Raw genomic sequence first — 111,149 nt, forward strand, 5'->3', positions numbered from 1 at the left:
ATTTTCTAGGCTTTGATTGGACGCGATGTCTTTAGCTGGTCGGACATTTCTTATCAGGACGATAAGGCAATTCTAAAAGTGCCAAGGCGTAGTGTCGCAACGTATTGGCATCGTCTTGACCGGGGCCGGGACCCATCGCACCGTTGTCGTCAACGGGCCCTCGCGAAGCGGCCCGACCAAGCGGGAGGCTTGTCGGCCATGGCGCAGGGGCAGCGCGCGCAGGGGAGGCTGGCGGTGTGCGGGCTCCTCGCCCTCGTGGTTTGGGCCGGGGGCGGCACCGCACTTGGAGACGATGCGCCGCACCCGCCGCCCGATGCCGCGGCGCCGGCCCGAGAGCGCGCACGCGCCATCACCGAAACGGCGGCGCTCTATCCCCAGGACGGGCGCCGCGACCTGACGAGCAGCGACCGCGTCCTCTATCCGGGGGCGGGCGTCCTCTGGTGCCGCCGTTCGGACGGCGTGCCGCAAAAGGCGGCCGCCGCGTGGCTGATCGGCACGCCGTCGCTCGTGATGCTGAACGCGCACAACTTCCGCAACCGGCAGCTCGAAACGACGCGGGCCGTCGGCGACTGCTACTTCCAGATCGGCGGCCGCAACTACGATTTCGTCGCCGAGAGCCTGCATCTCGGCGTCGCCGCGGACGCGACGCGCCTCCACATCACCGACGATTGGGCGCTGCTGCGCCTCGCGCGACCGGCCGAGGCGCTGCGCCAGCCGGTGCCCGATGCGCCCCCCGACCTCTCCACCGGCGACCTGTCGCTCGCCGTGACCCTGGTCGCCCCCGGCGGTCACCAGAACTACCGGGGCGACAGCAGCCTGGAGACCTGCACCGTGCGCCGGATCGACCCGCCGACGGAAGGCGGCATCCGGCGGGCCCGCCACGATTGCAACGACGGCTACGGCGGCTCCGGTTCGGGACTGTTCGACGAGGCGGGGCGGCTCGTCGCGATGCAGAGCGCCTCGCTCTCCATGAACTCCCGGCACGCCTTCGACATCGAGTTCCATTACGGCTCCGCCCTGCTCATCGAGGGCGCGTTGCTCGACGCTCTGCGCCGGGCGCAGCGGGAGGACACGACGCCGCAGGCGCCGTGAGCCGCGACCCGCACGAGCGCTCGAGAACGAAGGATTCCGGTGGACGAGCCCGGTTTCGCTTGCGCGGGTGAGACAGGATGCGCCTGGAACACCCTTCGAGAACCCCGGTTGCCCGGACTCAAACCAAGACACCGGGAGACGACGTTCGCATGTCGAAGCATCTGAAGACGGATACGCCGAGCGATGCCGACCTGAAGGGCAATCCGGGCATCGGGCAGTCGAAGGGGCTGACCGGAACCGACCCGGAGGCGATCGAGGGAGATTCCACCTTCGAGGGTGATGTCGAGAACGAGACCACACCGGAGGGCGGGGTCGATCCCAATCACCGCGGGCGCACGAACGCCTGAGCGATCGGCAGAAAAGCGCTCGATTAGCCTTAGTCGAGCAACCAGCGGAGGGAGCGGCGCAGTTCGGCTGTGCCGTTCCGGTCGAACCAGGCGCCGTGGCTGAACACCACCCGCTCCGGCGACAGGGCGACGAGCTGCGCTGCGGCACGGGCTGCGTCGCGCTTGCGCAGGCGCACCACCAGCCTGAGATAGATCGGCGCCCGTCCATCGGGCGCGGTCGCACCGGCGATCCGCAGGAGCGGGCGCATCAGGGGCGGGAGCTTCTCCGGTTCCAGGTTCAGCACGAGGTCGGTTAGGATCAGCGTCGCCGAGGCAGCGTGGAAGAAGGCGACTTCGCGAAAGCCGAAGCCGCCGGGCACCACCACCTGCGACAGGTCGTCGGCCCATTCGGGCGGAGCCGCGTCGCCGAGATCCCGGTCGAGCCGCACGCCCGCCTGACGGACCTGCCGGCGCTCGCGCAGGTTCGGGGCCGCCCAGGTCAGGGCCTGCGGGCAATGCCGCTGCCATTCCTTCAGATAGGTCCAGTGCCCGACATTGGGTGCGACGAGGTGGCGGATCGGCCCGAGCGCCTCGATCTCGCGGTGCAGGCGCGCGTCGTAGCGGGTCGGCGAGTGCAGCCATACGCCGCCGTCGGCAAGCCGCACGACGGTCATGCGCACGGGCAGCGGCAGGCCGGCGGCGTGGATCGGGCCGCTGTCCACGATCCAGAGACCGAAGGCCACGGGCTTGAGCCTGTCGAGGGGCGGGTAGGTGGGATCACTCACGGCAGCGGGTCCGGAATCGAGGGTTTTGCGGAAGGCCGATCATGAAGCCGCCGCTCGGCAGCCGCGTGACAGAGGCATCGAGACGGCGGCACGGGACAGCAACGGCACGGTGACGGGCCCTGAGATCGCAAATGCCGGGTCGCCCTGGCGACCGATAGACTTCCAACCGGAGCGCGCGCGCTCGGTTTCCGAATGAATGCTCCGCGGTCGTCGTTTCTGTCCTGTCGCGGGGCGGGAACAAAGCTTTCGCGCCAGCCTTCCCGTGACGACTCTTCCCGTGACGCCCCTTCCCGCACAGCCGGAACGCTCGCCGGCTCCCGTCCCACCCCGCACAGGAGAAGGCCATGGCGCAGCAGATCCCGATCAGCCGCGAGGCCCGCGCCGACGATCCGCGGGCCGATGCCGAGCGCGACGACGGCACCCACGAGATCGCGCCCGATCTCGCCTATCGCCGCCTCGTTCTGGCCAACGTCGTGTTCGTCGGCTCCCCCGGCGCGGGTGACCGCAACTGGGTCCTCGTCGATGCCGGCATTCCGGGTTCGAAGGCCGCGATCCGCAGCGCCGCCGCCGCCCGCTTCGGCGAGGGTGCGCGCCCGGCGGCCATCGTGCTGACCCACGGCCATTTCGACCATGTCGGCGTGCTGGAGGATCTGGCGGAAGAGTGGGACACCCCAGTCTACGCCCATGGGCTCGAACGCCCTTATCTCGACGGCAGCGCCGCCTACCCGACGCCGGATCCGAGCGTCGGTGGCGGCCTGATGGCGCGTATCGCGCCGCTCTACCCCACCAAGCCCGTGAACGTGTCGTCGCGCCTGCAAATGCTGCCCGCCGACGGCAGCGTGCCGCCGATGCCGGGCTGGCGCTGGCTCCATACGCCGGGCCATGCGCCGGGCCACGTTTCGTTCTGGCGCGAGGCCGATGGCAGCCTGATCGTGGGTGACGCCTTCGTCACCACCGCCCAGGAATCAGCCTATGCCGTGGCCACCCAGGAGCCGGAGGTGCACGGCCCGCCGATGTATCTGACCATCGACTGGCCGGCCGCGGGCGGCTCGGTGCGCAGCCTTGCGGCGCTCAAGCCCGAACGGGCGGTGACGGGCCACGGACGCGCCCTCCACGGGCCGGAACTGCGCCGCGGCCTCGATGCGCTGGCGCAAGATTTCGAGCGCGTCGCCGTGCCGGATCAGGGCCGCTACGTCGAGACGCCAGCGCGGGCCGAGGACGGCTCCGCCTACCGTTCACCGTGAGGCCGGCGGCAATGCGCGATCAAGCGAGCGCTCCCGCGCCGGCGGAGGGGGCCGACTTCCCGGTCGCGGCGGGCGTGCTGTTCGGGCTCGGCCTCGGCGGCTTCTTCGACGGCATCGTGCTGCATCAAGTGCTGCAATGGCACCACATGCTGAGTTCCTGGTACCCAATCACCTCGATCGAAAACCTCGAACTCAACACGCTGTGGGACGGGATTTTCCACAGCGCCACCTACGTCTTCGTCGTGGTCGGGCTGTTCATCCTGTGGCGCCGGGCGCGGGGGCGGCATCTCAGCTGGTCGAACCGGGCGCTTGCCGGCAGCCTTCTCGTCGGCTGGGGGCTGTTCAACCTCGTCGAAGGGCTGATCGACCACCAGTGGCTCGGCGTGCACCACGTCAACGAGCAGGTGGACCGGGCACACTGGCTGGCCTGGGATCTCGGCTTCCTCGCCTGGGGCCTCGCCATGCTGCTGGGCGGCCTCTGGCTGCTGCGGACGCGGCGCCGACAGGCTGGGGCGGCTCCCGCCGCGCTGCGGCGATGAGGCGGGCGGGAGAGGGCGGCCTGCGGCGGGACACGAAGACCCTACGGCGGGCTTGGCCCTGGCTCGTCCTCGCCGCCGGCCTCGGCCTCGCGACGATGCCGGCTTGGCGCGTTCTGGCGTTCGGCATCCGGGTGAGCGCGGAGGATCTGCTTCAGATCCGCTGCCTGCCGTGGTGAGGCCTTCTCAGGTCGCGGCCTCTGCCTCGCGCCGCTTGCCCCGCTGTACCGGCGCCGTTCCGCACACTCTTCGCGCCCGCCGTCCGATCAGCTAAACGGGCCCTCGATTCAGTGTCTTTCACTCCGCTTCTGCTTGCTTCGTCGCGGCTGGCAGGGGAGGGCGATCGGGTAACCCCGCGTTTCGTGAAGCACTCCTAGACGATAGGAAGCGGATTTCGATGACGGCAGGCGCGAACCACGGGGCGGAGAGCGGCTTCACCGCGATCGTGCTGGCGGCCGGAAAGGGCACGCGAATGCGTTCCGATCGGCCCAAGGTGCTTCACGCGCTGGCCAACCGCTCGATGCTCGGCCATGTGCTCGCCGCGGTGCAGGAGGCGGGCGCCGCCCGCCTTGCCGTAGTGGTCGAGCCGGGCCGCGAGGACGTTGTCCGCGAGATCGAACGGCTGGCGCCTGGCGCCGGCATCCATCCGCAGGCCGAGCGCCTCGGCACCGCCCACGCGGTGCTCGCCGCCCGCGCATCCCTGGAGGGCGGGCAGGACGTGATCGTGGCCTTCGGCGATACGCCCCTCGTCACGGCCGAAACCTATGCCCGCCTGCGCGCGCCCTTGCGCGAGGGCGCGGCGGTGGCGGTGCTGGCCTTCGAGGCCGCCGACCCCACCGGCTACGGGCGCGTGCTGACGGAAGGGGGCCGTGTCCTGGCAATCCGCGAGGAGAAGGACGCCTCGCAGGAGGAGCGGGCGGTGCGCCTGTCCAATGCCGGGCTGATGGCGCTGTCGGGCGCGCACGCCCTGTCGCTGCTGGAGCGGATCGGCAACGACAACGCCAACCGCGAATACTACCTCACCGACGCGGTGGCGCTCGCCGCCGGCGACGGCCTCTCCGTCGCCGTGGTGCCCGTGGACGAGGCGGAGGCGCAGGGCGTCAACGACCGTGTGCAGCTCAGCCAGGCCGAGGCCACGATCCAGGCACGCCTGCGCCGGGCGGCCCAGCTCGGCGGGGCGACGCTGATCGCGCCCGAGACGGTGTTCTTCAGCGTCGATACGATCCTTGGACGCGACGTCGTCGTCGAGCCGCACTGCGTGTTCGGTCCCGGCGTCGTCATCGGCGACGGCTGCACCATCCGCGCCTTCTCGCACCTGCACGATGCCCGACTGATGGAGGGCGCCGATATCGGCCCGCATGTGCGCCTGCGCGGCGGTGCGGTGCTGGAGGCGGGCGTCCATCTCGGCAACTTCGTCGAGATCAAGAACGCGACCCTGCATGCGGGCGCCAAGGCCTCGCACCTGACCTATCTCGGTGACGCCGAGATCGGAGCGGGCGCCAATATCGGCGCGGGTACCATCACCTGCAATTACGACGGCGTGTCGAAGCACCGCACGCTCATCGGCGAGGGCGCCTTCATCGGCTCGAATTCGGCGCTGGTGGCGCCGGTCAGCGTCGGCGCGGGGGCGCTGGTCGGGGCCGGCTCGGTTATCACCCGCGACGTGCCGGCGGACGCGCTGGCCGTCGCGCGGGGGCGGCAAATCACCCGCGAGGGAGCGGCCAAGACCCTGCGTCAGACCCTGAAGGCTGCCAAGGCGGCGCGTGAGGCGAAGAAGAGCTGAGCGGCCGAGCCGAACGGCTTCCGGCGGCGGGTGCTGGCCTTCCCGCGCTGTGATCCGTACAAGCCTTTCCATCCGCGCCAAGCTCAAGGTCGGGCTCCTCTTGCACCGCAGGAAGCCTCGCCTCGGGCGGACATCCCATCACGGGATGTGACGGCGCCTCTGATCAACGGCTTCAGGATCGGCCATGTGCGGAATCGTCGGCATCGTCGGGCGTGAGTCGGTCGCGGACGCGTTGGTCGAGGCGCTGCGGCGGCTCGAGTATCGCGGCTACGATTCGGCCGGCATCGCCACCTTGGATCACGGCCGGCTCGACCGCCGCCGGGCCGAGGGCAAGCTCTCGAACCTGCAGCTCAAGCTGGCCCAGGCGCCGCTTCCGGGCGCGATCGGCATCGGCCATACACGCTGGGCTACGCATGGACGCCCCAACGAGACCAATGCCCACCCGCACGCCACCGAGCGGCTGGCGGTGGTCCATAACGGCATCATCGAGAATTTCCGCGAGTTGAAGAGCGAACTCGAAGCAGCGGGCGCGCGCTTCGAGAGCGAGACCGATACCGAGGTCGTGGCGCAGCTCGTCAGCCACCTGATGGAGCAGGGGCTCGGGCCTGTGGCTGCCGTCGAGGCGGCGCTGCCGCGCCTGCACGGCGCCTTCGCCCTGGCCTTCCTGTTCGCGGGCGAGGACGATTTCCTGATCGGCGCCCGCCACGGCGCGCCGCTGGCCATCGGCTTCGGGCAGGGCGAGACTTATCTCGGCTCGGATGCGCTCGCGCTCGCGCCGTTCACCGATCAGATCACCTATCTCGAAGAGGGTGATTGGGCGATCCTGACCCGCGACGGCGCCGAGATCCGCGACATCACCGGTGCCGTGGTGCGCCGGCCGCGCCAAAGAATCGCGACACAGGCTTTCCTCGTCGACAAGGGCAATCACCGCCACTTCATGGCGAAGGAAATCCACGAGCAGCCCGAGGTCGTCGGGCGCACGCTGGCCAACTACGTCGACATGGCGCGCGGTCAGGTCGTCCTACGGGAGGAGCTGCCCTTCGATTTCGCCCGGCTCTCGCGCCTCTCGATCACCGCCTGCGGCACCGCCTACTATGCCGGCCTCGTCGCCAAGTACTGGTTCGAGACCCTGGCGCGTCTGCCGGTCGAGATCGACGTCGCCTCCGAGACCCGCTACCGCGAGCCGCCGCTGGAGCGGGACGGGCTGACGCTCGTGATCTCGCAATCGGGCGAGACCGCCGACACGCTCGCCTCACTGCGCTACGCCAAGGCACAGGGCCAGCACACGCTGGCGGTCGTCAACGTGCCGACCTCGACCATCGCCCGGGAATCTTCGGCGGTGATGCCGACCTTCGCCGGGCCCGAAATCGGGGTCGCCTCGACCAAGGCCTTCTCCTGCCAGCTTACCGTGCTGCTCTGCCTCGCGCTGGCTGCCGGGCGCGCCCGCGGCACCCTGAGCGCGGAGCGCGAGCGCGCCGTCGTCGATGCGCTCATCACTGCCCCCGGCTTGATGGCCGAGGCGGTGAAGATGGAAGCCGAGGTCGAGGGGCTCGCCCGCGAGATCGCGAAGGCCCGCGACGTGCTCTATCTCGGCCGCGGCACGAGCTACCCGATGGCGCTCGAAGGCGCGCTGAAGCTGAAGGAAATCAGCTACATCCACGCGGAAGGCTACGCGGCGGGCGAACTCAAGCATGGGCCGATCGCCCTGATCGACGAGAGCGTGCCGGTGATCGTGATCGCGCCGCACGACGCCATCTTCGAGAAGACCGTGTCGAACATGCAGGAGGTCGCCGCCCGCGGCGGCAAGATCATCCTCGTCGGCGACGCGAAGGGCGCGGCGGCCGCCGGGCTCGACACGCTGGCGACGCTGACCATGCCGGATGTGGACCCGGTGATCGCGCCGATCGTCTACGCGGTGCCGATCCAGCTCATCGCCTACCACACCGCCGTCTTCATGGGGAAAGACGTCGATCAGCCGCGCAATCTGGCCAAGTCCGTCACGGTGGAGTGAGCGGCGGGAGTACCGCTCGGCGCACCGATCCGGCCTTCGGATCGATGCGCCTGCCAACGAATCAGGTGCGCCAGGGGTGGTCGGGCAGCTCGGTGTCGCCGATTGCGCTGGCGCCTGCGAGCGCCACCGCGTCATCGTTCTCCACCGACGAGCCGCTGACGCCGATGGCGCCCGACATTTCGCCATCCGCATCGACGATCGGGATGCCGCCGGGGAAGGTGATGAGGCCCTGGTTCGAGTGCTCGATGCCGTAGAGCGAGCCGCCGGGCTGCGACAGGGCGCCGATCTGGCCGGTCTTCATGCCGAAGAAGACGGCGGTCTTGGCCTTCTTCTGCGCGATGTCGATCGAGCCGACCCAGGCGCCGTCCATGCGGTGGAAGGCCTTGAGGTTGCCGCCCGAATCGACAATCGCGATGCACATCTGGGTGCCGAGTTCGACCGCCTTGGCGCGGGCCGCTTGAATCGCCTTTTCCGCCTGTTCGATGGTGACGTGCATCGGGTCTTCTCCCTGAAACTTATCGCTGAACCTTGGCCACAGCGGGCTGTTCCGAGGTAAGATTTCTCGGGCCCCGATCAAGTTGCCTCGCGCACCACTCAATCCGCCCTTCGGCACCGGTTGCTCTTGAGCCGCCCGTGCGCAGCCGCTACGTCTCTGCCCCGGAGAGCCGGAGGCCGGGATGGATCCGTCCGTCCGCTCGTCCGTCTCTCGAGGTGCATACGTGGCGCCGACCCTCTCGCCGATTCCGGATGCTCCGGAACCCGCCTCGTCCAAGACGCGCGTCAGCGCCCGGGGCCGGCTGCGGACCTACTTCCTTACCGGCGTGATCGTCGCGGGCCCGCTCGCGATCACGATCTACATCACGTGGTGGTTCATCGCCCTCATCGACGGATGGGTGAAGCCGCTGGTGCCGGTCAGCTATCTGCCGGACCACTACCTGCCCTTCTCGATCCCCGGAATCGGCCTCGTCATCGCCTTCGTCGCGGTGACGCTGCTGGGCTTTCTCACCGCCAACCTGGTTGGGCGCTCGGTGGTCGAGTTCGGCGAGGTGCTGCTGGCCCGCACGCCCGTCATCTCCGGGCTCTACCGCGGCCTGCGCCAGATCTTCGAGACTTTGTTCTCGGCCAACGGCACCTCGTTCCGCACCGTCGGACTCGTGGAGTTTCCGGTGAAGGGGACGTGGTCGGTGGTGTTCCTCTCCGCACCCGCGGCCAACGAAGTGCAGGGCGCGCTCCATGCGAAGGAGGGGGGCGAGTCGAAAGATTACGTCGGCGTGTTCCTGCCCTGCGCGCCGAACCCGACCACGGGGTTCTTCTTCTACCTGCCGCGCTCGGACATCGTCGAGGTCGGCATCAGCGTGGACGACGCGGCCAAGCTCGTGATGTCGGCGGGCGTGATCCAGCCGGAGGATCCGCGGGCGGGCCTGCAGGCCATGGCCGCGTCCTTGCGGCAGGCGCAGATGCAGGAAGGCGAGGCCGCAGAAACGGAAAAGGCGCGCCGTGAACCGGCGCGCCAGGATCTGTAGAGCGTTCCGAGGCCTGACGGCCTTAGTGCTGGAGCGACGCCTTCTCGACCGGCAGCGTCGGCGGGGTCGCGTCGGCGACCTGATGGGTGGCCGCAGGGCGGGCGACCGGCGAGGACCAATCGCTGGCGATCTGAACCGTCACCAGCAGGGCGAGGCCCGCACACAGCGCGTTGGCCGCGATCCAGAGCCGGCGCGAGGATTGCCGCACGGCGTTCACCAGAGCGTCCGTCGACGTCTCGTCGCGCGTCTCGCGGTCCGAGATCGGCATGAGCCAGGGTTCGATGGAAAGCGTATCGGCTCCCCAATTCTCGGAGGAACCCGGCAGGCGTTGGAACGGTGCGATCGACATAGCGATCCTCCTTTTTTCCAGTGGCACCCCGGTCTACGAGGCCGTTTGTTCATCTCCAGTTAAGCGGCAATTGGGGCAGATACAAGGTAATTCCGCTTTTTCTGCCTTGTCCGACGCTCGTTCCGAGTGCGAGCGATGCTGCGCAAAGGCTTGATTGGAAACGGAAAACGCTCTTTTCCCGCGCAGCGTTGCCGCAGCCGGGAATGTCCGGAGCGGCGGCCTCGGCTTCCTGAACGACCCGTTCAGGATCGTCGGTTTCTGAACGGGCGATCATATTCGGCGTCCGAGGGGCTGCCTCCGGTGGCAGAACCGGGCTTTGCCCGGCCGCCGCGCGAACGCTCCGTCAGCCCGCCCCGATCAGCCGGATCGCCGCTTCGCGCTCGAACAGGTAGAGCAGCACCCTGAGCGCCCGGCCGCGCTCGCTCTGGAGGCGCGGGTCGCGCTCCACGATCAGCCGCGCGTCGTCGCGGGCGGCCTCCAGCAGGTCGCCGTCGGTCTCGAGCCGGGCGAGGCGGAAGGCGGCGGCGCCGGATTGGCGGGTGCCGAGTACCTCGCCCTCGCCGCGCAGGCGCAGGTCTTCCTCGGCGATGCGAAAGCCGTCCTCGCTCGAGCGCATCATCTCCAGGCGCGCCTTGGCGACCTGGCCGAGGGGCCCGCGATAGAGCAGCAGGCAGGAGGAGGCCTTCGAGCCGCGCCCGACCCGGCCGCGGAGCTGGTGGAGCTGGGCCAGTCCGAAGCGCTCGGCATGCTCGATCACCATGATGGTGGCCTCCGGCACATCGACGCCGACCTCCACGACGGTGGTCGAGACCAGCACGCGGGTTCGGCCGGCGGCGAAGGCCTCCATCGCCGCGTCCTTCTCCGGCCCCGGCATTTTGCCGTGGATCAGGCCGACCGCGTCGCCGAAATGCTTCTGCAGATCCTCGAACCGCTCGGCGGCGGCGGCGAGATCGACATATTCCGATTCGGCGACCAGCGGGCAGATCCAGTAGACCCGGTCGCCCGCGGCCAGGGCCCGATGCAGGCCGCCCACCACCTCGTCGATGCGCTCCACCGGCACGGTGATGGTCTTGATCGGCTGGCGCCCGGCCGGCTTCTCGTCGAGCACCGAGACGTCCATGTCGCCGAAGAAGGTCAGCGCCAGCGTGCGCGGGATCGGGGTGGCGGTCATCACGAGGATGTCCACCGCCTCGCCCTTGGCGCCGAGCGCGAGGCGCTGGTGCACGCCGAAGCGGTGCTGCTCGTCCACCACCGCGAGGCCGAGATCGCGGAACGCGACCGACTCCTGGAACAGGGCGTGGGTGCCGACCACGATGTCGATCTCGCCCGCCGCGAGATCCGCCAGCGTCGCCCGCCGCTCGGCGGCCCGGTCGCGGCCGGTCAGCAGCCGCAGGCGCATGGCACCCGCGAGCGGCACCAAGCGCTCGTAATGCTGGCGCGCCAGAATCTCGGTCGGCGCCATCAGCGCCGCCTGCCGCCCGGCTTCCACCGCCGAGGCCATGGCGAGCAACGCCACCGCCGTCTTGCCGGAGCCGACATCGCCCTGGAGCAGGCGCAGCATCCGCCGCTCGGCGGCCATGTCAGCGCGGATTTCTTCGACCGCCCGCGCCTGCGCGCCGGTCAGCGCGAAGGGCAGGGCGGCCTCGACGCGCTCTTTCAGATGCCCGTCGCCGGCATTGACCCGGCCGGGCTTCCGCCGCTGCCGGGCGCGCACCAGGGCGAGCGCGAGCTGCGAGGCGAGCAACTCGTCGTAGGCGAGGCGCTTGCGGGCGGGGCTCGCAGGCAGCGCCTGTCCCTCGACCGGGGGCGGGGGCGCCTCCTCCGGCCGGTGCTCGATGCGCAGAGCCTCCGCGAAGGGGGGAAAACGGTTGCGGGCGAGATAGGACGCGTCCTGCCACTCGGGCAGGACGGGAAGCCGGTCGAGCGCGCCGTGGACGATCCGGCTGATGACCCGCGAGGTCAGCCCCTCGGTCGCGCCGTAGATCGGCTCGACGGCGGGCAGGCTGGCCAATCCTTCCTGGTCAAGGATGCGCGAGGGATGCACCATCTGCCGCGTGCCGTCCCACAGGTCGATCCGGCCCGAAACGTAGCGATGGCTGCCGAGCGGCAGCATCTTCTCGATGCGGCCCCGCGGCATGCCGAAGAAGACGAGGCTGATGTCGCCGGTCCCGTCCTCGACCAGCACCCGGAAGGCCCGCTTGCCGAGCATCGGTGGCCGGTGGGCCACCACAGTGACGCCGAGCGTGACGGGCTCACCCGTCGGCGCATCGCGGATCGAGCCGCAGAGCGGCCTGGCGACCCCGCTCTGGGGCAGGTGGAACAGCAGGTCGGCGACGCGGGCCGGCCGCTCCTCGGAGCCGAGCAGCTTTTCGATGAGCGGCGCGATCTTCGGTCCGACGCCGGGCAGACCGCGGGCGGGGGCAAAGAGCGGGTCGAGGAGGCTGGGGCGAAGGCCGGGGGCGACATCCCCGCCGGAGCGGGGAGGGGCCGCATCTGCAGGGTGCCCGAGGGTCTGGCTGGTATCCGAGGTCATGTGACCGGAGGCTTGGGCCTTTGAAACGTGGGCGATGCTCGGGCTCCGTATACCCTGCTTCCTGCCTCCGTCGCATCTGGGCATATGACATCATGCGCGTGCGTCCCGTCGGATCCTTACGCCGGACGCGCCGTTTGCCCGGAGCTGCACGCCCCTCTACATGCGGGGTCAGGATTACCAGGGGACAGCCCATGTCCGGCACCACCCGAACCAGCGCCGACCTCGACCCGCGCCGCCGCCGCACGCTGTTTCGCGCGTGGCACCGCGGCATCCGCGAGATGGACCTGATCATGGGCCGCTTCGCCGATGCCGAGATCGGCGCGCTGTCCGAGGAGGAGCTGACGCAGTTCGAGGCGCTGATCGAGGTGCCCGACCGCGATCTGTTCCGCTGGCTCACGGGAGAGGACGCGACCCCGGAGAACTACGACACCGCCGTCTACCGCCGGCTCAAGGCGTTTCATCGGCACGACGCGCCGATCCATAGCTGAAACGGGGATCGGCGCTCCCTATCTTCCACTTGCCCCCTCATCCTGAGGTGCCCGCGTCAGCGGGCCTCGAACGAGGGCTCCAGAGACCGTGCGATCCCTGGAGCCCTCCTTCGAGGCTTATCTTCGCTCTGCACTTCAGGATGAGGGGAATGGTTTGGATCGCGGGTGATCCACGCCCCATCCCGATCCGTTTCCCCTGATACAGCACGCTCGATGGCCAAGCCCCAACCCAAGCCACCCGCTCCGAAGCCGCAGACCGCGCGCTTCGCCCTGCCGAAATCGGCGCCGCTCACCAAGGCGCTCGATGCGATCAAGCGTGGCGACAGCCCGACGCTGGCGAGCGTCCCCGACGGCTTCGATGCGCTGGTGGCCGCCGACCTCGCCCGCGCGCTGTCCGGTTCGTTCGAGGGGCCGGCGGTGCTGGTCCACGTCGCCCGCGATTCCGGCCGCTCCAACGCCTTCCAGAACGCGCTGAAATTCGTCGCCCCCGAGATCGAGGCGATGAGCGTTCCGGCCTGGGACTGCCAGCCCTACGACCGGGTCTCGCCGAACGGGGCCATCGCCGCCCAGCGCATGACCGCGCTGTCGCGGCTGACCCGTTCGCGCTCGTCGGAAGAGAAGCCGCGTATTCTCTGCACCACCGTCAACGCTCTGGTGCAGCGGGTGCCGCCGCGGTCGCGCGTGGCCGTCGAGACCTTCTCGGCGGCGATCGGCAACGTCGTGCCGATGGACAAGGTCGTGGCCTGGGTGGAAGCGAACGGCTTCCTGCGCACGGGAACGGTGCGGGATACGGGCGAATACGCCGTGCGCGGCGGTATCCTCGACCTGTCGCCCCCCGGCCTGCCGAACCCGATCCGCCTCGACTTCTTCGGCGACACGCTCGAATCGATCCGCGCCTTCGATCCGGAGACGCAGCGCACGGTGGGGTCCTTGCGCTCCCTCGACCTCGTGCCGATGAGCGAGGTGCAGCTCACCACCGAGACGATCCGGCGCTTCCGGCAGGGCTATCTGTCGAGCTTCGGCGCGGCGACCCGTGACGACCGGCTCTACGAGACGGTGAGCGAGGGCCGGCGCTATGCCGGCCTCGAGCACTGGATGCCGCTGTTCTACGACGGCCTCGACACCCTGTTCGACTATCTCGGCGACGTGCCGATGCTGTTCGACCCGCAGGTGGAGGAGGCGGCCACCGAGCGGCTGGCCCTGATCCAGGACTATTTCCAGGCCCGCGAAGCGGCGCTCAAGAACCCGCAGAGCGGCGTCGCGCCCTACAAGCCGCTGCCGCCGCGCGCGCTCTACCTCACGCCCAACGAGTGGAAGAGCAAGGTCGAGTCCGGCACGGTGGTCCGGCTCACCCCCTTCGCGACGCCGGATTCCGACGAGCGCGCGGTCATCGATTGCGGCGCCAGGGCCGGGCGAAGCTTCGCGCCCGAGCGGGCCGACGACGCGGCCAGCGTGTTCGACGCGGCCGTCGCGCATATCCGGGATCTCCAAGCATCCGGGCATCACGTGATCCTTGGATCCTGGTCCGAGGGCTCGCGCGACCGGCTCTGCGGCGTGCTGACCGACCACGGGCTCAAGAAGCCGACGGTGATCAACACCTTCGCCGCGGTCAACGCGCTCAAGCGCGGCACCGATGTGGCGGTCGCGGTCTGGGGGCTGGAATCCGGCTTCACCCTCGACCGGCTCGCGGTGGTGGCCGAGGGCGACATCCTGGGCGACCGGCTGGTGCGCCAGAAGCGCAAGTCCAAGCGCCCGCAGGACATCATCCTGGAGGTGCAGGCGCTCCAGCCCGGCGATCTCGTGGTCCATGCCGACCACGGCATCGGCCGCTTCGTCACCCTCAAGACCGTCACCGCGGCGGGCGCGCCGCATGACTGCCTCGAACTGCAATATGCCGGCGGCCTGCTGCTGCTGCCGGTCGAGAACATCGAGCTCCTGACCCGCTACGGCTCCGAGGATTCGGAGGTCGCGCTCGACCGCCTCGGCGGCGGGGCGTGGCAGGCCCGCAAGGCCAAGATGAAGCGCCGCATCCTCGAGATGGCCGGCGACCTCATCAAAATCGCCGCCGCGCGGTTCGTGAAGTCCGCCCCCAGCCTCAAGGCGCCGGAGGGGCTCTACGAGGAATTCGCCGCCCGCTTCGCCTTCCAGGAGACCGAGGATCAGGCCAACGCCATCGACGCGGTGCTCGACGACCTCAATGCGGGGCGTCCGATGGACCGGCTCGTCTGCGGCGATGTCGGCTTCGGCAAGACCGAGGTGGCCCTGCGCGCCGCGTTCGCGGCGGCGATCTCCGGCAAGCAGGTGGCGGTGGTGGTGCCCACCACGCTACTCGCCCGCCAGCATTTTCGCACGTTTGCCGAACGGTTTAAGGGACTGCCGATCAACGTCGCGCAGCTCTCCCGCTTTGTCTCGGCGGGCGAGCAGCGCCAGAACCGGGCCGGGCTCGCCGACGGCACGGTCGATATCGTCGTCGGCACCCATGCCCTGCTCGCCAAGAACGTCGCGTTCAAGGATCTCGGCCTCATCATCGTCGACGAGGAGCAGCATTTCGGCGTCGCCCACAAGGAGCGGCTTAAGGCGCTTCAGGCCGACGTGCACGTGCTGACGCTCTCGGCCACCCCGATTCCGCGCACCCTGCAGCTCGCCATGACGGGTGTGCGCGAACTCTCGATCATCGCCACGCCCCCGATGGACCGGCTGGCGGTGCGGACCTTCGTGACACCGTTCGATCCGCTGCTGGTTCGCGAGGCGCTGCTGCGCGAACGCTATCGCGGCGGCCAGTCGTTCTACGTCGCCCCGCGCATCGAGGATCTGGCCGAGGTCAAACGCTTCCTCGACACCGAGATGCCCGAGACCACCGTCGCGGTCGCCCACGGCCAGATGGCGGCGGGCCAGCTCGAGGACGTGATGACGGCGTTCTACGAGGGCAAGTACGACGTGCTGCTCTCGACCACGATCGTCGAATCTGGCCTCGACATCCCGACCGCCAACACGCTGATCGTGCACCGGGCCGACATGTTCGGTCTGGCCGCGCTCTACCAGTTGCGCGGGCGTGTCGGCCGCTCGAAGGCGCGGGCCTACGCCCTGTTCACGACGCCGGCCAACCGCCAGCTCACGACCCAGGCCGAACAGCGCCTGAAGGTGCTCCAGAGCCTCGACACGCTGGGCGCCGGCTTCCAGCTCGCGAGCCACGATCTCGACATCCGCGGCGCCGGCAACCTCCTGGGCGATGCCCAGTCCGGCCACATCAAGGAAGTCGGCTACGAGCTCTACCAGCAGATGCTGGAGGATGCGGTCACCGCCCTCAAGGCCGGCATCGAGGAGCCGGTGGAGGAGGCGTGGTCGCCGACCATCGCGCTCGGCGCTCCGGTCACGATCCCCGAGGATTACGTCGAGGATCTGACCGTCCGGCTCGGCCTATACCGGCGCCTCTCGACCCTCGAGAACGATGCCGAGATGGAGAGCTTCGGTGCCGAGCTGATCGACCGTTTCGGCCCGCTGCCGCCGGAGGTGGAACAGCTCCTGAAGATCGTGACCATCAAGATCCTGTGCCGCGACGCCAATGTCGAGAAGGTCGAGGCCGGGCCGAAGGGCGTGGTTGTCCACTTCCGCAACCGTTCCTTCGCCAACCCGCAAGGGCTCGCCGCCATGGTCGTGGAGCAGGGCTCCTTCGCCAAGGTGCGGCCCGACATGAGCGTCGTGTTCATCCGCGAGCTCGACGGCATCCCGCGGCGGCTGAAGGAGACGACGCAGATCCTGCGCGGGCTCGTCACGATCGCCAAGCGGGCCAAGAAGGCCGCCTGACCGGGCCTGCGCGAGACCGCCGGCCCCTTGCCGTTGGAGCGGGAGGGCGGAGCGGGCGTGTCACGCGCGACATAAGCGAGAGATCGCGGTGTGGGAGATCCTTCTCAACTCACGCTGCGCGTTGATGAATCGCTTGAAACGGCAGGTCATTTCGAATGACCTGCCAACAATTCTTGCATCTCGAAAAATAAAACGAGCCTTGATAAAGCTTCATTCGAGTCGCATATAGATCTTATCGATGCGAGGCCGGATTTTCTGGGCCGTGACGCCTCCGCAGGGCGGTTCTCATTTTCCTTCGTTATCGGTCGAACGACATAGCCTGGCGCTGCATGGCGCAAGGCTCTCTACCTGAATCCTGCGGAGACAAGGACATTCTATGAGCATCGGCACCGTCAAGTGGTTCAACGAGCAGAAGGGCTTCGGCTTCATCCAGCCTGAGGACGGCTCGAAGGACGTTTTCGTCCACATCTCCGCCGTCGAGCGCGCCGGCCTGCGTGGCCTCACCGAAGGCCAGAAGGTTTCCTACGAGATGGAAACCGACCGTCGCTCCGGCAAGCAGTCGGCGGGTCAGCTCCAAGTCGCGTAATTCGCGCCTGAACCCGATATGTCGAAGCCGCTCCGGACTGGAGCGGCTTTGCGCTTTTAAGGCCGTGGTTCATCCCGGACCCGGTACGATCAAGGACACTCTGTGAGCTTCACCAAACAAAACTCCTTCGACGACCGTCGCCAGGATTCGGCTTCCTCCCGGGAGGCCATGCTCGCCCGCTTCCGCGCCCGCCCCTCCAATGATGATCCGGCTGTGCAGGCCCGCCAGGCCGAGCGCCGTGCGATCGCCGTTGCGCGCGACGAGCGGGTCAAGGAGCGCGAGACGCAGCGCCGCCTCGATGCCGAGCGGCTGGCTGCCATCGCCGCCGCCGAGCGCGAGGCCGAAGTGGCGCGCAAGGCCGCCGAGATCGAGGCCGCCGCCGAGCGTGCCCGCGAGGCCCAGGCCAAGCAGAAGGAAGAGCGGGACGCCCGCTACGCCGCCCGCAAAGCCAAGATCAAGCTGCGCCGCTGAGCGCGCTATCGCTTTCCCGTGAGTCGGATCCCCGGCTCGTGGGCTTGCCCCGGCACGGAGCTGGGGCCGCTTTCGGTCGGACGTGCGATCGAGACCAGCTCTGACCCGTTGTCTTGAAGGGGCTCTCCTCCGCCGAAGCGGCTTCCCGCTTCGACGGAATGCGTTCGAGGAGACATCGATGTTTCATAAGTTCAAGATCGGTCAGCGGGTTCGCCGCGCTCAATCGTCCCCCACCGACGAGCGGCTGGGCTTCGGCACGATCAGCGAAGTCGTCCGCCTGATGCCCGACGATCCGACCGGGGAGCCCTCTTACCGGATCCGCTCCGGCTCGGCCGAACGCGCCGTCCGCGAGAGCGAGATCATCGCAGCGGCGTAATCGCCCGCTCGCGCATGAAAAAGGCGGGCCCGCGGCCCGCCGTCATTGTCCCGTTACGGGAAAGACCTAAAGCTCGGGCTCAGCGAGCACGTAGGGACCGATCCGGCTCTTGAGATCAACGGGTGCGCCGGGGCGGGGTCCCGCGTCGTCCATCTCGATGACCGGAATGCCGCCGGCCCGCATCCGGGCGCGCAGCCGATCGGCGAGCGCGGCGAGATGCGGATTCGTGCTGGACGAGAGCTGAAGGAGGATCGCCGCAGGACGGGCGATCACGGCGAGGACATCGTCCGCCGCTTCGATGGAAGCGGTGACGCTTGCATAACCGAGCCCGGCGAGGTCGGCGGCAAGAGAGCGATCGACGGCGCGGCGGCCATCATCGACGACAAGCACTTGTTGCAGCGCACCCATAGGCTTAAGCGTTACCCCATGTCGCGCCCTGTGTGAAGGGGCACCCCGGATAACCCGCATGGCCACGATTGGTTCGCCGGCCATGGAGCTGGGTGAACATGGAATCGCCGTGCTGAAGGCGGGATGAACTGCGCCGCACAAGTCGGGGACGTGAATCCCTGGCTGCCCCGGTTCTCGCCTAAGTCATTTCCTCCAATCGATTTTTTATCTGTCTGCTTGAGAGGACGGCACCGCGGAACGCACCGTTGGCAGGCCCGATTACGCAGGCGCAAAAATTTTTGGGGAGCCGGCGGAAGCGGACGGCTCCACGACCTCGATCGCGGTGGCGAAGCCCGCGAACAGCACCGGCGCGTAAGGCGTCTCCTGCCACATCCCGCTCGGGATCGCCTGCCGATTTCCGCGCTGCAACGGCGTCACGGTGCAGGCTTGGCCGCGGAAGGCGAGGCGATCGTCCGCGCCGCGCCTCATGGACATCAGGGCGGCGGGAAGGGCGAGCCGCTCCGGCTTGCCGAGCACCAGCGAGAGGTCGCCCGTCGTCCCGCGCCGGCCGGAGAGGATCGCCGTCTCGTCGAAGGCGACGGTGTCGATCACCGTTTCGAGGCGCAGGCCCTGCGACCGGTCCACGGCGCGGCTGCGGCTGGGGAAGCGGACCGGCGCCCGGTGCACCAGGGCGACGGAGCGCAGATCCGTCGGCAGGTCGCGGCCGGCGAGGTTCTTTTCGAGGAAGGCGGGGGCGACGAGATGCGTCGGGCCCGGCCGGCGCAGGGCCGTCGCGAAGGCGGCCCCGTCGAACAGCGGCAGCGTCTCCAGCGTGGCCCCTGCAACGAGAGCGGCCGCGAGCCCGGTGGCAAGGCCGCGCAGGTCGTGCGGGCCGATCAGGCTGAGGATGCGCTCGGCGGGCGCGACCCGCATCGCCACGAGATGGGCGGCAGCCGCCGCCACCACCGATTCGCCGCTGCGGTAGACCGGTTGCTCGGGGTCGCCGCCGATGAAGCTGACGATGCCGGCCGCGGCGGGGGCCGGTCCGGCCGGCTCTCCGGCAGGGCCGTCGAGGACGAACCGGTCGAGATTAATCACCCCATCCGGCACGTCGGGGCCGAAGGCGGCGAGGTAGCGCAGGCCGAAATAGCGTGCGGCGACGGCGCAGAGGCGCTCGGCGGGTGCGGCGGAGCCGAGGCGGGCCTGGGTCAGCACCGCGCTCAGCGCGACGTTCTGCGCCGCGGCAAGCAGGCGATCCTCGTCCCAGGAGACTGGGAGCAGGCAGGCGACGTGGCCGGCGGCCTCAACGGCGAGGATCGCCAGCGCGCTCTCGGCCGAGCCCGGCAGGCACAGGCCGATGCGGCTTCCCGGCGGCAGGCGCCAGCTCCGCAGGCCGCGGGCGAGGCGCTCCACGATCTCGGCGGCCGCGGCGTAGGTCCAGGTGATGGCGGGCCTGTCGCTCCAATCCGGCTTGTCGGCGGGGTCGACCACGGCGATCCGGTCGGGATGGCGCCGCGCCGTGGCGGACAGCAGGCTGCCGAGGCTGATGCGCCGCAGGGGCGCGTCGGCCGGCGTCTCATGCGAGGCCGCATCGGGGGTTCCCTGCGAGGCGCCTTTCAAGGCTCCCTGCAAGGCCCTTTGCGAAGCCTCAACCTGCGTGATTGCCCGTTGCGCCGACACTCGCGCCCGCCCTCGAAAGCCACCCTCGGTGATGAGCGAATAGGGTTAAGTAAGACTTAATGTTTGGTGGGCGCCGGTGTCTCGCGTAGAGATTTGGGGTGAGGGCAGGCCGCATTCGCCGGCGCGCCCGATCGTTCATGTCTCGGGCCTCGTCCTGGAAATCGAACCCGGAACGATGCCGCGGATTTTTGTTCGAGCATCGTCGCGAAAGCCTGGCGCCATCTTTCGGGACGATGCTGTCGCATGGGCCTGCGCAGCCTTCGGGATCGTGCGCGGCGGAGCGGGGGACCGGGGTTGATGCTCGAACTTCTGCGGCGGCTGTGGGAGGTCGAAAACCTTTCGCCCCACGGCATCTGTCTGCTGTGGCGTCCGGAGCTGATCTGGACGCATGTCGTCTCCGACAGCCTGATCGCCTTCGCCTATTTCTCGATCCCCGTCGGACTGGCCTATTTCGTGTCCCGCCGCCGCGACGTGGTGTTCGGCTGGATGTTCTGGTCGTTCGCCGTGTTCATCACCGCCTGCGGCGCGACGCATCTCATGGCGATCTGGACGCTCTGGGTGCCGGATTACGGGCTGGAGGCCGCGGTCAAGCTCATCACCGGCATGGCCTCCATTGGCACGGCGGTGGCACTCTGGGTCCTGATCCCGAAGGCGCTGACCTTGCCATCTCCGACCCAGCTCCGGCAGGCCAACGAGGCGCTGCAGGCCCGTATCGCTGAGCGCGACGCGGCGCTCGCCGCTCTGGAGGCCGCCAATGCCGAGCGCGCGCGGGCCGAGGAGGCCCTGCGCCAGAGCCAGAAGATGGAGGCGATCGGGCAACTCACCGGCGGCGTGGCCCACGACTTCAACAACCTGCTCAACGTGGTGCTGCTCAACCTCGACCGGGTCGAGCGCGGCCTGCCCGAGGCGAGCCCCCTGCGCACGCGCCTGCGCGATGCGGTGAAGGGCGCTGAGCGGGCGGCGACGATGACGCACAAGCTGCTGGCCTTCGCCCGCCGCCAACCGCTCTCCCCGGTCAGCACCGACGTGAACGCGCAGATCGCCTCCTTTGCCGAGTTCCTGCGCGGCACGATCGGCCCGCGCATCCGGCTGGAGACCGATCTCGCCCCGGACCTGCCGCGGGTGAGGATCGATCCGAACCAGTTCGAGAGCGCGATCCTCAACCTCGCGGTCAATGCCCGCGATGCGATGCCGGAGGGCGGCACGCTCACCCTCGCCACCCGGCCGCTGCCCGAAGGCGATGGGTTCGCCGTCGAAGTGTCCGACACCGGAGCCGGCATGGCGCCGGAGGTCGAGGCGCGGGCCTTCGAGCCGTTCTTCACCACGAAGCCGTTGGGGCAGGGGACCGGCCTGGGCTTGAGCCAAGTGTTCGGCTTCGCGCAGCAATCGGGCGGCAGCGCCGCTTTCGTGCGCGACGGCAGGCCCGGAACGACGGTGCGCCTGTCCTTCCCGGCGCAGGCGCCGGCCGTGAGCCGTCCGGCAGTGCGTCAGGCCCCGGTTGCCGAACCGGGCTTTGCGCCGCTCCTGCCGCCGGTGGCGGTCGCGGGCTAAAGCATCATCCCGGAAGGCGGTCGCCGGCTTTCGGGAAAAAGATGATGCAAGAACGAAAGCGAAGAGCATCATCCTGAAAGGTGGCCAGCGGCTTTCGGAAAAAGATGATGCGGGTGGGCCCGCACTCGAAAGGCATGCGGCTCTTGCGCCTTCCGGATGCGGGCCTGTCGAATAACAAGAAGACGTGGGAGGGGGGACGTATGGCCGACAAGCGGACGGTGCTCGTCGTCGAGGACGAAGAGATGCTGCTCAGCGCCGTGACCATGGAGTTCGAGGATGCCGGCTTCGCCGTGCTCAGCGCCGGCACCGCGGAAGAGGCCTACGGCCTGCTCCAGGGGGCCGGGCGGGTCGATCTCCTGTTCACCGATATCCGCCTGCCGGGCCAGCTCGACGGCTGGGACCTCGCCGAGCGCGCGCGCGTGCTGCACCCGGCCCTGCCGGTGATCTACGTGACCGGCTACAGCGCCGAGCAGCCCCGGCAGGTGAGCGAGAGCGTCCTGGTGATGAAGCCCTACCGCATGACCGCGATCATGAGTGCCGCGCAGCAATTGGGCGTAGAGTGAGGATGGCCACGGATCACGACAGGGGACGGCGTGCGGTATGTCGGAAGCGGCGCACGACGATGTCTCGGTCCGTGGCGCGATAGTCGATCAGGTAGGGAAACGAGCTGAGCGGAAATCGCCGGATGCCCCGTTTACTTGTCAAACGCCCTGCCTGGGGATGCGCTTGCAAGAGGGCCACGACCGATAGGATGCGCTCTTGAAGCCTGAAGGCAGCTTGGGGCGACTCGCTTGCGAGAAAATCAAGCGCCGCTTCGATTTGCCGAGCGGCGGTCAGAGTGTAGCGGACTCTCACCGACCATACTTCGCCCATATGGCGCGCATCTGCTCCTCCGTTGCGAAGTCACCGCGCGCCTCTTCGACATCCGACTCCGCAAGATCAGCCTCTTCCTCGGGCGTAAGCGGAATGACCGATTGCTCCTCACCCGCATAGGCGAGCACGAGACGCGCGATCTCGTCCTGCATTTCCGGAGAGAGTCCCCGCGCGGTGGCGACCGCTCGTTCGAGAAGATCCGTCATGAGGTCCATCCTATCGAGGCGGACAAAGCGCCGAAAGCGGCCTTCACGCGTCTCCCTCCCGCGCCTTCTCCCGCAACACGAACTTCTGCACCTTGCCCGTCGAGGTTTTCGGCAGTTCGCCGAACACCACGTGGCGCGGCAGCTTGTAGGGGGCGAGCCGCTCGCGGCACCATGCGACCAGTTCCTCCGAGGTCGCCTCCCGCCCCTCCTTCAGCTCGATGAAGGCGCAGGGCGTCTCGCCCCATTTCGCGTCGGGCTTGGCGACGACGGCGGCGGCCGCGACCGCCGGGTGCTTGAACAGCGCGTCCTCCACCTCGATCGAGGAGATGTTCTCGCCACCCGAAATGATGATGTCCTTCGAGCGGTCTTTCAGCTGGATGTAGCCGTCGGGATGCTTCACCCCGAGATCGCCGGAGCGGAACCAGCCGCCCTTGAAGGCGGCCTCGGTCGAGGCCGGGTTCTTCAGGTAGCCGCGCATCACCACGTTGCCGCGGAACATCACCTCGCCGAGGCTGGTGCCGTCGGCGGGCAGGGATTCCATCGTCTCAGGGTCGCGCACGTCGAGCCCTTCCAGAACGGGGTAGCGCACGCCCTGGCGGGCCTTCTTCCTGGCCTGCTCGTCGCGGGACAGCGCGTCCCAATCCTCGTGCCACGCATTCACGACCGCCGGGCCGTAGGTCTCGGTCAGGCCGTAGAGATGGGTGACGTCGAAGCCGGCCTCGCCCATGGCGGCGAGCACCGCCTCGGGCGGCGGCGCGGCGGCGGTGAGGAAGTGGACCCGGCGGGGGAGGGGGCGCTTCTGCGCCTCGGGGGCGTTCAGCAGCGTCGACATCACGATCGGCGCGCCCGACAGGTGGGTGACGCCGTGCTCGGCCAGAGCCGCGTACATCGCGGGCGCCCGCACCTGCCGCAGGCAGACATGGGTGCCGGCGACGATCGAGAGCGTCCAGGGGAAGCACCAGCCGTTGCAGTGAAACATCGGCAGGGTCCAGAGATAGACCGCGTGCTGCGGCAGCCCGGCGGTGATGACGTTGCCGAGCGAGAGCAGGGCCGCGCCGCGGTGGTGATAGACCACGCCTTTCGGATCGCCGGTGGTGCCGGAGGTGTAGTTCAGCGAGATCGCGTCCCACTCGTCGCCCGGCATCGCCCAGCCGAAATCGGGATCGCCGGCGGCGAGGAAATCTTCGTAGTCGGTCTCGCCGACAGGGGCGCTGTCTCCGGTGAATTCAGGGTCGTCGTAATCGATGACGAGGGGCGAGACCCCGGCCTTGTCTAGCGCCTCGCGGCCGATCCGCGCGAACTCGCGATCGACGATGAAGACCTTGGCCTCGCCGTGGTCGAGGCAGAAGGCCAGAGCCCCCGCGTCGAGGCGGGTGTTGAGGGTGTTGAGCACCGCCCCCGTCATCGGCACGCCGTAGTGGCACTCGATCATCGCCGGCGTGTTGGCGAGCAGCACCGCCACCGTGTCGCCGCGGCCGATGCCGCGGGCGGCCAAAGCCGCGGCGAGGCGGCGGCAGCGGGCGTAGAGGTCGGCGTAGGAGCGGCGCAGGGGCCCGTGGATCACCGCAACCCGGTCCGGGAAGGTGCGGGCGGCGCGATCGAGATAGGTCAGCGGCGTGAGCGGCTGGAAGTTCGCGGGATTCGGGTCGAGATCGCGGTCGTAGATCGTCGTGCGCGCCATGGTCTCGCCTCCCGTTTCAGGGGGAGATTATCCGAGCCCCGCGGGCGATCAACGGCATAGAAAAGGCCCCGCGGGCGCGAGCCCGGGAGCCTTGTCAGGTCTGAGGGATTTGAGGCGTAAGTCGGCCGAAAAGGCCGATCAACGCTCCCGGCCGCTGAGGAGCTTCTCCAGGGCGGCGAGCCCGCTGCGCTCTGCGGCCTCTTCCGTGGTCTGCACGCGATCCGCGCGCTGGAAGAGTTTGCCGTTCCGGCGGATGGCCCACGTGAAGTGCCCGGCAGGGCGCTCGCAGGCTTCGATTTCGAGGGTGTAGGGATTTGCGCTGTTGTTTGCCATGAGAGGAATATAGGGTCGCCCTTCCGGTCCGGCTACCCACCCAGTGCATAGTCGCGTTGCTTTTTGCTGGTGGCCCCGCACCCGGTGGCGCTGCGGATCTCCGCATTTGACAATCCGAACCGGATCATCGACACGGCGCCCGGCCGGGGCGCGGGCCGTCCGCCGGCCTTTTTCATCCGCGCCCGAGCCGCCGATGCCCGTTCCTCCCCGCCAGAGCCGGACCGCACCCATCGGGGGCGGGCCCCGCCGATGACGCGCCTTGGCGTCGCGCCGGCCGCGCTGTCACAGGCGGAGGGTGGCTGGCCGCTCGACGGCGCGCTGCGCCTTAGCGATCGGGTGCTGTCCTTCGGGGCCGCGAGCCATCTGCGCGCCTGCCTCCTGCTCCTGCTGATCGGTCTCGCCAGCTTCCTGCCGGGCCTTGCCTCGCTCCAGCCGATGGACCGGGACGAGCCGCGCTTTGCCCAAGCCTCCAAGCAGATGCTGGAGACGGGCGACCTCGTCGATATCCGCTTCCAGGCCGAGGCCCGCCACAAGAAGCCGGTCGGGATCTACTGGGCCCAGGCCGCCGCCGTCGCGGCCGGCGAGGCGCTCGGTGTGCCGCAGGCGCGCACGCAGATCGGGCTCTACCGGATCCCCTCGCTTCTCGGCGCGCTGGCGGCGATCCTGCTGACCTACTGGGCGGGCCTCGCCCTGCTCGACCGTCGCCGGGCGCTGCTGGCCGCCGCCCTGTTTTCCGCCTGCATCATGCTCTCGGCGGAAGCGCGCCTTGCCAAGACCGACGCGCTGCTCACCGCCTGCTCGGTCGCCGCGTTCGGCGCGCTCGCCCGCGCCTGGCTCGGGCGCGCCCGGTTGGAGCGGCGCCGCGGCCCGGCCTCGCTCGGAACGGCCTTGGTCTTCTGGCTCGGGATCGCCCTCGGCATCCTCGTGAAGGGGCCGATGGTGCCGCTCTTCGCCGGGCTCGCCGCCTTCGTGCTGTGCCTGCGCGAGGGCTCGGCCCGCTGGCTGCTCGACCTGCGCCCGCGCTTAGGCCTCCTCATCACGCTCGCCGTCGTGGCGCCCTGGTTCCTGGCGATCGCCTGGAAGAGCGGCGGCGCCTTCTTCGGCGAGGCGGTGGGGCGCGATATGCTCGGCAAGGTCGGCACCGGCGCCGAGAAGCATTGGGGCCCGCCCGGCGCCTACGCGCTCGCCTTCTTCGCCACCTTCTGGCCGGGCGCCGCCTTCGCCGCCCTCAGCCTTCCCTTCGCCTGGGCGCGGCGGGGTGAGGAGGCGGTGGCGCTGCTGCTCGCCTGGATCGTGCCGATGTGGCTGATCTTCGAGGCGGTGCCGACCAAGCTGCCGCATTACGTCCTCCCCCTGATGCCGGCGGTGGCGATCCTTACCGTGCTGGCGCTGTCGCGTGGCGCTCTCGATCCGCGACGTCCGGGCGCGCGCTGGGTGGCGGGGCTCGTGGTGCTGATTCCGGTCGGGCTGACGCTGGGCGTCAGCCTCGCCGCGTGGCGTCTCGACCATGTGCTGCCCCTGGCCGCCTTGCCGCTGCTGTTCGCCGCCTGCGTTCTCGCCGGCCTCGCCTGGGCCGCCTTTGCGCGCGGGGCAAGAGAAGGGGCGGGACGAGGGACAGGGCCAGAGGCAGGGGAGGGCGCTCTGGTGCTCGCCGTCGCCGCTTCGGTGGTGCTGTCGGGCGCCGTGTTCGGCCTGACCCAGCCGGTGCTGCAAAGCCTCAAGGTCTCGCCGCGGCTCGCCGCGATCCGCGATGCCCTGCCCTGCGAGGCGCCGCGTGTGGCAAGTCTCGGCCTTCGCGAGCCGAGCCTCGTCTTCACCGTCGGCACGGATCTGGCCATGCTGAATTCCGGTGCCGAGGCCATCGCCTTCCTACGGGAGGGCGGCTGCCGCGTCGTGCTGGTCGAGGACCGGTTCGCCGCCGAATTCGCGACCGCCCAAGGCGGGCAACCGCTTAGCCCCGTCGGCCGGGTCACCGGCTTCAACATCAACGGCGGCAAGCCGGTCGGGGTCTCCGCCTACGCCGCGCTGCCGGGTTCCACGCCATGAGCATGACGACCCAGTCCGAGCCGCCGCGCCTCAGCGTGGTGGTGCCGGTGAAGAACGAGGCCGGCAACATCGAGGCCCTGGTGGCCGAGATCGGCCATGCCTGCCAGACCCTCGCGCCGTTCGAGGTCATCTACGTCGATGACGGCTCGACCGACGCGACGCTGGCCACTCTCCGCGGCCTGCAGGCCAAGCATCCGTGGCTCAGGGTGGTGCGCCATGACCGCGGCGGCGGCCAGAGCGGGGCGGTGCGCAGCGGCGTGCTGCGTGCCCGCGCGCCCGTCATCGCCACGCTCGACGGCGACGGCCAGAACGATCCGTCCTTCATCCCCGTGCTCTATGCCGCCCTCGAGCAGGCCGGCCCGACGGTCGGGCTCGCGCAGGGGCAGCGGATCGGCCGGAAAGGGGCCTGGAAGCAGTTCCAGTCGCGGATCGCCAACGGCGTGCGCGGAAAGATCCTGAAGGACGCCACCCGCGATACCGGCTGCGGGCTCAAGGTGTTTCGCCGCGAGGTCTACCTTACGCTGCCCTATTTCGACGCGCTTCACCGCTTCATGCCTGCGCTCGTCACCCGCGAGGGGTTCGGCGTGGTGCACCGCGACGTGGTGGACCGGCCGCGCTTCACCGGGCACTCGAATTACGGGATGTTCGACCGGCTCTGGGTCGGCATCCTCGATCTGGCCGGGGTGTGGTGGCTGATCCGGCGCCGCCGCCCGGCCCCCCGGGCCGAGGAAATCCCACACAGCGAGAGCCGGTGAACCCATGCTGATCCAGCTCGCCGAGGACCTGCCGGCCTATTTCTACGACGTGTTCGTCACCCGCTTCGATTTCTGGCTGGTGTTCGGCATCGGGGCGCAGCTCGTATTCGGCTCCCGCTTCATCCTGCAATGGATCGCCAGCGAGCGGGCGGGAAAGAGCGTGATGCCGCTCTCGTTCTGGTTCCTGTCGATCATCGGCGGGCTGATGACCCTGGTCTACGGCTTCGTGCGCCGGGAGCCGGTGATCATCATCGGGCAGGGGCTGTCCACCTTCATCTACCTGCGCAACCTCGCCCTCATCTTCCGCGAGCGGCGCCGCGCCCGCCGGGCCTGAGACGAACCCGACGGCATGTTCCAGACCGCGACGGGCGATCCCGAGAGCATCGCCCACATCATCCAGGTAGCGCTCGCCCCCGCCTTCCTGCTCTCGGCGCTGGCGACCCTGCTCAACGTGTTCTCGACCCGCCTCGGCCGCGTCGCCGACAAGGTCGATGCGCTCTCGGCCAGCCTGCCCGGTGCGGACGAGGCGGCGCGGGCGACGCTGGCCCGCCGCCTCGCCTACCTGCGCCGGCGCTCGCTTCTGCTCGATCTCGCCGTGGTGCTGGCGAGCCTCGGCGGCGTGATGACGGGCGCGGCCGTGCTGACCCTGTTCGTCGGCGCCCTCAGGGACGCCTCCGCGGCCTCCGTGCTGTTCGCCTGCTTCGGCCTTGCGCTCGGCTGCACCATCCTGGCGATCCTGGCCTTCCTCGCCGAAATCCTCCTGGCCGGCCGGGGCATACGCCTGGAGGTCGAGCGCAAGCAGGACCGGCCGTGATCATCAGGGTTTCGAAAGGACAAGTCCTTTCGTGGGTCCAGGGCAAAGCCCTGGAGGATCGGTGAGCCTGTAATCCTCCACCCGCATCCGCTCGGTGCCGCGCACGTAATCGCCGACCGTCCCGGGCCAGAGGGTGCGATTGCGCCCCGCGCGGTCGAGATACCAGCTGCCGCAGCCGCCCTGCGTCCAGATGCTGTCCTGCATCCGCGCATCGACCTCGGCGCGGAAGCGCGCCTGAGCCTCGGGGCGCACCTCCAGCACGCCGCCGGGCTGGTCGCGCAGCCGCTTCAGCGCGCCGAGCACGTGGGCGACCTGCGCCTCGACCATCAGCAGCACCGAGTTGTGGCCGAGCCCGGTATTGGGACCGAGCAGCAGGAAGAAGTTCGGGAAGCCCGCCACCGAGACGCCGCGGAAGGCGTCCGCTCCCTGCTTCCATGCTTGCAGCAAACTTAACCCGTCGCGCCCGATCACCTCCGTGCGCACAACGCTGCCGCCGGGCGCGAAGCCGGTGGCGAAGATCAGCATGTCGAGCGGGTGCTCGGCGCCGTCCGCCGTGACGATGCCGTGGGGCAGAACCTCGCGGATCGGCGCGGTGACGAGGCTCGCGTTGGGCCGGGCCAGCGCCGGGTAATAGTCGTCGGAGAGCAGCACCCGCTTGCAGCCGAGGCGGTAGTCGGGCGTGAGCTGTCGTCTCAGAGCCGGATCGGCGATCGAGGCCGCGAGGTGCCGGCGGGACCACGCTTCGGCCAAAGCGGTTACGCGCGAGACGCGGGTGAAGCCCGCGAGCGCCGCGACCTCGCGGCGCCAGAACAGCGAGGCGCGGTGGAGACGGCGCAGGGGGGCGATCCGCATCAGCCACTGGAATCCGCGCCCGGTCGGGCGGTCGCCGCGGGGCAGGATCCAGGGGGCCGAGCGCTGGAACTGGGTGAGGTGGGCGACACGGCCGACGATCTCCGGCACGAACTGCACCGCGCTCGCCCCCGTGCCGATCACGCCGACGCGCTTGGCCCTCAGGTCGCAGGAATGATCCCAGGTCGCCGAGTGGAAGGCTTTTCCCGAGAACCGCTCCAGGCCGGGGAGGCGGGGCAGGGCAGGGTGGTGCAGGGCGCCCATGGCACCGACGAGCACGCGGGCGGAGACGACGCCCCTGTCGGTCTCGACTCGCCACAGGCCTGCCTCCGCATCGAAGACGGCGCGCGTCACGCAGGTCTCCAGGCGCAGGAACGGCGCGAGGCCGTGCGCGGCCACAAGCCCTTCGAGATAGGCCTCGATCTCGGGTTGCGGCGCGAAAAGGCGCGACCAATCGGATTTCGGCGCGAAGGAGAGGGAGTAGAGTTGCGAGGGCACGTCGCAGGCGGCCCCCGGATAGGTGTTCTCCCGCCACGTGCCGCCGACGCCCGCGGCCTTCTCCAGCACGAGGAGGCGGTCGAACCCGGCCTGCCGCGCGCGGATCGCCATGGCGAGGCCGGAAAAGCCGGCGCCGACGATGACGAGATCGAGGGGCGCTTCGCTCACGCGGCGACCTCCGCCTCAGGATGGGGGGGCGCTTTCAGGGCGCGGTGCAGGAAGGTCGCGGCCTCGTCGAGGGAGCGGCGTGCCTCGGGCAGAAAGCTCTCGGCGAGCTGCCAAGCATGCGCCACCACGGGAAACACCGTGAGTTCGACCGGCACGCCCGCGGCCTTTGCCTTCTCGGCGAGGCGCAGGGAATCGTCGCGCAGGATCTCGCGGACGCCGACATGGATCAGGAGCGGCGGAAACCCGGACAAATCCGCCTCGATCGGCGAGGCGCGCGGGTCGGCAGGGTCGGCCCCGGCGAGGTAGGCCGGAACCAGCCGCATCAGCGCCTCGGGGCGGAACATCGCGTCGCGCCGCCCATTCGTGCGGAACGAGGCGCTGCGGCCGATCAGGTCGGTGGCCGGCGAGAACAGGGCCGCCGCCACGGGCGGGGTCAGGCCGAGGCGGCGCGCCTCGATGATCGTGGTGAGCGCCAGGCTGCCGCCCGCGGAATCCCCGGCGACGACCGCCGGGCCCGCCTCCGCGAGCGCGGTCCAGACACCCGTGCAATCCTCGACCGCCGCGGGAAAGGGGTGCTCCGGCGCCAACCGGTAATCCGGCGTGAACACCCGGAAGCCGGCTCGAGCGAAGCGGCCGGTGACTGGGCGGTACAATTGCGCCGAGCAGGCAATGAAGCCGCCGCCGTGGCAATAGAGCAGGGTTGGGCGCTCGCCGTCCGCGCGGGTCCCTTCCGTCTTCGTCCCTTCCGTCTTCGCCCCTGCGGCCTCCGCCCACTCGCCGGGCACGCCGCCGACCTCGCCGGGGGTGAAGGCGACGCCGGCCGGCGTCGGGAACCGGGCGCCCTCGAAGGCGCGGCGGATCGCATAGACATCGTGGGTGCCGCCGAGTCGCCCCTTCACCGCGAGGCGGATGGTGAGATCGTAGAGGTGGGCGCGCAGGCTGGCCATGGTCACGTGTCTCGAACGGCGCGGCGGATCAGCGACCAGTAGCGCACCGGCATCAGGCGCTGGATCAGCAGGGCGCGGCGGGCATCGGCGCCGATCACCACGCGGGGCGCCCGCGTCTCGATCCCGCGCAGGATCGCTGCGGCGGCTTTCGCCGGGCTCATCGTCAGGAGGCGCTCGAAAGCGAGATGGGCTTCGGCGGCTTCGTGCGGATCCATGGTGCGAGGTCGGCGGGCGTTGCGGGCAATCGCGGTGGCGACCCCGCCCGGATGCACCAGCGTGACGCCGAGCCCGGTGCCCTCAACTTCATGGCGCAGGGCCTCGGTGAAGCCGCGCACCGCGAACTTGCTCGCCGCGTAGGCTGTCTGCCCCGCGGGCGCGATGATGCCGAACACGCTCGACAGGTTGACGATCTGCGCCTGTGCTTGAGCCCGCAACAGCGGCAGGCAGGCATGGGTCAGCCGCATCACCGCGTGCAGGTTCACGTCCATGAGCCAGTCGATATCGGCCGGGTCCGTGTCCTCGAACCGGCCGCCAAGCGCCACGCCGGCATTGTTGACGAGGAGGTGCAGCCCGCCGTGACGGTTACGGACCGCCTCCGGCAGTGCGAGGAGCGCCTCTCGGTCGGCGAGGTCGAGCACATGCTCGCTGACCGTGACACCGGCAGCGCGGGCGGCGCGCGCCGTCTCGGCGAGGCCCTGCGCGTCGCGGTCGGCCAGCGCCAGGGCGCAGCCGCGCCCCGCCAGCGCGAGGCTCAGCGCCGCGCCAATGCCGCTCGCGGCCCCCGTAACGAGGGCGGTCCGCCCCTGCAGAACGAAACGCTGAGCCATCTCCGCCTCAGGCGTCCGGGGGGAGGGCTTGCGTGCCGTAGGCCTCGGCCATCGCTTCGATCTCGGCGAGCTTGGCCTGGAGCCCCGACCAGTCATCGGCCTCGGCGATCGGCGCCCAAAGCGCCTCGACCTCGTCGATCAGCATCGTGCAGGGTTTTTCGCGGGCAAAGTAAGGGTGGTCGAGGTTGGCCTTGACGGCGGGACGCATCGCCTGGAGCGCAGTGTGGACCGGGCGGAAGGCGTCGCTGGCGTAGTGCTCGCCCGCCGGGCTCCGGGCCGCGCGGGGCTCACTCGCCAGCCCCCCGCGCCAGTCGAAGAAGACCTGCTCGAACGGCGCGCGGCTGGTTTCGAGGAAGGCCCAGAATGCGCCGACCAGCCGGTGGACCGCGCCCTCGCCCTCCCCTGCGCGGGGGTGACCCCGAGCCGGAACAGGATCGCCTCGGCGAACGCGTCCTGCAGCGCCGGGCCGAAGCCTTTCAGCCCCGCCTCCAGCCGCTCCTTCGGCACGAGGCCGAGCAGGCAATCGGCCAGCCGGCTCAGGTTCCAGAACAGGGCCTCGGGCTGGCGGCCGAAGCTGTAGAGGCCCCACTCGTCGAAATAGGCGGCGGTGAAGGCCGGATCATGGGTGGGAGCGAAGCGCCAGGGGCCGTAATCGAAGCTCTCGCCGGCGACGTTGATGTTGTCGGTGTTGAGCACGCCGTGGACGAAGCCCGCGGCCATCCACTGCGCGCCCATCCGCGCCACCCGCGCCAGCATCGCCTCGAAGAACAGGGCCGCGCGCTCCGCCGGCTCGGCTTCTTGGATGCCGGGATAGTAGGTTTCGACCACGTAATCGACGAGGCGGGCGATCGCCTCGGGCTGTTCGAGGAACTGGAAGCGCTGGAAGGTGCCGATGCGCAGGTGCGAATGCGACAGCCGCACCAGCACCGCCGAGCGGGTGGGGGAGGGCTCGTCGCCCCGCTCCAGCGCCTCGCCGGTCTCGATCAGGCTGAACGACTTCGAGGTCTCGACGCCGAGCGCCTCCAGCATGGCGGTGGCCAGCACCTCGCGCACGCCGCCCTTCAGGGTGAGCCGCCCGTCCGCCCCGCGCGACCAGGGCGTCGTGCCGCTGCCCTTGGTGCCAAGATCGAGCAGGCGCCCGTCGCGCCGGTCGTGGCCTTGCGCGAACAGGAAGCCGCGGCCGTCGCCGAGATCCGCGTTGTAGGAACGGAACTGATGGCCGTGATAACGCAGCGCCATCGGCCGCTCGAACGAGCCGGGCAGGGGTGTGAAGCGCGCGAAATGCGCGATCCACGCCTCGTCCGACAGATCGTCGAGCCCGACGCGCCGCGCCCACGCTTGGTTGCGGTAGCGCAGGATCGCCGAGGGGAAGTCGGCCGGGGCCACGACGTCGTAGAAGTCGGGCCCGAGATCGGCGTGGCGGCGCGAGGGTTTGAAAGCGGGCAGGGGTTCGGCTCCGTCCGGTGTGGCGGGAGGAGTCGGGCAGGCGCGGGGGAACGTCAAGCCGACGAAAGGCTGAACCCGGCGGCGGGGAGGGGCGATCCCTTCACCGAATGGCTGATCAGCCCTCCCCTGGCTATTCCGGGGCCGGCGCGGCATGGCATCGGACCGGAACGAGCCTCGCACACGGATCTTCCAGCGTGACCCAAGGCACCACCGGCGCCCGCGCCTCCGCGGCGGCTTACCCGATCCTGACGCTGACCACCCTCCTCTGGGCAGGCAACACGGTGGCCGGCAAGTGGGCGGTCGGGGAGGTCTCGCCGCAGGTGCTGACGACCCTGCGCTGGGCCTTCGCCTTCGCGGTGCTGCTCGTGGTGGCCCGCCGTCAGGTTCTGGCGGACCGGGACCGGCTGGTGCAGCGCTGGCCCTACCTGTTCCTGATGGGGGCGTGCGGCTTCACCATCTTCGCCAGCCTGTTCTACGCCGCCGGCACCTATACCAGCGCGGTCAACGTCGCCCTGATCCAGGGGGCGGTTCCCGTCTTCGTCATGGCGCTGAACCGCGCCGTGCGTCGCGTGCCTGTGAGGGCAGGGCAGGTGATCGGCGCCGCCGTGACCCTGGTGGGTGTCGCGGTGGCGACCACCCACGGCGATCTCGCGGTGCTGGCGCATCTCGGTCTCAACCGCGGCGACGGTCTGATGCTCGCTGCGAGCCTCGTCTATGCCGGCTACACCGTGGCGCTCGCCGGGCGCCCCGCCGTGTCGGGGCTCGCCTTCTTCACCGCGCTGGCGCTGGCCGCCTTCCTCACCTCGCTGCCGCCGCTCGCCGCCGAATGGGCGCTCGGCCACGCGATCTGGCCCGCCACCGCGACGGCCTGGGCCATCGTCGCCTTCGTCGCGCTCGGTCCTTCGTTGCTGGCGCAGCTGTCCTTCATCCGCGGCGTCGAACTGATCGGCCCGAACCGCGCTGGGCTGTTCGTGAACCTCGTGCCGGTCTTCGGTGCGGGGCTCGCCGTGCTGCTGGCGGGCGAACCCTTCGGCGGGGCCGAGACGCTGGCGCTGCTCCTCGTGCTCGGCGGCATCCTCATTGCCGAGATCGCCGGGCGGCGGGCGGCACGATCCCCGGGCCGTTGAACCGGGGCAGGGAAGGGCAGCGGCAAGTACAGCGGGAGGCGAGGGGGAGGGCGCTGCTCCGGTCGCAGCCCATCCCGAAATAGATCGCCCTGCGCCGAAATGGATGCCCGCCGGGCGTGCAAAAGCGCGGAAGTCGAAGAACTTAGAACCGTGTGCGATTGCAGCGTGATCGAGCCTGGCTTTGAGGGTTGTGCCTCATCTCATCCGCCCCGGCCCGAACGACGGGCGGAAAATCCTGCACCGCTGTGGGCGGGACACAGATCGGGCCTGAAAACCGGATAATGTTCTTTCGAATCACATTGCGGACCCTCCCCCCCAGATGCCGTCCTTCCTCGCCCTTGCCGCCGGACGGCTGCCCGCGCCGCCGTGGTTCGGCGACGTCGCTGCCCTGGGCGCGACGGGGATCGCCATCGCCCTGCGCCACGCGCTCGACGACGTGCTGCCGCCGGGCTTCCCGTTCCTGACCTTCTTTCCGGCGGTGATCCTGACGACGTTCTTCTTCGGCCTGCGGCCGGGGATCGTCTGCGCCGTGCTCTCGGGGCTCGCCGCGTGGTACTTCTTCATCGGCGAGGCGAACGTCTTTCTGTTCGATGCGCAGACCGCGCTGGCACTCGGCTTCTACGCCTTCATCGTCACGGTCGACATCACGCTCATCCACCTGATGCGCGTCGCGGGGGAACGGCTGAATGCGGAGCGGGCGGTGAGCGCCCAACTCTACGAGCAGCAGCGCACGATGTTTCAGGAGCTGCAGCACCGCGTCGCCAACAACATGCAGTTCGTGGCGGCCCTCCTCGCCCTTCAGAAGCGCAAGGTCATCGACAATCCGCAGGAGGCGGCCGACGTCTTCGACGAGGCGCAGGCCCGGCTGCAGACGATCGCGCGCATCCATCGCCGCCTCTACGACCCGGCGCGGGCCGACCAGCCCGTGGGCCAGTACCTGCAGGAACTCTGCTCCGACCTGCTCGACGCGACGGGCGCGCGCAACATCGTCTGCCTCGTCGATGCGCCGCCGGTGCGCCTCGATCTCGCCCGCCTGACCACCCTGTCGCTCCTCGTGGTCGAGGTGGTGACGAACGCCCTGAAACACGCCTTCCACGGGACCGAGCGCGGCACCATCACCATCCGGTTCGAAACCCTCGGAGCCGGGCAGGCGTCGCTCAGCATCGCCGATAACGGGCCAGGCATCCCCGCGACCTTCGATCCGGACACGAGCCGCAGTCTCGGCTTCCGGATCGTTCAAGGGCTCGCGGGCCAGCTCGACGGCACGCTGACCTACGCCAATGAGGGCGGCACGGTGGTGCGCCTCGTCTTCGTCACCGGTCCGACGGACGCATGACGGAGCGTCCGCAAGCCATCGCGGTCGGCCGGGGCAGGGCGCTTTCGCGTGAGGCGCAAGGCTGAAGCAGGCTCATGCGTCCGACAGAGTGCCTGCACGGCGTCTCAGGCCGTGGATCCGGCGCCCGTTCACGTCTGTCGCAGCCCATGAAAGCCGTTCGCATAAGATATATTATGGAACGTGGGGATGAGTGCAGATGCCCTTTCAGGCATCCGTTAACCATAAATCCTCAGCAATTTCCCGGTTTTCGTCCCTTCGAGGCCGATCCGGCCTGCGGCAAGCACGCATTGGAGCGGACCTCTCGCAATCGTCACAATCATCGGGCAACAGTCGGAGACATCGGGAAACAGAATCGGCTGCTAGACGTTTCGCCATGTTCCACCGCCCGCTCTCCGGTCTCATCCTTGCCACCGCCCTCGCCGGCCCGCTCGGCTTGTCCGGTGCCCGCGCGCAGCCCGATGCGCCGCCGGTCGTGGCACCGCAGATGCCGGCGTCCGTCGAGCGCCTGCCGACGAAGCTGGCACGGCTCGCCTCACAGCTCGGGCGCGACGGCGATGTGCGGATCGTGGCCTTCGGCTCCTCCTCGACGGAAGGGGCGGGCGCGTCGTCACCGGCCATGGCCTACCCTGCCCTGCTCGAGCGCGACTTGGAGGAGCGCCTCCAGATCGGCGCATCGAGCCGGCGCTCGATCACCGTGATCAACCGCGGCAAGGGCGGTGACACCGCCGAGGCGATGGCGCGGCGCTTGGAGCGCGATGTGCTGGCCGAGCGCCCGGATCTCGTGGTCTGGCAGACCGGCAGCAACGATCCGCTCGCCGGAGTGCCGCTGGAGCGTTTCGTCGAACTGACCCGCGCGGGCATCCTGGCGATCCGCGCCACCGGAGCCGACGTGGTGCTGATGGACCAGCAATGGTGCAGCAAGCTCTCGGGTATGGAGGGCGCCGAGCGCTACGGCGAGGCTCTGCACGCGCTCGCCACCGAACTGCGCGTGCCGGTGATCCGCCGCCGCGCCCTGATGCAGTCCTGGGTCTCGCACGGATTGATGACCCCGGCCCAGATGATCGGCCCCGACGGCCTGCACATGACCGATGCCGGCTACCGCCAGCTCGCCAAGGCGGCCGCCGCCCAGATCCTCGTTGGCGCCGGCCTGATCCAGCCCTCGATCGCCCGGAACTGACCGGGGCAGGGGCGGCTTTCGCAAGCATGGAGCCCCCTCCCCGCGCTGTTAAAGCCCGCGCTGTCGCATGAAGCAGGCCGAACTCACCGAAGCGGCTCTGGCCGCCTTCCTCGACGCCTTCTACGCCCGGGTGCGCCGCGATCCGTTGATCGGCCCCGTCTTCGCGGCCAAGATTCCGGACGAGGCATGGCCGCGCCATCTCGCCACGATCCGCGATTTCTGGTCCTCGGTGCTGCTCAAGACCGGCCGCTACAAGGGCAACCCGTTCGGCCGCCATCTCGGCATCGAGGGGATCAACCCTGCGCATTTCGCGCGCTGGCTCGGCCTGTTCGAGGAGACCGCCAGGGAGGTTTTCGTGCCCGAGATCGCGTGGATCCTCGTCGAGCGGGCACATCGGATCGGCGACAGCCTGAAATCCGGGCTGTTCTTCCGGCCGGAGATGCCGGCCGTAAGACCCTGATCTTCTTTAGAGCATCGTCCTGGATATCGGATCCAGGACGATGCTCTAACCTTTTGTCTTTGCATCATCTTTTTCCGAAAGCCGGCAATCACCTTTCGGGATGATGCTCTAGAGATCGACGGTCGCCGTCAGCCCGTCATAGGCCGGCACCACGTGTCCCGGCAGCTTCTTGGCCAGCGTGGCGTAGTCGAGATCGGTGTGGAGGTTGGTCAGGATGGCGCGGCGCGGCGCGACCTCCTCGATCAGGGCGAGCGCGTCCGAGACCGAGTAATGCGACGGGTGAGGGGTCTCGCGCAGGGCATCGATGATGAGCAGGTCGAGGCCGTGCAAGCGGGCCTTGGCCGCCTCGGGCATCAGGCTCACGTCCGGCGCGTAGGCGGCGGGGCCGAAGCGGAAGCCGTGGGCGATCTCGTTGCCGTGCTCCATGCGAAAGGCGTCCGCCACGATCGGGCCGCCCGCGCCCACGATGGTCAGCGGTTCGTCCGCGCGCATCTCGTGCAGGTCGAGAATCGGCGGGTAGAGGCTGCCCGGCGGCGTCTCGAAGGCGTAGCCGAAGCGCTTCATGAGGAGCGCGTGGGTGAGGGGGTCGGCATGGACCGGGATGCGCCGGTGCATGTGGATCACGAGCGGGCGCACGTCGTCGATGCCGTGGGTGTGGTCGGCATGTGCGTGGGTGTAGAGCAGGGCGTCGAGGCGGGTGACGCCGGCGTCGATGAGCTGTTCGCGCAGGTCTGGCGAGGTATCGACCAGCACCGTCGTGGTGCCCCCTCCCCCGTTTCCGTCCCCTTGGCGCCGCTCTACCAGCAGCGAGCAGCGGCGGCGGCGGTTGCGCGGCTCGGCCGGGTCGCAGGCGCCCCAGCCGTAACCGACCCGCGGCACGCCGCCGGACGAGCCGCAGCCGAGGATGCGCAGGCTCAAGCTCGGCATGCGCCCTCCCCCATCCTCATGCGGCGATTCCCTCGATCGCGGCGGCCTTGGAGAACAGCCGGTAGAAGTTGGCCGTCGTGCGCGCGGAAAACTCCTCGAAGGGCAGGCCGAGCGCCTTGGCCAGCACGCGGGCGGTGTCGGCGGTGTAGGCCGGTTCGCAGCGTCGCCCCCGGTGCGGCTCGGGCGCGAGGAACGGCGCGTCGGTCTCGACCAGGATGCGGTCGAGGGGCACGCTGCGGGCGATGTCGCGCAAAGCGTCCGAGCGGCGGAAGGTGACGATGCCGGAGAACGAGACCGACAGGCCGAGCTCAACCCCGACTTCAGCGAGCCGCGCGCCGGATGAGAAGCAGTGCAGCACCGCCTTGAACGACCCTTTGGCCATCTCGTCGGTGAGCACCGCTTCCATATGCGCGTCGGCGTCGCGGGAATGGATCACCAGCGGCAGGCCGGAGAGGCGGGCGGCCTCGATATGGGCGCGCAGCACCCGCTCCTGCACCGCCTCCGGCGCGGCGTCCTCGTAATGGTAGTCGAGCCCCGCCTCGCCGATGCCGACGCAGCGCGGGGCATCGGCCAGCGCGGCGATGGTCTCGGCCGGCACGTCCGGCTCCTCGGCGGCACCGTGCGGGTGGGTGCCCACCGTGTACCACACCGCCGCGTTCGCCTCGGCGAGCGCGCGGTAGCTGTCGGCCTTGGCGACCCGCGTCGAGATGGTGAGGAGGCGCGTCACGCCGGCCTCGGCCGCGCGGGCGATCACACCCGGAATGTCCTGCGCGAAGTCCGGGAAATCGAGGTGGCAGTGGCTGTCGACCAGCATGGTCTCTTTGGCGGATTCTTTGGGGAAGGAGCGATGCGGGGAGGCGGCGTCAGGCCGTCGCCTCCGGCTTCTCGAAGCGGGGGAAGATCGGGGCCGGGGCGGGCAGCGCCGTGCCGCCCTGCAGGCGGTACTCGGCGCCGGTAAAAGCGAAGCTGCGTGCGTTCACCGGCACGGCGAGCAGATCGAGCAAGGCGGCACCCGCCGTCGGCACGAAGGGCTGCACCATCAGGCCGACCCGGCGCAGGGTCTCGACCGTGACGTAGAGCACCGTGTTCATGCGCGCCGGATCGGACTTGCGCAGCTTCCACGGCTCTTCGGAGGCGAAGTAGCGGTTGGCCTCGCCGACCACGGCCCAGATCTCGGCCAGGATCGCGTGCAGGGCGAGATTCTGCATCAGCCCCCGTGCCTTCTCCGGCAGGGCCGCGGCGGCGGCGAGCAGGCGCTCGTCGGCCTCGGTGAAGGCACCCGGCTCCGGCACCGTGCCCTCACAGTTCTTCGCGATCATCGAGAGCGAGCGCTGGGCGAGGTTGCCGAGGTCGTTGGCGAGGTCCGCGTTGATGCGGTTGATGATCGCCTCGTGGTCGTAATTGCCGTCGCTGCCGAACGGCGCCTCGCGCAGGAGGAAGTAGCGCACCGGATCGACGCCGTAGGTGCCGACGAGATCGAGCGGATCGACCACGTTGCCGAGCGACTTCGACATCTTCTCGCCGCGGCTGAGAAAGAAGCCGTGGCCGAACACGCGCTTGGGCAGCGGCAGCCCGGCCGACATCAGGAAGGCCGGCCAGTAGACCGCGTGGAAGCGGACGATGTCCTTGCCGATGATATGCAGGCTCGCCGGCCAGAACCGGGCGTTCGGCGCCTGCGCATCGGGAAAGCCCGTCACCGTCAGGTAGTTGGTCAGGGCATCGACCCAGACATACATGACGTGGCCCGGCCGGTCCGGCACCGGCACGCCCCAGTCGAAGGTGGTGCGGCTGATCGAGAGATCCTTGAGGCCGGAGCGCACGAAGCTCGCGACCTCGTTCATCCGCGTCTCAGGGCCGAGGAAGTCCGGCTGCTCCGCGTAGAGCTTGAGCAGGGGTTCCTGGTACTTTGAGAGACGGAAGAGGTAGTTTTCCTCCTCCATCCACTCGACGGGCGTGTCCGTCTTGATCGAGCGGCGGTTGCCGTCGGGGCCGAGCGCGGTCTCGGCCTCGTCGTAATAGGCCTCGTCGCGCACCGAGTACCAGCCGGCATATTTGGCGAGGTAGATGTCGCCGTTGGCCTCCATCCGCCGCCACAGCTCCTGGGCCGCGGCGTAGTGGTCGGCTTCCGTGGTGCGGATGAAGCGGTCGTAGCTGCAGTCGAGCCGGTCGGCCACGGCCTTGAAGCGCCCGGCCATGTCATCGACGAAGGCGCGCGGCGTGACGCCGGCGCGGGACGCCGTCTGCTGGATCTTCAGGCCGTGCTCGTCGGTGCCGGTGGTGAACAGCACGTCGCGCCCGTCGAGGCGGTGGAAGCGGGCGATGGCGTCGGTGGCGATCACCTCGTAGGCGTGGCCGATATGCGGCGCGCCGTTCGGGTAAGAGATCGCCGTGGTGATGAGGAAGGGCTCGTTCGCCTTCTCGCTCGCGCTCACGTCAGAAGATGTCCCGGATGCGAAGGTCGGACTGTCATGCCTTGTGGCGCGCAACGTCCCGCGACGCAACCGGCCTGCCGGGCACCGGAGGCCGGCGCGCGCAGGAGGGCGCCGTCCCGTCCGCATTCGGCCCGAAGCCGCGCTCCTTGTGCAGACGCAAAAGAGCCCTGCCGGGACCCGGCAGGGCTCTTTGGACGTGCAGCGCTCGTGTAGGGTCGAGGGCGCTCAGGCGGCGCGCTGGGCGCCGACGGGCAGGACGTTCTCGTTGCCGATCTTGACGGCGGCGCGCTTCGCGGAAGCGGGCGCAGCCCCGCCGACAGCCGCGAACTCGCCGGCAGCAGCGGTATCGGCCTTCGGACCGAGACGGTTGGCCACCAGGGTGACCAGAGCGATGTTGGCGACGCCGGCAGTGAGGGCGGCGAGCAGAGCCAGGGAGATCATGGTGGGCATCCCGTGCGGTTTGTTGCGTTGCAGCGTATGTGCCACCAACGGAGCCGTTCTGGTATACCAAGCACCAAATGCCAGATATTCGCTGGACGCATGTAACGCGCGCTGCGAGGCCTGAGCCCCGAGCATTTTGCATTATGGTGCTATAATACCCAGTATCCTGTTCTATTTTGCATGGACACGGCGGGGATCATCGGGTTAATCCTCGGCGGCGCTGCGAACGGCCGGCAAGGTTCCAGTGTGCGTCAAAAGCGTTGGCCAACCCTCGCCGACGACTTCGAGGACAGTTTTCATGTCAATCGCCAAGGTTCGCCAGCCTGAAGAGCAGTGGATCGAGCTCCCGGAGCCGAATCTTGACCGTTACATGCTGCACTCCTGCAGCCGCGCTGCGAACGACAACCGCCGGCCGTCCGGCGAGATCTTTCGCGTCGTGCAAATCGGCGCCTGCGTGGTCCTGATCGGTGCAACCACCCTGATCAGCGCTTTGATCTAACGATCCGCGCGCGATTCGGTAGGCGCACTTTTCAGCCATCAAGACGGCTACGGAATCCGCGTCGCGGCCGCCAATTCACGAAAGGCCGCGAGCACCAGCGGCCGGCGGTCGAGATTGTAGATCGCGGCCTCGCGAGCCGAGGACGCGATGCGCTCGGCGGCCTCCACCAGCGCCAGCAGCCGGGCCGGGCCCTCCCCTTGCCGCCGGTCGATCTCGGCGGCGACGTGGCGCTGGATCGCATCGAGAACGGTGGCGAGCAGGGGTTCGGCGTCGCGGCCCGCAAGCGTTTCGGCCAGCTTGAGCACGCGCCGCCCGTCCGGCTCGGGCAGGCCGGCAAGAAGGGCCGAGACTTCCGCCTCGACCGCGGCGGTGGCGGGGTCGAGGAGTGCCACCGCGCGGGCGACCGAGCCCTCGCAGAGCGAGACGGCCCGCGCCAGAGCCGCCGCGTCGGGCCGGGCGAAGGGCGCCGGAAATTCTTCGATGATCGCGCGCACGTCCGCCTCAGGCAGCGCACGCAGCGTCAGGGCCCGGCAGCGCGAGCGGATCGTCGGCAGCAGGCGGCCCGGCGCGTGCGAGACGATCAGGAAGATGGCGCGGGGCGGCGGCTCCTCGATCATCTTCAGGAGGGCGTTGGCGCTGTTGGCGTTCAGATCCTCGGCGCTGTCGACGATGCAGACCCGCCAGCCGCCCTCCCCGCCCGCGGTGGCCCCGAACAGGGCAAGCGCCTCGCGGGCGGCATCGACCGAGATGCGGGTCGGCAGCGTCTTGGCACCCGGCGCCTGGACCCGGCGCAGCGCGACCAGATTCGGGTGCGACAGGGCCATCACCTGCCGCGCGGCCGGGTGATCCTCCGGTACGTCAAGGGAATCGGGGGACGGGAGCGTGCGCGGGTCGGCCACGAGCCGGCGCGCGACCCGGTAGGCCAGCGTCGCCTTGCCGATGCCGGCGGGACCGCCGATCAGCCAGGCATGATGGAGCCGGCCCACGGCCAGCGCCCCCGCGAAGGCCGCTTCCGCGTGACCATGCCCGAAAAGGCGGGTCTGTTCGCGGGGGCGCGGGACGTGAGCGAGGTCGCCCGCCTCGGCCTCGGTGCGGGTGTCGCGAGCGGTCCGGGCGGAATCAGGCCGCATGACCGTGTCCTTCCCGCTCCTTGCCCTCCCGGTTCTTACCCTCCCGCTCCTTGACCTCTTGCCGCTGCCCTTCTCCCAGCGCTGGCAGCAGATCCGGCCACCGGGCGGCGATGGCGTTGGCGATGGCGGTCTCGACCGCATCGGGGCCGAGATCCGCATCGATGACGCGGCAGCGCTCCGGCTCGGCCTCGGCGATGCTGCGGAAGGCCGTCCGCAGCCGCTCGTGGAAACGCATGCCCTCGGCCTCGAAGCGGTCGGCGGGTTCGCCCGCCCCGCGCCGCCGCGCCCGGGCGAGGCCGGCCTCGGGCGGCAGATCGAGGATCAGGGTGAGGTCGGGGCGCAGATCCTCGAGCGTTACCCGCTCCAGGCTGTCGATCAGCGCCGGATCCAGGCCGCCCGCCGCGCCCTGATAGGCGCGGGTCGAGTCGGAGAAACGGTCGCACAGCACGATCGCGCCGCGGTCCAGGGCCGGGCGGATCAAGTTCCCGATGTGGTCGATGCGGGCGGCGGCGAACATCAGCGCCTCGGCGAAGGGCCCGTAGGGCTTGGCCACGCCCCGCAGCAGCGCCGCACGCAGGGCTTCCGCCCGTTCCGTCCCGCCGGGCTCGCGGGTGGTCACGACCTCGCGCCCGCTCACCCTGCGCAAGGTCTCGGCAAGGCGCGCGATCTGGGTGGACTTGCCCGCCCCCTCCCCGCCCTCGAAGGTGATGAAGACGCCCCGCGGCGCATCGCTCGACATGGATTGCGGGCTAGCACAGTAGGCGACGGGGCGCGACCTAATCAGCCGCGCGCCCTAGTCGGCCATGGCGCCCTTGCGTCCCGTGAGCCAGGAGGCGCCCAGCACCACGAGGCCGACGGCGGCGATCAGCAGGGTCGAGGCGGCGTTGATCTCCGGGTTCACCCCGAGGCGGACCTGGCTGTAGATCCGCATCGGCAGGGTGGTGGCGCCGGGCCCCGAGACGAAGCTCGCGATCACGAGATCGTCCAGCGACAGGGTGAAGGCGAGGAGGAACCCGGCCGCGACCGAAGGCGCGATCAGCGGCAGGGTGATGCCGAAGAAGACGCGGGCCGGCCCAGCGCCGAGATCGGCGGCGGCCTCCTCCAGCGAGCGGTCGAGGCCTTTCAGGCGCGCACCCACCACCACCGCGACGAAGCCGGTGGCGAAGGTCGCGTGTGCGATGACGAGGGTCGCGATGCCCCGGTCGAGGCCGATGCCGACGAAGAGCAGCAGCAGCGACAGGCCGGTGATGACTTCCGGCATCACCATCGGCGCATAGAGCAGACCGGTATAGGCGCCGCGCCCCCAAAAACGCCCGTGCCGGTCGAGCGCCAGCGCGGCGCAGGTGCCGAGCACCCCGGCGATTGCCGCCGACAGGACGGCGACCTTCAGCGAGACGAGGGCCGAGGCGATCAGCGGCCCGTCCCGGAACAGCACCCCGTACCAGCGTGTCGAGAACCCGCCCCAGACGGTCACGAGCTTCGAATCGTTGAAGGAATAGGCGGCCAGCACGAGGATCGGCACGTAGAGGAAGGCCAGCGCGAGGGTGAGCGCCGTGCGGGCGAAGAGGCTCATCGCTGAGCCCCCTCATGAGCCCCTTCCACCGCTTCCTCGCGGCGCAACTCGGCCTCGCGGAACAGCACCACGGGCCCGACCACGAGGATCAGCAGCAGCACCGCCACCGCCGAGGCCAGCGGCCAATCGCGGTTGGAGAAGAACTCGCTCCACAGCACGCGCCCGAGCATCAGCGTGTCGGAGCCGCCGAGCAGATCAGGGATGATGAACTCACCGACCATCGGGATGAAGCAGAGCAGCGCCCCGGCGGCGAGGCCGGGCAGGCTGAGCGGCAGGGTGACGGTGAAGAAGGCCCGCGCCCGCGAGGCGCCGAGATCGGCGGCTGCCTCGGTGAGTGCCGGATCGAGCCGGCTCATCACCGCGTAGAGCGGCAGCACCATGAAGGGCAGGTAGGCGTAGGTGAGCCCGATCAGCACGCCATAGGGGCTATCGAGAATCGGCAGCGGCGCGGCGATCAGGCCGAGTTTCAGCAGGGCCGCGTTGAGCAGCCCCTCGGGCTTGAGGATCGCGATCCAGGCATAGACCCGGATCAAAAAACTCGTCCAGAACGGCACGATGACCAGCGCCACGAGGATCGGCTGCCAGCGCGCCGAGGCGCGGGCCATGGCGTAGGCCGTCGGCGTGCCGATCCCGACGAGGATCGCGGTGGCGAGCGCGGCATAGCCCAGCGAGGAGAGGGCGGCGTCGCGGTAGAGCGCGTCGGCCGCGATCATCTGGTAGTTCTGGAAGTCGAGCGCCTCGAAGAACTCGCGCCAGCCCTCCAGGCCGCCATCCCATTCGAGCAGGGGCAGGTAGGGCGGCTGCGCGGTGGCCGGCGAGGAGAAGCTGATCTTCAGCGTCACCGCGAAGGGCACGAGGAAGAACAGCGCCAGCCATAGCAGCGGCAGGCCGCGGACGAGACCACGCCCCAGGCGCTGAGACAGCCGCCCCGCATGTGCGGGAGCAACCGGCGATGAGCCGTCATCGCCGGTCGGTCGAGGCTGTCGCGACAGCCCGCTCATGCCGGCAGAATCCAGGCGGATTCCGCGGGCACCCCGAGGGTGACGGTCTCGCCGACCGCCGGGATCGGCCCGGGCGCCGGCAGGGCGGCGGAGGCGCGTAAGGTCGTGCCGTTCGCCATCTCGACCCGGTAGCGGATGCGGTCGCCGAGGAAGGTCGCCTCGGTCAGAAGGCCGGACAGTCCATGGAGCCCCTCCTCCCCGCGCACAATCAGACGCTCGGGGCGAACCGCGATCACGACCGCGTTGCCCGCCTCGCCCTCGCCGCTCGCGCGCAGGAGGCCGAAAGCCGTCTCGACGCTGCGGATGCCACCCGGCTCCGCCCGCCCGAGGCGGCCGTCGATCAGGTTCACGTCGCCGAGCAGACCCGCGACGTAGCGGCTCGCCGGCCGCTCATAGAGCGCGCGCGCCGGCCCCACCTGCACGAGGCGCCCGCGCTCCATCACCCCGATCCGGTCGGCGAGCGCCATCGCTTCCTCGGCATCGTGGGTGACGACGATAAAGCTCGTGCCGAGCCGCCGCTGGATCGCCCGCAACTCGCCTTGCGTCTCCTCCCGCAAGGCCCGGTCGAGCGCACCGAGCGGTTCGTCGAGGAGGAGAAGCCGGGGTTCGCGGGCCAAGGCGCGCGCCAAGGCCACGCGCTGGCGCTGGCCGCCCGAGAGCTTGTCGGGGCGGCGCGCCTCGAAGCCTTCGAGCCGCACCAGCCGGAGGAGGTCCTTCACCCGCCCGGCGCTCTGCGCCCGGCTCAGGCCCAGGCCTTTCAGGCCATAGGCGAGGTTGGCCGCCACGCTCATATGCGGGAACAGTGCGTAGGACTGGAACATCATGTTGACCGGCCGCCGGTGCGGCGGCAGCGCCGTCAGGTCGGTCTCGCCGAGACGGATCGCGCCGGAATCCGGCGTCTCGAATCCCGCCACCATTCGCAGCAGGGTGCTCTTGCCGCAGCCGGACGGGCCGAGCAGGCAGAAGAACTCCCCTTCCGCGAGGTCGAGGGAGACCGCATCGACGGCCGTATGCGCGGAAAAGCGCTTGGTGACCCGCTCCAGGCGGAGCCTCTGGTCCGGAAGGGGAGTGCTGGCGTGCAAGATGGATCTTCGGACCAGTGCCGCGACGTATCTTGGCGACGTAGCGTGGGAAATGGGCCGTGAGAAGCGCTCGCATCGGGAGCGTTTTCTAGGCGTCCTCCCGCAGCGCCTCCTGCACCCGAGCCTCCAACAGGTCGGGACGGCGGATGACGAGGGCGCCGCGGGTGCGGTCGATCAGGCCTTCGCCCGCCATCACCGTGAACTCGCGGGTCACCTGCTCCCGGCGGCAGCCGATGCGGGCGGCCAGCACGTGGTGGTAGGGCGGCGGCGTCACCACCCGCTCCCCCACGGAATCGCTCCCCTGCCCGGCCCGCGGCACGGAGAGGCGCAGCAATTCGGCGTAGAGACGGTGGCGCAGGTCGAGCAGCGCGTGCTCCATCAGCCGGGTGTTCAACTCGCGCACGCGCTTGGCGAGCAGGCGGAACAGCCGGTCGGCGATGACCTCGGAAGCGAACACGATCTGGCGGAAGACGGGGGCGGGGACGACACAGACCTCACCCCGGGTCAGCGCCGTAACGTTGGCTGAGCGGCCGATGCCGTCCAGCGCCGCCAGCTCGCCGAAGAAGGCGCCCACGCGCATCTCGCCGAGGATGACCTCCTTGCCGGATTGCGACCGGTTGAGGATCCGCACTTCCCCCATGGCGAGGAAGTACACGTCGGTAGAGATGTCGTCGTAATCGACGAGCGTCTCGTTCTCGTCGAAGCGCCGCCAATGGCAGCGCGTCTCGAATGGGGAAAGATCGACACCCGGTTCCTTGAAGAACGGGATGCTCGCCAACCGGGCTGTCGCCACGCCTCTTGTACCTTAGTCTACGCGCGTAGACTGAATGGTGAGGCTCCTGCCGGGGCGGGTCAAGTCGCCGGGCGCGGGGGGCGGACGATTGACGTGGACGGCGCGGGCCTCCGGCCGGCACCGGTTCCGCCGGAGGCAGGCCCGACGCCCCGAGTACGACTCACCGGGGACGCTTCGCGAGGCCGTCAGGGCACCAAAAGATCTGAAAGAGAAGCACTTAGCCGAAGAACGAATAAGGACTCTCTCGTCGGCTTCCATGAACTTGCCCGTCGCGCAACAAGTTTTTTGTACTTCAAGTAATCATTTTTCGCGTGATTTTAGGGGTCATTAACCGTAAAGTTTGGGCACCCATCAGAAGCAATCGCGGAGTTAACCGATGTTGGCTGGTTACCGTGACTTATTTCTGCAGGACGCTTTCAAGGTAGGACTGATTTCATCTTCGGGGATCCGCAATGATATCGGATGCCTCATTTGGGACGAGACACCCGATGGTGTCGATGTCGAAGTTGGCCCAGATGTCGTCGTTCCTGATTCTGTGCGCTTGTTCATCGGCTGCATGAAGATCGATTGTCGTTGCGCCGTCGTCGAACGCGAGGGTTGCCGTCTTCATCTCGCCTTTGTCCGCTGAGGCGGCGCCGCGATGGCGTCCGCTGTGGGCACCTGAACCGCCAAGCATTTGCAAGACCGCGCGATCTGTAGGAGTCGTGACGCCACGATTTCACGAGCGTGTGAGCACCCGCACCCGTAAGGGCCGGAGACGAGGCTAGCTTCGCCGCTCCCGAAGCGGACGCTCGGCCTATGGACGATAGTTTTTTCCTGAGTGCGGCACTGATCGTGCTGGCGCTCGCGCTGTCCGGTCCGGCGGCCCTGCTGCTGGCGCTGCGGCAGCGGCACCATATCCGGGTGCTCGAGCGGCGCCTCGCTCTGGTGGAGGCGCGTCCGGTCGCCGGCTCCGGGCCGATCACGGCTCCGATGACGACCCCGATTCTTGCACCGGAGCCGGCTCGTCCGGAGCCGGTGCCTGCTGCGGTGCCGCCCGTTCCCTCCCCTGCCCTTCCGCCTGTGCCGCCGCCGCGCGGTGCGGTTCCGGCCGTGGCGCGGGAGCGGCCGATCTCGGCCCCCGCCCCGTCCATCGAGGAGCGCTTCGGCACCCGCTGGACCGTGTGGGTCGGCGGCCTCGCCCTCGCCTTTGGCGCGGTGCTGCTCGTGCGCTACTCGGCCGAGCGCGGCCTGTTCGGGCCGGGCGTGCGCATCGCGGGCGCTCTTGCCCTCGCGCTCAGTCTCGTCGGGCTCGGAGAGTTCCTGAGGCGGCGCCTGCGCGGGTCGGAGCCCGTGCCTCCGATCTGGCCCGACGTACCGGCCATGGTCACCGCGGCGGGCACGGTCGGCCTGTTCGGCGCGGTCTACGCCGCGCACGCCCTCTACGGCTTCATCGGGCCGGGCCTGGCCTTCGCCGGCCTCGCGGCGACTGGCCTTGCCGCCATGGTCGCCGCCCTGCTGCACGGGCCGGCTTTGGCCGGCATCGGCCTCGTCGGGGCCCTCGCCACGCCGCTCCTCGTCGGGGGCGGGGGGACGAGCCTGTGGCCGCTCGCTCTCTACCTGCCGGTGGTGGCGGGCAGCGCCTATGCCTTCGCCTGGCTGAAGGGCTGGCGCGCGCTTGCGGTAGCGGGCGCCCTCGGCGCGGCGGCCTGGGCCCTGTTCCTCACCCTTCTGCCCGGTGAGAATGTCGCCGTGCAGGTCCACCTCGTGCTGCAGCAGGCGCTGGCGATCCTCGTCTTCGCCGTGCTGCCGGGGCGCGGCGTACCGGACGCAGAGGCGCGCCTCGATCGCTTCGCCGCGCTCGCCCTCGCGGCGACAGCGGGCGTGGCGCTGGCGGTGCTCGGCCTGACGGCCCATGCCGGCAGCGGCCTGGGCTGGGCCGCCGCCGCCCTGGCGGCGATCGTGCTGCCCGCGCTCGCGGGTTTCGTCGCCGCGCCCGCCGCCTTAGGGGGCGCCGTCGCGGCCCTGACGCTCGCCGGCGCCCTCGTGCTCTGGCCGGAGGCGGCCGAGCCCGCGAGCGCCGCCTTCTTCTTCCTCTGGTACGGCACGGACCATCCCGGTCTGCTGCTGGCGCTTGCGGCGGCCGGATCGCTCGCGGTCGCGGGTCTCGGCACGCTACGGCTCCTGGGCGGCAGCCGCCTGCCCTATGCCACCGCGCTGGCCTTCGCGGCGGGCGCGGCGGTGGCGCCCCTCGCGGCACTTGCCCTGGCCTATCTGCGAATCACGGGCGGCGTGGTGGCGCCGGACTTCGCCGCCGCCGCAGGGGGGCTGGCCGCCGGATTCTGCGGTCTTGCCGTCCTGTGCCGGCGACAGGGCGACGCCACCCCCTCCCCGGCCCTCACGCTCGGGCTCGGCGCCTTCGCCGCGGCGGCGGTGGCGAGCCTGTGCCTCGGCCTCGTCTTCGCCCTCGCGGGCGGCTCGCTGACGCCGGCCCTAGCCGGGGCGGCGCTCGCGACTGGCCTGATCGCCCGGCGCCTCGACATCCCGGCGCTGCGCTGGTGCGTGGCCGGTCTGGCCGTCATCGTCGCGGCGCGGCTCGCCTGGGATCCGGCCCTGATCCAGGGCGGCCTGTCGGACCGGCTCATCCTCAACGGGCTCGTGACCGCCTACGGCCTGCCGGCCCTGTGCTTCGGCCTCGCCGCCTGGGCGATCCGCAGACCGGATCGCCCGGCCGACATCCCGGAGCAGGTGGCCCAAGCCCTGAGCCTTCTGCTTTCGGGCCTGTTCGCCTTCCTGCAGATCCGTCACGCGCTCCACGGCGGCACCCTGGCCGATCCGGGCACGAGCGTGCTGGAACAGGGTCTGACGACGCTGACCTCCCTCGGCTTCTCCCTGGTGCTGGTGCGGTTCTCCGGCCCCTCGGCCTCGCCGGTGATCCGCTTTGCTGGCCTTGCCTTCGCCTGCCTCGCCCTGTTCCAGGGCGCGCTCGGCCTCGGGCTCGCCGCCAACCCGCTCCTGACCGACGAGCCAATCACGGGCGGACTCATCCTGAACGATGCCGTGCTCGCCTACGCCCTGCCGGCGGCGGCGGCCTTCGCCCTGGCGCGGGCGGCAGGCGGCGTGCGGCCCGTCTGGTTCGTGCGCATGGCCGGTGGTCTGGGGCTGGCCCTGAGCTTCCTCGCCCTGTGCCTCGCCGTGCGCCACGGCTTCCAGGGCGAGCGGCTCGGGCTCGACCGCGAGACAGGACAGGCGGAGTGGTACGCCTACTCGGCGGTGTGGCTCGGCCTGGGCCTCGTCGCCCTCGGCTACGGCATCCTGCGCGGGTCGGCGACCGCGCGGCTGGCCTCCGCCGTGCTGGTGGGGCTGGCGACGCTCAAGGTGTTCCTGTTCGATCTCTCAGGCCTGGAGGGGCCGCTGCGGGCGCTCTCCTTCCTCGGGCTCGGCGGCTGCCTGATCGGCATCGGCCTCGTCTACCAGCGCCTCGTCTTCGCGCCCGCCCCCCGGCCGGCCGCGCCGGATGCGTGAGACGGTCCCGTTCCGGCACGTCGCCGGTTTCCGGCATTGACCGTCGGCTAACCGGTCGCGGTCATTCTAAGGGGGAGCCACGTTGCGTATCGGCTCGGTCGTGCGAACGACACCCCCCGCCGTCCCGCGTGGACGGCGGGGACGCCCGCACCGGCTCGACGAGCGGTTGCGACGCCGCCGAACGCCCTCCCCCCACCGACACCACCACGGCGCTGAACGGGGTGAGCCGGGCCAACCCGCCGGTGACGATCCGTCGGCCCGGCGCGCTTTCGGTTCCGTCTCGGGGCTTGGCAGGTCCGGTACCTGATCCTTTAAAAAGGGGGGACCGGTCCCTTGTCCCTTCGTCTCGGCAGGGCCATGGGTTCGGAACCGAGCAGACGGGACAGAGAGCGCATGGCGAAGCCGGCGGACGAAGACGAGCAGGCCATCGACCGCCTGACCCTGTACATGCTCAAGGAGACGTACTGCGCCGCCGCGGGCGCCTTGATGCGGATGAGCCCGCAGGCGGCCGGGGTCCTGTTCGAAGCCTTCGAGCGGCAGATCGCCGACGCGCTCCAGCGCATGCACGCCCACCGCTCGGAGGGGCCGGATTCGACCGCCATCGCTCTGGCGGTCGGCGACCGGATCGCTGACATCCTCGATCAGGCCCATCGCCGCCAGTTCGAGCCGGTGACCGCGCCGGGACTTGAGGACCGCAGCCTCAAGGCGGTGCGGGAGACGGGCATCTCGAACGAGGCAGTCGAGATGCTGGCGGACCTCCAGCGCCGCTTCCCCCTTCCCTGAACCGTCGCCGCGGGGAGCGCGCGGCGACGGGACGGATCTACTCCGCCGGCACCACCCGCGGTGTCAGGGGCGCCGGTTCATCCTCGAACGGGCGCTCGGGGTGCATGGTGAAGGCGAGGCCCGCGCCCAGAAGCAGCAGGCCGACCGACCCGGCAAATGGCAGAATCCAGTTGCCGGTGAGATCCACGATCAGGCCGAAGGTAAGCGGCGAGACGATCGCGGCAAACGCCGAGCCGAAATTCATCAGCCCGCTCGCGGTGCCGGCGTATTGCGGGGCGATGTCCATCGGCACCGACCAGATCGGCCCGATCACCAGTTCGAGGAAGAAGAAGCCGCCGCTGAGCAGCAGCGCCACCAGGGTGAGGTCCTTGGTGAAGAACACGCCGGCAAGGCAGGCGGCGGCGCCCAGCATGCCGAGGCAGATCACGTTGCGGCGCGCCTTCTGCAGGTCGCCGGTCTTCTTCAGGATGCGGTCGGAGACCACGCCGCCGAGCGTGTCGCCGACCACGCCCGCAAAGAACACGCCCGAGGCGAACAGGGCCGAGTTCTTGATGTCGAGGCCGTAGCCGTCCTTGAAGAAGGAGGGCAGCCAGTTGAGGTAGAGCCACAGCGACCAGCCGTAGCAGAAATAGGTCAGCGTCACGGGGGCCATGCGCGGGATCAGCCGGCGCCACGGCACCGGCGGTTTGGCGGCCGGCTTGGCCGTCCGGTCGCGGATCGCCAGCCGTTCCAGATCCTCGTTCGTGATGGCCTTATGCTCACGCGGGTCGTCCCGGTAGTAGAACACCCAGACCAGCACCCAGGCGAAGCTGACGATGCCGAGCACGACGAAGGCGCCGCGCCAGCCGACATAGGCCATCATCAGCACCACGAGCGGCGGCGTGATCGCGTTGCCGAAGCGGGCGAACGAGTGGGTGATGCCCTGCGCGAAGCCGCGCTGGTCCTTGGCGACCCAGGACTGCATCGCCCGCGTGGCGGTGGGGAAGGTGGCGCCCTCGCCGAAGCCGAGAGCGAAGCGGGCCAGGAACAGCGAGACCACGCCGCCGACGAAGCCGGTCGCCACCGTCGCCGCCGCCCAGATCAGGCCGCAGATGAACAGCGTGCGCCGCGCGCCCCACTTGTCGGCCATCGCGCCGCCGATGATCTGGAACACCGCATAGGGGTAGGCGAAGGCCGAGAAGATGAGGCCGAGTTCGGTGTTGCTGAGGCCGAGTTCACCTTTGATCGCCGGGCCGGCGGTGCCGACGTTGACCCGGTCGACATAGGTGATGAAGTACATCAGGCAGAGCAGGAACAGCACCATGCCCGGCGCCGTCACGCGGCGTGGGATCGTGATCATCGGGGCTTCCTCCAGTTTTTATGAGCAATCGCCCCGGGCTCCGCATCTGACGCGCGGCTTGGCCCGAGGCGTGGGCGTTCGGGAAAAGATCAGCCGTCGAGGCCGGAGCGCAGGCTCGCCATGGCGGCAAGCACGCCACCCGGCCGGTGCGGCACGCCGGCGGCCGCCAAGCCCATCTCGACGCCGGACAGGGCGCCCATCAGGGTCAGGTCGTTGGTCTCGCCGAGATGGCCGATGCGGAAGATCTTGTCGGCGAGCTTCGACAGCCCGGCGCCGAGCGACATGTCGAATTTCTCGAGCACCAGCGCGCGGAAGGCGTCCGCCCCCTTGCCGTCCGGCATCATCACCGCGGTGAGCACCGGCGAGTGCTCGTCCGGGTTCAGGCACAGCACTTCGAGGCCCCAGGCTTCGACCGCGGCCCGGGTTGCGGCGGCGAGCCGCTGGTGGCGGGCGAAGACGTTGTCGAGCCCTTCTTCGAGCAGGATCGCCACCGCCTCGCGCAGGCCGTAGAGCAAGTTGGTGGCGGGCGTGTAGGGGAAGTAGCCGTTGGCGTTGGGCTTTAGCATCTCCTCCCAATCCCAGTAGGAGCGGGGGAGGTTGTTGGACTTTCCGGCGGCCCGGGCCTTCTCCGAGATCGCGGTGAAGCCGAGGCCCGGCGGCAGCATCAGGCCCTTCTGCGAGCCGCTGACGGTGACGTCGACGCCCCACTCGTCGTGGCGGACATCGACCGAACCGAGCGAGGAGATCGTGTCGACCAGCAGCAGCGCCGGATGTCCGGCGGCGTCGATCGCTTTGCGGATGGCGGGGATGCGGCTCGTGACGCCGGTGGAGGTCTCGTTGTGGACCACCATCACGGCTTTGAAGGAATGGCTGCGATCCTCGGCGAGCTTCGCTTCGACCAGGGCCGGATCGACGCCGTGGCGCCAGTCGCCGGGCACGAACTCGACCTCGATGCCCCACCGCGCCGCCATCTGCCGCCACAGGGTGGCGAAGTGGCCGGTCTCGAACATCAGCACCCGGTCGCCCGACGAGAGCGTATTGACGATCGCCGCTTCCCAGGCCCCCGTGCCGGAGCCGGGATAGATCACCACCGGTCCCTTGGTGCGGAAGATCGTGCGGCAGCCCTCCAGCACCTCGCGGCCGAGCACGCCGAAGTCCGGCCCGCGATGGTCGATCACCTGTCGATCCATGGCGCGCAGCACCCGCTCCGGCACCGGGCTCGGGCCCGGAATGTGCAGGAAGTGTCGTCCGGTGCGGTGCGTCATGGTCCCTCCCGTTGGGCCGGATGCCGGGCGCTTCACGTCGGGCCCGGTCGTTTCATCCCATAGGTTTGCATTCATTTTTGGCCGAGACAAGAAGTATCATGCCTACATTCGTCCCATCGACGGCGGTTGAGCCCGCTGCTACCAATCGGCCATGACTTCCGCCATGACACTCGCCGAACGCGAATCGGAGGGCGCGGACGGCCCGATCCCCCTCCCCGCCCGGCTCCCGGCTGAACTGCCGGCCAAGCCGCGGGAAAACCTCGTGCATTCCCTCCACGACGAGGTGCTGGCGCGGCTGCGCGAATTCATCGTCGAGGGCAATCTCGCGCCGGGCGCCCGTGTCCCCGAACGGCTCCTGTGCGAACGCTTCGGCATCTCGCGCACGCCCCTGCGGGAGGCGCTGAAGGTGCTGGCCTCGGAGGGGCTGATCGATCTGCTGCCGAACCGCGGCGCGCGGGTGCGCCGGATCGGCGAGCAGGAAATCGTCGAGCTGTTCGACGTGATGGGCGGGTTGGAGGCCCTGGCCGGCCGCCTCGCCTGCGAGCGCATCACGGACGAGGCCTTTGCCGAGATCGAGCGGCTCCACCATGAGATGTATGGCCACTATCTGCGGCGCGATCTGCACGGCTACTTCGCGTGCAATCAGGCGATCCATGACCGGATCGTGGCGGCCGCTGGCAACGGGCCGTTGAGCGCCACCTATGCCGGCTTCGCCGGGCGTCTGCGGCGGGCGCGCTACTCGGCCAATCTCGATGCCAACCGCGACCGCTGGGGTGAGGCGATGCGCGAGCACGAGGAAATCCTCGACGCCCTGCGCCGCCGGGCCGGTGCGGAACTCAGCGACATCCTGTTCCGCCACCTGCGCAACAAGCGAAAAGCCGCCGCCGACCGGGAGGCCGCGCAGCCTTTTTCCAGCGAGCCGACCCCGGCCGCCATCGATTGATGTCGGTACAACCCATCATTTTTGAATTCATTTTGCGCGATCAGACGGCCCGGATATGCCTCGCTTCGCTGCCAATCTGAGCCTGCTGTTCACCGAACGGTCGCTGCTCGACCGGTTCGCCGCGGCCCGCGCCGCCGGATTCGCGGCGGTGGAGATGCAGTTTCCCTATGCCGAGACGAAGGAGGCGCTGGCGCGCCGCCTCGCGGAGACGGGCCTGCTGCTCGTGCTGCACAACCTGCCGCCCGGCGACTGGGCTGCGGGCGAGCGCGGCATCGCCATCCTGCCCGACCGGGTGTCCGAATTTCGCGAGGGCGTCGCGCGCGCGATCGACTATGCCGGAGCGCTCGGATGTCGGCAGATCAACTGTCTTGCCGGGCTCATACCGGCCGGCATCGAGCGGGCGCGCCTTCTCGCGACGCTGACCGAAAACCTCGCCTACGCCGCCGACGCGCTGGGAAGAGAAGGCCTCCGCCTGCTGATCGAGCCGATCAACACCCGCGACATGCCGGGCTTCTTCCTGAACCGCCTCGCCGATGCTGCGGCTGTGATCGAGGCGGTCGGCTCCGAAAACCTCTTCATCCAGGCCGACCTCTACCACATGGCGATGATGGGCGAGGATCTGGCCTCCGAACTCGCAGCCCACCGCGCCCGCATCGCCCACGTCCAGATCGCCGACGCCCCCGGCCGCCACGAGCCCGGCACCGGCCGCATCGATGTCTCCGCCGCGTTCGCGACCCTCGACCGCCTCGGTTACGACGGCTTCATCGGCTGCGAATACCTGCCCGCTTCCGGCACCGAAGCCGGCCTCGGCTGGATGTCCGCCTACAGATAGGCCCGAGATCCCAAAGGGATCATCCCTTTGGCGGGGCGCCGGGGCAGAGCCCCGGCTTGTCTCCAGGGCTCTGCCCTGGACCCGCGAAAGGACCTGTCCTTTCGAAACCTGGACTTCAGAAGATCGGCATGCCGCCCGCGACGGTGATGAGGGCGCCGGAGGTGTAGCTGCTGTCTTCGGCCGCCAGCATCACGTAGGCCGAGGCGAGTTCCGCCGGCTGGCCGGGGCGGTTGAACGGCACTTGGCTGCCGAAGGTCTTCACCGCATCCTCGCTCATCCCGGCGGGGATGAACGGGGTCCAGATCGGGCCGGGCAGCACGCCGTTCACGCGGATGCCCTTTTCGGCGAGCAACTGCGCGAGGCCGAGCACCATGTTGCTGAGCGCGCCCTTGGTGGCGCTGTAGGCGAACAGGGTCGGCACCGGGTGCTTGGAATTGACCGAGGAGGTGAAGATCACCGAGGCGCCGGGCTTGAGATGCGCCAGCGCGGCCTTGGTGGCGTAGAACGGGCCGAAGATGTTGGTCTGGAAGTGTTTTTCGAACAACGCGTCGTCGATGTCCGTGACGCCCTGGTTCGGCTGCTGGAAGGCGGCGTTGTTCACCAGGATATCGAGCCGGCCGAATTCCTTGGCCGTGCGCTCGACGATCTCGCGGGCATAGGCCGCGTCCTTGATGTCGCCGGGGAGCAGCAGGGCGCGACGGCCCGCCTTCTCGATCCAGTTGCCGACGGCCTCCGCATCCTTCTGCTCGTCGGGCAGGTAGGAGATCGCCACGTCGGCGCCCTCGCGGGCATAGGCGATGGCCACCGCCCGGCCGATGCCGCTGTCGCCGCCCGTCACCAAAGCGGCTTTTCCGGTGAGCTTGCCGGAGCCCTTGTAGCTCTCCTCGCCGTGATCCGGCTCGGGCGCCATCTTGGCCGTCTTGCCGGGGAAACTCTGGGGCGGCGTCTCGAAGGGCGGGCGCGGGTATTTGGTCAGCGGATCGGTCATCACGGCTCCTTTTGAGGGATTGCCGCGTCAACGGGGGCAGCCGGCGGGTGTTCCACCCGCCGTTGCAGAGCCGCGCTCAGCGCCCCGGCGTCAGGGCCGCGTCGAGCACGCGGGCGACGTGGATCGCGTCGCGGCCGAGACCGTCGTGGATCTGGTGGCGGCAGCTCGTGCCGTCGGCGACCACGAGGTCGTCGGCGGACGCCTTCCGGAGCGCCGGGAACAGCGACAGCTCGGCCATGGCGAAGGAGACGTCGATCGTATCCTTGCCGTAGCCGAAGGCGCCGGCCATGCCGCAGCAGCTCGATTCGATCACCCTCACATCGAGCCCCGGCACCGCGCGCAGCACCGTCTCGACCGACCCCATCACTCCGAACGACTTCTGGTGGCAATGGCCGTGCAGGTGGGCGACCCGGCCGCCCTGGTCGGCGAGCGGGAGGCTGATGCGGCCAGCGGCAAGATCGGTGGCGAGCAGTTCCTCGAACAGCAGGGCGCTCTGGGCCAACTCGCTTGCCTCCGCCCGCGGCAGCAGGGACAAAAACTCGTCGCGGAAGGTGAGGAGGCAGGAGGGCTCCAGGCCGACCACGCGGGCGCCGGCCCGTACGAAGGGCAGGAGCGTGTCGAGCGTGCGCCGAGCCTCCTCCCGCGCCCGGTCGGTCTGGCCGGAGGCGAGATAGGTGCGGCCGCAGCAGAGCGGGCGGCGGCCCTCATGGGCGACGACGCGGTGCAGGCGGTAGCCGGCCGCCCGCAGCACCCGCTCGGCGGCTTCCAGATTCTCGCGCTCGAAGGCGCGGTTAAAGGTGTCGCCGAACAGGACGAGGTCGCGGTGGTCACCCGCCACGTCCTCGGGATGGGCAACCTCGCCGGTCTCCCGCCAGGGCCGGCGCCATTGCGGCAGCGAGCGACGGGCGGAGAAGCCGGTCCATGCCTCACCGAACCGGGCGAGCGCCGGGTAGCGGTTGCGCAGGTTGAGCAGCGGCGCGAGGGCTGCGGCGACGCTGGCGTAGCGCGGCATCTCGGCGACCAGCCGCTCCTTCAGCGGCAGGCCGTGCCGGGCGTGGTAGTGGTGCAGGAACTCGACCTTCATCTTGGCCATGTCGACGCCGGTCGGGCATTCCCGGCGGCAGGCCTTGCACGAGACGCACAGATCCATCGTGCGCTTCATCTCAGGCGACAGGAACGCGTCCGGCCCGAGCTGGCCCGAGATCGCCAGGCGCAGCGAGTTGGCGCGTCCGCGGGTCAGGTGCTGCTCGTCGCGGGTGGCGCGATAGGAGGGGCACATCGCGCCGCCGGCGAGCTTCCGGCAGGTGCCGTTGTTGTTGCACATCTCGACCGCCGAGCCGAACCCGCCCCAGTCCGACCAGTCCAGCGCCGTTTTCTGCGGGGCGCTCACCGCGTAGTCGGGGCCAAAGCGCATCAGGGTGCGGTCGTCCATCTTGAGCGGGCGGACGATCTTGTTGGGGTTCAGGCGGTTGTCGGGATCGAAGCCGTCCTTCACCGTCTCGAAGGCGCGGGTAAGTTTCGCGCCGAACAAAGGCTCCACGAATTCGGAGCGCGAGATGCCGTCGCCGTGCTCGCCCGAATAGGAGCCCTTGTGGCGGCGCACCAGCTCCGCCGTCTCCTCGGCGATGGCGCGCATCTTCCGGACGTCGCCGCCCTGCTTCATGTCGAGGATCGGGCGCACATGCAGGCAGCCGACGGAGGCGTGGGCGTACCACGTGCCGCGGGTGCCGTGCCGCGTGAACACCTCGGTGACCGCGTCGGTGTAGTCGGCCAGATGCTCCAGGGGGACGGCGCAATCCTCGATGAAGGAGACGGGTTTGGCGTCGCCCTTCATCGACATCATGATGTTGAGGCAGGCCTCGCGCACCTCCCAGACCGCCTTCTGGCGGTTGGGCTCCACCACCTCGACGACCGCGTCGGGAAAGCCGTGATCGGCCATGCATTGGTCGAGACGCTTCAGGTCGCGCTTCAGCGCGGCAAGGTCGTCGCCCGCGAACTCGGCCAGCAGCAGGCAGTTGGGCTGGCCCCGCGTGATGTCGGCCAGGGTCGTGCGGAATAGCGGGATGTCGGCGCCGAGCACGAGCACGTTGTTGTCGACGAGTTCGACCGCGACGGGGTCGAGGGCGACGATTGCCTTCGTCGTTTCCATCGCCGCGCGGAACGAGGGGAAGTGACACACGCCCATGGCCCGGTGGGCCGGCAGACGGGAGAGCTTGAGCGTCACCGCAGTGGTGGCGGCGAGCGTCCCCTCCGAGCCGACGAGGAGATGGGCGAGGTTCGGGCGCGGTTCGATCAGGGAATCGAGATTGTAGCCGCCGACCCGCCGCTGCACCTTGGGGTACATCGTCTCGATTTCGTCGCGGTGGGCATCCGCCAGGGCGAGCATGCGTCGGGCGAGATCTTCCGCCCGCGCGCCGCCGGTCACAGCGCTCGCCACATTGCCGGTGAGCCCGAAGCCGAAGGCGGCGCCGTCGTGGAACAGCGCCTCCAGGGCGAGCACGTTGTCGCTCATCTTGCCGTAGCGGAGCGAGCGGGCGCCGCAGGAATTGTTGCCGGCCATGCCGCCGATGGTGCAGCGGGTCGCGGTCGAGGGCTCGACGGGGAAGAACCAGCCGTCGGCTTTCAGCCGCGTGTTGAGGCGCTCCAGCACGTGGCCGGGCTCGACGGTCACCGTGCCCGCTTCCGCGTCGTAGGCGAGCACGCCGTTGAAGTGGCGCGAGCAATCGACCACGAGGCCGGAGCCGATCGGCTGGCCGTTCTGCGAGGTGCCACCGCCGCGCAGGATCACGGGGACGTCGTAGTCGGCCGCGACCTTCAGCGTCGCGGCGATGTCGGCGGCACTTTTGGGGAAGACCACGCCCGCCGGCATGATCTGGTAGATCGAGGCGTCGGTCGCGTAGCGTCCGCGGGTGAAGGCGTCGAAGCGGGCCTCGCCCTGCAGCACCTCCGCAAGCTTGCGCGGCAATCCGGCCGCGTTGCGGGCCTTCGCCCGCGCGCTGGAGGCCGGTGCCTCGAACGCTGCCTCGGCCGGTTTCGCGCTCGCGCCCAAGTGGAACCTCCCTCCCCGCGCCGCAGCCTGTACGGGCGCACGGCTTTTTGAATGCATAATTCCACCGCCGGGACGGGTCAAACGCGGTGGGGTCGCAGCGTCCCTTCCACGGCAAAGCGGCCGCCGGGGGATCGGCGGCCGCTTCGATGGGCGGATGGCGGAGAACGGTCGGGAGCGGCGGTTACAGGGCGATCCGCTGCGGGATCGCTCCCGGTCGATCGACCAGAGGCTCGGGCCACACGATGGCGCGGGCGGGCGTGGCGCGCGGGGGCTGCATGATGGGGCCGTGGCGCAGGATAATCGGGTTCGGCTCCGGTGCCGGCACGACCGGGGCCGGGCGCGGCGCAACGGGCCGCAGGCTGCGTTCCATGAAGCTGCAGACCAACGGCACGATATCCTGGCGGAAGCGCGAGCCGTTGAAGATGCCGTAATGCCCGGCGCCCGGCTGCATGTGGTAGGTCTTGGCCGCCTCGGGCAGGTTCACCGCGAGATCGAGCGCGGCCTTGGTCTGACCGAGGCCGGTGATGTCGTCCTTCTCGCCCTCGACCGCCATCAGGTGGCAGCGGCGGATCGCGCCGAGATCGACCCGTTCGCCGCGATGGCGCAGGGTGCCGCGGGGCAGGTCGTGGCTGATGAAGACCCGCTCGATCGTCTCGAGGTAGAACTCGGCGGTCAGGTCCATGACCGCGAGGTACTCGTCGTAGAAGGCACGATGGCGGGCGGCCGAGTCGCCGTCGCCGCGCACGAGATGGTCGAACATCGCGTGGTGGGCGTCCCGGTGGCGCTCGAGGTTCATCCCCATGAAGCCGGCGAGCTGAAGGAAGCCCGGATAGACCGCGCGGCCCGCTCCCGGATATCCGCCCGGCACCCTGTGGATGCAGTGCCGCTCGAACCACGCGAAGCCTTTCTCCTCGGCCATCAGGTTGACGGCGGTCGGCGAGCGGCGGGTATCGACGGGACCGCCCATCAGCACGGCCGAGCGCGGCACGAGCGGGTGATCCTCCGCTTCCATGCGGGCGATGGCGGCAAGCACCGGCACCGAGGGCTGACAGACCGCCGCGACGTGGAGGTCCGGCCCAAGCGCCGCGAACAGGGCGATGCAGGTATCGATGTAATCGTCGAGGCCGAAACGGCCGGCGCTCGCCGGCACCTGACGCGCGTCGGACCAATCGGTGATGAAGACCTGATGGCTGGGGAGGAACGCCTCGACCGTGCCGCGCAGCAGCGTGGCGTAGTGGCCCGACATCGGCGCGACGATCAGCAGCTTCGGCTTGGCCTCGAGTTCCGCGGAGGGCTCGCCGAAGGCGACGACGCGGCAGAAGGGGCGTTCCCAGACCACCCTCTCCGGCACGTCGAGCCCGAAGGCCGGCTTGGCGTAGACGCGGGTGGCGCGCTCGAACATCTCGCAGCCCGCAGCCATGGTGCGGCTCTGCGGGGCGTAGGCGAAGGGATTGAACGGGTTTTCGCAGGCAAGCTTGGTGGCTTCCGCCGCCAAGCGCATCGGTGCGAGCATAAGATGGCCGGCCTCGTAAAGAGGATACAGCATGCGAGCGCTTCCCTGGGAGCAGCTCGCTTGAATCAAGCTGTCCTTTTCTTGAGTTCGTGAGGGTTAAAACTCCGAACCCCAAGGAAAGTTTCGTTTGCTCTAGTTAGGTTGTGGATCAGAGCAGTCCCGCTCTCTCGAAAAGGGCGCCGCATCGGCTCGGCGGAGGCCGCCTGTCTCTGAGAACGCCCGCTGCGCTGCCTCGCCGGGAGGAAAGACGGTGGTAACCGGGCGTTCTTCGAGACACGCTTGACCGGTGACGTGGCGGTCGGGGTGGCGAGCGAGGGCGCCACCCCGAGCCGGTCAGGCGTTGGCTTGCGTCACGAATTTCGTCGTCAGATAGGCCTCGATCGCCTCGGAGCCGCCCTCGCTGCCGTAGCCGGAATCCTTCACGCCGCCGAAGGGCGTTTCGGGCAGCGCGATACCGTGGTGGTTGATCGAGATCATGCCGGCCTCGATCCCCGCCCCGAACCGGTTCGCCCGGGTGCCGGAGCGGGTATAGGCGTAGGCCGCGAGCCCGTAGGGCAAACGGTTGGCCTCGGTGAGCGCCTCCGCGTCGTCGGAAAAGCGCCGGATCGCCGCGATCGGCCCGAACGGCTCCTCGTTCATGATCCGGGCCTCCAGCGGCACGTCGGCGAAGACGGTCGGCTCGAAGAAGTGGCCGCGATTGCCGATGCGGCTGCCGCCGGTGAGGAGCCGCGCGCCCTTGGCCTCGGCATCGGCCACGAAGGCCTCCATCGCCTCGACCCGGCGGCCGTGGACGAGCGGGCCCATCTGCGTCTCGGGATCGAGCCCGTCGCCGACCTTGAGCGCCTTCGAGGCGGCCACGAAGCCGTCGATGAAGCGGTCGTACACGCCCTCCTGCACGAGGAAGCGGGTCGGGGCGACGCAGACCTGTCCGGCGTTGCGGTACTTGTTGGCGGACAGCACCCGCACGGCGGTGTCGATGTCGGCATCGTCGAACACGATCGCCGGGGCATGGCCACCGAGTTCCATCGTCGCCCGCTTCATGTGCTGGCCCGCGAGCGCCGCGAGCTGCTTTCCGACGGCAGTCGAGCCGGTGAAGGTGATCTTGCGGATCACCGGGTGCGGGATGAGGTAGCCGGAAATCTCGGCCGGATCGCCGTAGACCAGGGCGAGCGCGTCGCCCGGCACGCCCGCATCGAGGAAGGCGCGCACCAGTTCGGCGCAGGAGGCCGGCGTGTCCTCGGGGCCCTTCAGTATGACGGGACAGCCGGTGCAGAGCGCCGCCGAGAGCTTGCGCACCGCCTGGTTGATCGGGAAATTCCAAGGCGTGAAGGCCGCCACCGGCCCGACCGGCTCGCGGGTGACGATCTGCAACACGCCCTCCGCGCGGGCGGGGATGACCCGGCCGTAGGCGCGCCGGCCCTCTTCGGCGAACCACTCGATGATGTCGGCCGCCACCCCGGTCTCGACCCGTGATTCGGCGAGCGGCTTGCCCTGCTCGACGGTCATGGTGCGGGCGATGTCCTCCACGCGCTCGCGCATCAGCGCGGCGGCCCGGCGCAGCACCTTGGAGCGGTCGAAGGCGGAGACCCGCCGCCACGCGGCAAAGCCCCGCTCGACCGCCTCCAGCGCCTCGTCGAGATCGGCCCGCGTCGCTACCGCGACCCGGCCGATCGCCTCGCCCGTGGCCGGATTGAGAACGGCCAGGGTCTCGCCGCCGCCACCGGGGCGCCAGCGGCCGGCGATGTGAAGCGAAACGTCGAGGTCCATGAGCCATCTCCGTACGAGGGATGGCCTTCATATAGGCACCGCGGCGCCAGGGCATCCGCCCCGGATCGCATCCGGCCTGCTCGGTGGCCACGGGCAGGCCTAACGCCACGCGCCCCTGCCGGGGTTCGGCAGAGGCGCGCGGTCGGTGACGAGAAGGGCCGTGTTACGCGGCGTGCCACACCGCTGCATCGGCCCAGGCGCTGTGCCCATCGAGCTCCGCGGCGAAGACGCCGTCGAGCCGCTGCCGCTCACCGTCCACGAGGGCGCCGTCCACCGCCACAGGGCGGCAGCGGCCGTGCTCGCCGGCCGGCACGAAGTCCGGATCGGTCAGCATGCCGTCCTCGCCGGCGAACCAGACCCGGCTGCCCATGTCGTAGTAGCTCTCGGCGGCCAGACCTTCGGCGAGCAGGATGTCGTGCGCATCCAGCTCGATATGCCAGTAGGTCACCTGCGTCGCCGGCTCGCGGAAGACGGAGGTGCCGTTGATCAGGCACATCACGGGCACCAGCACGCCGCCCTCGCCGTTGGCATCGGCGCCGACGAGCACCGGATGGCCGTGCGAGAGGCGCAGATCGCGCGCCGGGAGGCCGGGGCCGAAGGCACCCGCGCGGATCCGGATGGGCTGCTCGTTGTGGGGCAGCGCCTCGCCCTTGGCATCAAGGGCGCGGTTGCCGATCCAGGTGATCGGACGCAGCGTGCCGGAGGCCGTCACGGCGAGATCGCCGACGATCAGATCCTCGACCGCCACCTCGCCGCGGGCGGTGCGGATGAGCGTGCCCGTGGTGAAGCAGGGCGCGGCCTGGACGTTGTAATCGCCGGCCGTGTTGTTGCCGTCGGCGAGGAAGCGGGTCCGGGTGGAGCCGGCAGGCGGGTTCGAGCCGACCACCTGCGTGTTCGAGAGGAGGTAGCGGTAGTTGCCGGCCTCCGTCTCACCGGGCGGGATGGCCCTGCTCACGAACAGGATCTGGCCCGAATTGTCGAACTGCGTCGAGGTCAACTGAACGGACGTGCCTGCAAAACCGGCGGGAGCATCGGCTCCATAGGTCAGCGTGACGGGATCGCCGACCGCGTTGATGGTGCCTGATACTGTGACAGAATAGGTCGAGGCGGTATCGACCTGAAAGTTTCCAGATGCGCCACCGTCGTCGGTTCCGAGAAAGCCGGGAGCATACGTCGTATTATTGAAAGTGATTGGCAAAGCCATAGTTCATCCCTCCCATCCTGAGCGGGCGCTTTTTCGTCAGTTCTGCGCCGAGCGATCATTTGGCGACGAAATACAGAGAGATGGGCTCCGTTCCAGGAGCGCCTGCGGGCTTCAACGCTGCTTTGCTCTGACTCTGCTTTCGGTCACGGCCCGACCATGCGGGGAACCTGCGACGCCGACAATCCATCGGGATCTGTTATCTGCCGATCGGATTATATTTCTCTCATGATCGTAGGCCGATGTGCCGGATCTGCAACATTTCACTGCCGAAAACGCTTGCCGATCAGTCATTTAGGCAAAATTGCCCGGGATTTTTCGGCAATGAATGTGCGTCTTTATCTGCCGCCGGATGGGATCAATGCGCCGATCCGTCGGCCGTGCGGAAAAGAGCCGCTCGCGGCGGCATGGTGCGGGTGGGCACGTCTCCGGTCGTAGCCGGGCGATTCCGGTGGCGGCCGCTCAAGCGCGACCTCCGTCGGTTCGATATCGCGCCATGACGTCCGTCCTCCCAACACCGAGCGCGGCGGAGCCACCCTCGCATCGAGAATCGGCTGCCGGGGAACACGACCCACGGCCGCACGCCCTCAATGGCACAATACGGTTCGCAGTCCCGGTTCGGGATGGGCGCCGGCGGGTACGGTGGACGGCTTCCTGCCCTTTCGGGGCCCCTCCCCTGGGACCGAGGCCGGATCGTCGCCGGTTGTCCCCGGATGGGGCAATGAAACCGGCGGCTGCATTGCATGACGAGGGCGGTAACCGCTGGATGTCGCGATCGAGTCGCACAGCCGGTGGTACGCTGATGCCGCTTGGGGGGCCGATGCCGGCTTGACGACATGACGACCTACACAGCCACGCGCGGAGCCATTCCGCTCTCTTCCTACGATCGGCCTACCGCGTCCGCCGGGCAGTCCCCTTCCATCGCGCCGGCGCAACTCCTGGCGATGCTCAAGCGCCGCCGTCGGCTCATCGCCCTCTCGATGATCCTCGGCACGCTGGGCGGCGTGGTCGTCGTCGCGCGGACGGAACCGAACTACGTCGCCACCGCCCAGGTCATCATCGATCCGCGCGCCTTGCGCGTGGTCGAACGGGAGGTGACGCCGAGCATCGACAACGCCGACGCGCAGATCGCATCGGTCGAGAACGAGATGCGCGTCCTGCGGTCGAGCACGGTGCTCAACGCCCTGATCACCCGCGACCGGCTCGACGAGGATCCCGAATTCGCCGGCGAGCCGCCCGGCCTTCTGCGCCGGGCGAAGGCCGCGATCCTCGACCGCGTCGGCCTGTCGCCGCCCCGCTCGCCCGATCCGCGCCGCGCGGCGCTCCAGACCCTGGAGCGCAAGATCGCCGTCCGCCGGGCCGAGCGCAGCTTCGTCGTCGAGGTGCATGTCGCGACCCGTGATCCCGACAAGTCGGCCCGGATCGCGAACGAACTCGTGACGCTCTACACCGAGCAGGCGAACCGGACCCGGTCCGAGCTCGCGCGCCGCTCCGGCGCCTCCCTCGACGATCGCCTGGCCGAATTGCGCGCCGCCGTGCGCGCCGCGGAGAACCGGGTCGCGACCTTCAGGAGCGAGCACGACCTCGTCAGCGCCGACGGCTCCCTCACCAGAGACCGGCGCCTGCGCGACCTCAACACGCAGCTCGCCGCCGCCCGGGCCCGGTCCACCGAGGCCCTCGTCCGGATGGAGCAGGTGAACGCTCTGCGCGGCGGGCTCGACGGCCTGTCGGAGGCCGTCCAGTCCCAGGCCATGATCCAGTTGCGCTACCAGATCACCGAGGCCCGCCGCCGCCGGGCCAACCTCGCCAACGTGCTGGGACCGCGCCACCCCGAGCTGAACTCGATCGGCCGCGAGATCGATGCCCTTCAGGATCAGCTCGGCCAGGAGCTGCAGCGGATCGGCGACGCGGCACGGAACGATTATCGCCGGGCCAAGCAGACCGAGGAGGAGCTGCGCAGGACGGTGGAGACGATGTCGACGGCCTCGCTCGCCGACGACCGCGCGCTCGCCGAGCTGCGCGCACGGGAGGCGGAGGCCGAGGCCCAGCGCAAGCTGTTCGGCCAGTATCTCGTGCGCTCCCGCGAACTCATCGAGCAGACGCAGGTCGATGTGAACAACATCCGCGTGATCGGCGCGGCGATCCCGCCCGAACTGCCGACGAACCTGAGCAAGGCCATCGTCCTCGTGCTCGGAACGCTGATCGGCCTAGCGCTCGGCATCCTGGCGGCGATCGCCCTCGGCGTCCTGCGCGGCGAGGCGGCGTCCCTGCCGCGGTACCCGGTTGGGTCGGGCGAAGCGGTGATCGCCTGACACCTCCTGCACCCCTGCGGCCGGAGACCCTCCGCCATCGGCGGACGCAGGGGCCCTAAACGCCTTTCCCGAGCCTCGCGCCATGACCGCAACCAGCCTGACCGAAACGAGCCTTCCGCCACAAGCCGTCCGGGCCGCGCCGCTGTCGATCGGGTCGTCCGGCGCGCGGTGGCGCGCGGCCTTCGTCGTCTTCGCGGTGCTGATGTGCGCGAACGCCTTCTACGTGCTCTTCCTCGGCAGCAACAACGAGGTCGGCAACACCAAGACGCTGATGCCGTCGAACCGGAACAACCTGCTCTATGTCGGGCTCTGGCTCTGCCTCTACGTCCTGTCCCTCGGCGTGGTGCTGCGGGACATGCTGCGCAACGGGATCGACCTCTGCCTGGTCGCCGTCCTTCCGTTCGCCGGCTACATCCTGCTCTCCACCTGCTGGGCGACCGATAGCTGGGCGTCGCTGGTTCCCGCGGGGATGCTCGTCCTGAACATCGCCATCGCCGCGGCGCTGGCCTGCATCGTCCATCCGGCCGTGTTCCTGAGCCTGTACGCCTGGACCAACGTCTTCCTGGTGGCGTCCTCCCTGGTGATGGTGGTGGTGATGCCCGATGCGGTGCGCACCGACATCACCCGGCCGGGCCTGCTGATGTCGGGCGAGCTGTTCGGCGCCTATGGCAGCAAGACCCTGCACGGCATGTCCGCCGCGAGCGCGATGCTGATCCTGCTGTTCCTGCCCAGTGCGAGCCCGCGGGGCCTGCGCGGGCCGGCACTCGGCATCCTCGCGCTCGGGTTGATCCTGGCCAACTCGATGTCTTCCGTGAGCGGCATCGCGGTGGCGGGCCTGACGCTCCTGGCCGCCCGGATGCTGCCCGGCTGCGGCCGGGCCATTTTCGCGACAGTGACCGGGTTCGCAATCTTGCTCTCGCTCTTCCTGCCCTTCATCGGGGTCGGCGACATCGCCGTCGCGCTCGGCCGCAGCCCCGACTTCACCGGGCGCAGCAACTTCTGGCCCTACGCCCTCGAAGTTTTTCGCGATCGACCGGTGTTCGGCTACGGCTATTTGAGTTTTTTCAACACCGACCCATTCTCGAAGGCATGGAATGTGTGGGAGCGAGAGATGTTCTTCTTCACACCCGACTTCCACAACACCTTCCTCGACACTCTGGTCGGCTTGGGCCTCGTCGGCGGCGCGTTCTATCTCGTCCTGCTCTTGGCCTCGTCCTGCATCTTCGCGCATCCGAGCCTTGAGCGGCGCACCGCCTTCCTGCTCTCGGCCCTCCTGATCGCCTTCATCCTCAACAGCGCGACCGGCTACCTTTTCCTCGCACACAACCGGATGTCGACGATCTTCCAGTTCTACTGCCCGTTCGTTCTCTGCCGCCGGTATCGGCCGCGCTTCCCGCAGCCAGCCGTCGTCTGAGCGTCACGCCGTCAGCCCTGTCTCGGGTGAAGCAGCGTTCGCTCGCGCGTAGGAAGGCGTTCCCGAAGCCGGCTGCGTCCGGACCCTGCCGCTCACGGCGATGGTCGGCCGATCGGCCGGGATGATCGCTTCGGACGTGAGGAAGTTTGCCCAGCATCGATGGCGGGCCGATGCCATGCGCCTCGAGCCAGTCGAGCGATCACGAAACATCGCCGCCCAGGACGGACAGACCCGCGCCGGGGGATGCTTCCATCAACGCGCCGCGTCGGGAAGTCGTGTGTGAGACCGCTGTGTGAGCGCGGTCATTTTCGCTTTTTGATTTTCGCCCCAACTCCTTCCGATCACTCAGGAAAGAGTTTGGTGCGGCCAAGAGGACTCGAACCTCCACCCCTCGCGGGACTAGCACCTCAAGCTAGCGCGTCTACCAATTCCGCCATGGCCGCCCTTGCCGCCGTGCCGCTTGTGGCGGCCGGTGTCTTGTGTGGGCGGCGCAGCGGATAACAGATGCCCGGGACGTGCACAAGCGCCGGATTCGTTTCTTCGCGTTTTGCCGCCTCGAAAACCGCTCAGGGCATCGTGCCCACGTCGTCGAGGATCGGCACGGCGCCCTCGCCGATGGTCACGCCGGGAGTGCGCACCACCTCGGCCTTGCGGATCAGCTCGGTCACCTCCACGGAGATGCGGTTGCCGGTCACCACGATCTGCCCGCGGGCGATCGGGTGATCGTTGGCGAGGATCTCGACCATGTCGGTCTCGGTGGCCTCCAGCTCGATCACCGCGCCGCGGCCCATGCGCAGCAGCATGTGCAACGGCATGTGGCTGCGCCCCAGCACGACCTTGAGATCGACCTGCAATTCGTCCAGGACCGCCACGCGCGGATGCTCCGTTTGTTAAAAACCCGGAAAACCTTCCGCACGCGATGGTGAAGTCTTGGTAAACAATTCCTTCACGGCACCCGCTTCCCGGCTTTCAATCGCACCCGCGACATTCCTGCCGCGGGCGGGCGCGCCGCCGGTGGTCTGGCGCGTGACCGACAGCCTCGTCGATTACCAAGAGGCGGAGGCCGAGATGGAGGCCCGCGCCACGGCCATCGCCCGCGGCGAGGCGGATGAACTCGTCTGGCTCTTGGAGCATCCGCCGCTCTATACGGCGGGCACTTCGGCCAAGACCGCCGACCTCGTCGAGCCGGAGCGCTTCCCCGTCCACCGCACGGGCCGGGGCGGACAATACACCTATCACGGGCCGGGCCAGCGCATCGCCTACGTGATGCTGGACCTCAACCGGCGCCGGCCCGACCTGCGAGCCTATGTGGCGAGCCTGGAGGCGTGGCTGATCGCGACGCTCGACGCCTACAACATCCGGGCCGAGCGCCGCGAGGACCGGGTCGGGGTCTGGGTGCGCCGGCCGGACAAGGGGCCGACCGTCGAGGACAAGATCGCGGCGATCGGCATCCGCGTGCGGCGCTGGGTGAGCCTGCACGGGATCAGCCTCAACGTCGAGCCGGACCTCGCCCACTTCTCCGGCATCGTGCCCTGCGGCGTGCGCGAGCACGGGGTCACGAGCCTGGCCGATCTCGGCCGCATCGTCAGCCTGCCCGAGGTGGACATGGCGCTGCGCGCCGCCTTCGAGCCGATCTTCGGCCCGACGCGCGACGAGGCTCCCTGAGCAAGTTCAGGGGTTTCGAAAGGGCAAGCCCTTTCGCGGGTCCAGGGCGGAGCCCTGGTGGTGGGTGAGCCGGGGCGCTGCCCCGGCGCCCCGCCAAAGGGGTGACCCCTTTGGGATCCCGGACTTTACGCGTCGGCGGTGGCCGTTGGGGCGACCGGGCGTGCGGACGGCGTTGCCCGGCGCAGGCGGAGACCCGCGCGCAGCAGCGGCAGCATGAGGCGGGCGAGCCGGATCTGGCCGGGGAGCTGTCGCGGCATCAGCGGGCGGTAGGCGAGGCGCGGGCTGGCGCGATCGACCGCCGCGACGATCTCGCCGACCCGCGGCAGGGCGGCGATGCGGCGGGCTTCCGCCTCGGTGATGCCGAGCCGGCGCGCCCAGGCGAGATCGCGGGTGAGCCGGCCCTCGTCGTAGAGGCGGCGCAGCCGTGCCCGCCAGACGTAGCGGTGGAGCGCGCGGGGGACCGCCTCCATGCGGGCATCGCACAGGGCGTCGGGCTCCTCGCAGCGGGAGCGGATCGTGTCGGCGACGCCGCCGGCCGCGCGGCCGGTGAGCCGGGCCGAGATCAGCACCAGCACCGCCCGGTCATGGCGCACGCGAAAGCCCCGCTGGAGCAGCGCGCCGACAAAGGCGCCGTCCTCGCCGAGCGGAATCTCCGGCATGCCGCCGACGTCGCGGTAGGCGGGAAGCCGCACGGCGAGCGAAGCGCCAATGGTGGTGCGGTGGCAGGGCCAGGGATCGTGCGGATCGGGATCGATGCGCGCCTCCATCTCGGTGATGAGCGCGTCGTAGGTGTCCTCCAGTCGGCCGCGGGCGGGCAGCGAGGGCGGCAGCAGGGCCGCCTCCTCCGGGATCAACTCGACCCGGCCGGCGACCGCGTCGGCGCCCGCCTCCAAGGCGGCGAGGTTGGCCGCGACCCAATCCGGCGGCACGATGCTGTCGGCATCGGTGGTCAGGAGCGTCGCCGTCGCGGAAGCCGTCCCCTCCGCTTCGAGCCACGCGACCGCCGCGTCCATCGCCGCGCGGCGCGCCCAGCCCGCATGCGCCCCGGCATGAACGCGCTCGATCACCCGGACGGGAATCGAGAGCGCCGGCACGAGACGGGCGACGATCTCCGCCGTGTCGTCGGTGCAGTTGTTGAGGAACAGCACCAGCCCGAGCCGCCCCGGCGCGAGGCCGGTCTGCCGGTCGATCGCCGTCAGGCAGCGGGCGATCCGCTCGGCCTCGTTGCGCACGGGGATGGCGATGAGGGTGTCGAGGCGCGACGGCGTGGGGGAAACGGGCGGCACGGACAGGCTCCGGGAAAGCCGATGGGAGGCGCCGGAATGCGGGCTCCGCGCGGCGCGTGTGCCTCCATAGGCTGCGCTTGATGAACCGCGGCTGATGGTCTCGCGCCACGGAACGGCGCGGGCGGGCCCCGGTTTCCCGCGCACCCCCGTCAGCAGGCAGCCTTCAACGGAGGCTTCGAAGAATCGTCCAGGGATCGCGCGGGATCCGGACCCCTCATCGCGGCGCGCCGCAGGAACCCGAAACGATGATCCTCCTCTACGGCATTGCCCTGCTCGCCGGCATCGCCACGGCCGTGCAACCCGGCCAAAGCACGCAGCTCGCCAAATCCTTCGGCGAGCAGCCCTTCGCAGCCGGGCTCGTCTCGATGCTGGTCGGCACCGTCACCATGCTCGGCATCGGCCTCGCGACCGGGCGGCTGCACCTGCCGAGCCTTCAGCAAGCCGGCCAGACGCCGATCTGGGCCTGGTTCGGTGGTGCGCTCGGCGCCGGCGTCATCCTGGCCCAGCTCTTCGTCGCGCAGCGGATCGGCGCGGCGGCCTTCCTCGGCCTTCTCGTGACCGCGGGCGTCGTCACCTCGATCATGCTCGACCATTTCGGGCTCGAAGGCTTCGCCGTCCATCCCGCGAGCATCACACGCCTTCTCGGCGGAGCGCTGATGATCGCGGGCGTCGCCCTGGTGGCTCTGTCCTGACGGGGTTCGCCCGGCTTAGCCCTACTCCGCCGCCTGCCGAAGCCGGGGCGAGGCCGGGGCGGCTGTCCCGGCCCGCGCCCGCGCCAATGCGGCGTCGAGGGCGTCGCTCAGCGAGGTCACGAGCAGGTCGGCGGAGATCGCCCGGCGCAGGCGGCCGAGGGAGGCCGGGTCGCGCTCGCGCCAGAAGCCGACGAGGATCGTCACCCCCGGCGCGGCCTTGCGGGCGCGACGGATGGTCAGGCGGATCTGCGACAGGCTGATCGGGTCGAGATAGGAGAAGCAGATCATCGCCGGGCGCTCGCCCTCGGGCAGACCGTTCCGCAACGCGTCGCCCGGCGCCACCCGCGCTCCGAGCCCGTGGCGGGACAGCGTCTGAGCGAGCATCAGCGTCGCGGCTTCGTCGAAGGCGCCCCCGCTCGGCACGCACAGGACCGGCGCCTCGCCACGCCAGGCCGACGCGAGATCGTCCGGGCCGAGCACGATGCCGGCGGTGTGGCGGTCCGGCCCCACCGCGGCGAAGGCGGCCTCGGCCTCGGCACCGATGGGCTTGCGGGAGCGCCGCGGCATGCCGCGCTTGCGCGCCAGCCCCAGCGCCTCGACCACCGTGCGGAAGCCGGCGCCGACCTCGCCCTGCCGCTCCCGGTCGAGCATGCCGCGCGCCGCATCCTCCTGGGCCATGCGCAGGCCCGGAAGCACGACCTCGTCGTAGTAGGTGACGAGCGCCCGCTCCTTCAGGAACAGCCGCCCCTGATCGACGGCCTCGGCCGGATCGCCCGCCAGCATGCGCTGGTAGAAGATCTCCTGAGGCCCGAGCGCCGGGCGGTCGCCGAGGATCACGTCGAGGAACCACAGCCGCTCGACATGGCGGCCGAGCACCACGAGGCAGACCGTCAGCGGGGTGGCGAGCAGGAGGCCGATCGGCCCCCACAGGAAGGTCCAGATCGTCGCCGCGAGGATCACCGCAATCGGCGAGATACCGGTCGAGTGCCCGTAGAGCAGCGGCTCGACCACGTGGCCGGCGATCGGCTCGATCACGACGAACAGGATCGCGACTTGGATTGCCATCGACCAGCCGGGATCGACGGCCACGGCGATGGCGAGCGGCAGCGCCGCCGAGAGCACCGCGCCGACATAGGGCACGAAGCGCGAAATGCCGGCGATGACGCCGAACAGGATCGGGCTCGGCACGCCGATGAACCACAGGCCCACGCCGATCACGAGGCCGAAGGCGACGTTGAGGATGAGCTGCGCCACGAAGAACCGGCTGAGCCGGCTCGTGGCGTCGTCGATCGCCGCGGTGGTGCGGCGCAGGTCGCTCGACCCCGCGAGCCGGATCGCGCGGTTTCGCAGATCCTCGCGCTGGAGCAGGATGAAGATCGTGAACAGCAGGATCAGGCCGAGCGTCGCCAGCGGGTGCAGCACCCCGCCCGCCACGCTGCCGAGCGTCGTCAGCAGTCCGGTGCGGGGCGCGTGGATCTCGACCTGCATCGGCCGCTCCGCCGTGCCGAGCGGCGCGTTGGTCTCGGACTTGGTCTTGGCGGCGGGCGGCTGCAACTCCTTGCCGATCTCTTCGGCCATGTCGAAGAAGCCGGAGAAGGTGTCCGACAGGCTTCCGCGCTCGGCGGTGGCGGCGCGCAGGGCCGTGATCTTGTCGCGCAGGGTCAGCGAGTAGCGCGGCAGATCGGTCGCGAGCTGTGCCGCCTCGCGGGCGATCAGGCTGCCGATGGCGCCGAGCAGGCCGAACGCGAGCACCACCACCAGCAGCACCGCCGCCACCCGCGGCACCCGGACGCGCCGCAGGGCCCGCACGGCGGGCACGAGGACGAAGCTCAGCAGGATGGCGAGCGCCACCGGCACGAGGATGTCGCGGCCGAAATACAGCGCGCCGGCGAGCGTCACGACCAGCAGCATCGAGGCGAGCGTCGTCACCACCGGCAGCGCCTGCCGCAGGAGCCGCGTGGTGACCGGATCGGTGGTCATGGCGTCCTCATGGGCAACGGGGCCCGTTCGGGTGAGGGAATGTCAGGAGCGGTGGGGGCGGGCCAGGCGCCTCAATCCCCCGCCCCGATCGCCGTGCCGATCTGGGTGAGCAGTTTGGGGAAATCGATCGGTTTGGGGTGATAGTCGTCGCAGCCGGCCTGGATCGCCTTGTCGCGGTCGCCCGACATGGCGTGGGCGGTCAGCGCGATGATCGGGATGGCGCGGGTATCGGTCGCGGCCTTCAGGGCGCGGGCGGTCGACCACCCGTCGAGGATCGGCAGGTTCATGTCCAGCAGGATCACGTCGGGCTGGGCGGCGCGGGCCTGCTGCACGCCCGCCTCGCCGTCATGGGCGAGCACGACCTCGTAGCCGCGGCGCTTGAGCCGGCGGGACAGGAAATCCCAGATCTCCTCGTGGTCTTCCACCAGCAGGATTTTGCCCGACACGCCTGAACCCCTTCTCGCGCCGCACGCGCTGTGGCCACACAACGCACGGAAAGCCGTTGCGGTAGCATAGGATCATTTGCAAAACCGCGTCCCTCCCACGGCCCCTCGCCTTGTGTCGCTCGGGCCGGGCCGGCTATGGGGCTTGGCGGCGGGATCATGCGAGGCGTTTGCGGTGCGACAGGGCGATGCGGAGGGCGATGATCCGCGCGTCGCAGCGCTGCTCGCGCGTCTCTCGGACGACGAGGTGCCGTTCTCGATCGCCGGGCGCGACGACTTGGCCGGGCTCACCCTGTCGCGCGCCGCGCTGAACGGTCACATCGATCCGACGGCGCCGCCGCGCTGGTGGATGGAGGGCGTGGGCGGGCTCGACCTCGCCGGCGCCGACCTCGCCGACGCCCGGCTGGAGATGACCGACTTTTCCGACGCCAACCTGCGTCGCGCCTCGCTCGCCGGAGCCCTCGCGCGCTCGGCCGGCTTCGCGAATGCCTGCCTAGAGGAAGCGGACTTTGCCGGCGCCGACCTCAGCGGCGCGCGCTTTACCGGGATTGCCGGCGGGCAAGCCTCCTTCCGCGAGGCGATGCTGGAGGATGCCGACTTCTCCGGCGCCACCATGCGCTTTGCCCGGCTCGACAAGGCTTTGCTCGATGGCGCCCGCTTCGAGGGAGCCGACCTGTGGGGCACCGACTTCACCGGGGCGGATGCCGACGATTCCGTGTTCCGAAAGGCCCGGCTCGACGAGGCCAACCTCTCCGACTGCAACCTGACCGGCGCGGATTTCGAGGGGGCGAGCCTGAAGAAGGCGCGGCTCGTCGGCTCGCGGCTGCGCGGCGCCAACTTCTCCGGGGCCCACCTCGACGGGGCGGACCTGTCGGGGGCCGACTTCTCCCGCACCAGCCTCGTGCGGCTCGACCTCACGACGTGCAAGCTGCACCGCGCGCGCTTTGCCGGCGCATGGCTGGAAGGCGTGCGGCTCTCCGTCGAGCAGATCGGCGGGATGGTCGGCGAGGAGGCGGCGGGCGAGTACGAGGCGGCCCAGGCGAGCTATCTCGCGCTCGAGCGCAACCTTCAGAGCATCGGCAGCCCCGAGGGCGCGAGCTGGGCCTACAAGCGCGGGCGCCGCATGGGCCGCCGCCATGCCGGCGTGCGGGCCCGCGAGGCCTTTTTCGCCCGCGATGTGCGGGGAACGCTGAGCTCTGGTTACCGCTGGATCGCCGACCGCTTCGTCGAGTGGCTGTGCGACTACGGCGAGAGCCTGTCGCGGATCGCCCGTGCCTTCCTCGTCGGGATCTTCCTGTTCGCCGGGGCCTATGGGGCGACGGGCGGGCTCTTCCACGAGGGCGAGAACGCGCCGACCTACAACCCGCTCGATCTCGTCAGCTACAGCGCGCTCAACATGATGACCGCCAACCCACCCGAGATCGGGGTGAAGCCGCTGGGCCGCGTCACCAACCTGCTGGTCGGGTTGCAGGGGGCAGCGGGGATCGTGCTGATGGGGTTGTTCGGCTTCGTCCTCGGCAACCGCCTGCGCCGCTGACTTTTGATTTCGCATCCGCGCGAAAGCCGGCCACACCGGGCGGACGCAAACCGTGACGACGCGGCTGCGACGCCGACGAAGCCATGATGCCGACGAAGCTGACGGGAGACATCACCGTGACCGTACAGGACGGGAAGGTGCCGGAAACCGGGCCGACCATGGCCGATTTCCGCAATCTCGCCGACGCTTTGCCGCAACTCGCTTGGATCGCCGAGGCCGACGGCACCCTCGTCTGGTACAATCGCCGCTGGTACGACTACACCGGCACGACGCCCGCCGAGATGGCCGACCATGGCTGGCGCAAGCTGCACCACCCGGACCATCTCGAACGCGCCGCGGAGCGCTTCGCCAGCTGCATCGCGGCGGGCGAGTCGTGGCAGGACACCTTCCCCCTGCGCGGCAAGGACGGCCGCTACCGCTGGTTCCTGTCGATGGCCGAGCCGGTCCGCAATGCGGAGGGCACCGTCCTGCGCTGGTACGGCACCAACACCGACGTCACCGAGACGCGTCTCGCGCAGGACGCGCTGGGCCATTCCGAGCAGCGCTTCCGCGCGCTGGTGGATGCCTCCGCCGCCGTCATCTGGAGCACGACCGCGCAAGGCGAGCTGATGCCGCCCCAGCCGAGCTGGGCCGCCTATACCGGCCAGAGCGACGAGGCCTATCAGGGCTGGGGCTGGATCGACGCGATCCATCCCGACGACCGGGCGCGTGTCGCCGAAGTCTGGGCCGAATGCGTCGAACGGGTGACCGTGTTCGAGGTCGAGTACCGCCTGCGCCGCCACGACGAGGTCTGGCGCGACATGGAGGTGCGCGGCGTGCCGGTGCTCGCCGAGGACGGCTCCATCCGTGAATGGGTCGGGCTCAACATCGACATCACCGCCCGGAAGGAGGCCGAGGCCGCGATCGAGCACGCCCGTGCCGCGGCGGAGGCTGCCAACCTCGCCAAGAGCCAGTTCCTGGCCAATATGAGCCACGAGCTGCGCACGCCGCTCTCGGCGGTGATCGGCTATTCCGAGATGCTCGGCGAGGAGCTGGAGGATCTGGGCCAGGCCGAGCTGCTGCCGGACCTGCGCAAGATCGAGTCGTCCGCCCGCCACCTGCTCGGCCTCATCAACGACGTGCTCGACATCTCCAAGATCGAGGCCGGTCGCCTGACCCTGGCCGCGGAGACCTTCGATGTCGTGTCCCTGATCGAGGATGTCACGGCTGCCACGCAGAGCCTGATCACGAAGAAGCGCAACCGCTTCCGCCTCGATTTCGAGGGGGACCTGGGCGCCATGCATCAGGACCAGTTGAAGCTGCGCCAGTCGCTGATCAACCTGATCGGCAACGCGGCGAAGTTCTCGGAGGATGGTGAGATTATCCTCGGTGTGCGGCGCCTGCGGGAGGGTGGGGCCGACTGGCTGAGCTTTTCCGTCTCGGATACCGGCATCGGCCTGACGCAAGAGCAGATCGGCCGGTTGTTCGAGCGCTTCTCCCAGGCGGATGAATCGACCACGCGCCAGTTCGGCGGAACCGGCCTCGGGCTCGCCATCACCCGCGCCTTCGTCGAGCGGATGGGCGGCACGATCGGCGTCGAGAGCACCTTCGGCGCGGGCGCGACCTTCACGATCCGCCTGCCTGCTGAACTCGCCGCCCACGAGGAAGAGGTCGAGGCGGAAAGCGTCGCCGCCCGCGTTCAGGAGATCACCGAGGGTGAGGCGCATCTGCACGACGTGGTTCTGCTCGTCGACGACGACCCGGCCGCCCGCGACCTGCTCCAGCGCTTCCTCGAACGCGAGGGGTTCCGCGTGCGCACCGCCAATGACGGGCGGGCCGGGCTGACCTTGGCCCGGGCGCTGAAGCCGCGGGCAATCCTGCTCGACATCGAGATGCCGCGCATGGACGGCTGGGCGGTGCTGCACGCGATCCGCACCGATCCCGAGATCGCCGAGACGCCGGTCATCATCACCAGCGTGGTCAACGAGTTCAGCCTCGCCCACGTGCTCGGCGCCACCGACTACATGGTCAAACCGATCGATTGGGGTGCGCTCAAGGATGCGATGGAGCGCTACCGCCCCGTCGATCGCGAGGGCAGCGTGCTCGTGGTCGATGACGACGCCGATGCCCGCGAGCGGGTGCGCCGCACGCTCCAGCGCGATGGCTGGCAGGTGCGCGAGGCCGAGAACGGCGCCGCTGCCCTGGAGAGCCTGGATCAAGTCCGCCCGAGCCTGATCCTGCTCGACCTGATGATGCCGGTGATGGACGGCTTCGCCTTCCTGCGGGCGCTGCGCGGCCGCCCGGACGGCGACAGCATCCCCGTGGTGGTGCTCACCGCCAAGGAGATCACGAGCGAAGAGAAGGAGAGCCTCGGCCGGCAGGCCGACCGGCTCATCGTCAAAGGTTCGATGAGCCTCTCCGAGATCGGCCGGCAATTGCGCGACCTCTACAGCCACCAGGACGGCACGCCGCTGCCGGGCAAGATCCAGAGCTTGATCGACAAGCTGTCGCCGTAGGTCATCCCAGCCAGCGCCCTCACCCTGAGGTGCCGGAGCCAAACGCAGGTCTCGAACGGGCTTCCAGGGATCGCGCGGGGTACTGGAAGACCGTCCGAGGCCGCTTTGCGGCAGATCAGGGTGAGGATGCGGGTAGGATCTTCGCTGCCTCCATCGCCCGCGCCAGCCCGTCATAGACCCGCGGATCGGTCATCTGCGCCACGTTAAAGCGCATGAAGCTGCCGGCCGTCTGCGAGACGCTGAAGACGTTGCCGGGGGCCAGCACCAGACCCTCCGCCAAGCCGGCGCGGGCGAGAGCCGCCGCGTCCTGCCCGTCCGGCAGGCGGCACCACAGGGTGAAGCCGCCGCGCGGCACGATCCAGGGCGTGATGCCGAGCGAACCGAGCCGGGCGGTGGCCTCCCGGCGCGCCCGCGACAGGCGGCGGCGCAAGGCTTCCAGATGCTTGCGGTAGCTGCCGTCGGCGAGCGCGCCGGCGATCAGCTCGGCGGCAACCGGGCTCGGGCCGCCGAAGCTCGTCGCCACCTGGAGATCGACCAGGGCCTCGATCCAGTCGGGGCGCGCGGCGATGAAGCCGCAGCGGATCGAGGCCGAGAGCGTCTTCGAGAAGCTGCCGATGCGGATCACGCGGTTCAGGCCGTCGAGGGCGGCGAGCCGGGGTGAGGGTTCGGGCTCCAGGTCGGCGAAGATGTCGTCCTCGACGATGGTGAGGTCGTGCGCCGCCGCGAGCGTCAGGAGCCGGTGGGCATTCTGCGGCGAGAGCGTCGCGCCGGTCGGATTGTGGAGCGCTGAATTGGTGACGTAGAGGCGCGGGCGATGCTCGGCGAGCGCCGCGGCGAAGGCTGCGAGATCGGGCCCCGTCGGCGTGTAGGGCACCCCGATGATCCGGACCGCGTGGACGCGCAGCAAGGCCTGGAAGTTGAAGTAGCAGGGATCGTCCACGATCACCGTGTCGCCGGGCCGCAGGAGGAAGCGGCCGATCAGGTCGATGGCCTGCGTCCCCGAGGCAGTGAGCAGCAGCTGATCCGCGCCGAGTTCGATCCCCTCCCCCGCCATCCGGCGCACGAGGTGACGGCGCAGAGACAGCGCGCCGCGGGTGACGCCGTAATCGGTCAGCACCGCGTCCCCGGCCTGCGCGAGGCCGCGCACGGCCCGGCGGATCGCCGCGTTCGGCATCCAGTCGGCCGGAAGCCAGCCGCAGCCCGGCTTGAGCATCTCCGGACCGGCATCGAGCGATTGGCGCGAGACCCAGAGCGGATCGATCGCCCGCTCACGCTGCGGCTCCGCCTCGGTGAGCGCCAGCGGCGAGACCGCCCCCGAGACGAAGAAGCCCGCGCCCGGCCGCGCCCGGATCAGCCCCTCCGCCGCGAGCCGGTCGTAGGCTTCGACCACGGTTGAGGGCGAGACGCCCATGGTCGTGGCGAAGCGGCGGATCGAGGGCAGCTTCTCGCCCGGGCTCAGTGCCCGGACGGCAAGCTTGGTACGGATCGCCGTCATCACGGCCGCCGTACGGCCCACGATCTCATCCGTCATGTCGCGGTCGCTCAAGCATATGGACGCAAAGGGCCATACAGTTCGGTTTGAACTGTAGGGTACTGTTTCTGGCGCCGCCAGGGTTCGAGTTCTAACCTCGCATTGCCCTTCGAGACGAACGATGCCCGAACATCACACGAACAATCCGACCGGAAAGACCTGGCATGGGTGGGGCCACGGCCTCCTCGGCGTGCTTATCTTCAGCGGCTCGCTGCCGGCGACGCGGGTGGCGGTCGGCGGTTTCACGCCGCTCTTCCTCACCGCCTCACGCGCGGTGATCGCCGCCGGGCTCGGAGGCGCGCTCCTGGCTCTGCTGCGGCAGACGCGGCCGGCGCGGGGCGATCTCGGGCCGCTCGCCGTGGTGGCTCTCGGCGTGGTGGTCGGCTTTCCCCTGCTCACGGCGCTGGCGCTCCGGCACATCACCTCAGCCCGCTCCATCGTCTTCATCGGCCTGCTGCCGCTCGCCACCGCCCTGTTCGGTTTGCTGGGGCCCCATGACAGGCCAAAGCCCGCCTTCTGGCTGTTCTCGGGCGTGGGCAGTGTGCTGGTGGCGGGCTTCGCCCTGGCGCGCAGCGACGGCGCCGACCTGACGGGCGACGGGCTGATGCTGGGGGCGATCCTGCTATGCGGTCTCGGCTACGCCGAGGGCGCGCGCCTGTCGCGCCGGCTCGGCGGCTGGCAGGTCATCTCCTGGGCGCTCGTTCTGGCCGCGCCCGCCATGGCCGTTCTGGCGCTCGCCACCCTGCCGGATTCTTGGGCCGGGATCGGCCTGCCGGCCTGGGCCGGGCTCGGCTACGTCTCGGTCTTCAGCATGCTGGTCGGCTTCGTGTTCTGGTATCGCGGGCTGGCGCTCGGCGGCATCGCCGGGGTCGGCCAACTGCAACTGCTCCAGCCCTTCTTCGGGCTCGCGCTCGCCGGCCTTCTGCTGGGCGAGCCGGTCGAGGGGGCGATGGTCGCGGTCGCCGCCGGGGTGGTGCTGTGCGTCGTCGCGGCGAAACGGTTCGCCTGAAGGCAATCCCGCTCAGAACCCCCCGCCCGCCTGATCGAAATCGACATAGGCCGTCTCGATCACGATCTGGGTGCGGCTGATGACTTCGAGCTTGCGCAGGATCTCGGAGACGTGGGCCTTCACCGTCGAGTCGCCGACCTGCAGCTCGTAGGCGATCTGCTTGTTGAGCTTGCCTTGGCGGATCATGCCGAGCACCCGCATCTGCTGCGGGGTCAGGCGGGCGACCCGCTCGGCGATCGGCGCCTTGTCGCCGCCCCGCACCGGGGCCGGCGCGGCGGCGAGATCGGGCGGCATGAACAGGGCGCCGCCGAGGACCTCGGAGATCGCCCGGGTCAGCGTCGCCTTGTCGACGGCCTTGGGCACGAAGCCGGCCGCACCGTGCCGAACGGCCTCGTGCATGATGCGCGGATCGGTGACGCCGGAGACGATCAGGATCGGCACGCGGGGAAAGCGCGTGCGGATCGCGGTGAGTCCCTCGAACCCGGTCACGCCCTGCATCGAGAGATCGAGCAGCGTCAGGTCGATGGCGGGGTTCCGGCCCAGGATCTCGCAGGCCGTGCCGATGCCGTCCGCCTCGTGCAAAACGGCCTCGGGGAAGGCGAGCGCGATGGCGCTCGCCAGCGCCTCGCGGAAAAGGGGGTGATCGTCGACGATCAGGAGGCGCAGGGCCTGTCCGCCTGCCAGGGGCGCCGCCTCGTCGGAGTGGCCGCCGATATCCGATTGTGCGCTGGCCGTCATCGCGATCATGTCTTCCGGCGCGCCGGCTTTGGCCGGCGAGGGCCCATTCGCGGATCTTAAGCCGATTCGAGATCCGCCGCTTCCCGGTCTTTGGTCCATCCCGCCCGTCCGGCCCGTCGGCACCGCCTGCGGCGTCAGACGCCTTCGAGGACGAGCTGGCGGCGGCCGGGGCGGTGCCCCTCCGAGCCGGTCTCGCGAAAGCCGATCTTGTGCAGCAGGCCCCAGGAGGCGACGTTGCCGGGCCGGCATTCGGCCACGATCGCCCGGCGGGGAAAGCGGCGGCGCAGCAGGCCGACGATGGCGGAGACCGCCTCCGTCCCGAAGCCGCGGCCGCGGGCGGCCCCGCCGATCCAGTAGCCGATCTCGACCGCGCCCTCCCCCCGCAGATGGGTGCCGACGACGCCGACGAGCGGGGCGGCGGGCTCGCGGCTCCAGACGCCGAGGAAGCGGTCGCGCCCATGCCGGCCCGAGGCGATCAGTGCCTCGGCGTCCGCCAGGGTGAAGGGGGTGGCGAGAAAATCGACCGCGCTGGTGATCGCCGGATCGTCGGTGAGCGCGTGCACGGCCCGCGCGTCTCCGGCACTGAGCGGCGCGATCGTCAGCCGACCGGTCTCGAGACCGGGCAGGTCGCTCAGGCTGTCGCGGCGGATCCGGCGGAGGAACATGTTTGCGGCATGCTGTGGCGCGCGTGAGACCATTAACGCTCTGTCGCCGCCATTTAATCCAGGGTCCTTGGAAAAATCTCGGCTCGAAAAAATCCATCCGGTCCCGCGTCGGTGGCTTACATGGGTGGCCTGCGGGGCGCTGGCGAACCATCGCAGCGGGCTTTGGTTGCCTCGCCAGGAGACCGTGATGACCGACACCCGTGACGCGATTCCGACCGAGACCCGGTACGAGCCCCAGGCGCCGCTCTCCGTGGCGGCGCGCAGCGCCTGCCCGCGCTGCGGCCGGGGCCACCTGTTCAAGGGGTTTCTAAGCATCGCCCCACGCTGTGATTCCTGCGGACTCGACTTCTCCTTCGCCGATCCCGCGGACGGACCCGCCTTCTTCGTGATGATGACCACGGCGATCCCCGCGGTCGCCTTCGGCCTGTGGCTGGAACTGACCTACGACCCGCCGGTCTGGCTCCACTTCGCCCTGACCCTGCCCGTGGTGCTGATCGCCTGCACCCTCCCCTTGCGCTTCTTCAAGGGCTGGCTGGTGGCGAGCCAATACGTTCACCGCGCCGAGGAGGGCCGGCTCGCCCGGCCGGCGCCGGTCGAGGCTGCAAAGCCGGACGCGCCCGGCCCACGCTAATTCCGATCCACGAAAAAGCCCGCCCCGATCGCTCGGGGCGGGCTTCGTTTACGTGCCGTTGATCCGGCCGGTCAGTGCGCGGCGGGTGCCGTCGCGGCCGGGTGGATCACCATCTCGGTGAACGGGTAGACGTAGGCCTGGAGCATCACGAGGCCGCCGACGAGGCAGGCCAGCACGATCGAGTGCCAGAACACGAAGCGCAGGATCTTGCTCTCCTGGCCGAAATAGCCCGTCGCCGTCGAGGCCACGACGATCGACTGGGCGTCGATCATCTTGCCCATCACGCCGCCCGACGAGTTCGCCGAGGCCATGAGGATGCCCGACAGTCCGAGCTGCTCGGACGTGATCCGCTGCAGGCCGCCGAACAGCACGTTCGAGGCCGTGTCCGAACCCGTGAGCGCGACACCGAGCCAGCCCAGCAGCGTGCCGAAGAACGGGTAGAGGATGCCCGTGCCGGCGAAGGCGAGGCCGAGCGTGGCGTCGACGCCGGCGTAGCGGGTGAGCACGCCGAGGGCGAGCATCGCGGCGATGGTGATGAGCGAGTAGCGCAGCACCCAGATCGTCTCGAAATACGCCGTGACGAGGCGCACCGGCGAGAACCGCATGATGATGCCGGAGATGATCGCGGCGAACAGCACGCCCGTGCCGGTGTAGGACATGTAGGTGAAGTTGAAGATCGCGGCCTCGGCCTTCGGCGCGGCCTCCACCGGGGGCACCTTCATGATCATGTTGTGCAGGCCCGGCACCTCGTACTTCCACGAGAAGATCGGGTTGACGATGCCCTTGAACCAGCCGGTGCCCCAGATCGCCACGATGATCGAGAGGATGATCCACGGCACCCAGGCCATGAAGATCTCGCTCGACGAGGCGGTGCGGCCGCCGACATGCACCTTGGGCAGATCGCCGGGGACGCCCGCGCCGAGGGAGGCCGGGCGCGGCTCACCGTAGCCGACCGACGGGTCGTGGCCGCGCAGGGCGGGCGAGGTCCACAGCTGGGCCGGACGCCACACCTTCAGGAAGGCGACGAGGGCGGCCATCGAGACCAGCGAGGCGCCGATATCGACGATCCAGGGGTTGATGTAGTTCGAGATCAGGAACTGCGCCGCGGCAAACGAGATGCCGCAGACGGCGATCGGCGGCCAGATCGCGATCATGCCGCGGAAGCCCGCGAACACCCAGATCAGCCAGAACGGCACGATCACCGAGAAGAACGGCAGCTGACGGCCGATCATCGCGCCGAGGATGTAGGGGTCGTAGCCCGTCACCGAGGCCAGACCCTGCACCGGCGCGCCGAGTGCGCCGTAGGCGACGGGGGCGGTGTTGGCGATGAGCGAGAGGCCGGAGGCGGCCAGCGGCGAGAAGCCGAGCCCGATCAGGATGGCGCCGGTCACGGCCACCGGGGTGCCGAAGCCGCCCGCACCCTCGAAGAAGGCGCCGAAGGCGAAGGCGACCAGCAGGAGCTGGATGCGCCGGTCCTCAGTGATGCCGGCCACCGACTGCTGGAGAATCGCGAACCAGCCCTTCTCCACCGTCAGCCGGTAGAGGAAGATGACGTTGAGGATGATCCAGCCGATCGGGAACATGCCCGTGACGACGCCGAGGAGGGTCGCCCGGACGGCGAGGTCGGTTGGCATGCCGAAGGCTACCACCGCCACGAGGAAGGCGACGACGAGGGCGAGGATGGCGGCGATGTGCACCTTGATCTTGCCGCTCGCGATCATGCCGAGCAGGGCGATCACCGGCAGCGACGCCATGAAGGTCGAGAGCCATTGGCTCCCGAATGGATCGTAGACCTGATTCCAGGGTGTCACGGGCCTTGCTCCTCCCAGGCCCCGATCTTCCGCCGGGACCTTCTGGCACAGGGTGCTAGCAGAGCCGCTAGGCCCGCTCAACGCAAGGCATCATGTATTCAATCCCACGATCGACAGATGTTTTCTTGGTGACGCTTTTGCGCACCGCGACGCCGCGGCGCATGGCAGGTCCGGGGGCCGGAGCGGCCCGGCGTTAAACCTGCAACCGGTGCGTGGGGCCGGGAACAGAGCCCTTCGTCGCGCGGTTCCGACCGCACACCCAGTGCCCGACCGAACCTCCGACCATCGGGCCGATCCTGGCTGTGACGATGCTCGGGGCTTTCTGCGGCGCACGTTCCGGTGGTGACCGGCAGCAGCGAGAGGCCTCCTCCCATGTTCATGCGCGTCGACAAGCTACAAGCCGAGCTTCCCGCACCGAAACGGAAGGACCCCAACGCGGCCGCCGCGCTGCAGGAGTTGCTGGGCGGCAAATACGGCGAGATGTCCACGCTCGGGAACTACATGTTCCAGAGCTTCAATTTCCGCAGCAAGGACAAGCTCAAGCCGTTCTACAGCCTCGTCTCCAGCATCACGGCGGAGGAACTCGGCCACGTCGAGCTCGTGAGCAACGGCGTGGCCATGCTCAACAACGGGCCCGACAACGACGGCGACGAGACGGACGGGGGCGACATTTCGGGCGCGCCGTTCGAGGACATGAAGGACATCCGGCTTGCCGCGGCCTTCCTGTCGAACGGGGGTGGTTCGGCGCCGATCAACAGCAACGGCGCCTCGTGGAACAACGACTTCATCACCTCGACGGGCAATGTCGTCGTCGATCTCCTGCACAACTTCCACCTCGAATGCGGCGCACGGCTGCACAAGCTGCGGGTCTACGAGACCCTGTCCGACTCGACCGGTCGTGAGGTCTGCGGCTACCTGCTGGTGCGCGGCTCGGTCCACGCCCACGCCTACGCCCTGGCGCTGAAGCAGATCACCGGCGTCGATCTCGACAAGTTCCTGCCGACCCCGAACATCAACCTCGACAAGATCCCCGAGTGCCAGAAGTACCTGCAGGAGGGGTCGCATCGCCGGCTCTACACCTGGAGCCCGAACGATTACCGCGACATCGCCGGGATCTGGAACAGCAGCGAGCACGCCCTGCCGGGCGATCCCCCGGGCGAGCTGGAGATCGTGGAGGGCATGCCCGACGGCGGCAAGATCCACCAGCTCACCGGCATCCCCTCGGCCTTCGCGCCCGATTATGCGCCGGAGGAGATGTTCGAGATCGCCCAGAAGCTGACGAAGAAGGCGCGCTGACGCCCCGCCCCATCGACCTCCTCCCCTTCGCGGGGAGGAGCTTCTATAAGTGTGTGAAACGTCTCTATCGCCCCGTGCGCGCCGCCCGCCACAGCCGCCACAGGCGGCGCCAGCGGGGGATCTCGATCACGCTGTTGAGCGGATCGTAGCCGGCCCGCTCCATCGCCGCGAGATAGGGCTCGACCAGCGCCGTCGGCAGGAAGGCGGGACGGGCCGCCGGAGCGATGGTGCCGCGGGCCGCCTCGTAGGCGGCAAGGTGGCGCCGTGCCAGCGCCCGCAATTCGGCGCAGGTGCGCACGAGGCCCGGCCCGCCGCGGCCCGAGACGATGTCCTCGCGCGTGACCCCGTTCTGGCGCAGCAGGTCGCCGGGCAGGTAGACCTGTCCCTGACGCGCGTGCCACGGCAGCGCCCGCAACAGGCCGGTGATGCCGTAGGCGACGCCCGCATGGCCGGCGGCCGCCGCGCCACCGGGCTCGGCCCCGTCGGCGAGCACCAGCCCGGAAAGGCGGATCAGCGCCGAGGCGGTCTCGCCGCAATAGCCCTCCAGATCGTTCACCCGCGGCATCGGATCGTCGTAGAGGTCGAAGACGCGGGCATCGATCAGGTCGACGAAGGGCTGGCGCCCGAGGCGGCGCGTGACGATCGCATCGTCCAGGGCTGCGGCGACGGGATTGGCCCGGACGTCGCCGCGCGCCTCCCCCTGGAGCGCGTCCCGCCACCATTGCAGGCGGATCTCCCCCGCCATCGGGTTCGAGGCCGCCTCGCGGACGCGGGCGATGGTCAGGCTGAAAGCGGAGAGCGCGAAGAGGTGCGGCCGGAAGGCGGCGGGCGCGAACAGGGCCGCGAAGTAGCGGTCCGGGTCGCTCTCGCGCACCAGTTCCTCGCAATGCCGGAAGGCGAAGGCGAGTCCGCCGTTGCCGGCCTCCGGGCTCGTCTCGGTTCGGGTCTCGGGGCGCGTCATGGAGCGGGGCTCACGCGGCGTTCGGAACTTAAAGCGCTTTCCGACGAAGTGGATGCCGGTTCGTCGAAAGAAAGCGCGACAAAACAAGGACCTAGAGCCATGCCCGGCCTGATGCAATCAGCCGGGCATGGCTCTAGACGGCGATCAGCGCGGCCGCGACCTTGCGGTTCTCGGCCATCAGGATGTTGTAGGTCCGTGCGGCCGCTCCCGTCTGCATCGTGTCCAGGCCGATGCCTGCGGCCTTGAGGCGCTGGCGCAAAGTTTCGGGCAGGAACACGATCTCGGCGCCGGTGCCGATCAGGAGCAATTCGATCCCCTCGGCCTCGGCGAGCACCGGGCCGAGGCTCGTCCCATCGATGCCGGTGGGCTCGTTCACCTCCCAGGCGCGCACGCCGGAGGGCAGCAGCAGGATCGAGCCCCGGTGGGACATCTGCCCGAAGCGGAAGCCGCCATTGCCGTAGGCGTCGATGCCGTGGCGGCCGGGTAGGAAGCCGTCGTGGATCTGCCCGGGGATTCGTCCCTCGCTCACGCCATGCCTCCGCTCGCCCGCATTCCGTACCGGAGGATGTCGGAAGCGCGGGCGCCCCTCTCAACCGCCGGGGCGGAGAAAGACGTCCCGGACCGGTCTCGCGCCTCCCGCCGCACGCCGCGCCCTACTCGGCCGCCTGCGGCAGGCCGGACTCGCGCTGCGACGCCTTCGCACCGGACAGGCGCAGGCCGATATAGATCAGCGACGGGGTCGAGACGAAGATCGCGGAGTAGGTGCAGATCACCACGCCGCAGAGCATCACCACGGCAAAGCCCTTGATCGCCTCGCCGCCGAACAGCACCAGCGCCACCAGCGACAGGGTGGTGGAGAGCGAAGTCATCACCGTGCGCGACATGGTGGAGTTGATCGAGAGGTTGAGGAGTTCCACCACCGGAATCGTCTTGTAGCGGCGCATCAGCTCGCGGGTCCGGTCGAACACCACCACCGTCTCGTTGAGCGAGTAGCCGACGATGGTGAGGATCGCCGCGATCGAGGTCATGTTGAACTCGATGCGGGTGATGATGAACACGCCGACCGTCAGCACGATGTCGTGCAAGGTACCGACGATGGCGCCGAGCGCCAGCTCCCGCTCGAAGCGGAACCACAGGTAGAGCAGCACCGCCAGCACCGAGAGCACGACGCCGATCGTGCCGGACTGCACGAGTTCGCCCGAGACGCGCGGCCCCACGGTCTCGGTGCGGCGGAAATCGTAGCTCGCGTCGAAGGCGGCGTGCGCCTTCTGCATCACCGCGGTCTGGCCCTGCTCGCCGGCCTGGAGCGGGAAGCGCACCAGCACCTGACCCTCGCCGCCGAGTTCCTGCACCTCGGTCTCGCCGAAGCCGAACCCGTTGGCGGTGTGGCGGATCTCGGCGACGTCCGCTTTCTGCCCGGCCTTGGCCTGAAGCTCGACCAGGGTGCCGCCCTTGAAGTCGATGCCGTAATTGAGCCCGACGGTGATGAACAGCACCAGGGTCACGACCGACATCACCGCCGAGAGCGGGAAGGTGACGCGCCGGAACCGCATGAAGTCGAAATGCGATTCGTCGGGCCAGAGGCGTAGCAGGCGCATGGTCGGTCTCGAAGCGAAGGGGGCGCTCCGAGCGCATCCCCTGAGATTTCAGCTTTCGCGCGGCCAGTGGGCCGCGCCGGGAACGAGGCGGCGGCGCCCCCTAGAACGGCAGGGCCTTGGGCCGGAACCAGTTGTACCACAGCGCGATCATCATGCGCGTCAGCGTCACGGCGGTGATGACGGTGGTGAGGATGCCGAGGATGAACACCACGGCGAAGCCCTTCACCGGGCCCGAGCCCATGAAGAACAGGAGCAGGGCGGCGATCGCCATGGTCGAGTTCGAGTCGATGATGGTGGCGAACGCCCGGTCGAAGCCGGCCTGAAGCGCCGAGACCAGGGAGCGGCCGCCGCGGGCTTCCTCGCGCATGCGCTCGTAGATCAGCACGTTCGAATCGACCGCCGTGCCGATGGTGAGCACGATACCGGCGATGCCCGGCAGCGTCATCGTCGCCTCCAGCACCGACATCAAGCCGAGGATCAGGCCGACGTGCACGATCAGGGCGATGTTGGCGATGAAGCCGAAAGTGCCGTAGGTCGCGAACATGAAGGCGATGACGAGGCCGCCCGCGACCAGGGTCGCCATCTTGCCGGCCTCGATCGAGTCGCGGCCGAGGCCGGGGCCGACGACGCGGCGCTCGACCACGGTGAGCTTGGCCGGCAGCGCGCCGGCCCGCAGCAGCACCGAGAGGTCGTTGGCGTCCTTGACAGTGAAGTTCCCGGTGATCTGGCCGGTGCCGCCGGTGATCGCCGAGCGGATCACCGGGGCCGACTGGATCACGTTGTCGAGCACGATCGCCATGCGCCGGCCGACATTCTCCGAGGTCGCCTGACCGAAGCGCTGGGCGCCACGCAGGTTGAACTTGAAGCTCACCATCGGCTCGTGGGTCTGCGGGTCGAAGGCGGGCTGGGCGTCGGTGAGATCGCTGCCATCGGCCATGACGCGGCGCTCGACCGGCACCTTGGCGCCGCCCTCGTCCTTCGAGGCCAGCATGTCGACGTCGCCGGAGGGCGAATCGGCCAGCATCCGGAATTCGAGCTTGGCGGTCTTGCCGAGCTGGTCCTCCAGCTCCTGCGGGTTCTGCAGGCCCGGCACCTGGACGAGGATGCGGCTGGCGCCCTGCTGCTGGATCGACGGCTCCTTGGTGCCGCCGAAATCGATGCGCTTGCGCACGACCTCGATCGCTTGGCTGACCGCACGGCGGGTGCGGTCGTTGATGCCGGCCTCGGTGAGGACGATCTGGATCGTGCCGTTCTCGGCCTCGTTGACCGTGAGGGTCTGGCCGCCGGCGGCGAGCGGGTTGTTGATGGGGGCTGCGAGTTCGCGCAGCTTCGGCATCACCTTCGCGCGGGCCGCTGCATCGGGGATGCGCAGCTCGACGCCGCGGTTGATGACGCGGATGCCGCCCTCCGGCGAAACCGCGGCCTCGCGCAGGATGCGGCGCACGTCGTCGCGCAGGCCGGTGACCATCGAGCGGACGAGGTCGGGCTGATCGATCTCCAGCAGGATCTGCGAGCCGCCCTGGAGGTCGAGACCGAGCACGATCGCCCGGGTCGGCACCATCCATTGGATCGATTTCGGCAGCGCGTTGACGAAGGCCTCGCGCTGCTCCTTCGAGAAGAAGCTCGGCACTGCGAGGCTCAGACCGATCAGGATGATGGCCAGGGTCGCGAAAATCTTGGTTCTCGAGAAGCGCAACATCCGCCCGGTTCCGACTGGGTTTACCGAAAGGTGCCGGGCCTGTGCGCCGGCACCCTCATGTGACCTCTCAGGAGGCCTTGACCGGGGCGCCCTTGACGCGAACCTCGGAGATCATCGAACGGACCACCTTCACGCGCACGTTCGGGGCGATCTCGACCTCGATCTCGGTGGCGTAGTCCGCGACCTTCGTGACGCGGCCGACGAGGCCGCCCGTGGTCACGATGGTGTCCTCGCGGCGCACGTTCTTCACCATGTTCTGGTGATCCTTGAGCCGGCGCTGCTGCGGGCGCAGGATCAGGAAATACATGATCACGAAGATCAGGACGAAGGGCACGAACTGCAACGCGACATCCGCGCCGCTTCCGGCACCGACTCCTTGCGCGAAGGCGGGGGTGATCAACGCGAGAAACTCCTGATCGAGGGCAGACGGCCCGTGAGGCCCGGCGGGACCGGTGCCTTGCGACGACGGGCTTGTCAAAACCGGCTTGCCGAAAGCGACTTGCCAAAAAGAGACATGCCAGGACCGGCGGGCCAGATCTGACCTGCCGGAAAGCGCGCGGACTATAGCGACGGGCGATTCGAAAGCAACGGCGGGTGATGCATCCGCAGGGCAATCGCTTCGAAGCCGCTCGGGCGGCTTCGAAGCGCGAAGAGCGCCGCGCGGAGCGGGCTTTTCGGGGCGCGAGCCCCGGACAGCATCGAGCGGAGCGACAGCCTGAGGCCGCGGAGGCGGCCGCTGGCGCTTGAGGCCGTCGTAAAATCAGGGCGAAGCCCTGGGATGCATCCGGGCCGGCGCCGCCGCGGTTCCCCTTTCTTTCGACCTTCGCCTACAAGGCGCCACCTCAACGAGGGCGGCCGCCCTCCCCCGCAACCGGACCCGAGATCATGGCTTCAGAGCCGACGCCTGCCGACCCCATTCCGAATCTCCTGCCGCTTCTGGAGCGGATCGCCGCAGCCCTGGAGCGCGCCGCCCCGCCCACCGTCCCGAAGGTGGATACGAGCGCCGCCGACGCCTTCCTGTGGGGGCCCGAGCGGCGGCTGATCCCGGTGCCGCGGGTCAACCGCGTCGAGATCGGCCTCCTCACCGGCATCGACCGGGCCCGCGACACCCTGGTGGAGAACACCGAGCGCTTCGCCCGCGGATTGCCGGCCAACAACGCCCTGCTCTGGGGCGCGCGCGGCATGGGCAAGTCCTCGCTGGTCAAGGCGGCCCATGCCGAGATCAACGCCCGCCGGCCGGAGGGCGCGCTGCCGATGAAGCTCGTGGAGATCCACCGCGAGGACATCGAGGCTTTGCCCGAGCTGATGAGCCTGCTCCGGAACGACCCGCACCCCTGGCTGGTGTTCTGCGACGACCTCTCGTTCGATGCCGACGACACCTCGTACAAGTCGCTCAAGACGGCGCTCGACGGCGGCATCGAGGGACGGCCGGGCAACGTGCTGTTCTACGCGACCTCGAACCGGCGCCACCTGCTCGCCCGCGAGATGGTCGAGAACGAGCGCTCCACCGCGATCAATCCCGGCGAGGCGGTGGAGGAGAAGGTCTCCCTCTCCGACCGCTTCGGCCTCTGGCTCGGCTTCCACAAATGCAGCCAGGACGAATATCTGGCGATGATCCGCGCCTATGTGGAGCGCTACGCGCTCGATGTGGAGCCGGACCGGGTGCGGGCCGAGGCGCTCGAATGGGCCACCACCCGCGGCTCACGCTCCGGGCGCACCGCGTTCCAGTTCATCCAGGATCTCGCCGGACGGTTGGGTCAGCGGCTCGACGGGTAGTCATTCCGCATATCCCCTCTCCCCGCACGCGGGGAGAGGGGCATGCCGGCCGCGCTGACGAGACCCAAAACGAAAAGGGCGGCTCCGTGGGGAGCCGCCCTTTGTCTGCGAGGATCGGAAAAGATCAGCCGCCGAGATGGGGCATCGGATCGACCGGGGTCGCGCCCTTGCGCAGCTCGAAGTGGAGCTGGGGCGAGGTGACGTTGCCGGTGGCGCCGGACTTGGCGATGGTCTGGCCGCGCTTCACCTTCTCGCCGGGGCGCACGTCCAGCTCGCCGTTATGGGCGTAGGCCGAGACGTAGCCGTTGTTGTGCCGCACCAGCACCAGCTTGCCGTAGCCCTTCACGTCGGAGCCGGCATAGGCCACGGTGCCGTCCTCGGCGGCCTTGACCGGCGTACCCTCGGGCACGGCGATGTTGATGCCCTCGTTGCCGGACGAGCCGTAGGCATTGATGATGCGGCCCTTGGCCGGCCAGCGGAACGACTCGGCCGCGGCCTGCGGGGCGGCAGCAGGGATCGGGGCGGAGGCGTCGGCGCTGGCGACCTTCACGGGGGCAGCCGGTGCCGCTTCCTTCGCGGACGCCTTGGCGGCCTCCTTGCTCTCCTTGGCAGCGGCCTTCGCGGCCGTTTCCGCGGCGCGGGCCTCAGCGAGCTTCTTGGCGGCGTCCGCCTTGGCCTGCTTGGCGTCGGCTTCGGCCTTGCGGGCGGCTTCCGCCTTCGCCGCTTCCTTCGCGGCTTCCTTGGCCGCATCCTTCGGATCGACCTTCGGCTCGGCCTTGGCGACCTTCTCGGCGCCCTTCTGGCCCGGACGCGGATGCTTGGCCGCCTCCGCCGCCTTCTTCGCCTCGGCCGCCTTGGCGTCGGCGAGCTTCTTCGACTGCGCCGCCTTTTCCGCGGCCTTGGCTTCGGCCGCCTTGGCCTCGGCGACCTTGGCGGCGGCAACCTGCCGCTCGGCGTCGCGGCGGGCCTCGGCCGCCTTCGCGGCAGCGGCTTCGGCGGCGCGCTTCTCCGCTGCCTTCTCAGCCGCCTTGTCGACGGGCTTGCCGAACTGGAGCTTGGGCTGCGGCGCCGGGGCGGAGGCACGCGGCGTCATCGCGCGGCCCGCATCGGGGTTCAGGCCGGCCACGTTGCTCGCCATGCCGCCGGAGATCGGCTCGGCCGTCGCGACGCGGGTCACGGTCCGGGGCGCGGCCGGGGCGGCACTGACCGCGCCGGGGCGCGGCGACAGGGCCGGGCCGGGAGCGGGCAGCGCCTGGGACTGGATGCGCGGCGTGCGGATCGCTGGCGCCGGCGCCATCTCGCCCTCGACGCCGTCGTTCGGCAGGCTGCCGGTGGCCGAGGGCTCACCCGTCAGCGACGCGAACGGGTTGGTGAAGGGATCGCCGAGACGCGAGGCGTCCGACGAACAAGCAGCGGTGCCACCGCCGATCATACCGATGAGGGCGAAGCGCGACAGCGTCCTCAAGCCCAGTATTTTCCCCCGAACCCGCATCGACGCACCCGCTTAAACACTGACGCAACGTGATGAGCTATTCAAACGGGATTCAGGTTAAGCAACCGTTCCCGAGATCGTCGCGGGGATCGGATTCACGCGGGTTCCGTAAAGGTTGAGGGAGTCTGGCAACGGGGCCGATCACGCGTCCGAGCGGGCGAGACCGCCCCTCGACGCGCACGCGCCGAACTGTTGCCGAGCCGCTACGGCGCCAGCGCACGGCCCGGCGTCATGGGGCCGAGGCGCAGCGCCGCCCCTTCCGTCCGGGCGTAGGCGGCGGCGCTGTCGCGGGTCAGCGTCACGAGCCGGCTCCCCCGCCCGGTCCAATAGCCCGCCACCAGCCGGCCGCCGGATTTGAGCGCGGCGGGGAGGTGCGGCGGCAGCGCGGCGAGACTGCCGTTGACGAGGATGCGGTCGTAGCTTCCGCCCCGTACGACTTCGGGCGCGAGCCCGTCATTGGTCTCGACGGTGACGTCGGAAAGGTCGCGCCCCAGATGCGCCCGCGCCGCGCGGGCGAGCCCCTCGTAGCGCTCCAGGCTGCGCACATGGGCGGCCCCGAGCCGCACCAGCAGGGCGGTGACGTAGCCCGTGCCGGTGCCGACCTCCAGCACGCGCTGGCCGGGTACGAGGTCGAGGGCGCCGAGCATCTGCGCGACGATGCTCGGCGCGGTCATGGTCTGACCGCAGGCGAGCGGCAGGGCGATGTCGCGCCGCGCATGGGGGCGCAGGGCCGGCGGCGCGAAGCGCTCGCGCGGGACCTGTTCCATCGCCCGCAGCACGGCGGTGTCGCGCACGCCCCGCTCGCGCAGGGCCAGCACGAAGGCGGCGTTGCCGGTCGCCTCCGCCAGCCCCGCGGACAGCCGTTCGGCCCGTTCGTCGGGCTCTCCGGCCTCAGGCGGCATGAGGGCCCGGACGGCCGCCCCCGCTCACGCCCGGAACGCCGCGGCGAAGCGGGTCAGTTCCGGCTCGTCGGTGAGGTCGAGCCGCAGCGGCGTCACCGAGATGCGGTTCTCGGCGATCGCCTTGAGATCGGTGCCGTTGCCGGGCTCGAACCGCGCCTTGGCGAAGGCGAGCCAGAAATAGGGGTTGCCGCGCCCGTCGTGGCGGGCATCGATCTGCAGGAGCGCCTGATTGCGCTGGCCCTGCGCCGAGACCGCCACGCCCTGCACGTCTTCCGGCTCGCAATCGGGGAAGTTGACGTTGACGAGGATGCCGGGCTCGATGCCGATCTCCAGGATCTTCTCGATCACCCGCGGCCCGTGCGTGGCGGCGCAGGCCCATTTCAGGTTGGCCCGCCCGCCCGCGCCGTAGGCCTGGCTCAGCGCGATCGAGCGGATACCGAGGATCGTGCCCTCCATCGCCCCGGCGATGGTGCCGGAATAGGTCACGTCCTCGGCCACGTTCTGGCCGCGGTTGACCCCCGAGAGCACGAGGTCGGGTTTGTGGTCCTTGAGGATGTGGGCCACCCCCATGATGATGCAGTCCGAGGGCGTGCCCTTCACCGCGAAGCGCTTTTCCCCGATTTGGCGCAGGCGCAGCGGATCGTTGAGCGAGAGCGAGTGCGACACGCCCGACTGATCGGTCTCGGGCGCGACCACCCAGACATCGTCGCTGAGCGCGCGGGCGATGCCTTCCAGCGTCTCCAGGCCCGGCGCGTGGATGCCGTCGTCGTTGGTGACCAGGATGCGCATCAGTTCTTCGGTCCCTCGATCCGGGTGAGGCCGCCCATGTAGGGCTGGAGCGCCGACGGGATCGTGACGCTGCCGTCGGGATTCTGGTAGTTCTCCATCACGGCGATCAGCGCGCGGCCGACCGCGACGCCCGAGCCGTTCAGGGTGTGGACGAAGCCGACCCCCCTGCCCTCCTTGGCCCGGTAACGCGCATTCATCCGCCGCGCCTGGAACTCGCCGCAGACCGAGCAGGACGAAATCTCGCGGTATGTCTGCTGGCCCGGCACCCAGACCTCGATGTCGTAGGTTTTCTGGGAGGCAAAGCCCATGTCACCGGTACACAGCGTCATGACGCGATAGGTGAGATCGAGCTTCTGCAGCACGGCCTCGGCGCAGGCGAGCATCCGCTCGTGCTCCTCGGCCGACTTTTCGGGGGCGGTGATCGAGACCAGCTCGACCTTGTTGAATTGGTGCTGGCGCAGCATGCCGCGGGTGTCGCGCCCCGCCGCCCCGGCCTCCGCGCGGAAGCAGGGGGTGAGCGCGGTGAAGCGCAAGGGAAGCTCGTCCTCCGCGAGGATGCTTTCGCGCACGAGGTTGGTGAGCGGGACTTCCGCCGTGGGGATCAGCCAGAAATTCTCGCCCGCCGCGAACTGATCATCGCGGAACTTCGGCAATTGCGCCGTGCCGAACATCGCTTCCTCACGCACGAGGACCGGCGGCACCACCTCGGTATAGCCGTGCTCGCCCGTGTGCAGGTCGAGCATGAACTGGCCGAGCGCCCGCTCCAGCCGGGCAAGCTGGCCCTTCAGCACGACGAAGCGGGAGCCGGAGAGTTTCGCGGCCGCCTCGAAATCCATCAGGCCGGTGGCCTCGCCGAGCTCGAAATGCTGACGCCCTTGCGTCAGGCGCTCACGGGACGAATCGAAGCGGCGGTACTCGACATTGCCGTGCTCGTCAGCGCCGGGGGGCACGTCGTCCTTCGGACGGTTCGGGATCGCGGCGAGACGCTCGTCGAGGGCCTTGGCTGCCTCCCCCTGCGCGGCTTCGAGGCCCGGTGCCTCTTCCTTCAGGCGGGCGACCTCGGCCATAAGCTCGGTCGCACGGGCCTCGTCCTTGGCCTTCTTGGCGGCGCCGATCTCCTTTGACAGCGCGTTGCGCCGCTCCTGGGCCGCCTGCGCGGCCGAAACCGCACCCTTGCGCGCGTCGTCGAGGGCGATCAGCTCGGCGCTGAGGGGCGCGAGGCCACGCCGCTCCAGATCGCGGTCGAAGGCCTCCGGGTTCTCGCGGATGGCGCGGATGTCGTGCATTTCGGGGCTCTTGAGGTCTTGTGCGCGCGAGGGCCCCGCTTTGCCGCATCGCCCCCGGCATCACAAGAGCGGGTGCGTCGGCAGGCGCTCCGGCCGAGGCTGGCCTTTCGCGCGCCGGCCCCTGCCCGGAGCGTCGGACTTCCGATAAATTTGGTCGGGAGAAACCGGCAAAAGCGCGTGCGCGCCGTTCGGCCGGATGCGCTTGTGGATCGCGGCGATCGGCACCATATCCTTGAAAGACCAGCACTTTTCCGCGCATTCGGCAGAAATATGCCGCTCTTGGGCGTCAGCTTGGGCGTTTCTGAGAGCAATCTATGAGAAATATAAGTGTAGGGCCCGCTTGAATTGCGCCCAACGGATTGTCTATATCAAGGGCGTCGAACACGAGGGACCCGGTGAACGAGCGGCCCACCTCAGTTCGAGGTCGAGCCGGTCGAAAGACCGATCTTCGTATTCAAAACTTTACCAGGAGACACGCCATGAAGTGGTCTGCCCCCATCGTTGCCGAGATCTGCGTCGGCATGGAAGTCACCTCCTACGAGTCCGCCGAGATCGACACCTTCAACTAAGAAGGCGTCGCCAGCCTCAGGCTGGTTCGGTTTCACCAATTTTGTCTATCAGGAGAAACGTCATGAAGTGGTCCGCTCCCGTCGTTGCCGAGATCTGTGTCGGCATGGAAGTCACCTCCTACGAGTCCGCTGAGATCGACACCTTCAACTAAGAAGGCGTCGCCGGACTCGATCCGGTGAGAACGGGGGCGCGGCCTGAGAGGGCGGCGCCCTTTTCGTTTGCTTCTGACGCGGCGAAAAGCAGGAAGGCCGGAGGGTTCGCGACAGAACCCTCCGGCCTTCCTGCTTTCGGTGTCCCGGTGCCTTGCTCAGAGACGGTAGCGGATCTGGTCGGTCCAGAAGCGCTCCAGGCGGGAGAGCGCTTGGTTGAGGCGGCCGAAATCGTCCTCGGAGATGCCGCCGATCGGCTGGATCGTGCGGGCGTGCTTGTCGTAGAGGCCCTGGATCAGGTCGTGGATCTCGCGGCCCTTCGGCGTCAGGCTGATGCGCACCGAGCGCCGGTCGGTCTTGGAGCGGGCGTGGTGGAGGAAGCCGGCCTCGACGAGCTTCTTGACGTTGTAGGACACGTTCGAGCCGAGATAGTAGCCCTTCGAGCGCAGCTCGCTCGCGGTCAGCTCCTTGTCACCGATGTTGTAGAGCAGCAGCGCCTGGACGCTGTTGACGTCCTCGCGGCCGCGCCGGTCGAACTCGTCCTTGATCACGTCGAGGAGGCGGCGGTGCAGCCGCTCCACGAGGTGCAGCGCCTCGAGGTAGGAGCCGGCGGCACCCTGAAGCTCCGGGGCGGCGTCGGTGGTCTTGAGGGCGGTGTTGGCGGCCTTCGTGCTCATCGTGGTGCCTTCCTGTCGGTTCGGTCCGGCTCTTGCTGGCCGGCATCGCTTATGAGGTGAACCTAAGCCGCACCGATGAAAGCCGATTTAAGCGACAGGATGAACTCGCGATTTACTTCTGTCGGTAAATGCAAAATGAAACGATGATGTTGACCTCTTGTTCAGCCTACATCGCGCGCTGCCAGCCAGGATAACACGAAGTAAACAGCGACAATGCTTGCCTGCACTGCGATCACCGGCACCGGCATCGGCAGGAGCTGCGGTGTCAGCAGCGCCAGCGTCAGGGCCGAGGTCGCGGCGAGCAGCCAGACCACGCCGCCCCAGGCGCTCGTCAGCCACAGGCCGACCGCCGCCACGAAGTCGATCACCGCGAAATAGACGATCGCCGATTGGCGTCCCATCGGCAGTTCGGCGAACGGCGTCCGGCCGGGAATCAGGTCGAGGATCTCGCCCCAGGTCGCGAGTCCCTTGACCAGCCAGACCAGCGCGGTGATGCGCATGAACCAGACCAGCACCACGTCCCAGCGGGTCTGCGCCCGCGGCGCGGTGCCCTCGATGCGGTCGCCGGCTCCGGCGCTCGGGCGTCCGCGCCCGTCGAGGGTCGAGCCGACCTTGGCGAGCGCCCTCACGTCCGGGCCTCCGCGGCGGCCGACGCTTCATGCGGGCCCTGGCTGCCGTCGAAGAGCGGCTCGGGGCCGTCGAGCGGGCCGAACGCGGCCTCGATCGCCCCGGCATCGACCGCGTCCAGGGTCGCGGGCTGCCAGGCCGGCCGGTTGTCCTTGTCGATGATCACCGCCCGCACACCCTCGTAGAAATCGTGCCCGCGCATCACCCGCTCGCACAGCCGGTACTCGGCGAGCATCGCCTCGGCAAAGCTCAAGTCGGCCCCGCGGCGCATCTGCGCCAGGGCGATGGTCAGGCTGGTGGGCGAGCGGGTGCGGATCGTCGCCGCGGTCGCGCCGGCAAAAGCGGAGCCGTCCCGCGCTGCCGCGTCGAGCCGGGCGAGCACCTCCGTTACGGTGTCGGCGGAGAAGCACGTATCGATCAGCGTTCGCTCGGCGACGAGGGGGCCGGTCTCCGTCCCCGGCGCATCGAGGCCGTCGAAGGCGCGGGCGATCGCCCCTCCCCCGCCAGCCGCTCGATGATGGTCTCGAAATCCTCCGCCCGCGCCGCGTGGGTCGCAAGTCCGACGGCGAGCGCGTCGCCCGCGCCGATCCGTGCGCCCGTCAGCGCGAGGTAGCGCCCGGTGTAGCCGGGCAGGCGCGGCAGGGCGTAGGTCGCGCCGACATCGGGGAAGAAGCCGATGCCGGTCTCGGGCATGGCGAAGCTGTAGTTCTCGGCGGCGACCCGTACGTCGCCGTGCAGCGAGATGCCGACGCCGCCGCCCATCACGATCCCTTCGATCAGGGCGATGTAGGGCTTCGGGTAGGACTTCACGGCGGCGTCGAGCCAGTATTCCCCGCGCCAGAACGCCATCACGTCGGCATGGCGCCCGGCCTTGCCGAGGGCCTGGATCTGGCGGATATCGCCGCCCGCGCAGAAGGCGCGCCCGCCCGAGCCGCGCACCACGATCCGGCTGACCCGCGCATCCCCCGCCCAGGCCCGGAGCTGCCGGTGCATCGCCTCCACCATCGGCAGGGTGAGGGCATTGAGCGCCTTCGGCCGTGTCAGGGTGATCAGCCCGGCCTCGCCGCGGGTCTCGAACACGATCTCGGGCTCGGCCGACGGCTCACGCACGTCCCGTTGCGCGACCCCTTGCTGCAAGGCCTGTTGCCCACCCGACATTCCGCGCTCCACCGCCGCGCTCTCCTTCGCCGCATCGTCACCCGAGCGGATGCCCGCCGTTTCGAAGCCGGGCTCTATGCCCGGAGGCTTTGCATCCGGGGCATTGCGCGGCCCTCTTAGACGAACTCCCGGGTGGGGCGTCAACGCGGAGCGTGCGACGGCGCCGAACCGCATCGACCGCCTCACGAGGCTCCTCGGGAAACGGGCCCTTCGCCAGGATCTGCACGCGCGGGGGCTTCTCTCTCGGCACCGTTCGGGGGCGCTCCGTCGATGTCCGGCAGTCGGGCCTTGGGACGGAGCCGGTCGCATTCGGCGGCCTGCGGCAACGGCACCTTTCGAGCCCGAATTCGGATGTGCTAGGGCACGGCCCGAAAAGGTGGAAACCGGCCTGTCCGAGTGGGCGATGCAAGGGCAAGAGGCTTGAGCATCGTCGATGGCCGCGCGTTCTGGGGCGCTTTCCTCACCCCTTCGTCTTGGGGCAAACCTCCGGTCGCGGGAGGGTTGCCGGGGGATGCGAATCCGGAATGCCCGCCCCGAGCCATCGCCGCCGGGCTTGCGGTCGGGCCTGGCTTTGACGTCTTTGTCGTGATGCGCTCCGCCGCACCGAACCGGTCTCCCCTTCGGTTCGAGAACGTCCTGGAGCAACCGGAGTCCTGAGGCTCATGTCTGACGCCACCCCGCGCCCGCTCGCCATCGAGACCGCGCGCGAAGCCGCCCCCGGTGCGGGGCCGCTGAGCCTGACCCAGCGCCCGCGCCGCAACCGCAAGGCGGATTGGTCGCGCCGCCTCGTGCGCGAGCATAGCCTCACCGTCGATGACCTGATTTGGCCGCTCTTCGTGATCGAGGGCGAGAAGCGCCGCGAGCCGATCGCCTCCATGCCCGGCGTCGAGCGCCTGAGCGTAGACGAGATCGTGCGCGAGGCCGAGCGCGCCGCGCGGCTCGGCATCCCGGCGATCTCGTTCTTCCCCTACACCGAGCCGTCCCTGCGCGATCCGACCGGCTCCGAGGCGCTGAACCGCGAAAACCTCGTCTGCCGGGCGGTGCGGGCGGTGAAGCGGGCCGTCCCCGAGATCGGCGTGATGACCGATGTCGCGCTAGACCCCTATACCAGCCACGGCCATGACGGCTTGATCGAGGCCGGCGCCATCCTCAACGACGAGACCGTGGCGGTGCTGGTCGAGCAGAGCCTGATCCAGGCCGAGGCCGGCACCGACATCATCGCCCCCTCCGACATGATGGACGGGCGCGTCGGCGCGATCCGCACCGGTCTCGACCGGGCCGGCTTTCGCGATGTTCAGATCATGGCCTACGCCGCGAAATACGCCAGCGCGTTCTACGGGCCGTTCCGCGACGCCATCGGCACCAGCGCGGCGCTGGTCGGCGACAAGCGCACCTACCAGATGGATCCCGGCAATGCGGCCGAGGCCCTGCGCGAGGTGGCCCTCGACCTCGCCGAGGGTGCCGACTCGGTGATGGTCAAGCCCGGCCTGCCCTATCTCGACATCATCACCCGCGTGAAGACGGAGTTCGGTGTGCCGACCTTCGCCTATCAGGTGTCGGGCGAGTACGCGATGATCGAGGCCGCCGCCCGCAACGGCTGGCTCGACGGCGACCGCGCCATGACCGAGAGCCTGCTCGCCTTCAAGCGGGCGGGCGCCGACGGGGTGCTGACCTACTACGCCCCCCGCGTCGCCGAGCGCCTGCGCGCGGGCGCCTGACGGGCCGACCCCAGACGCGACGATTTCGGGCGCGACGACCTTGGTCCGCATCGAGCGGGCGGCGCTGGCGGGCGCCGTCATCCTCTGGCTCGCGGCCGGATTCGGCTGCGACACGGCGCTCGACGCGCGCCGGGCGACGCTCTGCCGCCGGGCGGTGCCGGCGCTCGCCCCGCCCGGCGCCGAAATCGACCTGTTGCGGGTGGGATCGGGCGCGAGCCGCGGCAGCGTGCGGGTCGATTACCGCCTCGTCGGCGGCACCAGCGCGCTCGCCAAGGCCGAGGCGACCCGGCCCCGCTTCCTCGTCTGCCATTTCGATGCCGGCGACGACCTCGGCGCGGTGACGACCGAGCAAGGGCCGGTGAGCGGTGCCTCGCTCTACCTGCTCAGGCGCTACTACCTGACGACGCCCGAGGCCGAGGCCGCCGATCCGGGGCCCGGTGAGGGCGGGACCGGACATCGAGGCGTCGCTGGGCCTCGCGGCCCGGCTCTTGGCAGCGCCCCGCCGTCTCCCCACTTGTTCGAACGTGCACGCAACGGTCGAGGAAGCGGCGGCCATGACGGATTTTCAGCCCGGTTATCACCCCGGCTACACCAACCCGGCGGGCATGCCGGGCCAGGGCGGATTTCCCGTGCCGTATGTGCGGGCGAGCCTCGGCGGGCGCACGATCGCCTACCTGCTCGATCTCGCCTTCATCTTCGTGTTCACGGCCGTGCTCGCCACGGCGATCGCGATCCTCGGCGTGCTGACCTTCGGCTTTGCCTGGATGCTGTTCCCGATCCTCGGCGTCAGCGGCATCCTCTACAGCGCGATCACGGTGGGCGGTCCCAAGCAGAGCACGCTGGGGATGCGCATGCTCGGCCTGCGCGTGGTGGCGCCCGAGAGCGGGCGTCCGGTGGATTTCCTGACCGCGGGCATCCACGCGCTGCTGTTCTACGTGGCGATCTCGACCTTCCTGCTCTGGTGCATCGACGTGGTGTTCGGCCTCGTCCGCTCCGACCGGCGTCTCGGCCACGACCTGCTGCTCGGTCTGGCCGTCGTGCGCGACTGATCCCCCGTTCGGGTAAGGGGATGGCGGCGGAAAGCCGGCGTCATACCCATCAATCCGGTTGAGCCCCGCGTCGATCCCGTTACATTGGCTGCGGGGCCACCGTTCGATGTCGTGGCCCCGAGGGCGAGCCTACCTAGCGTGACGAGCCATCCGCGCGACACACCGCAGTTCTACCTGACGGCGCCCTCCCCTTGCCCCTACCTGCCGGGCCAGGAGGAGCGGAAGGTGTTCACCCACCTCGTGGGGCGGCGGGCTCGGGACCTCAACGAGATCCTGACCCAGGGCGGCTTCCGCCGCTCGCAGACCATCGCCTACCGTCCGGCCTGCGAGACCTGCCGCGCCTGCGTCTCGGTGCGGGTGGTGGTGGAGGATTTCGCCATCACCGGGAGCCAGCGGCGCATCCTCCAGCGCAATGCCGAACTCATCGGCACGCCGGAGCCCAACCGTCCGGCCTCCGAGCAATACGCCCTGTTCCGCCGCTATCTCGATGCCCGCCACGGCGATGGCGGCATGGTCGACATGACGGTGCTCGATTACGCGATGATGATCGAGGACAGCCACGTCGATACGCACCTCGTGGTCTACCGCGAGCGCGGCCCCGACAGCGCGATCCATGGCCGCGGCGTCGGCGCACCCGTCGCGGTCTGCCTCACCGACGTTCTCGCCGACGGCCTGTCGATGGTCTACTCGTTCTACGATCCCGACGAGGCGAGCCGCAGCCTCGGCACCTACATGATCCTCGACCACATCCGCCGGGCCCGGGCCCTCGGCCTGCCGTATCTGTATCTCGGCTACTGGGTCGATGGCTCCCGCAAGATGGACTACAAGGCCAAGTTCAAGCCGCAGGAGCGGCTGATGCCTCAGGGCTGGGTGCGGGTGGAGTAGCGCGCCGACACTCCATGAGTGGCGTGCGCACGGCGTTTCCGGGCCCTAAATTGTCTTGAATGGTAACTTTTAAGGTACTATTCTGGATGGAGATTCAGGAGTTTCTGGACGGGAGCGGCCGCAGTCCCTTCGCCTCTTGGTTCGACGACCTTGATCCCCAGGCGGCGGCCAAGGTGACCGTTGCGCTGGCGCGCATGGAAGCGGGCAACCTGTCGAATGTGAAGTCGGTCGGCGATGGTGTGCAGGAGTATCGGATTGCTTGGGGGCCCGGTTACCGACTGTATTTCGGGCGCGATGGGGATCTGCTGATCATCCTGCTCTGCGGCGGCACCAAGCGCCGGCAACAGGACGACATCGCCGAGGCACGGGCCCATTGGGCGGACTACAGGCGCCGGAAAAAGGAGACGGGCTGATGGCCCTGACGCGCAGCTTCAAGGACACCGTGAAGGCAAGGGCCGAGCGCGACCCGGCATTCCGTGACGCCCTGCTCACCGAGGCAGTGGACCAACTCCTCGCGGGCGATATCGAGACCGGCAAGTCCGTTCTGCGCGATTACATCAACGCGACGATTGGCTTCGAGCGGCTGTCGCAAGAGACCGGCACATCGTCGAAGAGCCTGATGCGGATGCTCGGTCCGACCGGCAATCCAACAGCGACCAACCTGTTCGGTGTCCTTCGGACGGTGCAAAAGGCCTCGGGCGTGCAGCTCACCGTCGCTATCGGCCGCTGAGCAAGGCCAACTGGCCGCCAGCCGGCTGCCTCGCTCACTCCTTCGTCCACTTCACGACCTTTGCCGGGTTTCCCGCCACGACCGCGTAGGGCGCCACGTCGCGGGTCACCACCGCGCCCGCGCCGATCACCGCCCCGTCGCCGACGGTGATGCCGGGCAGCACGATCGCGCCGCCGCCGATCCACACGTCGTCGCCGATGGTGATGGGCCGGGCCGATTCCCAGAACGCGGCCCGCGCGGTGCGGTCGAGCGGGTGCTCGGCGGTGTAGAGCTGCACCATCGGGGCGATCTGCGCGCGGTGGCCGATGGTGATCGGGGCGCAGTCGAGGAAGACGCAGTTGAAGTTGCAGAAGAAGTCGTCGCCGACCGTGATGTTGCCGCCGTAGTCGCAGGCGAAGCCGGGGCAGATCGTCGGGTTGCGTCCCGCCGATCCGAGAAGCTCGCGGATCACCGCCTCGCGGCCGGCCGCATCCTCGGGCTCCATGGCGTTGAGCCGCAGGAGCCGCCGCTTGGCGGCGTTGCGAAGCGCGATCAGTTCCGGATCGTCGCCGCGATAGGGCTTTCCGGCGAGCATCAGCTCGCGCGCGGTCTCGGCCATATCCGCCTTCCCAAGTTCCAAAAAAGATCAGCCGCGGCTGGCGCGGAAGGTGTCGCAGGACTTGGTCTGTCCGCTCTTGTAGCCGGTCATGAACCAGCGCATCCGCTGCTCGGAGGAGCCGTGGGTGAAGGAATCCGGCACGGCGTAGCCTTGCGACTTTTCCTGCAGCTTGTCGTCGCCGATGGCGCTGGCGGCGTTGAGCGCCTCCTTGATGTCGTTCTGGTCGAGGGCGTTCCAGCGGTCGTTCGAGTTCTTGGCCCAGACGCCGGCGAGGCAGTCGGCCATCAGCTCGACGCGCACGGAGAGCTGGTTCGCTTCCGTCTTGCTGCTCGCGTTCTGCTGGCGGCTCTGCACCTTGCCGAGGATGCCGAGCACGTCCTGCACGTGGTGGCCGACCTCGTGGGCGATGACGTAGGCGTAGGCGAAATCGCCCTTCACGCCGAACTTGGTCTGCATCTCCTTGAAGAAGCCGAGGTCGATATAGACCTTCTTGTCGAGCGGGCAGTAGAACGGCCCCATCGCGGCCTGAGCCATGCCGCAGCCCGAACGGGTGCCGCCCTGGTAGAGCACCATCGTCGTCGGCTTGTATGGCCGCCCGGTCTGGTTCGGCAGGATCTCGTTCCACACATCCTCGGTGTTGCCGAGGATCTTCGAGGCGAACTGGCCGGCGCGATCGGTCGGCGCCTCGCCCCGCCGGGCCTGCGTTTCGGGATCGACCCGCTGCTCGCGCTGCTGCCCGCCGCCGGTCATCTGCTGCGCACCGCCGAGCAGGATCGCCGGGTTGATGCCGGTGACCCAGGAGATCAGCAGCACGACGACGATCGTGCCGATGCCGAGGCCGCCCATGCCGCCGCCGGGGAAGCCGCCCCCGCCGCCGCCCTCGCCGCGCCGGTCCTCGACGTTCTCAGAGGCGCGAAAATCGTCCCAGCGCATAAAGTCTCCCGCCGCCCCGCGTCTCGCCCGGCCTCATCGGGATTCCGGACCTGATTTCTAGAATGGCGAGGCGGAGGATACGGTTCCGCTTGAGCCGCCCCCCGCCTACTTGCCCGCGGCGCTCCCGTCGAGGGCGCTCTTCAGCATCCGGAAGTCGCGCCAGGCGAGGCGCTTCTGCACCGGCTGGCGTAGCAGGTAGGCCGGATGGAGCGTGGCGAGCGCCCGGATCTCGCGGCCGTCGCCGAGGCGATACGGGTAGAAGCGTCCGCGCGCCTTGAGGATACCGTCCTTGGTGCCGGTCAGCGTCTGGGTTGCGGGCGCGCCGAGACAGACGAGGATGTCGGGGTTGGCGAGTTCGATCTGACGCTCGACGAAGGGGCGACAGATCGAGATCTCCTGCGGGGTCGGGTTGCGGTTGCCCGGCGGGCGCCAGGGCACGACGTTGGAGATGTAGGCGCTCGTCCGGTCGAGGCCGATCGCCGCCATCATCCGGTCGAGAAGCTGGCCGGAGCGTCCCATGAACGGCTTGCCGATCCGGTCCTCGTCGGCCCCCGGCGCCTCGCCGACGAACATCACCCGCGCCTGCGGATTGCCGTCGGCGAAGACGAGGTTCTTGGCGGTGAAGCGCAGGCCGCAGCCCTCGAAGCCGCGCAGCAGCTCTTCCAATTCCTCAAGAGTCTTCATCTGCGCGGCCCGTGCCCGCGCATCGTCCGCCGCCTCGCCGGGCTTGGCGCCGGCCGCGTTGCCATAGGTGCGGGGCGGCTCGCGCGCGGGCGCGTCGCGGCTCGGCAGCTCACGCCGGAACGCCAGGGGCGGCTCTTCCGCGGAGGGAGCGTCACGCTGCGGCGACTCGCTGCGCGGTTCGAGGGCCTCACGGCGTGGTGGGAGGGGCTCACGGCGTGGTTCAAGGGGCTCGCGGCGTGATTCTAGGGGCTCGCGGCGTGTGGCCGGCTCAGCCTGCAAGGCGGCCTCGGCCCGAACGGACTCGGCCTCGGCGAAGCGGTCGTGGGGCTGCTCGTCGAGGACCGCGTCGACGCCTGCCGCGACATGGAAGTCGAGGTAGGAGATCAGGTCGCCTCTGGCGTCGGTATCCGCGTGGTTTGCCGTCATCGTTTCCATGTGGCGTGGGAGCGACCTGTGGACAACGCCCGGATGCGTCCTGCGGATCGTCGCACGCTCGCCCTCCGCATGCCCCTGGCATCCCCCTGCGCCTGCCTGCCGCTACCCGAACGGCCTTGCCTTCTTACCTTGGAATCGCTTGAGAGACATCTTGACAATGAATCGAGCCGGAGCGGCGCCCGATGCCCGAACGGCCGCAGGAGGAATGAGGATGGCGCTGCCCGAACGCGAAGGCATGGATTTCGACGTGGTGATCGTCGGCGCGGGACCCGCCGGCCTCGCCGCCGCGATCCGCCTCAAGCAGCTCTCCGCGGAGAAGGGTGAGGAACTCTCGGTCGTCGTCGTCGAGAAGGGCGGCGAGGTCGGCGCGCACATCCTCTCCGGCGCCGTGGTCGATCCGCTCGGCCTCGACACGCTGCTGCCCGAATGGCGCGACGATCCCGACCGGCCGCTCAAGACGGCGGTGGAGCGCGACGAGTTCCTGTTCCTCACGAAGAACAGCGGCGTCACCATGCCGAACGTGTTCTTCCCCAAGCTGCTGTCGAACCACGGTAATTTCGTCGGTTCGCTCTCGAACACCGTGAAGTGGCTCGGCGCCAAGGCGGAAGGTCTCGGCGTCGAGATCTATCCCGGCTTTCCGGCCTCCGAAGTGCTCTACGACGAGCGCGGCATCGTCACCGGCATCGCCACGGGGGATCTCGGCATCTCCCGCACCGGCGAGGCGCGCGACGACTTCACCCGCGGTATGGAGCTGCGGGCCAAGTACACGGTGTTCGGCGAGGGCGCGCGCGGCTCGCTCACCAAGACGCTGATCGAACGGTTCGGGCTCAATCGCAACAGCGACCACCAGAAATACGGACTGGGCGTCAAGGAGCTGTGGCAACTCGCGCCGAACAAGTTCGAGCCGGGATTGGTGCAGCACACGATGGGCTGGCCGCTGCCGAACAAGGCGGGCGGCGGTTCGTGGCTCTACCATTTCGACGACCACCTGCTCTCGGTCGGCTTCGTGACGCACCTGAACTACGAGAACCCGACCCTGTCGCCGTTCGAGGAGTTCCAGCGCTTCAAGACCCACCCGATGATCGCCGAGACCTTCGAGGGGGCCAAGCGCATCGGCTATGGCGCGCGTGCGATCATGGAGGGCGGCTGGCAATCGGTGCCCAAGCTCGTCTTCCCCGGCGGCTGCCTCGTCGGCGACTCCGCCGGCTTCGTGAACGTGCCGCGCATCAAGGGCTCGCACAACGCGATCCTGTCCGGCATCCAGGCGGCGGACGCGATCTTCGACGCGCTCGTCGCCGGCCGCCAGGGCGATGAGCTGACCGCCTACGAGGAGGGCTGGCGCGACAGCCCGATCGGACGAGACCTCAAGCCGGTGCGCAACGTCAAGCCGCTCTGGTCGAAATACGGCACGCTCGTCGGCGTGGGGCTCGGCGGGCTCGACATGTGGATGAACACGATCGCCAACGCCTCGCTGTTCGGGACGCTAGGCCACGGCAAGCCGGATCACGCCTGCCTCAAGCCCCTCTCCGAGGTGACGCCGATCACCTACCCGAAGCCGGACGGCAAGCTCACCTTCGACCGGCTCTCCTCGGTGTATCTGTCGAACACCAACCACGAGGAGGATCAGCCGCCCCACCTCAAGGTGAAGGATATGGAGCTGCAGAAGCGGTCCGAGCACGACGTCTACGGCGGCCCGTCGAGCCGCTACTGCCCGGCCGGCGTCTACGAGTGGGTGGAGGACAAGTCCGCCAGCGACGGCGTGCGCTTCCAGATCAACGCGCAGAACTGCGTCCACTGCAAGACGTGCGATATCAAAGACCCGAACCAGAACATCAACTGGGTCACCCCGGAGGGCCCGGGCGGTCCGAACTACACGAACCTGTAATCCGGGGGCCAGGGCAGAGCCCCGGTGAAGGGAAGGCGGGGCTCTGCCCCGCCACCCCGCCAAAGGGATGATCCCTTTGGGATCCCGAACGGCTAGAGTTCCCGCCAGGCCGGCAGGTCCAGGCATGGCAGCCGGGTCGCCGCGTGGACGCCGATGGCGACCGCCCGCGCCAGCGTCTCGGCCGCCGCCGCGCCGAGGCGGGCGAGATCGGCCACCTCATCGCCGAGCAGCACCGCGCCGGTGGCAACCGCGAACACCACGTCACCGTCGAGCGGCGTGTGGGCGGGGTGGATCGCCCGGGCGAGCCCGTCCTGCGCGGCGATGGCGAGGCGCTTGGCCTGTGCCTTGGTGAGCGCCGCGTCGGTGGCGACGACCGCCAGCGTGGTGTTGGCGCCGGGGAGCGGCTCGCGCGGCCACGAGAGGGCGTCGTCGGGAACCTGCTGCGGCAGGCCGAGGCTACCGAACTCCCCGTCGCGCTCGAACGGTGCGGCCCAGAAATGCGGCCCCTGCCCCATCGTCACCCGGCCGAAGGCGTTGACCGCCACCAGGGCGCCGACCTGCGCGGGCAGCCCCGGCACCGCGCTCGAAGCCGAGCCGAGGCCGCCCTTGAGGTTGGCGGTGCGGGCCCCGAGCCCCGCCCCGACCGAGCCGAGGGCGAAGGCGCCGTCCTGCGCGGCGAGCGCCGCCGCGTAGCCGAGTTCGCGATAGGGCGGGAACCGGCCCCACCCCTTGTCGCCGCCGTTGAGCAGGTCGAACAGGATCGCGCCCGGCACGATCGGTACGCGCACGTCGCCGACCGCGAAGCCGCGCCCCGCCTCCCGCAGATGGGCGACCACGCCGGCGGCGGCGTCGAGCCCGAAGGCCGAGCCACCCGCCAGCACGAGGGCGTCGACCGCCTGCACCGTAGCGGCGGGATCGAGCAGGTCGGTCTCGCGGGTACCAGGGCCGCCGCCGCGCACGTCCACCGCGCAGGTGAAGGGCGTGTCGAATACGAGCGCGGTGACGCCGCTCGCGATTCTTTCGTCTTCCGCGTGGCCGACGCGGATTCCCGAGATGTCGGTGATGCGGTTGAGCCGGATCATCGCCTCTCTCCTGCCGATCCCGTCGTCAACGCGGCGCGGCGCCTGCGCTCGTGGCGGATCGCATCGTAGGCGTAGAGCATCAGCGCCAGCCAGATCAGCCCGAACAGCACGAGGCGGTCCGGCGTCAGGGTCTCGCCGTAGACCAGCGTGCTGAGCCCCATCAGGCAGGAGGGCGCGATGTACTGCATCAGCCCGAGGGTCGCGAGCGTCAGCCGGGTCGCCGCGGCGGCGAACCAGATCAGCGGCAGGGCCGTCGTCACGCCCGTGAGCGCCAGAAGCGCCCAAGTGCGGGCGTCGTCGGGCACCGGGGGCGCGACGAAGGCGAGATAGGCCAGAGCCGCGGGCAGGAGCAGGAAGGTCTCGGCGCAGAAGCCGACGGTGCCATCGACGGCGACGAGTTTGCGCACCAGCCCGTAGAGCGCGAAGGTGACCGCGAGCCCGAGCGACAGCAGCGGCAGGCGCCCCGCCATCGCCACCGCGATCACCACGCCGAGCACGACGATGGCCACCGCCACCACCTGGACCGGGCGCAGGCGCTCGCCGAGGACGAGGGCGCCAAGCGCCACCGAGACCAGCGGGTTGATGAAGTAGCCCAGGCTCGCATCGAGCATGTGCCCGCTCGACACCGCCACGAGGTAGAGCATCCAGTTGATCGCGATCAGGCCCGCCGAGACGACGAGCCCGCCATGGCGCGGCCGCAGCGGGAACGGGTTGGCGAGCCGCTTGCGCAGCAGCGCGATCAGGCCGACCACCAGCAGCGCCGACCATGCGATGCGCTGCGCCAGGATCGTGCCCGGCGGGATACCGTCGAGAAGCCGGAAATGCACGGGGACGACGAGGCCCCAGCTCAGATAGGCGGCGAGCGCGTAGATCAGGCCCAAGATTGCACGAGCGGCGGCGTGGCGGGGCGCCGCTTGTAGCCCGGACTGGGCGCGCGGTCAGCGCTTGCGGGCGGGGGCTGCCGGCGTCTCGCCGCGCATCAGGGCGTTGAGGCGCTCGGTGTCGAAGCCGGTGAGCATGCGCTCCTTCTTCGTCTCGGCCGCCGGCCCCTGCGTCACCGTGCCGGTCGTGACGGGATCGGGCAGGATCGGGGCGGCCCGCGCGATCGTCGGGGCCGGCACGGCGGCGACCGCCTGATGCATGAGCCGGTCCGCACTCACGAGAACGACCGAGAGCGTGCCGAGGCCGGTGATGGTGCCGAAGGTGATGACGCGCAGGATGCTCACGATGGGGAACTCGATACGCAGGGTACGCGGGACCGTGAACAGCGGCCCCGGAAACAGGATGCGCGCGGTGTCGTTAATGAACCGGACGGCCGGGCCCGCTGCGGACCGGCCCTATTCAGGACATCCGGAACAGGATCTGGCCATGAACGAGCAGGCGACGGCGAGCGACAGCCCCTTCATCCAGGGGCGCAACGCGCGGCTCTACGGCAAGAGCATCGATGAGTGCCCCTATGCGGAGGGCTCCGAGGATCGCGCGGCCTGGATCCAGGCCTACGAGGAGGCCGCGACCGACGATCCGGCAGCGTGAGGACGCCCGAGGCGAACCGAGACCGCCTTGACGCGTCCGGTCCCGGGAGGCTGAAAGGGCTTCAACGCGAAGCCCCTCTCATCCTCCCGAGGCCGATGTCCAACTCTCCCCCCCGCGACCGCGGTCGCTTCGGCGCCGACACCCGCCTCGTGCTCGCCGGGCGCGACCCGTCGGCCCAGCACGGCTTCGTCAACACGCCGATCTATCGCGGCTCGACGGTCCTCTACCCCACTTACGACGACATCAAGCACCGGCGCGGGCGTTACAATTACGGCACCTCCGGCACGCCGACGATGGA

At 69.5% G+C, this 111,149-nt stretch carries 105 protein-coding genes, 1 tRNA gene and 2 pseudogenes (1 of these 108 cut by a window edge); 49 read left to right on the forward strand and 59 right to left on the reverse strand.

What is annotated here, in order from left to right:
• Window positions 1-198: 198 nt before the first annotated feature.
• Both MSPGM_RS20930 and MSPGM_RS20935 read left to right on the forward strand, forming a co-directional pair.
• Entirely contained in the window at window positions 199-1,092 is an 894-nt protein-coding gene (locus tag MSPGM_RS20930) for a serine protease (RefSeq protein WP_003599112.1), read from the forward strand.
• Window positions 1,093-1,241: 149 nt separating this feature from the next.
• Window positions 1,242-1,439, forward strand: coding sequence for a hypothetical protein (locus tag MSPGM_RS20935; RefSeq protein ID WP_003599109.1), 198 nt, complete (start codon window positions 1,242-1,244; stop codon window positions 1,437-1,439).
• Window positions 1,440-1,468: 29 nt separating this feature from the next.
• Here the strand turns inward: MSPGM_RS20935 and MSPGM_RS20940 are convergent, their stop codons facing one another.
• A complete protein-coding gene (locus MSPGM_RS20940) occupies window positions 1,469-2,203 on the reverse strand; it encodes a DUF4336 domain-containing protein (RefSeq protein WP_003599108.1) in 735 nt (244 codons plus the stop codon).
• Between the two features lie 344 nt (window positions 2,204-2,547).
• Between MSPGM_RS20940 and MSPGM_RS20945 the strand changes: the two genes are divergently transcribed.
• The 5 genes from MSPGM_RS20945 (at window position 2,548) to glmS (ending at window position 7,777) form a co-directional block, all read left to right on the forward strand.
• Complete coding sequence (locus MSPGM_RS20945; protein WP_003599106.1) at window positions 2,548-3,447, forward strand: MBL fold metallo-hydrolase; 900 nt, start codon at window positions 2,548-2,550, stop codon at window positions 3,445-3,447.
• A gap of 11 nt (window positions 3,448-3,458) precedes the next feature.
• Window positions 3,459-3,986 carry a DUF2243 domain-containing protein gene (locus tag MSPGM_RS20950; protein WP_003599104.1) on the forward strand — a complete coding sequence of 176 codons (528 nt, stop codon included), beginning with the start codon at window positions 3,459-3,461 and terminating at the stop codon, window positions 3,984-3,986.
• A complete protein-coding gene (locus MSPGM_RS20955; protein ID WP_003599102.1) occupies window positions 3,983-4,162 on the forward strand; it encodes a hypothetical protein in 180 nt (59 codons plus the stop codon). The genes MSPGM_RS20950 and MSPGM_RS20955 overlap by 4 nt, the downstream gene beginning before the upstream one ends.
• Before the next feature lie 218 nt (window positions 4,163-4,380).
• Entirely contained in the window at window positions 4,381-5,766 is a 1,386-nt protein-coding gene (glmU, locus tag MSPGM_RS20960) for a bifunctional UDP-N-acetylglucosamine diphosphorylase/glucosamine-1-phosphate N-acetyltransferase GlmU (RefSeq protein WP_003599101.1), read from the forward strand.
• Between the two features lie 184 nt (window positions 5,767-5,950).
• The gene (glmS, locus tag MSPGM_RS20965) at window positions 5,951-7,777 is read left to right on the forward strand and encodes a glutamine--fructose-6-phosphate transaminase (isomerizing) (protein WP_003599099.1); all 1,827 of its coding nucleotides are present in this window, start codon (window positions 5,951-5,953) and stop codon (window positions 7,775-7,777) included.
• 61 nt (window positions 7,778-7,838) lie between these two features.
• Here glmS and MSPGM_RS20970 read toward each other — a convergent pair whose 3' ends face one another.
• Window positions 7,839-8,273 carry a GlcG/HbpS family heme-binding protein gene (locus tag MSPGM_RS20970; protein WP_003599098.1) on the reverse strand — a complete coding sequence of 145 codons (435 nt, stop codon included), beginning with the start codon at window positions 8,271-8,273 and terminating at the stop codon, window positions 7,839-7,841.
• 181 nt (window positions 8,274-8,454) lie between these two features.
• Between MSPGM_RS20970 and MSPGM_RS20975 the strand changes: the two genes are divergently transcribed.
• Complete coding sequence (locus tag MSPGM_RS20975; RefSeq protein ID WP_003599096.1) at window positions 8,455-9,300, forward strand: DUF502 domain-containing protein; 846 nt, start codon at window positions 8,455-8,457, stop codon at window positions 9,298-9,300.
• Window positions 9,301-9,322: 22 nt separating this feature from the next.
• On the opposite strand, the gene MSPGM_RS20980 is transcribed toward MSPGM_RS20975, so the two are convergent.
• From MSPGM_RS20980 to recG, 3 genes are all read right to left on the reverse strand, one after another.
• Window positions 9,323-9,649 carry a hypothetical protein gene (locus MSPGM_RS20980; RefSeq protein ID WP_003599094.1) on the reverse strand — a complete coding sequence of 109 codons (327 nt, stop codon included), beginning with the start codon at window positions 9,647-9,649 and terminating at the stop codon, window positions 9,323-9,325.
• Between the two features lie 49 nt (window positions 9,650-9,698).
• Entirely contained in the window at window positions 9,699-9,923 is a 225-nt protein-coding gene (locus MSPGM_RS20985; RefSeq protein WP_131473064.1) for a hypothetical protein, read from the reverse strand.
• Between the two features lie 69 nt (window positions 9,924-9,992).
• Complete coding sequence (gene recG / locus MSPGM_RS20990) at window positions 9,993-12,182, reverse strand: ATP-dependent DNA helicase RecG (RefSeq protein WP_003599092.1); 2,190 nt, start codon at window positions 12,180-12,182, stop codon at window positions 9,993-9,995.
• Between the two features lie 191 nt (window positions 12,183-12,373).
• On the opposite strand from recG, the gene MSPGM_RS20995 reads away from it, so the two are divergent.
• The 5 genes from MSPGM_RS20995 (at window position 12,374) to MSPGM_RS21015 (ending at window position 17,907) form a co-directional block, all read left to right on the forward strand.
• Window positions 12,374-12,670, forward strand: coding sequence for a succinate dehydrogenase assembly factor 2 (locus MSPGM_RS20995; protein ID WP_003599091.1), 297 nt, complete (start codon window positions 12,374-12,376; stop codon window positions 12,668-12,670).
• A 213-nt stretch (window positions 12,671-12,883) separates the two neighbouring features.
• Window positions 12,884-16,474 carry a transcription-repair coupling factor gene (mfd, locus tag MSPGM_RS21000; RefSeq protein WP_003599088.1) on the forward strand — a complete coding sequence of 1,197 codons (3,591 nt, stop codon included), beginning with the start codon at window positions 12,884-12,886 and terminating at the stop codon, window positions 16,472-16,474.
• Between the two features lie 376 nt (window positions 16,475-16,850).
• The gene (locus tag MSPGM_RS21005) at window positions 16,851-17,060 is read left to right on the forward strand and encodes a cold-shock protein (protein WP_003599086.1); all 210 of its coding nucleotides are present in this window, start codon (window positions 16,851-16,853) and stop codon (window positions 17,058-17,060) included.
• A gap of 102 nt (window positions 17,061-17,162) precedes the next feature.
• Window positions 17,163-17,531 carry a DUF6481 family protein gene (locus tag MSPGM_RS21010; protein WP_003599084.1) on the forward strand — a complete coding sequence of 123 codons (369 nt, stop codon included), beginning with the start codon at window positions 17,163-17,165 and terminating at the stop codon, window positions 17,529-17,531.
• Window positions 17,532-17,709: 178 nt separating this feature from the next.
• Window positions 17,710-17,907 carry a hypothetical protein gene (locus MSPGM_RS21015; protein WP_012255296.1) on the forward strand — a complete coding sequence of 66 codons (198 nt, stop codon included), beginning with the start codon at window positions 17,710-17,712 and terminating at the stop codon, window positions 17,905-17,907.
• 66 nt (window positions 17,908-17,973) lie between these two features.
• On the opposite strand, the gene MSPGM_RS21020 is transcribed toward MSPGM_RS21015, so the two are convergent.
• Together MSPGM_RS21020 and MSPGM_RS21025 are read right to left on the reverse strand one after the other, a co-directional pair.
• Complete coding sequence (locus tag MSPGM_RS21020; protein WP_003599081.1) at window positions 17,974-18,315, reverse strand: hypothetical protein; 342 nt, start codon at window positions 18,313-18,315, stop codon at window positions 17,974-17,976.
• Between the two features lie 258 nt (window positions 18,316-18,573).
• Window positions 18,574-19,974, reverse strand: coding sequence for an AMP-binding protein (locus MSPGM_RS21025; protein ID WP_043766524.1), 1,401 nt, complete (start codon window positions 19,972-19,974; stop codon window positions 18,574-18,576).
• A gap of 297 nt (window positions 19,975-20,271) precedes the next feature.
• Here MSPGM_RS21025 and MSPGM_RS21030 point away from each other — a divergent pair, with 297 nt between their 5' ends.
• Window positions 20,272-21,525, forward strand: coding sequence for an ATP-binding protein (locus MSPGM_RS21030; protein ID WP_015857409.1), 1,254 nt, complete (start codon window positions 20,272-20,274; stop codon window positions 21,523-21,525).
• Between the two features lie 200 nt (window positions 21,526-21,725).
• Window positions 21,726-22,088 (forward strand): response regulator, encoded by a 363-nt coding sequence (locus MSPGM_RS21035; RefSeq protein WP_012255300.1) that lies wholly within the window; start codon window positions 21,726-21,728, stop codon window positions 22,086-22,088.
• A gap of 13 nt (window positions 22,089-22,101) precedes the next feature.
• Here MSPGM_RS21035 and MSPGM_RS21040 read toward each other — a convergent pair whose 3' ends face one another.
• From MSPGM_RS21040 to MSPGM_RS21055, 4 genes are all read right to left on the reverse strand, one after another.
• A complete protein-coding gene (locus tag MSPGM_RS21040; RefSeq protein WP_003599075.1) occupies window positions 22,102-22,398 on the reverse strand; it encodes a type II toxin-antitoxin system RelE/ParE family toxin in 297 nt (98 codons plus the stop codon).
• Window positions 22,377-22,604 carry a hypothetical protein gene (locus MSPGM_RS21045; RefSeq protein ID WP_003599073.1) on the reverse strand — a complete coding sequence of 76 codons (228 nt, stop codon included), beginning with the start codon at window positions 22,602-22,604 and terminating at the stop codon, window positions 22,377-22,379. Before MSPGM_RS21045 ends, MSPGM_RS21040 begins: the two co-directional genes overlap by 22 nt.
• A 43-nt stretch (window positions 22,605-22,647) precedes the next feature.
• Window positions 22,648-24,285 (reverse strand): acyl-CoA synthetase, encoded by a 1,638-nt coding sequence (locus MSPGM_RS21050; RefSeq protein ID WP_003599070.1) that lies wholly within the window; start codon window positions 24,283-24,285, stop codon window positions 22,648-22,650.
• A gap of 138 nt (window positions 24,286-24,423) precedes the next feature.
• Complete coding sequence (locus MSPGM_RS21055; protein WP_003599068.1) at window positions 24,424-24,618, reverse strand: hypothetical protein; 195 nt, start codon at window positions 24,616-24,618, stop codon at window positions 24,424-24,426.
• A 249-nt stretch (window positions 24,619-24,867) separates the two neighbouring features.
• On the opposite strand from MSPGM_RS21055, the gene MSPGM_RS21060 reads away from it, so the two are divergent.
• Genes MSPGM_RS21060 through MSPGM_RS21075 form a run of 4 tightly spaced genes read left to right on the forward strand, consistent with a single transcriptional unit; the run spans window position 24,868 to window position 28,233 of the window.
• Complete coding sequence (locus MSPGM_RS21060) at window positions 24,868-26,664, forward strand: ArnT family glycosyltransferase (RefSeq protein ID WP_003599066.1); 1,797 nt, start codon at window positions 24,868-24,870, stop codon at window positions 26,662-26,664.
• A complete protein-coding gene (locus MSPGM_RS21065; protein WP_003599065.1) occupies window positions 26,661-27,419 on the forward strand; it encodes a glycosyltransferase family 2 protein in 759 nt (252 codons plus the stop codon). Before MSPGM_RS21060 ends, MSPGM_RS21065 begins: the two co-directional genes overlap by 4 nt.
• Before the next feature lie 4 nt (window positions 27,420-27,423).
• Window positions 27,424-27,753 carry a lipid-A-disaccharide synthase N-terminal domain-containing protein gene (locus MSPGM_RS21070; protein ID WP_003599063.1) on the forward strand — a complete coding sequence of 110 codons (330 nt, stop codon included), beginning with the start codon at window positions 27,424-27,426 and terminating at the stop codon, window positions 27,751-27,753.
• 15 nt (window positions 27,754-27,768) lie between these two features.
• Entirely contained in the window at window positions 27,769-28,233 is a 465-nt protein-coding gene (locus MSPGM_RS21075) for a DUF2721 domain-containing protein (RefSeq protein WP_003599059.1), read from the forward strand.
• A gap of 3 nt (window positions 28,234-28,236) precedes the next feature.
• On the opposite strand, the gene MSPGM_RS21080 is transcribed toward MSPGM_RS21075, so the two are convergent.
• The 4 genes and pseudogenes from MSPGM_RS21080 to MSPGM_RS21095 form a co-directional block, all read right to left on the reverse strand.
• Window positions 28,237-29,748, reverse strand: coding sequence for a flavin-containing monooxygenase (locus MSPGM_RS21080; RefSeq protein WP_003599057.1), 1,512 nt, complete (start codon window positions 29,746-29,748; stop codon window positions 28,237-28,239).
• Window positions 29,745-30,695: an alpha/beta hydrolase gene (locus tag MSPGM_RS21085; protein ID WP_043766526.1), complete on the reverse strand. Its 951-nt coding sequence runs from the start codon at window positions 30,693-30,695 to the stop codon at window positions 29,745-29,747. The genes MSPGM_RS21080 and MSPGM_RS21085 overlap by 4 nt, the downstream gene beginning before the upstream one ends.
• Window positions 30,696-30,697: 2 nt before the next feature.
• On the reverse strand, window positions 30,698-31,522 hold the full coding sequence (locus MSPGM_RS21090) for an SDR family NAD(P)-dependent oxidoreductase (protein WP_015857412.1): 825 nt from the start codon (window positions 31,520-31,522) through the stop codon (window positions 30,698-30,700).
• Between the two features lie 7 nt (window positions 31,523-31,529).
• Window positions 31,530-33,025 (reverse strand): annotated as a pseudogene (locus tag MSPGM_RS21095) (protein adenylyltransferase SelO).
• Between the two features lie 137 nt (window positions 33,026-33,162).
• On the opposite strand from MSPGM_RS21095, the gene MSPGM_RS21100 reads away from it, so the two are divergent.
• From MSPGM_RS21100 to MSPGM_RS21115, 4 genes are all read left to right on the forward strand, one after another.
• Complete coding sequence (locus MSPGM_RS21100; protein ID WP_003602049.1) at window positions 33,163-34,095, forward strand: DMT family transporter; 933 nt, start codon at window positions 33,163-33,165, stop codon at window positions 34,093-34,095.
• A 319-nt stretch (window positions 34,096-34,414) separates the two neighbouring features.
• Entirely contained in the window at window positions 34,415-35,431 is a 1,017-nt protein-coding gene (locus MSPGM_RS21105; RefSeq protein WP_015824292.1) for a sensor histidine kinase, read from the forward strand.
• 373 nt (window positions 35,432-35,804) lie between these two features.
• Window positions 35,805-36,608, forward strand: coding sequence for an SGNH/GDSL hydrolase family protein (locus MSPGM_RS21110; RefSeq protein WP_003602052.1), 804 nt, complete (start codon window positions 35,805-35,807; stop codon window positions 36,606-36,608).
• A 67-nt stretch (window positions 36,609-36,675) separates the two neighbouring features.
• Complete coding sequence (locus MSPGM_RS21115) at window positions 36,676-37,068, forward strand: group III truncated hemoglobin (protein ID WP_003602054.1); 393 nt, start codon at window positions 36,676-36,678, stop codon at window positions 37,066-37,068.
• A 108-nt stretch (window positions 37,069-37,176) separates the two neighbouring features.
• Here MSPGM_RS21115 and MSPGM_RS21120 read toward each other — a convergent pair whose 3' ends face one another.
• The 4 genes from MSPGM_RS21120 to MSPGM_RS21135 form a co-directional block, all read right to left on the reverse strand.
• A complete protein-coding gene (locus tag MSPGM_RS21120) occupies window positions 37,177-37,995 on the reverse strand; it encodes an MBL fold metallo-hydrolase (RefSeq protein WP_003602056.1) in 819 nt (272 codons plus the stop codon).
• A gap of 16 nt (window positions 37,996-38,011) precedes the next feature.
• Window positions 38,012-38,809: a TatD family hydrolase gene (locus MSPGM_RS21125; RefSeq protein ID WP_003602057.1), complete on the reverse strand. Its 798-nt coding sequence runs from the start codon at window positions 38,807-38,809 to the stop codon at window positions 38,012-38,014.
• 49 nt (window positions 38,810-38,858) lie between these two features.
• The gene (gene metG, locus MSPGM_RS21130; protein WP_003602058.1) at window positions 38,859-40,427 is read right to left on the reverse strand and encodes a methionine--tRNA ligase; all 1,569 of its coding nucleotides are present in this window, start codon (window positions 40,425-40,427) and stop codon (window positions 38,859-38,861) included.
• 225 nt (window positions 40,428-40,652) lie between these two features.
• Window positions 40,653-40,868 (reverse strand): hypothetical protein, encoded by a 216-nt coding sequence (locus tag MSPGM_RS21135; protein WP_003602059.1) that lies wholly within the window; start codon window positions 40,866-40,868, stop codon window positions 40,653-40,655.
• Between the two features lie 298 nt (window positions 40,869-41,166).
• On the opposite strand from MSPGM_RS21135, the gene MSPGM_RS21140 reads away from it, so the two are divergent.
• Entirely contained in the window at window positions 41,167-41,367 is a 201-nt protein-coding gene (locus tag MSPGM_RS21140) for a hypothetical protein (protein WP_003602060.1), read from the forward strand.
• A gap of 47 nt (window positions 41,368-41,414) precedes the next feature.
• Here MSPGM_RS21140 and MSPGM_RS21145 read toward each other — a convergent pair whose 3' ends face one another.
• The 6 genes from MSPGM_RS21145 to MSPGM_RS21170 form a co-directional block, all read right to left on the reverse strand.
• Complete coding sequence (locus tag MSPGM_RS21145) at window positions 41,415-42,497, reverse strand: DNA polymerase III subunit delta' (RefSeq protein ID WP_003602061.1); 1,083 nt, start codon at window positions 42,495-42,497, stop codon at window positions 41,415-41,417.
• Complete coding sequence (gene tmk, locus MSPGM_RS21150) at window positions 42,487-43,236, reverse strand: dTMP kinase (RefSeq protein ID WP_003602062.1); 750 nt, start codon at window positions 43,234-43,236, stop codon at window positions 42,487-42,489. Before tmk ends, MSPGM_RS21145 begins: the two co-directional genes overlap by 11 nt.
• A gap of 54 nt (window positions 43,237-43,290) precedes the next feature.
• Window positions 43,291-44,070, reverse strand: a complete 780-nt coding sequence (locus tag MSPGM_RS21155) for an ABC transporter permease (protein ID WP_003602063.1) — start codon at window positions 44,068-44,070, stop codon at window positions 43,291-43,293.
• Window positions 44,067-45,071: an ABC transporter permease gene (locus MSPGM_RS21160; RefSeq protein ID WP_003602064.1), complete on the reverse strand. Its 1,005-nt coding sequence runs from the start codon at window positions 45,069-45,071 to the stop codon at window positions 44,067-44,069. The genes MSPGM_RS21155 and MSPGM_RS21160 overlap by 4 nt, the downstream gene beginning before the upstream one ends.
• On the reverse strand, window positions 45,068-46,153 hold the full coding sequence (locus MSPGM_RS21165; RefSeq protein WP_003602065.1) for an ABC transporter ATP-binding protein: 1,086 nt from the start codon (window positions 46,151-46,153) through the stop codon (window positions 45,068-45,070). The genes MSPGM_RS21160 and MSPGM_RS21165 overlap by 4 nt, the downstream gene beginning before the upstream one ends.
• Window positions 46,154-46,241: 88 nt before the next feature.
• Window positions 46,242-46,946, reverse strand: coding sequence for a Crp/Fnr family transcriptional regulator (locus tag MSPGM_RS21170; protein WP_003602066.1), 705 nt, complete (start codon window positions 46,944-46,946; stop codon window positions 46,242-46,244).
• 376 nt (window positions 46,947-47,322) lie between these two features.
• Between MSPGM_RS21170 and MSPGM_RS21175 the strand changes: the two genes are divergently transcribed.
• The 3 genes from MSPGM_RS21175 (at window position 47,323) to MSPGM_RS21185 (ending at window position 51,233) form a co-directional block, all read left to right on the forward strand.
• Window positions 47,323-47,574 (forward strand): hypothetical protein, encoded by a 252-nt coding sequence (locus MSPGM_RS21175; protein WP_012255321.1) that lies wholly within the window; start codon window positions 47,323-47,325, stop codon window positions 47,572-47,574.
• A gap of 170 nt (window positions 47,575-47,744) precedes the next feature.
• The gene (locus MSPGM_RS21180) at window positions 47,745-50,450 is read left to right on the forward strand and encodes a DUF2339 domain-containing protein (RefSeq protein ID WP_261925903.1); all 2,706 of its coding nucleotides are present in this window, start codon (window positions 47,745-47,747) and stop codon (window positions 50,448-50,450) included.
• A 393-nt stretch (window positions 50,451-50,843) separates the two neighbouring features.
• Entirely contained in the window at window positions 50,844-51,233 is a 390-nt protein-coding gene (locus tag MSPGM_RS21185) for a hypothetical protein (RefSeq protein WP_003601380.1), read from the forward strand.
• Window positions 51,234-51,270: 37 nt separating this feature from the next.
• Here MSPGM_RS21185 and MSPGM_RS21190 read toward each other — a convergent pair whose 3' ends face one another.
• On the reverse strand, window positions 51,271-52,572 hold the full coding sequence (locus MSPGM_RS21190; protein WP_003601382.1) for an MFS transporter: 1,302 nt from the start codon (window positions 52,570-52,572) through the stop codon (window positions 51,271-51,273).
• An 89-nt stretch (window positions 52,573-52,661) separates the two neighbouring features.
• The gene (locus MSPGM_RS21195; protein ID WP_003601384.1) at window positions 52,662-53,837 is read right to left on the reverse strand and encodes a pyridoxal-phosphate-dependent aminotransferase family protein; all 1,176 of its coding nucleotides are present in this window, start codon (window positions 53,835-53,837) and stop codon (window positions 52,662-52,664) included.
• Window positions 53,838-54,000: 163 nt separating this feature from the next.
• Here MSPGM_RS21195 and MSPGM_RS21200 point away from each other — a divergent pair, with 163 nt between their 5' ends.
• Both MSPGM_RS21200 and hyi read left to right on the forward strand, forming a co-directional pair.
• Window positions 54,001-54,780: a GntR family transcriptional regulator gene (locus tag MSPGM_RS21200; protein ID WP_003601386.1), complete on the forward strand. Its 780-nt coding sequence runs from the start codon at window positions 54,001-54,003 to the stop codon at window positions 54,778-54,780.
• A gap of 55 nt (window positions 54,781-54,835) precedes the next feature.
• Window positions 54,836-55,612, forward strand: a complete 777-nt coding sequence (gene hyi, locus MSPGM_RS21205; protein ID WP_003601388.1) for a hydroxypyruvate isomerase — start codon at window positions 54,836-54,838, stop codon at window positions 55,610-55,612.
• Window positions 55,613-55,727: 115 nt separating this feature from the next.
• Here the strand turns inward: hyi and MSPGM_RS21210 are convergent, their stop codons facing one another.
• The 5 genes from MSPGM_RS21210 to MSPGM_RS21230 form a co-directional block, all read right to left on the reverse strand.
• Window positions 55,728-56,600: an SDR family oxidoreductase gene (locus MSPGM_RS21210; protein WP_003601390.1), complete on the reverse strand. Its 873-nt coding sequence runs from the start codon at window positions 56,598-56,600 to the stop codon at window positions 55,728-55,730.
• A 76-nt stretch (window positions 56,601-56,676) separates the two neighbouring features.
• Entirely contained in the window at window positions 56,677-59,649 is a 2,973-nt protein-coding gene (locus MSPGM_RS21215) for an FAD-binding and (Fe-S)-binding domain-containing protein (RefSeq protein ID WP_003601392.1), read from the reverse strand.
• Between the two features lie 181 nt (window positions 59,650-59,830).
• Window positions 59,831-61,195 carry a polyhydroxyalkanoate depolymerase gene (locus MSPGM_RS21220; RefSeq protein WP_003601393.1) on the reverse strand — a complete coding sequence of 455 codons (1,365 nt, stop codon included), beginning with the start codon at window positions 61,193-61,195 and terminating at the stop codon, window positions 59,831-59,833.
• Between the two features lie 300 nt (window positions 61,196-61,495).
• Entirely contained in the window at window positions 61,496-62,929 is a 1,434-nt protein-coding gene (locus tag MSPGM_RS21225; RefSeq protein ID WP_003601395.1) for an NAD-dependent succinate-semialdehyde dehydrogenase, read from the reverse strand.
• 163 nt (window positions 62,930-63,092) lie between these two features.
• A complete protein-coding gene (locus MSPGM_RS21230; RefSeq protein WP_003601397.1) occupies window positions 63,093-64,133 on the reverse strand; it encodes a Hint domain-containing protein in 1,041 nt (346 codons plus the stop codon).
• Between the two features lie 833 nt (window positions 64,134-64,966).
• Here MSPGM_RS21230 and MSPGM_RS21235 point away from each other — a divergent pair.
• On the forward strand, window positions 64,967-66,442 hold the full coding sequence (locus tag MSPGM_RS21235) for a GumC family protein (protein WP_003601398.1): 1,476 nt from the start codon (window positions 64,967-64,969) through the stop codon (window positions 66,440-66,442).
• Window positions 66,443-66,524: 82 nt separating this feature from the next.
• Window positions 66,525-67,856, forward strand: coding sequence for an O-antigen ligase family protein (locus MSPGM_RS21240; protein WP_003601399.1), 1,332 nt, complete (start codon window positions 66,525-66,527; stop codon window positions 67,854-67,856).
• A 358-nt stretch (window positions 67,857-68,214) separates the two neighbouring features.
• On the opposite strand, the gene MSPGM_RS21245 is transcribed toward MSPGM_RS21240, so the two are convergent.
• Window positions 68,215-68,299, reverse strand: a tRNA-Leu gene (locus MSPGM_RS21245).
• 123 nt (window positions 68,300-68,422) lie between these two features.
• Window positions 68,423-68,728 (reverse strand): FliM/FliN family flagellar motor switch protein, encoded by a 306-nt coding sequence (locus MSPGM_RS21250; protein WP_003601400.1) that lies wholly within the window; start codon window positions 68,726-68,728, stop codon window positions 68,423-68,425.
• Window positions 68,729-68,828: 100 nt separating this feature from the next.
• Between MSPGM_RS21250 and lipB the strand changes: the two genes are divergently transcribed.
• The gene (gene lipB / locus MSPGM_RS21255; RefSeq protein WP_173390188.1) at window positions 68,829-69,521 is read left to right on the forward strand and encodes a lipoyl(octanoyl) transferase LipB; all 693 of its coding nucleotides are present in this window, start codon (window positions 68,829-68,831) and stop codon (window positions 69,519-69,521) included.
• A gap of 125 nt (window positions 69,522-69,646) precedes the next feature.
• On the opposite strand, the gene MSPGM_RS21260 is transcribed toward lipB, so the two are convergent.
• Window positions 69,647-70,807 carry a glycosyltransferase gene (locus tag MSPGM_RS21260; protein WP_015857422.1) on the reverse strand — a complete coding sequence of 387 codons (1,161 nt, stop codon included), beginning with the start codon at window positions 70,805-70,807 and terminating at the stop codon, window positions 69,647-69,649.
• A gap of 245 nt (window positions 70,808-71,052) precedes the next feature.
• On the opposite strand from MSPGM_RS21260, the gene MSPGM_RS21265 reads away from it, so the two are divergent.
• Window positions 71,053-71,499: a DMT family transporter gene (locus MSPGM_RS21265; RefSeq protein ID WP_003607395.1), complete on the forward strand. Its 447-nt coding sequence runs from the start codon at window positions 71,053-71,055 to the stop codon at window positions 71,497-71,499.
• Between the two features lie 21 nt (window positions 71,500-71,520).
• On the opposite strand, the gene MSPGM_RS21270 is transcribed toward MSPGM_RS21265, so the two are convergent.
• Both MSPGM_RS21270 and MSPGM_RS21275 read right to left on the reverse strand, forming a co-directional pair.
• Window positions 71,521-73,479, reverse strand: coding sequence for an AI-2E family transporter (locus tag MSPGM_RS21270; RefSeq protein WP_015857423.1), 1,959 nt, complete (start codon window positions 73,477-73,479; stop codon window positions 71,521-71,523).
• A gap of 71 nt (window positions 73,480-73,550) precedes the next feature.
• Window positions 73,551-73,925 carry a response regulator gene (locus tag MSPGM_RS21275; RefSeq protein WP_003601316.1) on the reverse strand — a complete coding sequence of 125 codons (375 nt, stop codon included), beginning with the start codon at window positions 73,923-73,925 and terminating at the stop codon, window positions 73,551-73,553.
• A gap of 172 nt (window positions 73,926-74,097) precedes the next feature.
• Between MSPGM_RS21275 and MSPGM_RS21280 the strand changes: the two genes are divergently transcribed.
• Together MSPGM_RS21280 and MSPGM_RS21285 are read left to right on the forward strand one after the other, a co-directional pair.
• A complete protein-coding gene (locus MSPGM_RS21280; protein WP_003601314.1) occupies window positions 74,098-75,459 on the forward strand; it encodes a pentapeptide repeat-containing protein in 1,362 nt (453 codons plus the stop codon).
• Between the two features lie 86 nt (window positions 75,460-75,545).
• Window positions 75,546-77,954, forward strand: coding sequence for a response regulator (locus tag MSPGM_RS21285; RefSeq protein WP_261925904.1), 2,409 nt, complete (start codon window positions 75,546-75,548; stop codon window positions 77,952-77,954).
• A 115-nt stretch (window positions 77,955-78,069) separates the two neighbouring features.
• On the opposite strand, the gene MSPGM_RS21290 is transcribed toward MSPGM_RS21285, so the two are convergent.
• Complete coding sequence (locus tag MSPGM_RS21290) at window positions 78,070-79,485, reverse strand: PLP-dependent aminotransferase family protein (protein WP_003601309.1); 1,416 nt, start codon at window positions 79,483-79,485, stop codon at window positions 78,070-78,072.
• Between the two features lie 121 nt (window positions 79,486-79,606).
• Here MSPGM_RS21290 and MSPGM_RS21295 point away from each other — a divergent pair, with 121 nt between their 5' ends.
• A complete protein-coding gene (locus tag MSPGM_RS21295) occupies window positions 79,607-80,494 on the forward strand; it encodes a DMT family transporter (RefSeq protein ID WP_003601308.1) in 888 nt (295 codons plus the stop codon).
• Between the two features lie 12 nt (window positions 80,495-80,506).
• Here the strand turns inward: MSPGM_RS21295 and MSPGM_RS21300 are convergent, their stop codons facing one another.
• Both MSPGM_RS21300 and MSPGM_RS21305 read right to left on the reverse strand, forming a co-directional pair.
• Window positions 80,507-81,241 (reverse strand): response regulator, encoded by a 735-nt coding sequence (locus MSPGM_RS21300; protein WP_003601306.1) that lies wholly within the window; start codon window positions 81,239-81,241, stop codon window positions 80,507-80,509.
• A 125-nt stretch (window positions 81,242-81,366) separates the two neighbouring features.
• The gene (locus MSPGM_RS21305) at window positions 81,367-81,897 is read right to left on the reverse strand and encodes a GNAT family N-acetyltransferase (RefSeq protein WP_015857425.1); all 531 of its coding nucleotides are present in this window, start codon (window positions 81,895-81,897) and stop codon (window positions 81,367-81,369) included.
• 187 nt (window positions 81,898-82,084) lie between these two features.
• Between MSPGM_RS21305 and MSPGM_RS21310 the strand changes: the two genes are divergently transcribed.
• Window positions 82,085-82,528 (forward strand): DUF983 domain-containing protein, encoded by a 444-nt coding sequence (locus MSPGM_RS21310; protein WP_003601304.1) that lies wholly within the window; start codon window positions 82,085-82,087, stop codon window positions 82,526-82,528.
• Between the two features lie 71 nt (window positions 82,529-82,599).
• Here the strand turns inward: MSPGM_RS21310 and MSPGM_RS21315 are convergent, their stop codons facing one another.
• Window positions 82,600-84,339 carry an L-lactate permease gene (locus MSPGM_RS21315; RefSeq protein ID WP_003601303.1) on the reverse strand — a complete coding sequence of 580 codons (1,740 nt, stop codon included), beginning with the start codon at window positions 84,337-84,339 and terminating at the stop codon, window positions 82,600-82,602.
• A gap of 372 nt (window positions 84,340-84,711) precedes the next feature.
• Here MSPGM_RS21315 and MSPGM_RS21320 point away from each other — a divergent pair, with 372 nt between their 5' ends.
• On the forward strand, window positions 84,712-85,635 hold the full coding sequence (locus MSPGM_RS21320; RefSeq protein WP_261925905.1) for a manganese catalase family protein: 924 nt from the start codon (window positions 84,712-84,714) through the stop codon (window positions 85,633-85,635).
• Window positions 85,636-85,699: 64 nt separating this feature from the next.
• Here the strand turns inward: MSPGM_RS21320 and MSPGM_RS21325 are convergent, their stop codons facing one another.
• From MSPGM_RS21325 to yajC, 5 genes are all read right to left on the reverse strand, one after another.
• Window positions 85,700-86,596 (reverse strand): phytoene/squalene synthase family protein, encoded by an 897-nt coding sequence (locus tag MSPGM_RS21325; protein ID WP_003601301.1) that lies wholly within the window; start codon window positions 86,594-86,596, stop codon window positions 85,700-85,702.
• A 133-nt stretch (window positions 86,597-86,729) separates the two neighbouring features.
• Entirely contained in the window at window positions 86,730-87,125 is a 396-nt protein-coding gene (locus MSPGM_RS21330) for an Mth938-like domain-containing protein (protein WP_015857426.1), read from the reverse strand.
• A 124-nt stretch (window positions 87,126-87,249) separates the two neighbouring features.
• Window positions 87,250-88,194: a protein translocase subunit SecF gene (gene secF / locus MSPGM_RS21335; protein ID WP_003601299.1), complete on the reverse strand. Its 945-nt coding sequence runs from the start codon at window positions 88,192-88,194 to the stop codon at window positions 87,250-87,252.
• 100 nt (window positions 88,195-88,294) lie between these two features.
• Window positions 88,295-89,893, reverse strand: coding sequence for a protein translocase subunit SecD (gene secD / locus MSPGM_RS21340; protein WP_003601298.1), 1,599 nt, complete (start codon window positions 89,891-89,893; stop codon window positions 88,295-88,297).
• A 67-nt stretch (window positions 89,894-89,960) separates the two neighbouring features.
• The gene (yajC, locus tag MSPGM_RS21345; protein ID WP_261925906.1) at window positions 89,961-90,293 is read right to left on the reverse strand and encodes a preprotein translocase subunit YajC; all 333 of its coding nucleotides are present in this window, start codon (window positions 90,291-90,293) and stop codon (window positions 89,961-89,963) included.
• A 485-nt stretch (window positions 90,294-90,778) separates the two neighbouring features.
• Between yajC and MSPGM_RS21350 the strand changes: the two genes are divergently transcribed.
• Entirely contained in the window at window positions 90,779-91,669 is an 891-nt protein-coding gene (locus MSPGM_RS21350; RefSeq protein WP_003601294.1) for an ATP-binding protein, read from the forward strand.
• Window positions 91,670-91,793: 124 nt separating this feature from the next.
• Here MSPGM_RS21350 and MSPGM_RS21355 read toward each other — a convergent pair whose 3' ends face one another.
• The 4 genes from MSPGM_RS21355 to serS form a co-directional block, all read right to left on the reverse strand.
• Entirely contained in the window at window positions 91,794-93,161 is a 1,368-nt protein-coding gene (locus tag MSPGM_RS21355) for a murein hydrolase activator EnvC family protein (protein WP_043766529.1), read from the reverse strand.
• A gap of 203 nt (window positions 93,162-93,364) precedes the next feature.
• Window positions 93,365-94,063, reverse strand: a complete 699-nt coding sequence (locus MSPGM_RS21360; protein ID WP_015857428.1) for a protein-L-isoaspartate O-methyltransferase family protein — start codon at window positions 94,061-94,063, stop codon at window positions 93,365-93,367.
• A 24-nt stretch (window positions 94,064-94,087) separates the two neighbouring features.
• Window positions 94,088-94,852 carry a 5'/3'-nucleotidase SurE gene (gene surE / locus MSPGM_RS21365; protein ID WP_003605704.1) on the reverse strand — a complete coding sequence of 255 codons (765 nt, stop codon included), beginning with the start codon at window positions 94,850-94,852 and terminating at the stop codon, window positions 94,088-94,090.
• Window positions 94,852-96,138, reverse strand: a complete 1,287-nt coding sequence (gene serS / locus MSPGM_RS21370) for a serine--tRNA ligase (protein WP_003605706.1) — start codon at window positions 96,136-96,138, stop codon at window positions 94,852-94,854. The genes surE and serS overlap by 1 nt, the downstream gene beginning before the upstream one ends.
• Before the next feature lie 479 nt (window positions 96,139-96,617).
• Here serS and pqqA (MSPGM_RS21375) point away from each other — a divergent pair, with 479 nt between their 5' ends.
• Window positions 96,618-96,707: a pyrroloquinoline quinone precursor peptide PqqA gene (gene pqqA, locus MSPGM_RS21375; protein WP_015824334.1), complete on the forward strand. Its 90-nt coding sequence runs from the start codon at window positions 96,618-96,620 to the stop codon at window positions 96,705-96,707.
• Window positions 96,708-96,769: 62 nt separating this feature from the next.
• Window positions 96,770-96,859, forward strand: a complete 90-nt coding sequence (pqqA, locus tag MSPGM_RS21380) for a pyrroloquinoline quinone precursor peptide PqqA (RefSeq protein WP_015857429.1) — start codon at window positions 96,770-96,772, stop codon at window positions 96,857-96,859.
• Between the two features lie 156 nt (window positions 96,860-97,015).
• On the opposite strand, the gene ldtR is transcribed toward pqqA (MSPGM_RS21380), so the two are convergent.
• From ldtR to MSPGM_RS21395, 3 genes and pseudogenes are all read right to left on the reverse strand, one after another.
• Window positions 97,016-97,534 carry a transcriptional regulator LdtR gene (ldtR, locus tag MSPGM_RS21385; protein ID WP_003605707.1) on the reverse strand — a complete coding sequence of 173 codons (519 nt, stop codon included), beginning with the start codon at window positions 97,532-97,534 and terminating at the stop codon, window positions 97,016-97,018.
• Window positions 97,535-97,695: 161 nt separating this feature from the next.
• Window positions 97,696-98,163, reverse strand: a complete 468-nt coding sequence (locus tag MSPGM_RS21390) for a DUF6163 family protein (protein WP_003605709.1) — start codon at window positions 98,161-98,163, stop codon at window positions 97,696-97,698.
• Window positions 98,160-99,319 (reverse strand): annotated as a pseudogene (locus MSPGM_RS21395) (enoyl-CoA hydratase/isomerase family protein). The gene MSPGM_RS21390 and the pseudogene MSPGM_RS21395 overlap by 4 nt, the downstream one beginning before the upstream one ends.
• 662 nt (window positions 99,320-99,981) lie before the next feature.
• Here MSPGM_RS21395 and hemB point away from each other — a divergent pair.
• The 5 genes from hemB to MSPGM_RS21420 all read left to right on the forward strand — a co-directional run bounded on the left by hemB (window position 99,982) and on the right by MSPGM_RS21420 (window position 103,701).
• Window positions 99,982-101,037 carry a porphobilinogen synthase gene (hemB, locus tag MSPGM_RS21400; protein ID WP_003605713.1) on the forward strand — a complete coding sequence of 352 codons (1,056 nt, stop codon included), beginning with the start codon at window positions 99,982-99,984 and terminating at the stop codon, window positions 101,035-101,037.
• Between the two features lie 554 nt (window positions 101,038-101,591).
• Window positions 101,592-102,086, forward strand: a complete 495-nt coding sequence (locus MSPGM_RS21405) for an RDD family protein (RefSeq protein ID WP_003606576.1) — start codon at window positions 101,592-101,594, stop codon at window positions 102,084-102,086.
• A 138-nt stretch (window positions 102,087-102,224) separates the two neighbouring features.
• Entirely contained in the window at window positions 102,225-102,971 is a 747-nt protein-coding gene (locus tag MSPGM_RS21410; protein WP_003606575.1) for an arginyltransferase, read from the forward strand.
• An 86-nt stretch (window positions 102,972-103,057) separates the two neighbouring features.
• Window positions 103,058-103,384 (forward strand): type II toxin-antitoxin system RelE/ParE family toxin, encoded by a 327-nt coding sequence (locus MSPGM_RS21415; RefSeq protein WP_003606574.1) that lies wholly within the window; start codon window positions 103,058-103,060, stop codon window positions 103,382-103,384.
• Window positions 103,384-103,701 carry a DNA-binding protein gene (locus tag MSPGM_RS21420; RefSeq protein WP_003606573.1) on the forward strand — a complete coding sequence of 106 codons (318 nt, stop codon included), beginning with the start codon at window positions 103,384-103,386 and terminating at the stop codon, window positions 103,699-103,701. The genes MSPGM_RS21415 and MSPGM_RS21420 overlap by 1 nt, the downstream gene beginning before the upstream one ends.
• A 34-nt stretch (window positions 103,702-103,735) precedes the next feature.
• Here MSPGM_RS21420 and MSPGM_RS21425 read toward each other — a convergent pair whose 3' ends face one another.
• The 3 genes from MSPGM_RS21425 to MSPGM_RS21435 all read right to left on the reverse strand — a co-directional run bounded on the left by MSPGM_RS21425 (window position 103,736) and on the right by MSPGM_RS21435 (window position 106,351).
• Entirely contained in the window at window positions 103,736-104,299 is a 564-nt protein-coding gene (locus MSPGM_RS21425) for a sugar O-acetyltransferase (RefSeq protein ID WP_003606572.1), read from the reverse strand.
• A gap of 27 nt (window positions 104,300-104,326) precedes the next feature.
• Entirely contained in the window at window positions 104,327-105,232 is a 906-nt protein-coding gene (locus tag MSPGM_RS21430) for a neutral zinc metallopeptidase (protein WP_003606570.1), read from the reverse strand.
• Between the two features lie 105 nt (window positions 105,233-105,337).
• Window positions 105,338-106,351 (reverse strand): uracil-DNA glycosylase, encoded by a 1,014-nt coding sequence (locus MSPGM_RS21435; protein WP_015857434.1) that lies wholly within the window; start codon window positions 106,349-106,351, stop codon window positions 105,338-105,340.
• A 211-nt stretch (window positions 106,352-106,562) separates the two neighbouring features.
• Between MSPGM_RS21435 and MSPGM_RS21440 the strand changes: the two genes are divergently transcribed.
• Window positions 106,563-108,236 carry an electron transfer flavoprotein-ubiquinone oxidoreductase gene (locus MSPGM_RS21440; RefSeq protein ID WP_003607293.1) on the forward strand — a complete coding sequence of 558 codons (1,674 nt, stop codon included), beginning with the start codon at window positions 106,563-106,565 and terminating at the stop codon, window positions 108,234-108,236.
• 92 nt (window positions 108,237-108,328) lie between these two features.
• Here MSPGM_RS21440 and MSPGM_RS21445 read toward each other — a convergent pair whose 3' ends face one another.
• From MSPGM_RS21445 to MSPGM_RS21455, 3 genes are read right to left on the reverse strand one after another with little or no spacing between them, the layout of a single operon-like run.
• Window positions 108,329-109,318 (reverse strand): P1 family peptidase, encoded by a 990-nt coding sequence (locus MSPGM_RS21445; protein WP_209688297.1) that lies wholly within the window; start codon window positions 109,316-109,318, stop codon window positions 108,329-108,331.
• Window positions 109,315-110,199: an EamA family transporter RarD gene (rarD, locus tag MSPGM_RS21450; protein WP_003606729.1), complete on the reverse strand. Its 885-nt coding sequence runs from the start codon at window positions 110,197-110,199 to the stop codon at window positions 109,315-109,317. The genes MSPGM_RS21445 and rarD overlap by 4 nt, the downstream gene beginning before the upstream one ends.
• Before the next feature lie 57 nt (window positions 110,200-110,256).
• Window positions 110,257-110,544 carry a hypothetical protein gene (locus MSPGM_RS21455; RefSeq protein WP_003606728.1) on the reverse strand — a complete coding sequence of 96 codons (288 nt, stop codon included), beginning with the start codon at window positions 110,542-110,544 and terminating at the stop codon, window positions 110,257-110,259.
• A 142-nt stretch (window positions 110,545-110,686) separates the two neighbouring features.
• On the opposite strand from MSPGM_RS21455, the gene MSPGM_RS21460 reads away from it, so the two are divergent.
• Together MSPGM_RS21460 and metC are read left to right on the forward strand one after the other, a co-directional pair.
• The gene (locus MSPGM_RS21460; RefSeq protein WP_012255363.1) at window positions 110,687-110,851 is read left to right on the forward strand and encodes an Rmf/CrpP family protein; all 165 of its coding nucleotides are present in this window, start codon (window positions 110,687-110,689) and stop codon (window positions 110,849-110,851) included.
• Between the two features lie 95 nt (window positions 110,852-110,946).
• Window positions 110,947-111,149, forward strand: partial view of a cystathionine beta-lyase gene (gene metC / locus MSPGM_RS21465; RefSeq protein WP_003606727.1) — the start only. The gene runs 985 nt beyond the window's last position; only the first 203 of its 1,188 coding nucleotides appear in the window; its start codon is at window positions 110,947-110,949; the stop codon falls past the right edge of the window.

The organism is Methylorubrum sp. GM97, assembly GCF_024347855.1.
Classification (GTDB): Bacteria; Pseudomonadota; Alphaproteobacteria; order Rhizobiales; family Beijerinckiaceae; genus Methylobacterium; species Methylobacterium extorquens.

Excerpts from the sequence above, each read along its gene's own strand:
- MSPGM_RS20930 (WP_003599112.1), top strand. The coding sequence starts at position 199 with ATGGCGCAGGGGCAGCGCGCGCAGGGGAGGCTGGCGGTGTGCGGGCTC.
- MSPGM_RS20935 (WP_003599109.1), top strand. The coding sequence starts at position 1,242 with ATGTCGAAGCATCTGAAGACGGATACGCCGAGCGATGCCGACCTGAAG.
- MSPGM_RS20945 (WP_003599106.1), top strand. The coding sequence starts at position 2,548 with ATGGCGCAGCAGATCCCGATCAGCCGCGAGGCCCGCGCCGACGATCCG.
- MSPGM_RS20950 (WP_003599104.1), top strand. The coding sequence starts at position 3,459 with ATGCGCGATCAAGCGAGCGCTCCCGCGCCGGCGGAGGGGGCCGACTTC.
- MSPGM_RS20955 (WP_003599102.1), top strand. The coding sequence starts at position 3,983 with ATGAGGCGGGCGGGAGAGGGCGGCCTGCGGCGGGACACGAAGACCCTA.
- glmU (WP_003599101.1), top strand. The coding sequence starts at position 4,381 with ATGACGGCAGGCGCGAACCACGGGGCGGAGAGCGGCTTCACCGCGATC.
- glmS (WP_003599099.1), top strand. The coding sequence starts at position 5,951 with ATGTGCGGAATCGTCGGCATCGTCGGGCGTGAGTCGGTCGCGGACGCG.
- MSPGM_RS20970 (WP_003599098.1), bottom strand. The coding sequence starts at position 8,273 with ATGCACGTCACCATCGAACAGGCGGAAAAGGCGATTCAAGCGGCCCGC.
- MSPGM_RS20975 (WP_003599096.1), top strand. The coding sequence starts at position 8,455 with ATGGATCCGTCCGTCCGCTCGTCCGTCTCTCGAGGTGCATACGTGGCG.
- MSPGM_RS20980 (WP_003599094.1), bottom strand. The coding sequence starts at position 9,649 with ATGTCGATCGCACCGTTCCAACGCCTGCCGGGTTCCTCCGAGAATTGG.
- MSPGM_RS20985 (WP_131473064.1), bottom strand. The coding sequence starts at position 9,923 with ATGATCGCCCGTTCAGAAACCGACGATCCTGAACGGGTCGTTCAGGAA.
- recG (WP_003599092.1), bottom strand. The coding sequence starts at position 12,182 with ATGACCTCGGATACCAGCCAGACCCTCGGGCACCCTGCAGATGCGGCC.
- MSPGM_RS20995 (WP_003599091.1), top strand. The coding sequence starts at position 12,374 with ATGTCCGGCACCACCCGAACCAGCGCCGACCTCGACCCGCGCCGCCGC.
- mfd (WP_003599088.1), top strand. The coding sequence starts at position 12,884 with ATGGCCAAGCCCCAACCCAAGCCACCCGCTCCGAAGCCGCAGACCGCG.
- MSPGM_RS21005 (WP_003599086.1), top strand. The coding sequence starts at position 16,851 with ATGAGCATCGGCACCGTCAAGTGGTTCAACGAGCAGAAGGGCTTCGGC.
- MSPGM_RS21015 (WP_012255296.1), top strand. The coding sequence starts at position 17,710 with ATGTTTCATAAGTTCAAGATCGGTCAGCGGGTTCGCCGCGCTCAATCG.
- MSPGM_RS21020 (WP_003599081.1), bottom strand. The coding sequence starts at position 18,315 with ATGGGTGCGCTGCAACAAGTGCTTGTCGTCGATGATGGCCGCCGCGCC.
- MSPGM_RS21030 (WP_015857409.1), top strand. The coding sequence starts at position 20,272 with ATGCTCGAACTTCTGCGGCGGCTGTGGGAGGTCGAAAACCTTTCGCCC.
- MSPGM_RS21035 (WP_012255300.1), top strand. The coding sequence starts at position 21,726 with ATGGCCGACAAGCGGACGGTGCTCGTCGTCGAGGACGAAGAGATGCTG.
- MSPGM_RS21040 (WP_003599075.1), bottom strand. The coding sequence starts at position 22,398 with ATGGGCGAAGTATGGTCGGTGAGAGTCCGCTACACTCTGACCGCCGCT.
- MSPGM_RS21045 (WP_003599073.1), bottom strand. The coding sequence starts at position 22,604 with ATGACGGATCTTCTCGAACGAGCGGTCGCCACCGCGCGGGGACTCTCT.
- MSPGM_RS21050 (WP_003599070.1), bottom strand. The coding sequence starts at position 24,285 with ATGGCGCGCACGACGATCTACGACCGCGATCTCGACCCGAATCCCGCG.
- MSPGM_RS21055 (WP_003599068.1), bottom strand. The coding sequence starts at position 24,618 with ATGGCAAACAACAGCGCAAATCCCTACACCCTCGAAATCGAAGCCTGC.
- MSPGM_RS21060 (WP_003599066.1), top strand. The coding sequence starts at position 24,868 with ATGACGCGCCTTGGCGTCGCGCCGGCCGCGCTGTCACAGGCGGAGGGT.
- MSPGM_RS21065 (WP_003599065.1), top strand. The coding sequence starts at position 26,661 with ATGAGCATGACGACCCAGTCCGAGCCGCCGCGCCTCAGCGTGGTGGTG.
- MSPGM_RS21070 (WP_003599063.1), top strand. The coding sequence starts at position 27,424 with ATGCTGATCCAGCTCGCCGAGGACCTGCCGGCCTATTTCTACGACGTG.
- MSPGM_RS21075 (WP_003599059.1), top strand. The coding sequence starts at position 27,769 with ATGTTCCAGACCGCGACGGGCGATCCCGAGAGCATCGCCCACATCATC.
- MSPGM_RS21085 (WP_043766526.1), bottom strand. The coding sequence starts at position 30,695 with ATGGCCAGCCTGCGCGCCCACCTCTACGATCTCACCATCCGCCTCGCG.
- MSPGM_RS21090 (WP_015857412.1), bottom strand. The coding sequence starts at position 31,522 with ATGGCTCAGCGTTTCGTTCTGCAGGGGCGGACCGCCCTCGTTACGGGG.
- MSPGM_RS21105 (WP_015824292.1), top strand. The coding sequence starts at position 34,415 with ATGCCGTCCTTCCTCGCCCTTGCCGCCGGACGGCTGCCCGCGCCGCCG.
- MSPGM_RS21110 (WP_003602052.1), top strand. The coding sequence starts at position 35,805 with ATGTTCCACCGCCCGCTCTCCGGTCTCATCCTTGCCACCGCCCTCGCC.
- MSPGM_RS21115 (WP_003602054.1), top strand. The coding sequence starts at position 36,676 with ATGAAGCAGGCCGAACTCACCGAAGCGGCTCTGGCCGCCTTCCTCGAC.
- MSPGM_RS21120 (WP_003602056.1), bottom strand. The coding sequence starts at position 37,995 with ATGCCGAGCTTGAGCCTGCGCATCCTCGGCTGCGGCTCGTCCGGCGGC.
- MSPGM_RS21125 (WP_003602057.1), bottom strand. The coding sequence starts at position 38,809 with ATGCTGGTCGACAGCCACTGCCACCTCGATTTCCCGGACTTCGCGCAG.
- MSPGM_RS21135 (WP_003602059.1), bottom strand. The coding sequence starts at position 40,868 with ATGATCTCCCTGGCTCTGCTCGCCGCCCTCACTGCCGGCGTCGCCAAC.
- MSPGM_RS21140 (WP_003602060.1), top strand. The coding sequence starts at position 41,167 with ATGTCAATCGCCAAGGTTCGCCAGCCTGAAGAGCAGTGGATCGAGCTC.
- MSPGM_RS21145 (WP_003602061.1), bottom strand. The coding sequence starts at position 42,497 with ATGCGGCCTGATTCCGCCCGGACCGCTCGCGACACCCGCACCGAGGCC.
- tmk (WP_003602062.1), bottom strand. The coding sequence starts at position 43,236 with ATGTCGAGCGATGCGCCGCGGGGCGTCTTCATCACCTTCGAGGGCGGG.
- MSPGM_RS21155 (WP_003602063.1), bottom strand. The coding sequence starts at position 44,070 with ATGAGCCTCTTCGCCCGCACGGCGCTCACCCTCGCGCTGGCCTTCCTC.
- MSPGM_RS21160 (WP_003602064.1), bottom strand. The coding sequence starts at position 45,071 with ATGAGCGGGCTGTCGCGACAGCCTCGACCGACCGGCGATGACGGCTCA.
- MSPGM_RS21175 (WP_012255321.1), top strand. The coding sequence starts at position 47,323 with ATGTTGGCTGGTTACCGTGACTTATTTCTGCAGGACGCTTTCAAGGTA.
- MSPGM_RS21180 (WP_261925903.1), top strand. The coding sequence starts at position 47,745 with ATGGACGATAGTTTTTTCCTGAGTGCGGCACTGATCGTGCTGGCGCTC.
- MSPGM_RS21185 (WP_003601380.1), top strand. The coding sequence starts at position 50,844 with ATGGCGAAGCCGGCGGACGAAGACGAGCAGGCCATCGACCGCCTGACC.
- MSPGM_RS21190 (WP_003601382.1), bottom strand. The coding sequence starts at position 52,572 with ATGATCACGATCCCACGCCGCGTGACGGCGCCGGGCATGGTGCTGTTC.
- MSPGM_RS21195 (WP_003601384.1), bottom strand. The coding sequence starts at position 53,837 with ATGACGCACCGCACCGGACGACACTTCCTGCACATTCCGGGCCCGAGC.
- MSPGM_RS21200 (WP_003601386.1), top strand. The coding sequence starts at position 54,001 with ATGACACTCGCCGAACGCGAATCGGAGGGCGCGGACGGCCCGATCCCC.
- hyi (WP_003601388.1), top strand. The coding sequence starts at position 54,836 with ATGCCTCGCTTCGCTGCCAATCTGAGCCTGCTGTTCACCGAACGGTCG.
- MSPGM_RS21210 (WP_003601390.1), bottom strand. The coding sequence starts at position 56,600 with ATGACCGATCCGCTGACCAAATACCCGCGCCCGCCCTTCGAGACGCCG.
- MSPGM_RS21220 (WP_003601393.1), bottom strand. The coding sequence starts at position 61,195 with ATGCTGTATCCTCTTTACGAGGCCGGCCATCTTATGCTCGCACCGATG.
- MSPGM_RS21225 (WP_003601395.1), bottom strand. The coding sequence starts at position 62,929 with ATGGACCTCGACGTTTCGCTTCACATCGCCGGCCGCTGGCGCCCCGGT.
- MSPGM_RS21230 (WP_003601397.1), bottom strand. The coding sequence starts at position 64,133 with ATGGCTTTGCCAATCACTTTCAATAATACGACGTATGCTCCCGGCTTT.
- MSPGM_RS21235 (WP_003601398.1), top strand. The coding sequence starts at position 64,967 with ATGACGACCTACACAGCCACGCGCGGAGCCATTCCGCTCTCTTCCTAC.
- MSPGM_RS21240 (WP_003601399.1), top strand. The coding sequence starts at position 66,525 with ATGACCGCAACCAGCCTGACCGAAACGAGCCTTCCGCCACAAGCCGTC.
- MSPGM_RS21265 (WP_003607395.1), top strand. The coding sequence starts at position 71,053 with ATGATCCTCCTCTACGGCATTGCCCTGCTCGCCGGCATCGCCACGGCC.
- MSPGM_RS21270 (WP_015857423.1), bottom strand. The coding sequence starts at position 73,479 with ATGACCACCGATCCGGTCACCACGCGGCTCCTGCGGCAGGCGCTGCCG.
- MSPGM_RS21285 (WP_261925904.1), top strand. The coding sequence starts at position 75,546 with ATGCCGACGAAGCTGACGGGAGACATCACCGTGACCGTACAGGACGGG.
- MSPGM_RS21290 (WP_003601309.1), bottom strand. The coding sequence starts at position 79,485 with ATGACGGATGAGATCGTGGGCCGTACGGCGGCCGTGATGACGGCGATC.
- MSPGM_RS21295 (WP_003601308.1), top strand. The coding sequence starts at position 79,607 with ATGCCCGAACATCACACGAACAATCCGACCGGAAAGACCTGGCATGGG.
- MSPGM_RS21300 (WP_003601306.1), bottom strand. The coding sequence starts at position 81,241 with ATGATCGCGATGACGGCCAGCGCACAATCGGATATCGGCGGCCACTCC.
- MSPGM_RS21305 (WP_015857425.1), bottom strand. The coding sequence starts at position 81,897 with ATGTTCCTCCGCCGGATCCGCCGCGACAGCCTGAGCGACCTGCCCGGT.
- MSPGM_RS21310 (WP_003601304.1), top strand. The coding sequence starts at position 82,085 with ATGACCGACACCCGTGACGCGATTCCGACCGAGACCCGGTACGAGCCC.
- MSPGM_RS21320 (WP_261925905.1), top strand. The coding sequence starts at position 84,712 with ATGTTCATGCGCGTCGACAAGCTACAAGCCGAGCTTCCCGCACCGAAA.
- MSPGM_RS21325 (WP_003601301.1), bottom strand. The coding sequence starts at position 86,596 with ATGACGCGCCCCGAGACCCGAACCGAGACGAGCCCGGAGGCCGGCAAC.
- secF (WP_003601299.1), bottom strand. The coding sequence starts at position 88,194 with ATGCGCCTGCTACGCCTCTGGCCCGACGAATCGCATTTCGACTTCATG.
- secD (WP_003601298.1), bottom strand. The coding sequence starts at position 89,893 with ATGTTGCGCTTCTCGAGAACCAAGATTTTCGCGACCCTGGCCATCATC.
- MSPGM_RS21350 (WP_003601294.1), top strand. The coding sequence starts at position 90,779 with ATGGCTTCAGAGCCGACGCCTGCCGACCCCATTCCGAATCTCCTGCCG.
- MSPGM_RS21355 (WP_043766529.1), bottom strand. The coding sequence starts at position 93,161 with ATGCGGGTTCGGGGGAAAATACTGGGCTTGAGGACGCTGTCGCGCTTC.
- MSPGM_RS21360 (WP_015857428.1), bottom strand. The coding sequence starts at position 94,063 with ATGCCGCCTGAGGCCGGAGAGCCCGACGAACGGGCCGAACGGCTGTCC.
- surE (WP_003605704.1), bottom strand. The coding sequence starts at position 94,852 with ATGCGCATCCTGGTCACCAACGACGACGGCATCCACGCGCCGGGCCTG.
- serS (WP_003605706.1), bottom strand. The coding sequence starts at position 96,138 with ATGCACGACATCCGCGCCATCCGCGAGAACCCGGAGGCCTTCGACCGC.
- pqqA (WP_015824334.1), top strand. The coding sequence starts at position 96,618 with ATGAAGTGGTCTGCCCCCATCGTTGCCGAGATCTGCGTCGGCATGGAA.
- pqqA (WP_015857429.1), top strand. The coding sequence starts at position 96,770 with ATGAAGTGGTCCGCTCCCGTCGTTGCCGAGATCTGTGTCGGCATGGAA.
- ldtR (WP_003605707.1), bottom strand. The coding sequence starts at position 97,534 with ATGAGCACGAAGGCCGCCAACACCGCCCTCAAGACCACCGACGCCGCC.
- hemB (WP_003605713.1), top strand. The coding sequence starts at position 99,982 with ATGTCTGACGCCACCCCGCGCCCGCTCGCCATCGAGACCGCGCGCGAA.
- MSPGM_RS21405 (WP_003606576.1), top strand. The coding sequence starts at position 101,592 with ATGACGGATTTTCAGCCCGGTTATCACCCCGGCTACACCAACCCGGCG.
- MSPGM_RS21415 (WP_003606574.1), top strand. The coding sequence starts at position 103,058 with ATGGAGATTCAGGAGTTTCTGGACGGGAGCGGCCGCAGTCCCTTCGCC.
- MSPGM_RS21420 (WP_003606573.1), top strand. The coding sequence starts at position 103,384 with ATGGCCCTGACGCGCAGCTTCAAGGACACCGTGAAGGCAAGGGCCGAG.
- MSPGM_RS21425 (WP_003606572.1), bottom strand. The coding sequence starts at position 104,299 with ATGGCCGAGACCGCGCGCGAGCTGATGCTCGCCGGAAAGCCCTATCGC.
- MSPGM_RS21430 (WP_003606570.1), bottom strand. The coding sequence starts at position 105,232 with ATGCGCTGGGACGATTTTCGCGCCTCTGAGAACGTCGAGGACCGGCGC.
- MSPGM_RS21435 (WP_015857434.1), bottom strand. The coding sequence starts at position 106,351 with ATGGAAACGATGACGGCAAACCACGCGGATACCGACGCCAGAGGCGAC.
- MSPGM_RS21440 (WP_003607293.1), top strand. The coding sequence starts at position 106,563 with ATGGCGCTGCCCGAACGCGAAGGCATGGATTTCGACGTGGTGATCGTC.
- MSPGM_RS21445 (WP_209688297.1), bottom strand. The coding sequence starts at position 109,318 with ATGATCCGGCTCAACCGCATCACCGACATCTCGGGAATCCGCGTCGGC.
- MSPGM_RS21460 (WP_012255363.1), top strand. The coding sequence starts at position 110,687 with ATGAACGAGCAGGCGACGGCGAGCGACAGCCCCTTCATCCAGGGGCGC.